The organism is Paenibacillus herberti, from assembly GCF_002233675.1.
GTDB lineage: Bacteria > Bacillota > Bacilli > Paenibacillales > Paenibacillaceae > Paenibacillus_O > Paenibacillus_O herberti.
In genome coordinates this window covers 937,938-1,053,280 of record NZ_NMUQ01000001.1, presented here as the reverse complement: position 1 = coordinate 1,053,280, position 115,343 = coordinate 937,938, and the positions used below count along the sequence as shown (strand labels likewise).

Genomic DNA, 115,343 nt, shown 5'->3' with positions numbered 1-115,343 from the left:
ACGGAATCCGGAATACTGTGGTTCGTCTTGAAGAAGCTCGCTGTGATGGCTCCGAGCTCGAGTACGGAGTCCGCATTGATGAGAATGCGCTTCGTCTCGCCGAGCAGTCCAGCTTCCTTCAGCTTGCCTTCGATCAGTCCGAGTGTAAGCTTAGTCGCGTACACAGGGACATTCAGATGACGAAGCACATATGGCAAGCCGCCGATATGATCTTCATGACCGTGGGTAATAATTATGCCGCGAACTTTGTCGCGATTCTCGGTCAGATAAGTAATGTCTGGAATGACGATGTCGATTCCGAGCATGTCTTCCTCCGGAAATTTTAAGCCGGAGTCTACGACGACAATGTCATTCCCGTATTGGATGACATACATGTTTTTGCCGATCTCGCCTACGCCGCCAAGGGCGAAGACAAGCAGCTTGTCCTGGATATTCTTTTTTGACAAGGGAAATCTTACCTCCTATATGTTGTGGAAATTTATTGATCGCTATTAGATAAACGCTTCCTTGCGAGAAACGACCAAGTACATGAAATGCACGCATTCACCCATCCGCCGCCGCGCGTATGGGTTCGTAGCCATATTAACTTTACCGCACCAGTCACTTAGGAATATTATACATGATGCAAAAGATGGAACACAAGCCAGCAAGCAATACGATTTCGCCCTTTTATTAGGGCGTACGTATGCGCAGGAAATCCGAGGTAGGATAACGTTTAGTTTCCTTCTAGGATGAAAAGCAATACGATTTCGCCCTTTTGTTAGGGCGTCAAAACAAAACAAACCGGCTCCCATACGAGGAACCGGCACATAACATAACTATATTCTACCTTAAAGCCCTTTTAACAGCTCAGCTAGGACAGCAGTCTCTTTTTCGTCGGCGGCTACCAGCGGCAGACGCACGCCTCCGACCGGCAATCCCTGCAGTTCGAGCGCTTTCTTCACTAATACCGGATTCGGAGCCGCGAACAAGCCATTGAACAGAGGCAGCAAGCGGCGATGCATAGCAGCAGCCTCCACATTGCGTCCTTCTAAGTAAGCTTCGATCATCGCTTTCATTTGGGCACCTGCTACATGGGAAGCGACACTGACGACGCCATAAGCACCTACAGCAATCGCTGGTAGACCGACGCTGTCGTCTCCGGTATAAACCCGGAAGCTGTCCGGTGCTCCGCTAATAATTTCAGCGATATGGTCTAGGGAATGGCATTCCTTGGTCGCAACAATATTCGGCACATCCTGAGCCAGACGAACCGTCGTGGCCGCATCCATGCTTGCCACCGTACGCGTCGGCACATTATACAGCATAATAGGCAAAGAAGTGGATTCGGCTATCGCCTTGAAATGCTGATACATTCCTTCTTGACTCGGCTTGTTGTAGTAAGGCACCACAAGCAGGATACCATCTACACCCGCCTTCTCGGCGGCCTGGGTCAAATGAATGGAATGAGCCGTATGATTGCTGCCGGTACCGGCAATGATACGAGCGCGTCCCGCACTGTGTTTAACAGCAAAACGGAACAGCTCAACCTTCTCTTCGTCGTTCAACGTCGGTGATTCGCCGGTCGTGCCACTCACCACAATTGAATCCGTGCGCTGATCTTCGATCAAATAATCGATTAAACGTCCTGTTGTGTCCCAGTCTACCGCGCCATCCGGAGCGAAAGGAGTAGCCATTGCTGTAATAAGTCTGCCAAAATCCATTTCGGGTTACCTCCTCGGCAGGTACGAGCTTCTGCTCTCGTATGCTGCCTGATATTAGTGATCGAAAGCTTACAGATGTAGCTCGAACTTGGCGTGCAGCGCTCTCAGTGCGTTGCCCATATGTTCCTCACGGACAAGCACCCAGATCGTCGTATTGGAATCCGCCGACTGCAAAATCGGAATCCCCGGCTCCGAAAGAGCTTCCACGATCCGAGCCATAACGCCCGGCACGCGGTGCATACCGCCCCCAATCACGGAAACCTTAGCACAACCGCTTACTGTTTCCGGCTCGAACCCAAGCTCCTGCAGCACTCTTATCGCCTTGGGAGCATCATTGTCCATAACCGTATACAGCGCGCCAGCGGGCGTAACGTTGATAAAGTCTACACTAATATGATGGCGAGCCATCGATTGGAACACCTTGAGCTGTGTATCGGCGATGCCTTCAACTGCCCGTACCGAAATTTGAGTCACACCCGGCACATGAGCGATACCGGTCACATGGCGATCCTTAAGCGGCGATGCCAGGCTAAGCGCTGTCGGCAAATCGGTGACAAGCGTGCCCTCCTCATCCGAAAACGTCGAGCGCACCCGCAGTGGAATGCGAGCCTGTTGAGCAATCTCGACCGCTCGGGGATGAATCACCTTGGCTCCTAGTCTAGCCATATTGCAAATTTCCGCATACCCGACAACCGTCAATGGCTTGGCATCCTTTACGATACGCGGATCGGCCGTCAGAATTCCATTCACATCGGTGTAGATGTCCACGATCTCCGCTTGCAGTGCCGCGCCGAGTGCCGTTGCAGATGTATCGCTGCCTCCTCTGCCCAGAGTTGTCAGATCGCCACGGCTATCCTGCCCCTGAAAACCAGTGACAACGACAACTTCGCCCTTATTGAGATGATGCTTCATCCGCTCCGTGCGGATTTCTTCAATACGGGCCTCACCGAACTGACTGCCAGTTATAATTCCCGCTCCGCCACCCGTCAGCGCAACAGCTGGAATGGAGTGAGCGGACAGTTCGCTGCACAGAACGACTGCTGAGATAATCTCGCCGCAGCCCATCAGCAGATCCCGCTCCCGAGCAGCAAGCTGTCCTCCCTCCTCATGTGTCATGGACAACAATGTGTCCGTTGCATAAGGATCACCAGAGCGCCCCATCGCCGACACGACTACGACAAGCTGATGGCCATCCTTCAGCTCGCGCTGGATGTGGTGAATCACCAGCTCCCTCGTTTGTTTGGTCGCCACGGAAGTGCCGCCAAACTTCAATACCCGTACCCCCATTGATGACATCCCTTCTACGCCTTTATGATTAAGCAGAATAATTGCAATACACGCAATTGTAGTAAAAAAGCCGTCAGCGTCTTGTTCGCTGCCGGCTGCTGTATATCCTCATGCCCGGCTGCAGTGCCAAACGGCTCTGTTGCTGCCATCAGCTTGAGTGCGTGCAGAGAAGCTTAAGCTCTCTGAATCAACAGAGGCTGCATCTGGCGGCCTTGCAGGGCAGATTCGCACGCTTCCATGACCAGATCCATCTTCGCCACAAGTGAATTGGGCTTGTTGACCGGATCATCCTGACCGAACGGAACGAAATAAATATTCTTGGCTACCATCAGCTTGGCGATATTGGCCATATTAAGGCCGAGACCGTCATTGGTGGAGATCGCCAGTACGACCGGCCGGCCGTTGCGCATCTGAGCCTTGGCGGCCATCAGTACAGCTCCATCCGTCAGGGCATTAGCTAACTTGCTCGTCGTGTTGCCCGTACATGGGGCAATCAGCATGACGTCCAGTAGCTTGGAAGGCCCGAGCGGCTCTGCTTGAACTACGGTTGAGATAATCTCATTGCCGGTAATCTCGCGCAGCTGACGCTTCCACTCCTCCGCCGTACCGAATCTCGTATCGGTAGTCATGAGACTCTGAGTTGCAATCGGCACGACATTGGCTCCCGCATCGACAAACTTCTGAATCTGAGGCATAACCTCAGCAAAGGTGCAGTGAGATCCCGAAAGGGCATACCCTATCGTAAGTCCGTTCCAGTTCATTGTCCATTCCCCCGCGTGCTGATGTCATCCAGAATCAGCTGAGTGACACAATCCGCTATGATGCGTCCAGCGGTCACGGGGGCCACGATACCGGGCAATCCGGGAGCCAGAATGGCCTTCAGTCCTCGCTTCTCCGCAAAGCGGAAATCGGTGCCTCCAGGTTTGGAGGCCAGGTCGATAATAACGGCCCGGGACGGCATTCTGGCTATCATTTGCGCTGTGACTATCATAGTTGGAATTGTGTTAAAAAGCAAGTCAATATTGGCAGCATAATCCTGCAAATCCCGCGTGTAGAAAGGCTTCGCGCCCATCTCGACAGCTCTTGAATACTGCTCAGGCAGATGAACTCCGGCCAGCACACGAGCGCCCAGTCCCTGCAGCGTCCTGACAAGCGTGAGCCCCGTCCTTCCAAGTCCAAGCACCATAGAGGTGGATCCATGCAGCGTAATATCCGTATGTTCGATCGCCATCTTGACCGCACCTTCAGCAGTCGGGATGGAATTAAGAATGGCCACGTCATCTCTTTCGAACAACTCGACAAGTCCTATTCCGTGCTTTTGGCAAATGTCCTTCAAAAATGGTCTGGCCATGCCGGAATAGATGGTACAGTGCTTTGGTAGCCGAGTAAGCATCGCTTCAGTCAAAAGCAGCTCGTTATCACTGAATGCAGCGGGAATCAGGCCGGAATCATCCGTGCCAACTGCTGGCAGAATGATAGCATCGACCTTGTCAAAAAGTTCTTCCCTCAGCTCGCTGTTCGAGATATCCCCTGGAAGGGTACGGAGCCCGTCAAAGCCGGACACCGTCAGCGAGGCATCCAACTCCGACAGCCTGCGGATGACCTCTAGCTGCCTTGCGTCGCCGCCAATCAGCAGCACCTGAACGCCGGTCAGCATGCTGGCGTCACATCCTCTCACCTTATTCACCCAAGGCGGCAGCCATCCGGGATACGCCTAGCCGGTCCGCCGCCTCACTCACTCCAGCTTGCAGCAAGGCGCTCAAAGCCCTTCCGCAATCGCCTTTCGTGCGTATAGTGCATTTTATGCCGCAAGCGTGAAGTGGGTTACAGCTTAGGTTCTGGGGCTGAGCATGAAAAAAGCCGCTTCGCTGCCTCCCTAAAGGGAAGCTAACGAAGCGGCTGCTTCTGCGTTGCCGATATGCGCTCAGCAGAACTTGCGAACAATAGGGTTACTTACCGGTATGTCCGAACCCACCCGCGCCGCGCAGCGTTTCGGGAAGCTCATCGGCTTCCTGAATGCTGATAGTCGGAACGGTCTGGAATACCATTTGGGCAATTCTCTCGCCCCTCGCGATAACAAAAGGTTCCTGCCCCAAATTAATGAGCAGAACCTTCACCTCGCCGCGATAATCAGCGTCAATCGTGCCAGGCGAGTTAAGGCAGGTAATGCCATGTTTGTACGCTAGACCGCTACGGGGACGGATTTGCGCCTCCAGCTCTGGTGGCATCGCCATCGCGAAGCCGGCTGGAATGAGTCCACGCTCTCCCGGTTGTAATACAACGTTCTCCCCAACTGCAGCATGCAGATCGAAGCCAGCAGCAGCCTCGGACATGCGGGTTGGAAGCGAAACGTCCTCGTTGCCCGGCAGGCGCTTAAACAGTACTTGATGCAAAACGGTCCCTCCTCAGCGTTGCGGCCGGACCTTCTTCCGTGCCAACCATGGCGACGGCGAAAGGCTTGGCCAGCATCCGCGCCGTGACGGAGCGGATATCATCCATAGATACTTCCTCAATGCGTTCGATAATTTCGTCCATCGTGTAATGTCTGCCCAGCATTAGCTCGTTTTTGCCGATGCGGTTCATACGGCTGCTCGTGCTCTCCAGACTCAAGATCAGACTGCCTTTAAGCTGCTCTTTACCGCGGCGAAGCTCTGCGTCCGTCAGACCTTGCGCGGATACATCCGCAAGCAGTTCCATCGTCAAATCCAGCACATCCGCTGTTTGTTTTGGAGCCGTACCCGCATAAATCGTGAACAACCCAGAATCCGCATAAGACGTATGATATGAATAAACGGAGTAGGCAAGTCCACGCTTCTCACGAATTTCCTGGAACAGTCGGGAGCTCATGCCGCCGCCGAGCGCATTGTTCAGAAGCACCATTGCGTACAGCTTCTCATCATCAATGGAGAAACCAGGGAAAGTCAGGCAAATATGGTTCTGCTCGGTTTGTTTTGGACGGAACAAATACTGACCGTTGAACGACGGTGCTTCCAAGCTGCGGCCTGGGCCGCGTGCGCTCATACGCCCGAATTGCTGCTCCAACATTTCCAGCAGCGGCTTCACCTCGATGTTGCCAGCCACGCTAATAACGGTGTTCTCAATCGTATACTGATCGTTCATATAAGCTCGAAGTGCATCCGGTCCCATCTCGGCAAGGCGTTCTTCTATGCCCAAGATGGAATAAGCCAGAGGATGCTCGCCAAGGGACGCTCGCGAAGCCTCGTCATGGACTTTATCATCAGGAGTATCCTCGTACATCGAGATTTCTTCCAAAATGACATTTTTCTCCTTAGCAAGCTCCTCCTCATCAAAGCGTGAGTTGAAGAACATATCCGCCAAAGCGTCTACGGCCAGAGGCAAGTGAAGATCCAGCACTTTAGCAAAATAACAAGTATATTCCTTAGCAGTAAAGGCGTTCACATTGCCGCCAATACCGTCAAACAGATCCGCGATGTCTTTGGCGCTGCGGGTCTCAGTGCCCTTGAAGAGCATATGCTCAATAAAGTGGGAGATGCCGTTGTTGGCCGGGGTTTCGCTGCGCGAGCCTGTCTTCACCCATATCCCGAAGGATACGGATCGGCAGGTCGGAATCGGTTCCGCGACAACACGGAGGCCATTGCTCAGTCTGTATAAGTTCACCGGTTCTCCTCCTTGAAGTTTGATTATCATCATAACAAAATCAGCGCCCGCTCTCAACCGCATCAACCAGCCGCTCCTCGGATAAGGTTTGACTAACCGTGCCAAGCTGCAACCCTTTGCGCTTCGCAGCGTTGATCATACCTTGCAGTGCGTCCCGTGAACTGGCCGTCGGATGCATTAACACGAGCGAGCCCGGCTGTAGCCCTCTGGCAATCTTTGTAATGACCGATCCGGGATCCGGCTTCATCCAATCCACCGTGTCAAGCGTCCAGAGCACCGTTGACATTCCCTCTTCCCTCGCGGTTTTGACGGTCAGAGCGTTAAAGCTACCCGATGGAGGAGCGAACCAAATGCTTTTGATGCCTAACGTCTCCTCGATCAGACGGTTTGTGCGAACGATCTGGCTGCGCTGCTGCTCCACTCCGAGCTTTTTCATGTCCGGGTGCGTGTAGGCATGGTTGCCGATCTCATGCCCGGCATCGCGTATTTTGCGCGCTTCCTCCGGATATTTCTTCAACCAGGACCCGTCCAGGAAAAAGGTCGCTTTCACCTCATTACGCTTCAAAGTAGCAAGCATAGCTTCCAAGTACTCATTGCCCCATGCCACATTGATCATCAAAGACGCAGCCCGCTTTGCCGGATTGCCCTTGTAGATCGGCTCAAGTGGGTAATCGAGAAGCGTTTTTTCCGGCTTCACTGGCTTGTATACGTAACGAACTTCTTCTCTTGGCAGGTTCAACGACCCTTTATAGGTCGCTTCCACATCTACCTGCCGGCCGTAATAACCAGGGATAGCCCGATACCAACGATCGACAGCTGCATCAACCGGCGGCTCATACCTGCGCTCCGCTTCTTTGCGGATCTCCTCCAGCAGCGAACGATCCGCATCCTGGGCTGCCATTGCAGCACGGAACTCACCACTGCCTAGCGAGCGAATATAGCTGCCAGCGGGACTCCAGGCTGCTGCCGCCAGCACAAGGACGGCTCCGCATAAAGTTGCGGCGCTCCAAGCACGGAGTTTCATCGAGCCTCACCCTCCACCTTTTCTCCCCCCAATGTATGAGAGATGGTGGACAAATATGCGGCTTGGCCTCCCCCACAGCGAAGCTAGAGAAGCAATTCCGATATAGCTTGATAAAGCTTGATAAAGCTTGATAAAAGAAAAAAGAATCAGAGAGACTCTGACTCTTCTTTAAATAGGACGCATTGGAGCCAGCATTTGGCATCCTGAATTCCAGAGCATGCCTCCGTTTAGGATTGAGCTTCCGTCGTAAGGAGCGCTTTGCGGGACAGGTTGATCCGTCCTTGTGCGTCGATCTCCGTTACTTTGACCATGATGACATCGCCGATGCTGACAGCATCTTCGGTCTTGGCCAGACGCTCTGTCGACAGCTGGGAAATGTGTACGAGACCGTCTTTGTTGGGAAGAATTTCGACGAATGCGCCGAATTTTTCGATCCGTTTGACTGTGCCCGAGTAAATTTCGCCAACAACAACTTCCTTCACGATGCCCTCGATAATCTGCTTAGCACGTTGGTTCATCGCCTCATTGGTAGAAGCAATATATACCATTCCGTCCTGCTCGATATCGATTTTGACGCCAGTTTCCTCAATGATCTTGTTGATGATCTTGCCACCGGCTCCAATAACATCGCGGATCTTGTCCGGGTTGATGCGAAGCGTCATGATCTTAGGCGCATATTCGGAAAGGCTCTCGCGCGGTTGGCTAATAATAGCGTTCATCTTGTCCAAAATGTGGAGACGGCCCAAACGAGCTTGCTCCAACGCTTGAGTCAAGATATTGCGGTCGATACCGTCGATTTTGATGTCCATTTGGATAGCTGTGACGCCTTCCGCAGTACCCGCAACCTTGAAGTCCATATCGCCGAGATGATCTTCCATACCTTGAATATCGGTCAGGATGGAGAAATGATCGCCGTCTTTGATCAGACCCATTGCCACGCCGGCAACTGGTGCTTTGATCGGTACGCCAGCATCCATCATCGCCAGCGAGCTCGCGCAAATACTCGCTTGGGAGGATGAACCGTTGGATTCCAGTACTTCAGAAACGAGACGGATCGTGTACGGGAACTCAGACTCCGGCGGAATAACTTTGGACAGTGCACGTTCACCGAGGGCGCCGTGGCCGATCTCGCGACGACCTGGAGGACGCAGCGGACGAGCTTCGCCAACGCTGAACGGAGGGAAGTTATAGTGATGCATAAAGCGCTTGGTCTCTTCAGGGCTGATGCCATCAAGAATTTGCACATCGCCCATAGGACCGAGCGTGCAGACGCTGAGCGCTTGAGTTTGTCCACGTGTAAACAGACCGGAGCCATGCGTGCGCGGCAATAGCGCAACATCACAATCGATTGGACGGATTTCATCCAGTCCACGGCCGTCAGGACGCACTTTGTCATGCGTAATGAGGCGGCGAACTTCTACTTTGACGATGTCATATAGCGATTCTTTAACGTCTTTCATCAGCTCAGGCGTTTCAGCATACACTTCCTCGAAGTGTGCAACCGTCTCGGCGTTAACCGCGTCGATTGCTTCCTGGCGAGCATGTTTCTCCTCGATGCGAATGGCTTCCACGAGGCGAGCCGATGCGTAAGCTTGTACGGCAGCGCTAACATCAGCGTCAACTGTTTGCAGCACAACTTCCATCTTCGGTTTGCCACACAGCTCTGCAAACTTATTGATAACTTCGCAGATCTTTTGGATCTCGGCATGACCGAACATAATCGCTTCCAGCAGAACTTTCTCGGAAACTTCGTTCGCTTCCGCCTCTACCATCATAATGGCGTCCTTCGTACCGGATACAACGACAAAGATGTCGGTCTTCTCCTGTTGTTCCACAGTCGGGTTGATAATGAACTCGCCATCAACGCGTCCAACGATAACACCACCGATAGGTCCATTAAATGGAACGTCGGATATGCTAAGGGATGCGCCGGTGCCGATCATTGCCGCGATTTCAGGTGGGCAATTTTGATCTACGCTCATCACAAGGTTGAGTACCTGTACATCGTTGCGGAATCCTTCCGGGAACAGCGGGCGAATCGGACGATCCGTCAGGCGGCTGGACAAAATAGCCTTCTCGCTCGGGCGTCCTTCGCGCTTGATGAAACCGCCAGGAATTTTGCCTACGGCATAAAGTCTTTCCTCGTAGTTGACGGTCAGTGGGAAAAAGTCCAGATCTTTCGGACCAGAAGATGCCGTGACCGTACACAAAATGACGGTGTCGCCGTAGCGCACCGTTACAGCTGCGTTAGCCTGTTTAGCAAGACGACCGCTCTCAAGGATGAGCTCGCGGCCGCCGAGTGTCATTTTAACCTGGTGCATAATATCCCTCCTATTCTTGAATCCATTCGACAAGTAATCTCCAATTCCTCTGCCTAACAGCTCAACCTGCAAAGTACGGAGTATGTAAAAAGGGTCTGTTCTCTTTCATTATAAAAAGCAACCCGGCTGCGGCCCTCCGGTAAGTCCGGACAGATGGCAACCAGGTTGCTTCATTTACAGCGACGTGTCCTAGCGGCGAAGGCCAAGTTTCTCGATCAGAGCGCTGTAACGTCTAACATCATTGTTCTTCAGGTATGCCAGCAGCTTGCGGCGCTGACCTACCATCTTAAGAAGACCGCGACGCGAGTGATGATCTTTCTTGTGCGTACGCAGGTGGTCTGTCAAGTTCACGATGTTCTGAGTAAGGATAGCTACCTGAACCTCGGGGGAACCCGTGTCAGTTGCGTGAGTCTTGTGCTCTTCGATGAGCTCATGTTTGCGTTCTTGCGTAAGTGCCATCCTAGTTCACCTCCATTAGCTTATTGTATTAAATCAGTCGCCATCAGCCTCGCCGCCGCCGGTGAGAGCGGCCGGCCAAGCCGGGGCCAGCGTGTCACAGGGAGAAGCTCCCCAGACAACATTACGTAGTATAGCATTAACGGAAGACAAAGTAAACCAGCGATCGAGCTCAGCCGCGAAGCAGCTCCGCAGCCTGATCACGGTCCTTGCCAAGCTGTTCGACGAGCTCAGCTACGCCAGAGAACTTACGTTCTGGCCGCAGGAAGTGCAGAAACTCAATGCGCACCCGGCGGCCGTATAAATCTCCTTCAAAATCGAGCAGATGCGCCTCAAGAACAGGTACGATCCCCTCTTTGTTGAAGGTAGGCTTCATACCATGGTTGAGCACAGCCGGCCTGACTTCGGCAGGACGGTCATCGGAGGCTGGAAGATGAACCCGCACGGCATAAACGCCTAGCCGCGGCACGACATAAACATCATCCTGCAGCACATTCGCCGTCGGAAAGCCAATCGTGCGGCCTCTCGCATCACCGTGAACAACAATACCGCTCACCGCATATGGACGACCAAGCAGCTCCGCTGCCAGTTCAACCTGCCCATTTTCGAGCGCTTCACGCACATAGGTACTGCTGACCTTCAGCCCGTCTCGGCTCTGCGCCGGGATGACGTCCACGCTGAAATTGCCAGCACCAAGCTCCACCAGGCTCTCCGCGCTTCCTTTGCCGAAGTGGCCGAAGCGGAAGTCGAAGCCGACTACAGCATGCTGTACGCCAAGCCGGAGCAGTACTTCCTGGACAAAAGTCTGCGGGCTGATCTCTGCAAACGCCGGATCAAACCGCATCACATAAACCGTGTCCACGCCCGCCTGGCGAAACAGCTCGAGCTTCTCTTCCAACGGAGTCAGGCTTGCTGCATAATTGCTGCCACGCCCGAGAACCTCTCGCGGATGAGGATTGAAGGTCATGACTGCCGCGCGCAGGCCGTTCTGGGCCGCCTTGGCTACCGCCCGGTCAATGACAGAGCGATGTCCCAAGTGAACACCGTCAAAATGTCCGATGGCAAGAGCGCAGGCAGAGGCATCGGATGTCTCGCCATTCTCTTCCAACGGGTAGCTCAAAACTTGAATTTCCACTTCCACCCACCTGCATTTCTCTTAAACTTCGCCTGCTACCATCACTCCGCCGTCACAAAATCAATAAGCTTAGCTCAGAGCTCTTCCGGTCTGGCAAATACTTTGACAGGCTTAACCATGCCGGAATCAGCCTCAACCTCGAATAAACCGGCGAACAGTCCTTCGTGGCTGTAAAGCCTCAGCAATCCGTCAGACGGAGGAGGAGTGTCTAACCAAGCAGACGGTATATGTCTACCTTGCAGCGCCTGCCGCATAGCAGGTATTGCCGCTGTGGTCATCGGCAGATGAGCCAGCGCTCGGTCAGCCGGCAGTAGCCTAAGCACGGCTTCGCCATGCTGCTGCAACTGTTCCAACTCCTCAAGTGTTACGCAATCCTCTTGCCGGAATCCACCGGAGGAAGTTCGTTTGAGCTCCGCCATCGCTGCCGGTACGCCTAGCTTCTCGCCGATGTCAACACATAAGGTCCGGATATAAGTGCCCTTTGAGCAAAGTACCCTGAATCTTACTTGCGGATGAGGACGATTGAGGTCCAGGTCAATAACTTCCAGTTCGTGGATGAACGCCTGTCTCGGCTTGCGCTCAACGGTCTTGCCCTCACGGGCCAGCTCGTACAGCCGCTTACCGTCTACCTTGACCGCAGAGTACATCGGTGGCAGTTGAACGATCGTTCCGAGGAAGGAAAGAAGCGCTTCTCGAATATTGCTTTCGGACAGATGGACTTCATCCACCTGCTCCAGCACCTCTCCGGTCAGATCCTGCGTATCGGTCGACACGCCGAACTGCAGCACCGCTTCGTATTCCTTCGGAAACTCCTGCAAGTATTCCACTACTCGAGTAGCCGGTCCGATGCATAGCGGCAGAACACCCGTCACCATCGGGTCTAGCGTACCCGCATGGCCGATTCTTTTGGTACGGAGAAGCCTGCGGCACTTGGCCACGACATCATGCGAGGTCCAGCCAGCAGGCTTCCATACCGGTAATATTCCATTCATTAAGTTTCAAGTGCCTCCCCTACGGCTGTCAGAAGAGACTTCATCGCTTCGGTACCGTCAAGTCGACAGCCCGCAGCACGAATGTGGCCGCCTCCACCAAAAGCAGAAGCGATTGCCGCCACATCGAGCAATCCGCCGGAGCGAAGGCTCGCCTTGACACTGCCGTCACGCATTCCCTTGAACAGCACCCCAGCTTCCACACCCTCCACGTTGCGGGCATAGTTGACCAGTCCCTCCAAATCGTCGGGAGCCGCGCCAATTTCATCCATGTCCTCCGGGGTAATCAGCATGGAACAGACACGATCGTCGTAATGGAACTGCATCCGGTTAAGACCAAGTCGCAGCAGCTTGAGCTGCGGCATTGTCATCGTCTCTAGCAGTCGATCCGCGATGAGATGTCCGTTAACGCCGACTTCAAGTAGCTTAGCCGATGTCTGCATGACACGAGTATCAGTATTGGAGTAGCGGAAACCGCCAGTATCCGTCAATAGACCCGTGAACAGCATCTCCGCAGCATCAAGTTCCAGCGGATGACCGCTGGCAACGATTAACTCGTACAGGATTTGAGCCGTAGCTGCCGCATCCGGTACGACCAGATTGCAAACCCCATACAAATTATTCGTTGGATGATGATCGATATTTAAAAGTTCGTATCCATCCGCGAACCGCTCGGCAACTTTGCCGATCCGTTTGAAATCCGCGCAGTCTACCGCAATGATACGGGAGAAGCTCCGCTTGGAGTCTAACGCGTTCAGGGGCTGGATAAGTTCGCTGCCGCTCAAAAAGCAGAGTCGATCTGGTACGGGATCTTCATTGACGAGAGTCACCCGCTTGCCAAGCTTCCTCAGCAACCAGGCTGCAGCCAGCGTTGAGCTGATCGCATCCCCGTCAGGCTGAACATGGGAGACAACTAAGTAGTCGTCTCCCATGTTCATGTATGCTAATACGGCTTCATAGTCGCGGAGCGTATCTACGCTCATTCGCCACTATTCTCCCGATTAATTTTCGTCAAAATCGACTCGATCTTGCTGCCATACTCGATGCTGCCGTCAAACTTGAACAGTATCTCTGGAGTATGGCGAAAGCGAATCCGCTTGCCAAGCTCGGAGCGGATGAAGCCAGTTCCCCGCGCCAGAGCTTTAAGCGTTTCTTCCTTCTGATCTTCGTTCCCGAGCACGCTCAGATAAACGCGCGCCTGGGACATATCGTTCGTGACGTCCACTCCGGTTACCGTTATAAAGCCAATGCGGGGATCTTTAAGCTCGGTCTGAATGATCTGACTGAGCTCTTTTTTGATCTGCTCCCCGACACGGCCGACACGGATTTTAGCCATGCTGGACCACCTCTTTTAACGTTCTACCTTCTCCTGGACGAAAGCTTCAATGATGTCGCCTTCTTGAAGATCATTGAATTTCTCCAGGGTAATGCCGCATTCATAACCTTGTGAAACTTCTTTCACATCATCCTTGAAGCGCTTCAGCGTATCGATCTTGCCCTGATGCAGGACAATGCCGGCGCGAATGACGCGAGCTTCGGACGAACGTGCGATCTTGCCATCGATAATCATACAGCCGGCAATTGTGCCCACTTTGCTCACTTTGAACAGGTTACGCACTTCGGCGTGGCCGGTAACAACTTCCTTGAAAATTGGATCCAGCATGCCTTTCATCGCTTGCTCGATTTCTTCAATGACGTTGTAGATGATGTTGTGCAGACGCACATCGACTTTTTCTTGTTCAGCCGCTACAGCCGCCTGAATTTCAGGACGTACGTTGAAGCCGATCACGATTGCATTGGAAGCCGAAGCAAGTGCAATATCGGATTCCGTAATCGCGCCTACGCCGCTGTGAATACTCTTAACGCGCACACCTTCAACCTCGATTTTCTCAAGGGAGCCTTTGAGAGCTTCCAGCGAGCCTTGAACGTCAGCCTTGATGATAACGTTGAGGTCCTTGATCTCGCCTTCTGTGATGTGCTTGTAAAGATCATCCAGCGTTACGCGGGAGTTCGCACCCATCTGCGACTGGCGCTGCTTAATGGAGCGACGTTCGGAAATGGCACGAGCTTTGCGCTCGTCTTCGAATACCATGAACGGGTCGCCAGCTTTTGGCACCTCGGTCAAGCCCGTGATCTCAACCGGTGTGGAAGGATCGGCTTCTTTGAGACGACGTCCCTTGTCGTTGATCATGGCACGAATACGTCCGAACGTATTGCCAGCTACAAAAGCATCGCCGATCTTGAGCGTACCATGCTGCACGAGTACACGGGCAATTGGGCCCTTGCCTTTGTCCAGCTCGGCCTCGAGGACGGTGCCGCGAGCGCGCTTGTTCGGGTTCGCTTTGTAATCGTTGACCTCAGCTACGAGCAGGATCATTTCCAGGAGCTCTTCAAGATTGGTACGCTGCTTCGCGGATACGTTGACGAAAATCGTGTCGCCGCCCCACTCTTCCGGTACAAGCTCATACTTGGTAAGCTCTTGTTTGATCGTATCCGGATTAGCGTCCGGCTTGTCGATTTTGTTGACCGCTACGATAATCGGCACCTTAGCTGCCTTCGCATGGCTGATCGCTTCTACCGTTTGCGGCATAACGCCGTCATCCGCAGCAACGACGATAATCGTAATGTCCGTTACCTCGGCTCCGCGAGCACGCATCATCGTGAACGCTTCGTGACCCGGGGTATCCAGGAACGTAATTTTTTTGTTGTTGATCTCAACTTGGTAAGCGCCGATATGCTGGGTGATACCGCCTGCCTCGCCACTTGTAACGTTCGTGGAACGGATGGCATCAAGAAGCGTCGTTTTACCGTGATCGACGTGACCCATAATCGTTACAACAGGAGCACGAGACTGAAGATCCTCTTCGTTGTCTTTCTCTTCCACTGTCTCGAAATCGTCCTCTTCGACAGGGATTTTGATCTCAACTTCCTCAACTTTGAACTCGGAAGCGACAAGTTGGATCGTTTCGATATCAAGTTCCTGGTTGATCGTCGCCATGACGCCCAGGGAAATAAGCTTTTTGATGACCTCGGAAGCGTCCTTATGGAGCAGCTTAGCGAGCTCAGCCACGATCATATTGCCGCGGACAATGATTTTCTTAGGCGTGTTGTCGATTTTCTCACGCTGAGGCTGCTGGCTTTTGCCGCGTCCGTTTTTGCCGCGATTTCTGAAGCTGCCACCGCGATCATCGAAACGACCGTTCTGACCGCCTGGTTTACCTCCACCGCGACGGTTAGCGCCTGCGCCGCCAGGACCGCCACTGCGTCCCGCGCCGCCGCCAGGCCCGCTGCTGCGATTGAAGTCAGTTCTAGCGCCGCCAGCCGGCTTGTTCTCGCCGAACGTACGTGGAGCTGGAGCTGTGCTGCGGCTCTCACCGCGTGGAGCTGCTCCTGCGGACGGAGCACTGCTCTGTCCTTGCGGACGAGCGCCGCCGTATCCGCCGCCTTGACCCGGAGGACGGCTTCCGCCGCCTTGGCCTACCGGACGACTACCGCCGTACCCGCCGCCTTGGCCTGCCGGACGGCTTCCGCCGCCGCCTTGACCTGCTGGGCGATTGCCGCCGTATCCGCCACCTTGTCCTGCCGGACGGCTTCCGCCGCCTTGTCCTGCTGGACGACTTTGGCCACCTTGTCCTGCTGGACGGCTTCCGCCGCCGCCTTGACCTGCTGGGCGGTTGCCGCCATATCCGCTGCCTTGTCCTTGCGGACGACTTTGGCCGCCTTGGCCGCCGCTTCTAGGTTGGCCGCCGCTTGGTGCGGGACCCCGTCCTTGCGCGCTGCCTTGGGAAGGACGCTGCTCTGTGCTGTTGCTGCCTTGGGACGGACGCTGCTCTGTGCTGTTGCTTCCTTGGGACGGGCGTTGCTCCGTGCTGTTGCTTCCTTGGGACGGACGCTGCTCTGTGCTGTTGCTGCCTTGGTTGTTCGTTGTCGTATTCATAGTCACCTGTCGATCCTGTTGGTTTGTAGGTTGAGATTGCTCTTGACGTGGAATAGTATGCACTCCTTGTTGCTCCGGCCGCTTCTCGGCTGGGCGGGTCGCTGCCGTGTTGGCCTGCGTATTCCCTTGTGCCCTCTTAGCTGCGGCGTTCGCTTTGATGTCGCGGAAGAAACCTTCCACCTTGCCCACCATGCCAGACTCCATCACACTCATGTGATTGTTGACAGGTGTATCTAGCCGTTTAAGAATCGTTATAATTTCCTTGCTACTCATGTTAAGGGACTTCGCATATTCGTACACGCGAAGCTTCTCTTTGCCTTCTTTACCGTCTTGTGGTTTAGTCAATATTCTCCACCTCCGTATTCTGGCTCAAATGACCCCGAATCATGTTCGCGAACCCCCGATCCGTAATCGCCACAACGACCCTTTCTTCCTTACCAAGGGCTTGCCCGAGTGAATCGCGAGAAAAAGCCTCGGCCATAAATACGCCATAGGACGCGCACTTATCACGGTATTTCTTTTTGGTGTTGGCTGATGCATCAGCCGCCACCAGGACAAGAGAAGCTTTGCCCTGACGAACTGTCTTCAACACCGTTTCATCGCCGGTAACGACCTTGCCAGCGCGCATTGCCATGCCAAGATTGGAGAGCGCCTTACTCATCATCCTGGTCCGCCTCCTGGTTCTTAGCGGCGAGGAACTGTTCCTCGACGGAAATGAACTCGCGCTGGAGCTGATCGTATATATCCGGCGGAACCGGTTGTTTAAGCGCCCGATCAAGAGCCCGCGTCTTCTTGGCCAGACGGAAGTTTTCTGCTGTCCCTTTTAGATAAGCTCCCCTTCCGGATTTTTTGCCGGTTAGGTCAATCGAAATGGTGCCATCCGGCGTGCGGACGACCCGAATCAGCTCTTTCTTGGGAAGCATCTCCTGACTGGCCACACATTTGCGCAGCGGGATTTTTCTAGGTTTCATGAGCAAATCCCCCCGTGCCTAGTCGATCGTGATTGAATCCTGATGCATCGATATCCCTTGCGTCCGCTCCCGGCCGAATTCCTGCTCCGCTTGCGTCTCGCTCTTGATGTCGATCTTCCAACCAGTCAGCTTGGCCGCCAGGCGAGCGTTCTGACCCTTAATGCCGATAGCCAGTGAGAGCTGATAGTCAGGCACGATGACACGCGCCATCTTCTCTTGCTCAAACACAATGACCTCAATCACCTTGGATGGGCTGAGTGCATTCGCTACATATTCCTCGGTGCTGTCCGACCAGCGGACAATATCGATTTTTTCGCCCTTCAGCTCCGAAACGATCGTTTGCACGCGCATGCCCTTTTGGCCGACGCAGGAACCGACCGGATCCACCTCGTCGTTGCGGGAATGAACCGCGATCTTGGAGCGGAAGCCCGCTTCACGCGCTACAGAACGAATCTCGACAACTCCGTCGTAAATTTCGGGAACCTCGAGCTCGAACAGACGCTTAAGCAGACCTGGATGAGTACGCGAAAGAATAATTTGCGGCCCCTTAGTCGTGTTCTCGACCTTCGTAATAAAAGACTTCACACGGTCGCCGTGTTTGAACTTGTCAGTCGGCATCAGCTCGGTCAGCGGTAATACCGCCTCTACCTTGCCGAGATCGATGAACAGGTTACGCGTATCCTGGCGCTGCACGATGCCATTTACGATATCTTCCTCTTTGTCGATATAAGCGTTATAAATCAGTCCGCGTTCTGCTTCCCGAATACGCTGGGTCACAACCTGCTTCGCTGTCTGCGCAGCGATGCGGCCAAAGTCGCGAGGCGTCACTTCGATGTCCGCCACATCATCCAACTGATAATGCGGATTGATCTCGCGGGACGCTTCCACGGTAATTTCCAGACGCGGATCTAGCACTTCTTCTACGACATTTTTACGAGCATAAACTTTGATCACGCCCGTATGCCGGTTAATATCCACCCGCACGTTCTGGGCGGTGTTGAAGTTGCGCTTGTAACTAGAGATCAGCGCCGCCTCGATCGCTTCCAGCAGGATGTCCTTGGCGATTCCTTTCTCTCGCTCTATCTCATTAAGAGCTTCAATAAAGTCCATACTCATTGGAACCGTCAATCCCCCTTTCGCTAATTAGAAAACTATAGCCAGCCTGGCGCTGGCCACCTTGGCATATGGAATCGAGTGAGTTTTGCGTCCAATCTGGACGGAAACAGTCTCTCCGTCGAAGGACAGCAGAGGACCCTCGAATTCTTTTAATCCATCAATCGGCTCGTAAGTAGTCACGTTGACCTGCTTGCCGACTGCCTTGCTCACGTCCTCGGGTTTCTTCAGCGGACGTTCCGCACCTGGAGATGAAACCTCCAAAAAATAAGCGTCTGAGACGGGATCATTCTCGTCCAGGCGCTCGCTCAGATATTCGCTGATCCGGCCGCACTCGTCGATGTCAATTCCGCCGTCTTTATCCACAAATACGCGAAGGAACCAGTTGTTGCCTTCCTTAACATATTCAATATCCACAAGCTCGAAGCCATTGTCGTTAAGGAACGGCGTAGCCATCTCCTCGATGACTGCCTTGATTCTGGATGTGCTCAAATCCGATAGACCCCCTGATTCCAACGAAAAAAGTAGTGGACAAAACGTGAAGAGTGGGTTTCCCCACTCTTCAGAAAGTTAGTTCTATCCTCATGATTACCAAAAAAATTATATCATAACCCGTATTGACTGACAAGAATTGTTTTCCTCTCAAGCCTTTTACCAGGAAACAGATTAAACGAGTATGTTCGCGCCATAACGCGATCGGTGGAGCTAGAACAGGGAAAGTTGATTCGATTCCGGCAGCCCCCTGAAACAACCCATATTGCCCAAAACTTCGATAGTTGTCTTGGTCGCCTTGGAGCGCTGTTGGAAGTCTTCCACCGATAGATATTCGCCCGCATCGCGTGCACCAGCGATATTGCGTGCCGCATTATCGCCAATACCAGCAATCGCTGCGAATGGAGGAGTGAGGCTGTCGCCATCGATCGTCCAACGGGTAGAATCGGAGACATACAGGTCAACCGGCTTGAAAGAGAAGCCGCGCGCCGTCATTTCCAGCGCCATCTCGAGAATGGATACCGCAGCTTTCTCTTTCGGCAAAGCCGCGAAACCTTTCTGCTCGATCTCGACCAACCTTTTCAGAATGCTGTCGTAACCCTGGCAAAGCAGCTCAAGATCGAAGTCTTCCGCCCGCACCGTGAAGTAGGTTGCATAATAGGCAATTGGATGATAGAGCTTGAAAAATGCGGTGCGCACAGCCGAAATGACGTAAGCGGCGGCATGCGCTTTCGGAAACATGTACTCAATGCGCAGGCAGGAATCGATGTACCACTGAGGAACCTTGCAGCGTTTCATTTCCTCGATCCATTCCGGCGTCAATCCCTTGCCTTTACGCACGCTCTCGGTAATTTTGAAAGCGAGTCCGGCGTCCATACCTGCCTTGTAGATCAGGAAGAGCATAATCTCGTCGCGGCAGCCAATAACGGTTTTGATCGTACAGGTGCCCTTCTTAATCAGCTCTTGCGCGTTGCCAATCCATACGCCCGTGCCATGTGACAGACCCGAGATTTGCAATAAGTCCGCGAACGAAGTGGGCTGCGTCTCCTCTAGCATTTGGCGAACGAACTTTGTGCCCATCTCCGGCACGCCGTAGGTAGCAACCTTGGAGCGAATCTTTTCCGGCGTTACGCCGAGTGCTGCCGTAGAGTTGAACATGCTCATGACTTTTGGATCATTCATCGGGATCGTTGTTGGGTCAATGCCCGTCAGATCCTGCAACATCCTCATCATCGTCGGGTCATCGTGCCCAAGAATATCAAGCTTAAGCAAGTTCGCGTCGAATGCATGGTAGTCAAAATGAGTCGTTTTCCACTCGGCGCCCGTGTCGTCAGCGGGATACTGGACCGGTGTAATATCCTCGACTTCCATATAATCCGGTACAACGACAATGCCGCCGGGATGCTGGCCGGTGCTCCGCTTCACTCCCGTACAACCGGAAGCAAGGCGGCTAAGCTCCGCTCCGCGCCATTTGCGCCCCTTCTCTTCCTCATATTTCTTGGCAAAGCCGTAAGCCGTTTTCTCTGCTACCGTACCGATCGTCCCGGCACGGAACACACATTTTTCCCCGAAAATCTCCTTGGTAAAGTTATGCGCAATCGGTTGATACTCGCCGGAGAAGTTGAGATCGATATCGGGAACCTTGTCGCCCTTGAAACCAAGGAAGGTCTCGAACGGAATGTCCTGTCCGTCGCCTCGCATCATGGATCCACACTTCGGACAAGCCTTATCTGCCAAGTTATAGCCGGATGACACGCTACCATCAAGAATCCATTCGCTGTGACAGCAACCATCTGTCTTACAAAGGAAATGCGGAGGCAGCGGGTTAACTTCGGAAATACCGAGGAAAGTTGCGACGACAGAGCTGCCGACGGACCCACGGGAACCGACTAGATAACCGTCTTCGTTGGACTTTTTGACGAGCCGCTCTGAGATTAAATAGTTGGCGGAGAAGCCGTATTTAATAATCGGTATGAGTTCCTTCTCCAACCGGTCGATGACGACCTGCGGCAGATCCTCTCCGTACAACTTGCGCGCCGTGGCGTAGCAAGTTTCGCGGATTTCGTCATCCGCTCCCTCGATAATTGGCGTATACAGCTTATCCGGGAACATTTCGTATGACTCGAACCGTTCCGCCAGCTCTACCGTATTCGTCACGACAACCTGATAGGCAAGCTCATCACCAAGGAAGCGGAACTCCTGCAACATCTCATCCGTCGTACGCAAATGCGCATCCGGAAGGCGCTGATTTTTGAGCGGACTGAAACCTGTAATACCCAGGATCGTAATCTCGCGGTACATCTTTTCACGCGGATTGAGGTAATGTACGTTGCCGGTCGCAATGACCGGCTTGCGGAGCTTGTCGCCGATTCGGCATATTTTGCGCATTGCTTCTTCGATCTCGGCACGGCTGCTGACAAGTCCCTTGTCGACTAGATGCATATAGAAATCGACCGGCTGAATTTCCAGCACGTCATAGAATTCCGCTACGTCCTCGGCTTCCTCGACCGTTTTGTTGAGCACAGTTTCAAAGAACTCGCTCTTTTCACAGCCGGATATAACAAGCAGTCCTTCGCGCAGATCCTTCAGCTTGCTTTTCGGGATGCAGGCGACACGTTTGAAATGTTGAGTATGCGACAGCGAGATCAGCTTGAATAGATTTTTTTTGCCCACTGCGTTCAGCGCGTAAATATTGCAGTGGAAAGGCCGGCTGTTGGAAATGTCCATACCGACATAATCATTCAGCTGATGCAATCCCGTCACATTACGCTCCGCTGCATCGTTGATCAGACCATGCAGAATACCGGCCAGCGCCACGGAATCGTCGATAGCGCGGTGATGGCTCTCGAGACCAGCTTTGTACTTAGTAGCCAGCGTGTTCAGTCGGTGATTTTTCATCGTTGGATGCAAAAATCTTGCCAGCTCCAGCGTATCGAGCACTGGGTTCTTCAGCTCAGGGATGCCGATGGCTTTGCAAGAAGCTTGAATGAAGCCAATATCGAATCGGGCGTTATGCGCAACTAATACGCAGTCTCCAACAAACTCGATGAACTCCCTCAGCTTGGGCTCCAGCTCTGGCGCACCCCGCACCATATCATCCGTAATATTGGTCAATTGCTGGATATGGTAAGGAATTTTCTCATGCGGGTCAATAAACGTCGCGAACCGATCAATCTCATGGCCATTCTTGTACTTGACACCAGCCAGCTCGATAATTTTACAATTCACGATGGACAGGCCCGTCGTCTCGATATCGAAAACGACATATTCCGCGTCTTTGAGCGACTCTTCCCTTGAGTTAAGTACCATCGGCACGGCATCGTTTACGACATTGGCTTCAACGCCGAACAACACCTTAACGCCGTTTTTCTTGCCATGTTTAAAAGCATCCGGATAACACTGCACATTGCCATGATCGGTTACGGCGATTGCAGAATGGCCCCACTTGGCAGCCGTCTTGATGTAAGTGTCTACAGATGTTACCGCGTCCATCGTACTCATCGTCGTGTGCAAATGGAACTCTACACGCTTGACCTCGGCCGTATCGGTACGCTCCTTGGGCGCATGCACCTCATGCAAATCACTCGGCATCATGACCAGTTCCGGCTCCTGCATAAAGCGATCATATTCCACGCGACCACGTGCTTTAATCCATTTGCCATTGAACAGTTTGGAGAGAACTTTTACATCTTCCTTTGTTTTGGCAAACATCTTCATCGCCATGGAATCCGTAAAGTCCGTCACATTAAATGTAAACAGCGTACTTCCGTTGCGCAGCTCCTTGACATCGAGGCCGAAAACAGTGCCTTGCACCGTAATCTTTTTCTCTTCTTCAACGATATTCATCATCGGGACGGCTTCTTCGCGGATATCGTAGCCGACAGCAAGTCTCACATCGCCCTCTTCCGCCTCCGGTACCGCTTCGGATGTTACACTCTCCATGATTTGCTGCACTTGCTCGCTGTTCTCCTGCACAACTCGTTTCTCGAATTCTTCGTACAGCTCACGCGCATTTTCACCAGCGGTCAGCTTGACACGCAGCGTCCGGCGGAACCGATCTTCATAAAAGCGCACAATCGCTTCATCGATTTTTTTGCGCTTTGCGAGCTCTAGTCCTGCGCGGTCCATCAGCATAATTTGCAGCGCTCCGCCACTAGCCGATGGAGCGGCCTTTGCGAGCCAGCCGTTGACTGAAGCCATCTCCTGCTGTGCCCATTCAACGAACAGCGGCCAATATTCCAGCGCCAGCTCGTCGGTGGATACTTCCTCATCGTACGTGAAGCAGAAGGACACCTCGGCCAGATGACTGAATTTCTGCTTGATCATACGGCAAAAAATCGTATAAAAATCCTTCTTCACTAGGGAGCTTTTTGTAATGTAAAACGTCCATTCGCGGTTGCTCGGGCTGACCAATACCTTCTCAATATGTCCATCGGTAAAATGGTTCCCGACCAGCTCCGGCGGCAGCTCCGCTTGCTTCATCAACAGCTCAAAACGCTGTCTCTTGCCCTCGCTCATGTCATTCCTCCTGATTAACGCTAAAACTTCATAGACTCTTATTATAGCGTTGAAGATAGGGGAAGAACATAGGAAGTTGTCGTCAGATGCGAAACGACTAGTGTTCGAATGGCTAATCTATATGCTGTGCTTAGAAATATTACGATGGAACTCGCTGCGCGAACCGGTCCTTCTTCCGATCGCTGTTGTAGTCGGATTCCCTGATTTCCCTACCCCCTCTATAAGGGGGGAATCCGCCTACAAAGGCGAACGCGTTGCTTCTCCAGAAGGCCGGTTCGCTCCGCTTCCTCGTTTATTTCATTAATTCATCTTATATAGAATGATAGCCTTATCGGCCCCATTCTATCTCCAACGACACCCGTCCATGTGGACGGGTGTCGTAGTGCTTGTCCAAGTTTCGCTCCGCTTCCTTGTTCGTTTTGTAGAAAGAAGATAACGGATTAGACTGGTCCCAAAGTTACTACTTAGGTACCTCTAAATTTAGCTAGGGCGCACTATTCGGATGACCAGATCCCGTTTGACAACAACCCAGCGAAGCGAGACTCGCGTTTGGTGAAGGTCAAACAGAAGGTTTCCGGGAGTTTTCGAACGACGGAAGGAGCCCGGCAATTCGTTCGAAGCGCATTGTGGTTTCGACGGGAGCTGGAGCTGCTCCCTTCGCTTGTCTCAGCCTTGTCGGGGCAACTGCGGCTTAGATAGGCTTAAGTCGTAACACCAAATCAGTCTCGTATTGATGTGGGCATGCACATTTTGTATGATTTTTCACTCAACATGCATTCGGGCCGTGCTGATATTTTAGATATTGTACGATAAATCATTCAAAATGGCTGGGCATAGGCGACGAAAGCTCGGCTTTGTATGTTTTATCATACAAAGTGTTGAAAAGAGGCGGCTATAAACCGAGTTTTATACGATAAATCGTACAAAAAAAGTTGCGTTGCCCACGAAAGACGAGTTCAAACCCTATTCAATTCCAGAGGAGAAGCACGCCCCCGATGATCCTGCACAGCGCAGGATTATTCGGACGTTTATCATTTACCTATATAGGTACCTAAGTAGTACCCTTTATTAAAAACAACAAGTGTAACATGCCCCGTGAAATCCACTTCTTCGATATACATTTGTCTGTATGTCTTCTGTAATATTCCTCTCCAATGAGATAGATCACCCTATTTTCTCTTCACCATTAATTCCCTCTTTCGTTGATCTCTTTTAAAATTGAAACATATTCGTATAAATTCATATTCCCCTTTTTCTTATCTAGGATCACCGCTTGTTCTCGAAGCGGTAACCCGCTTCGCCATGCGGATTCATATTACCCCGGAATGCAAAAAAGAAGCCCGAGGCGGGCTTCTTTTTTTGTAAACTGACACAATCAGATTTGAAGCTTAGTAAGCGCGAGCAAATACAACGGTATGCTCGGCCTTTTCGCCGCAGCACAGACAGTTAGCCTTGCGCTCGGCAGGGTCGAATGGAATGTTGCGGCTCGTAGCGCCGGTCTCTTCCTTGACCTGCTTCTCGCAAGCGGCAGAACCACACCAGCCAGCCGTAACGAAGCCACGCTTCTGCTCCAGCAGCGCCTTCATTTCGTCCAGCGTATCAACCGCATGGGTGTTGTCCGCGCGGAAAGATTTGGCCTTCTCGTACATTTCGTGATGAACTTCCTCCAGCATACGGGAAATTTCGGAAACGAGATCGGCTTGAGCGACAATGCGTTTCTCGCCGCTGACGCGGGAGACAAGCACGCAGACGCCGTTATCCATATCGCGAGGTCCGAGTTCCAGACGGATCGGTACACCGCGCATTTCATACTCATTGAATTTCCAGCCCGGGCTCATATCGGAACGGTCGTCGACACGAACGCGGACACCGGCTCCTTTAAGCTGGCAATAAAGCTCGTCGACACGAGCAATGACAGCATCACGGGTTTTAGGAGGTCCAATTGGGATCATGATCACTTGGGTTGGTGCAACCTTCGGCGGCAATACGAGGCCACGGTCATCGCCATGCACCATGATCAAGGAACCGATCAAACGAGTGCTGACACCCCAAGAAGTTGTATGAGCGAACTGCTGCTGATTGTCGCGGTCGAGGAACTTAATATCGAATGCCACGGCAAATTTGTTGCCAAGGTAATGCGACGTTCCCGCTTGTACTGCGCGCCCATCCTTCATCATCGCTTCGATGGAATAGGTGTCTACAGCACCGGCAAAACGCTCGGATGGCGTTTTTTCGCCGCTGATAACCGGAATCGCAAGATAGTCCTCGACGAAGCTGCGATAAGTTTCCAGCATGCGCATCGTTTCCTCGCGCGCCTCGGATTCTGTTTCATGTGCAGTATGGCCTTCCTGCCAGAGGAACTCGCTCGTGCGAAGGAACGGCAAGGTACGCTTTTCCCAGCGGACGACGTTCGCCCATTGGTTGATCAGCACAGGAAGGTCGCGGTACGAGTGAATCCACTTGCTGTACATATGACCGATCATCGTCTCCGACGTTGGGCGAATAGCCAGTCTTTCCTCAAGCAGCTCGCCGCCGGCTTCCGTTACCCAAGGAAGCTCGGGATTGAAGCCCTCGACATGCTCTTTTTCTTTTTGGAAAAAGCTCTCCGGAATGAACAGCGGGAAGTAGGCGTTGCGATGACCCGTCTCCTTGAAACGACGGTCCAGCTCTTCCTTAATATGTTCCCAAATTTCATAGCCGTCTGGCCGGAAAACGATACAGCCTCTGACCGGAGAATAGTCCATCAGCTCGGCTTTTTTGATTACATCAATATACCAACGGGAGAAATCCTCTCCCTGCGGAGTAATTTCGGTTACGAATTGCTTTTCTTTCGACATAGCTGAAACGACAGCTCCCCTCTACCCTTTAACAAGTCGCAATATATCATTATAAGTTACGGCTAACATGAGCAGCATCAGCATCATGAAGCCGACAACATGCACCATGCTTTCCCTTGCTGGATCAATCGGCCTGCCGCGTAGCGCCTCAATTCCGATGAATACGAGACGACTGCCGTCCAACGCCGGAATCGGCAACAGGTTGAAAATGCCAAGATACAAACTGAGCAGCGCTGTCCATCTTATTAGTTGTGCTTCGCCCTGACGCGCAATTTCGCCAGTCACTTCCGCCGTACGTACCGGTCCGCCAAGATCATCGAGCTTGAAGTTGCCCGTAATCAGTTGGCCGAAGCCTTGAAAAATGGCTATTGTCATACCCTTCATAAGCGTGTAGGTTCCGGTCACCGTCTCGGTGAATGTAGCGGAACGCATCGGATAGGTGGCTGTGACGCCAACCTTGCCCATTTTGCTCTCTTCATCCAGTTTAGGCGTCATCGTTAAGGTGAGCGGCTCTCCCGCCCGACTTACCTTAATCTCGATTTCCTTGCCGGCGGACTTGCCGATGACTTCGATCATGCGATCATAGTCTATCCCGACTTCAGTTCCAGCAACGGATTGGATGACGTCGCCTTTTTGAAGCCCGGCTGCTTTAGCAGGCATGCCATCTACAACGGTGTTGATCTCCAAATGTTTCGGATTGTCCACGACGACACCTGTCATCTGGATGTAGACGGCGAACAGGACAATCGCGAGAATGAAATTCATGAAAGGCCCGGCGGCAATCGCGAGCGCGCGCTGTCCTACCGTTTTGCTAGCGAATTGGCGATCCAGTGGAGCAATCTGTGTGTCGCGCCCCTTGGCGATAAGCAGTGCCTGCGGGTGCATCTCATATCTCTCGGACTCACCCTCGACGAGCAGCTGCACGAATAGCTTGCGCTCCAGGTCGATCGTCTCAACCTCACCGCGGATAACACCGCTACGCTCATCCAGCTTATCGAGATAAACCCTTGTAACCTTGCCATTTTTCACTCGGACGGCAACAGTCTGACCAGGCTGAACCTCAACAAGCTCCGGATCTTCACCCGCCATGCGGACGAAACCGCCAGCAGGGATCAAACGCAAGGTGAAACGTGTCTCGCCGCGCTTAATCGAGAACAGCTTCGGGCCAAACCCGATAGCGAATTCCCGCACGAGAATGCCTGCCCGTTTGGCAAAATAGTAGTGTCCCCATTCATGAATGGTGACAATGACAAAAAACACAAGAACGGTCATGAATATGACCTGTAATGTATCCATCGATGGTGGTGCCTCCTGTCGTAACGGCCTGTACCTAGATTATCATTATTCTCCAGCCTGGCACAAGAGAACCGCCCTACAGGGAAGTTGCCGTCCTTCGAGCCCATAAATCCGCTTCAATGATCGCTTCCAGTCCCGGATTAGCAATGGGCTCGTACTTTTCCATAACCTTCTCCAGGACGGTCTCAATAGCAAGAAACTCAATTTCTCCACGCAAAAAGCGATCCACTGCCACCTCATTCGCAGCGTTGAATACCGTCGTCGCGGTACCGCCTAAGCGGCCGCTCTCATAAGCCAGCGCAAGGCAGCGAAAACGGTCGAAGTCCATCTCGCGGAACGTAAGCTTGCCATACTCGGCAAGACTCAAGCGACCAGACGCATTGCCGAGCCGCTCTGGGTAGGACAATGCGTATTGAATCGGTACGCTCATATCCGGTAATCCGAGCTGAGCAACAATACTATTATCCTTGAATTCCACGTAAGAATGGATGATGCTTTCGGGATGGATAAGCACGCCAATCTGATCATAATCCAGTCCGAACAGCCATCTGGCCTCGATCACCTCAAGCCCCTTGTTGACCATCGTGGCGGAATCGATCGTTATTTTGGCGCCCATCGACCAGTTAGGATGGCTCAACGCTTCCTCCACCGTCACGCCCTGCAACTGCTCCCGCGTGCGATCGCGGAAGGAGCCTCCCGATGCCGTCAGTGTAATGCCCCGGACATCCTCGCGACGCTCGCCGTTCAGACATTGGAAAATAGCAGAATGCTCGCTGTCCACCGGCAAAATGGAAACTCCTTTACGCTTGGCCGCCTCCATAACAAGATGACCCGCCGTGACCAGCGTTTCCTTGTTAGCCAGTGCAATATTGCGTCCCGCTTCAATCGCAGCCAGCGTAGGGACTAAGCCTCGGCTGCCCATAATCGCCGTGACGACCGTGTCCGCATCGCCGCTTCCAGCGATCTCCACAAGCCCATCTTCACCTTGCAGCACCTCGATGCCGGTTGGCAAAGCCGCTCTCGCTTCGCGAGCAGCCTCCTCTGTAGCGAGACATACTCGCTTGGGACGGAAGCGGAGCGCCTGCTGAATCAGCAAGCTGACATTGCCCCCTGCTGCCAGTCCATCCAGCTCGAAGCGTTCTGGGTGCTGGGAAAGCACCTCCAGCGTCTGTGTTCCAACTGAACCAGTCGAGCCCAGAATGGTTATTTTTTTCACCGCGGCATCTCCCCTTATCAACTTGTTATGTAAGTGTGAACAGGTGGCTAAATAGGGAGCAAGCCCGTTAATACGAGCAGCGGAAACACGATGATCCAGCTGTCGCAGCGATCCAGCACTCCGCCATGTCCAGGCAGCAGCTTACCGCTGTCCTTGACGCCGCGAAAACGCTTGTAGGCCGATTGGATAAGATCGCCGAACTGTCCTGCGATGGCCGCCACCGTTCCGATTAGAATAGCATGTCCAAGACCGATGATTTCCGGTGCGCATAGCTGGAAAATAACCGCGACAATAATGGAAGCGGCAATTCCGCCTAGCGATCCTTCAATCGTTTTGTTCGGGCTAATTGCAGGCCACAGCTTTTTCCGTCCGATCGCCTTGCCGATAAAGTAAGCGCCGATATCCGAAGACCAAATGCAGGCAAAGCTGAGGAAAGACAGATAAAGCCCGTAGGGCTCCGATTCCCTGACTTCGTACATGGAGGCGAAACCGTAACCGACATAGATGGCTCCAAGCAACAACAGTGCAGCACCATCAAGTGCTGTTTTATTTTTGGATAGAACCGTGACAGCTAACAGCAGCAGCAATAACAGCCAAATGGCCGTCCCATCAGGCGGAACCCCAATCCCCATATCCTCCCAAGGCAGCATAAAAAAAAGAACCCCGGCATAGCCGATAAGCCCAGCCGGGTGAAAGGGATGGAAACCGTTCAATCTTAAATATTCGTAGAACCCGATCAGAGCAAGCAGCAGAAGCAGACAATAATAGATCTGGCCGCCAACGACCAGAAGCAGCAGAAAGAACACTCCTGCTCCTACTCCTGTCAAAATACGTTGTTTCATCGCTTTGTCCTCGCTTGAAAAGCAGACTAGGTCAAACCGCCGAACCGTCTGGCTCGCCGCTGGTATTCCGTTATAGCTTCCTGGAAAAGCTCCTCCGTAAAGGCTGGCCAGTACACATCGGTGAACCATAATTCGCTGTAAGCAAGCTGCCATAACATGAAATTGCTGAGACGGAGCTCACCGCTCGTACGAATCAGAAGATCAGGATCCGGTAGCTCACTGCTAAACAGCCGACCGGCAAACAGCCTCTCGTCGATGTCATCCGGGTTTAGCTGGCCTGCTACGGCATCCGTCGCAATCGCGCGCACCGCATCGACCATTTCTGCCCTACTCCCATAATTCAAGGCGAAATTGAGCACGAGCCCGGTATTGTCCTTCGTTTTCTCGATTGCTTCCTCAAGTGCTTCTAGCGTATAGGAGGGGAGATTTTCCTGATAACCCATCATGCGTACTTGCACATTATTCTCTATCAGTTCTTCCAGCTCAAGAGCCAGAAATTCCTGCGGCAAGCGCATCAAGAAATCGACTTCCGACTTAGGCCGTTTCCAGTTCTCTGTAGAAAAAGCATACAAGGTCAAATACTTAACTCCGGCCCGATCAGCGGCCATCGTTACCTTTTTGACCGCCTTCATTCCGCTATGGTGGCCGGCGAATCTCGGCAACCCGCGATTTTGAGCCCATCGGCCGTTGCCGTCCATTATAATGGCGACATGCTGCGGTACATTTTCCCCAGCCGGCAGATCAGCCTCCTGCGGAGATGTTTTGCCGCGTCTTGACCAAAATCTGTCAATCATTCCAACTTCCTCCCCGCAGGCATTGAATCTTTCACAGACCGGGATATGGGGCCTGATGCAGGCAAACCCCCACCTGTAAGGGAGGGGCCGCTCATGCACAGCGGATGCAAAATCACTCTAGAATGCATGCCCTCATCGGGATCATCCACATAGTTCCACCCCTACGGAATAGCTGACCAAGAAGGCATCACATCCGTATGGCTCGGTCCGCTTTATACTTCCATAATTTCTTTTTCTTTGGATGCCAATACTTTATCGACTTCAGCAACATATTTATCCGTCGATTTTTGAATGTCTTCCTGATGACGCTTGGACTCATCCTCAGAAATATCCGTTTTCTCCAGCTTTTTAATGGAGTCATTCGCATCTCTGCGGATATTACGGATTGCAACCTTAGCTTCCTCGCCGAATTTCTTAGTCATTTTGACCAGATCTGTACGGCGTTCCTCAGTCAGCATGGGTACTTGAATGCGGATAGAAGCTCCGTCATTCGAAGGAGTCAAACCGAGGTCGGATTTCATAATGGCGCGCTCGATGTCACTAAGCGACGATTTGTCCCAAGGCTGGATGAACAGTGTTCTGGAGTCTGGAGTGTTGATGTTAGCCAGCTGATTAAGCGGCGTCATAGCTCCATAATACTCCACTTGAATGCGATCGAGCAGAGCCGGTGCTGCACGACCCGCGCGCAGCGTGGCCAGATCGCGCTTCAAGGCGCCAATCGCTTTCTCCATCCGCTCGGTTGCGTCTAATTTAATGGATTGCGGCATATTAGTTGGCACTTCCTTTCACGATGGTTCCGATCTTATCGCCAAGCACGACACGCTTAATATTGCCAGGGATCGTAATGGCGAATACAATGAGCGGAATATTATTGTCCATGCAGAGCGAAGTGGAGGTCGAGTCCATCACGCCCAGATTGCGGTTGAGCACATCCATATAAGTCAGCTGCTCGAACTTTTCGGCCGTTTCATCCTTGAACGGATCTGCGGAATAAACGCCATCAACCTTGTTTTTGGCCATGAGGATAACCTCTGCCTCGATCTCAGCCGCACGCAGTGCTGCCGTCGTATCCGTGGAGAAGAAAGGATTGCCGGTACCGGCTGCAAAAATGACGACACGTCCTTTTTCCAGATGGCGGATCGCCCGGCGGCGAATATAAGGTTCCGCGATTTGCTGCATAGCAATGGAGGTTTGAACGCGGGTTGGGACGTCAATGGATTCCAGCGCATCCTGGAGGGCGAGCGAGTTCATGACGGTTGCGAGCATCCCCATGTAGTCAGCCGTAGCCCGGTCGATGCCTTTAGCTGTACCGGCAATACCGCGCCAGATGTTGCCTCCGCCGACGACAATAGCTACCTCTATGCCCAACTCCACGACTTCCTTGATTTGCTGCGCGATGGATGAAATCATATCGGCTTCAATGCCGTAACCGGCTTGACCCGAAAGTGATTCACCGCTCACCTTCAGTACGATGCGTTTATAGACGGGACTCTCCAACGTAAATACCTCCATGTTCAAGACAGATTTCAATGCAATAAAAGTTTCAAAAAAAGAGCGTGACAGCATTTAGAATAAAGCTGTCCAGCCTCGCTGACCTAGTAAACGGCATGTGTTGCCGGGCTGCAGCATGCGGCAGAAAATCAAACCAACAGCTGTATCTATGAAAAAACAGGCGGGGCGGACGCCCCGCCCCGCCTGCCCTCGCGTTCGGTATCGGATGAATCGCGGCCTGACTTCTAGGAAATCAGGCGCTCCTCAAGGTTGTTTTAATTACAGTTTAGCTTGGGCCATAACTTCTTCAACGAAGTTGTCGACTTTTTTCTCCAGGCCTTCGCCCAGTTCGAAGCGAGCAAAACGACGGATCGAGATGTTCTCGCCGATCGTGCTGATTTTTTCGTTCAGCAGCGTGGTGACCGTTTTGTCTGGATCTTTGATGAACGGTTGTTCCATCAGACAGAACTCTTCGTAGTATTTGCCAATGCGGCCATCAACCATTTTCTCAACGATGTGAGCTGGTTTGCCTTCATTCAGAGCTTGAGCTTTCAGGATCTCGCGCTCTTTTTCCAGCTCGGAAGCGTCAACTTCTTCGCGGCGTACGTATTTAGGACCAGCTGCGGCGATTTGCATTGCAATGTCTTTGCAGAAGTCACGGAATTGATCCGTTTTAGCTACAAAGTCAGTTTCACAGTTGATTTCAACCAGAACGCCGATACGGCCGCCGGCATGAATGTAGGACTCAACAACGCCTTCAGTAGCAATACGGCCCGCTTTGTTAGCTGCTGCAGCAAGGCCTTTCTCGCGAAGCAGCTCGGCTGCTTTCGTCAGATCGCCGCCAGCTTCCTCCAACGCTTTTTTACAATCAAGCATACCTGCTCCTGTTTTCTCACGCAATTCTTTTACTGCACTCGCATTAACTGCCATGTTCTATTCCTCCCGGATGCCTGCTCGCAGGCAAGTTGTCCGCTCAGAGCGGATTAGATCTATACTTCCTCAAAAAAAGGGCGGTGAGGAGGCTTTCACCTTCTAACCACCCTTATTGTTCTAAATCATAAATGCCGCTGTTCAGCCGAAGCTGATCTTAAGCCGTTGTTTGCTCGCCTTGGTTAGCTTCAACGATTGCATCAGCCATTTTACCCGTCAGCAGTTTGACAGCGCGGATAGCGTCGTCATTGCCTGGAATAACATAGTCGATCTCATCTGGATCACAGTTCGTGTCTACGATACCAACGATTGGGATGCCCAGTTTGCGAGCTTCAGCAACCGCGATACGCTCTTTACGAGGATCGATGATGAACAGGGCGCTAGGCAGCTTGCGCATGCCTTTGATGCCGCCGAGGAATTTCTCCAGACGGTCTTTTTCTTTGCGAAGAATGATTACTTCTTTTTTAGGCAGGACATCGAACGTGCCGTCCCCTTCCCATTTTTCCAGTTGGCGCAGACGATCAATACGCTTTTGGATTGTGGAGAAGTTGGTCAGCGTGCCGCCGAGCCAGCGTTGGTTAATGTAGTAGTTGCCGCAACGCTCTGCTTCTTCTTTCACAGAGTCTTGGGCTTGTTTTTTCGTGCCGACAAACAGGATCGAACCGCCGTCTTCAGCGATAGAGCGAACGAAGTTATAAGCCTCTTCCACTTTTTTAACTGTTTTTTGCAAGTCGATGATGTAAATGCCGTTACGTTCGGTGAAGATATAGCGATCCATTTTAGGGTTCCAGCGACGAGTTTGGTGACCGAAATGTACACCAGCCTCGAGAAGCTGTTTCATGGAAATCACTGCCATCTTCAACACCTCCTAATAGTGGTTTTATTTGTGTCCTCCGCCGATGTCATCTTCCGGCAAGACTTCCGTATGGAAGCACCCTTGACAGAATTAACCGGCGTGTGTTTTTAACACCGTCAATTACTATAGCATATTGGGCAACACGGCGCAACCATTCGCTTGTCTCAGAGATTCCAAGACATAGGAATGGTTGCGCCGCTCAAGAAATTATTTACTGAACCGCATGTAATGCCGAGCACGAAGTGGAGCGCCGTACACTGGCTGAGCGCCACACTCCACTTAATCAGAATGAGCGGCAAGCCATGCTTTTCCCGCTTTGGGATCCATAGGCTGTCCGGTGATTGTGGCTTTTATCGCGGCGAGATCGGGATTGCCGACGAATTTGAAATACCCAGCGCGAATGTCAGAAGCCGTTTTTTGCCCTTCCATATATCGAATAAAGCTCTGCTCGCTATCAACGAGACCATGCTTTTTAAGCAGAGCCGCCGTATCGGTCAGATTGCTGCCAGGCATAATACGGATAACCAGCTCAGTCTCGGGTTTAGGGGAGGTTTGCCCCTTGGAGTCGGATTTGGACGAAGCGACAGGCTGTGATTTGGTTGCAGTATTAGGCTTGGTTGATGGAGTCCCAGCATCCTTTACACCTTTTCCTGCTGCGGAAGTTGGCGTAGGAGACGGTTTAGAGCCTTCTCCGGATCCAGACCCGGGAGCAGGAGTCTGCTCCGTCCCATCCTTCTTGCCTCCAGCTGTCTTATCCCAATCAGCTAAGGCGCGAGCAACGGCCGTTTGAGCCAATGCCTCCGCCTCTTCAACCGTATAAACCGGCTGCTCATCTGAAGAGCCAGCCGGTTTATCAAGCTCTGGCGCCGTCTGGCCGATCAGCAGCAACTGCAACAACAGCGCTCCAATCATGATGCCCAGACCAAGTCCGGTCCAAAAGGAACGACTAAGACGCTTCATACCGGCTCTCCTCCTGCCTGGCAAGCTGCTGAATAAGCATAACTTCGCCCTTGTTCATGCCGAGTTTTTTGGCGATCTGCTCCACGGAGCATCCCTGTTCATGCAGCTGAAAAAGGGGCTCGAACCGCTCGCGGATTCCCGGCTTCACCGCTGGAGGCGCTTCTACGTCTTCTGTCGCTTCAATCGCCGTTGCAGCCATTGAATTGCCCTCGGCCGGAACACCGGATGTTAGCTCGCCTGCAACAACTGTCGCGCTAGCCGATGCAATTAAGGCGGCTTGCCCTTCAAGCTCCTGCTGAAGCAGCCTGCACTGCTTTTCCAGCTCAGCGATTCGGGCTTCTTTGCGCTCTGCCTCTTCCCGCTCCTGCTCTTTGGAGGCCACCACTATGCCCGTCAAGTGTCGCTGACTCTCTTCCATGTTTTCCATGAACTGCTCAAGAGCTAGCTCCATCCCCTGAAGCCCTGCCCCCGGCGCTTTCCCTTCGGCCTGCTCCCCGGCTTTGCGCTTGCGCGAAAGCAGATTCGACCACACGAGTACAAGCGCTCCAATGAGGACTATATAATGCCAGGGCTGAAAATCCATCGGTTGTCCTCCTTAATGGCCCTCTATGAACATCGAAGCCGGTTCGCCGGCTGTCATAAGCGAATGTCAAGACGATGCCCCTTAAAAGGATGCTCGATCTGTTGCGGCTTCGGGTCCGTCTCTGACCGCGAGGCTTGCTCTTGCTTGTCTGGAGACTCGCCGCTTCCGCTCTCTTTTTCACGATAACTGATTTTGGAATCACCACGGCTCTCAAGCTCAGTGCTGCGGCTTCGGTCCAACTCGGTTTGTTTCACTGCCTGCTCCCCTTGCATCCGGGCTTCAGCCGCGAGCCGACCTTGCAAATAGCTTTGCTGATTGCCTAGTTCTTGAGTTCTGGGCACAGATAGTTGAAGATCAATAGGTCGATAGGGCATGATCAATTCCCCCCGCCATAAGGCTAATCTTGCCTGATGCTGGCAACCAGCATAGTCTATTCCTTGTGCGTTCCTTCTATTGAATAGTGCTCTTCTTGATCCCGCCCTATTGAATGACGCTCATCATGATCTCGCCTTCAATATAACGGAACTGCACTCTAGATGCGGGTTCTTTAATAAAGCGGGTATAACGGCCAATGACCACCTTCGTTCCGCCGTAAACGGTCGAACGAATTTCCACCTTGGCTATGCTGGAGTCCTCAAGAGAGCGCTCGATATCAAAAACTCTCTCCCGCAACTCCTCCATCTCCTGAACGGACTTTTTCTTCGTCGCACCGAGTTTAACGCGAAGAGCCAGCTTGTCGGATGCAATCGTGCCCATGGCCGCCATCTGATCGAGAATAACAAGCGCCTTGTCGGTTTTCTCCAGCGCCTCGCTATATTCTTTGAGTGTTTTGCGAAGCTCCTTGAGCTCCTCTCGCAGCTCTGGTCGTACGCCGACCTCAATCGATGTAGCTGTAGACATGCTATTGCCCGCCGTACGGGCACTAACGCTCTCTCCGGCTTGGATAAGTCCGCCGACAATCAGTCCTTTAGCACCGCTGCAAACAACGCTGCGACCGGCACGCACCTGTGAATGCATGATGCTCTGGCTTACGAGCACATCCTCACCGGCGACCACGAATCCGTCCTGAATGAAAGAACAGCGTACGGAATGGCCGGCTTTCACTGCACCTTTTCCGCCAGCCATAATGCCTCCGGTTATTTCAATGGAACCATCGGTTTCCAGCTCAGCACCTTCAACGCCGCCGACAACCCGAATATCACCTGCCGCCCTTACCTTAAAGCCAGTCAGCACATTGCCGCGAATGACAACGGTTCCCACGAAGTCGATGTTTCCCGTGCGATAGTCAACGTCTCCATTGACCTCATAAACGGGAAATACATTAATAATATCATTGCCGGTAATCGTGAACAGACCGTCAATCGCTGCGTATACGAGCGTACGCTCGGCATTGCAAACGATGTTTTTGCCCGCTTTGATTCGAGCCTCGCGGCCTTTTTTACCCGGAACCTCCGTACCGATAACCGTCTTACCGCTCTCGCCATCCGTTGCCGGCAGCTTGCGAGCGATAAGTTGTCCCTTCTGCACGTTAAGCAGGCGCTTCGTTTCTTTGAAGTCGATCTGGCCGCTCTCGTTTTCCTCCGGCTTATGTTCCTGCTTCATTTCAAGCGAGTAGACAATCCGGCCATCCTTACCGTGTTTACCTGGCAGTCCCTCCGCAACAATGGTCTGCTGCAGGGAATAGGCAACCGGATCCTTGCTTATGGACTGAAGTACATCATGCTTGATTCCGTATGTAATTCCGAATGCATGCAGCAGAGCCTCCAGCTCGCTAGCGGTACAAGAGAAATTCTCTTCGCAGCGAATGAACTGTAACACTCCACTCATTTTATCGGGCGATACCGAAATCTTCATGTGCTGCTGTAAATCAAGCTGTTCCTTCATCGTACGAACCTCCTTCTAGGAGTTCTGCATCAATTGGTCCTTTTGCTTGGAAAGCGCTCCTCGCAGTCTCAAGATTGCTTTGGAGTGAAGCTGGGAAATGCGCGATGGAGATAGCGACATAACTTCCGCGATCTCGCTCAAGGAGAGCTCTTCATAATAGAAGAGAGAAACGACAATCCGCTCTTTCTCGGTCAGCTTCTCGATCCCTTTGACCAGAGACTCCTTGAGAAAAAACTCATGCACTTTGTGATCCGGATTTTTGGCTTTCTCGTCTACGAGCAGCGACATCCTCGTCTCGCTCTCTTCTTCTCGGATCGGATCTTCAAGCGAGCATACCGTCGTAACGGCTATTTCCTGCAGCATAACGGTGAACTCCTTCTCCGACACCTGCAAATAGGAGCTGATCTCGGAGTCGCTAACCGTTCTCAAATACTGCTGCTCCAGGTACTGGTAAGCCTCTTCAATCCGTTTGGCTTTTTCACGGACAGAACGCGGCACCCAGTCTCCCTGTCTCAAACTGTCTATAATCGCTCCACGTATTCTCCACGAGGCATAAGTCTCGAACTGGAGTCCCCGCTTATAGTCAAACTTGTCTATTGCGTCAATAAGACCCATCACTCCATTGCTGGAGAGATCATCCTTGGATACATTTTTGGGCAGCCCGATCGCCATCCGGTTCGTTACATAGTCCACAAGTGGCAAGTACTGCTCAATCAATGCTTTTTTCGCGTCCAGATCCTGTTCTTCTTTCCATTTTTCCCACATCTCCATGTTGGATAAATGAGGCGCCTTAGGCTCTGTCATCGTCCTCAAGCCTCCTTAAGCTTTCACCTGCCAGTTCCCAAATCCACCCCGCGCGAGCCACATGCCCGCCGCCTGCGCTCTGATTCAAGCGCCTTACTCCTGCCCGTCTTGACGGTTCAAATGACGTACGACCTGCACCAAATCCGCTTCTTGTATGTCTGGCCTCGCAGCACGCAGCTGCGGAGGTGAGAGCGGTTGAAAGCCAGAATTCTGAGATTCAGTTCCTTGAGTCCCCTGCTGATTTAAATCTGCATTAACTGCCGGCGGCTTCCATCCGCTTCGAAGTAGCTCCTCCAGGTTCTCATCGCTGTCTGCTTGCAGATTAACTCTCGATCCCGTTTGGGAAGTCTCCTCTTGCGGCGAAGCCTCTATTACTTTGTCAGGCAGTGTAAAAGAAAGCAGAAAACGAAGCAGATAGCCAAGCAACCAAAATGCGGCTGCCGCTGCCAGCGCTCGAGTGCAGGCAACCGACCACGGATTGCGGCTGATGTTAAGCAGAAGCGTCAGAAGCGCGCCTCCTGCTGCAATCCAAGCGTTGATTCGCCAAGTCCCTACCATTGGGCTTACAACTCCTTCGTCCCTTGCTGCACGGATCGGATGTACAAAATACCCGTCTCCGAATCCAGTTCAATCGTTCGCCCATAACTGCCGCCAGTATCCTCACCGACGATCGGTATGCCATAGCTGGCCAGCATCTGCACGCATTTCTCTACATTCCTTGGACCAATGCGGAGCGAGTCGCTCTTGACCAGCGCAGCGAACATCTGAGCTCCGCCAGCCATTTTGGCGCTTAAGCGGTTCACTCTCGCTCCCGCCTTCTCCAACTCCTCTATTAATAGAGGCAGCGCGGTATCGGCATATTTGGCCCGATTGAAAGAGTCCTCTCGGCTGATCGAGGAATCCGGCAGCATGACATGAGCCATACCGCCTATTTTTCTATCCGAATCATATAAAGTTAGTCCCACGCATGAACCCAATCCCGTTGTCCGAATACTTTCTCCCCGGTATGCCACATTGAGATCCGCCATGCCTACTTTCACCACATTCTGCTGAATCATGGCTGCCGCACTCCAAGCGCTTGGAATATAGTATTGAAAGATTCCGGATCGGGGATCAGAAAGAATTGACCATCAAGCTGCTCACCGTTATCCATGAACTTCGTTTCGATCAGTAGAGCGGCATCTCCCATTTCACCATATTGCATCAGTCCATAGGAGAGTATGGCTCCCGCCATGTCCAGTGCAATAGCGGGTACGCTAGGAGATAGGTTCAGCTTCGTAAAGTCCGCGAGGGAAGATAGATAGGAACCGGCCAAAATGTTGCCGATCTCGCCCAGTGCGGACAGCTCCATCTCGGAGTACTCTAAGTCCTCCTCCACCTCCATAGCCGCCAGTCTGCTGAGCAGACGCTTGGCAGATACCGGATGCATAATATAGAAGAGATTGCCTGGAGCTTCCCCCTCGACTCGCAAAAACACAGCCATTACCAGCTCCTCGGCTCCACCTACCCGTTCAGCGACTTCCTCGAAAGGAACCAGGCTGACCTTCGGCACCGCCATATCCACCGGCTTGTTTAGCAGCGTGGATAGTGCCGTTGCCGCGTTGCCGGAACCGATATTTCCGACCTCTTTGAGTACATCGAGTTCAAACTCCGCCAGTCTGTCCAGTGAGCTCACCGTGTCATGCCTCCATCTGTTCAAGCTGGACAAGCTCAGCTTTGTTTAGCACCTCGGAAAGATTCAGCATAACGAGCAGCCTGCCTCCATCGGTCTTGGCGACGCCTCGCAAATACTTCGCCTGGATACCACCTACGACCTCGGGCGGAAGCTCAATGTCATCGCTGTTGATATCGGTCACGTCGCTTGCCTGATCTACGATGAAGCCGACTTCCAGCTCACCGGAATTAACGATGATAATTCTCGTCGCCTCTGTCGCTTCTACCTCTGGGAGACCGAAGCGGCCTCGCAGATCGATGAGCGGGACAACAACGCCGCGCAGATTGACAACCCCTTTGACAAAAGGCATCGTCTTAGGAACGCGGGTGATCGGCATCATACGCTCGACCGTTTTCACCTTTTCGACCTCAATCCCGTACTCCTCTTCCCCAAGTGCAAATACGATAACCTTGATTTCTTCTCCCATTTCCAATTCCTCCCTAGGCCTTATTTGAAGAGCGCATTCGGATCGATGATGAGAGCAACCTGGCCGTCGCCGAGAATAGTAGCACCGGATACAGCAGGCGTTGAACCGAGATAAGCCCCCATAGACTTGAGTACGATCTCGCTTTGACCAATGAAGTCATCCACGATGACGGCTGCCCATTTGTCTCCCTTGCGGATGACGATATATTCGCTTTCTTCCTCGTCCTCCTCGCGGAAGTCGGACGTTTCGAGTACCTTGCTCAGCGAAACGATTGGGATGACCGCGTTGCGGTAGGACATCATCCGGTTCCCGTGAACACTCAGAATCGCTTCTCGCTTCAAAATACCAGTTTCCACAACCGAAGTGAGTGGTACTGCATATTTTTCTGAGCCGAGACGTACCAGCATCGCTGTAATGATCGATAGCGTCAGTGGCAGTTGGATGCTGAACTTGGAGCCGGAACCGAGCTTACTCTCTACCGATACGTTACCGCCGAGTGAGAAGATTTTGGTGCGAACGACGTCCAATCCGACGCCGCGCCCGGATAGATCAGAGATCTGGTCGGCGGTGCTGAATCCAGGAGCAAAAATCAGGTTATTGATTTCGTCAGGCGTCAGCTTTGAGGCTTCTTCTTGAGATAGAACCCCGTTCTCAACCGCCTTGGCTCTAACCTTCTCGGTATTGATGCCGCGGCCGTCTTCCTCCACCTCGATGAACACATGGTTGCCGCTGTGGTAAGCTCGGAGCCAGATTGTTCCGGTCTCCGGCTTGCCAGCCTCGAGCCTGCCCTGTGTCGTTTCCAGGCCATGATCAAGGGAGTTGCGCAGCAGATGAACAAGTGGATCGCCGATCTCGTCGATGACGGTGCGGTCAAGCTCCGTATCGGCGCCGGCAATAACCAGCTCGACCTTTTTATCGAGCGACTTGGCAATATCGCGGATCATGCGCGGGAACCGGTTGAATACAGAGTCAACAGGAACCATCCGTAGCTTCAACACGATGTTCTGCAAGTCGGCGCTGATGCGTGACAGATGCTCTACCGTCTCGGTCAGCTCAACTCGGCCGATCTCGCCGGAGAGCTGCTCCAGCCGTACCCGATCGATGAGCAGCTCGCTGAACAAATTCATCAACGCATCCAGCCGCTCAATATCAACCCGGATCGTACGAGAAGCTGCTGGTGGTGCAGCCTGCCGTCCGCCTTCAGATCGCGCAGTCGGGTTAGCTTTGGTGGATTCCGTAGCCGAAACAACTGCAGATTGAGCAGCAGTTGAGGCCGAGCGGGCTGGCTGAGCAGCTGGCTCAGGTCGAGCAAGCTGTTCCAGCGTAGCCGCGTCTAGCAACTCGGCTTGTGCAACTGCCACCTCCGAGATATTGCTAATCGCTTCCGCCAATTCCTCGCCATCCTGCTGAGTCACGAAAATAACCGTAAACGAGCGGTCAAACTTCTCCTGCTCTAGTTCCGTTACGGAAGGGATCGACTTGATCACCTCTCCCCGCTCCTCAAGCAGGTTGAACACCATGTAAGCACGCGCCGCTTTAAGGACGCAGCTCTCAACAAGCGAAACATCGATCCGCAGCGCCTTTAGTCCGCTGTCCATCGATTGCTTGAGCACCGACAACTGGAACTCATCGATGGCTGCATTTGCAGGTGGGACAGCAACTGCGGAGGCTGCTGCTGTTTCCGCACGGCTGAGGTAGCTGCCGTCAACAATGGATTTTAGCGATGCCACAATGTTGCTTACATCCGCCTTGCCTTGTCCACCGTTTGTGATGTCGCCCACCATGTTCTCCAGTGCATCCAGCCCTTTGAAAAGAACATCGAAGATGAAAGCATCCATGGAAAGCTTGCTGTTGCGAACCAGATCAAGCACATTTTCCATCTCGTGGGTCAAGGAAGCCATATCTTCGAAGCCCATCGTAGCCGACATGCCCTTCAGCGTATGCGCAGAGCGGAAGATTACCTGGACAAAGCTCAGATCGGTCGGATCTCCCTCAAGCTTGAGCAGATTCTCATTGAGCGCCTGCAGGTGATCCTGCGATTCATCAATAAACATGGAGAGATATGCGTTCATATCCATAACGTGATCCACCTCCTGTAAAATGAATTCAACGGGACAGTTCGTTCTAGCAGCGGCTGGCCAGCTCTTTGGCAATCATCGGCAATGGCAGCACGGTGCGGCAGCTTCCGTTCTCAACTGCACTGCGCGGCATGCCATATACGATAGAAGTTTCCTCCGCTTCGGCAATCGTGCTGGCTGCCCCGCTGTCCCTCAGCTCCAGCATGCCTTTAGATCCATCGCTTCCCATGCCGGTCAGGATCACCGCATGCCGTTTCAATTCTGTGAAAGGCACCAGAGAGCGGAACAGCACATCCACCGAAGGTCGATGGCCGCTTACGGGATCGCTTTGCGTCAGTCTAATGAAGTAACCCCGCTCATCACGGGAAAGCTCCATATGATTACCGCCAGGAGCCAAGTAAGCCTCGCCGCTCTGTACGCGCTGGCCGTCCTCCGCTTCAAATACGCGCAATGGACCCGAGGAATCAAGACGTTTGGCCAAGGAAGCGGTAAATCGCGGAGGCATATGTTGCACGATCAGCACTGGAGCTGGCAGATCCGCCGGCATCCCGGCGAGCAGCTCATGCAGCGCTCTCGGTCCACCCGTCGATGTGCCAACTGCAATCAGATGGGTAAATGCTGTGGATGGCTTGCTTAACGCTGGGACTGCCGGAGTTGCATCTGCCACTTGGTTAGGCCGTAGTGATCCGCTGCCGCTTCGCTGCTGCTTCGACGGAGCTTGATCCGCGCTCTTTGCCGCAATTTCCAGCTTCGCAGCGCCAATGCCGCTTTGCAGCGGATCAACCGGTTGCCGAATCCCTTTGGCGGGTGCGCCTTGCCTGCGCCCAGCTGTTTTTTCGCTGCTGCTCTGGCTGGCTTCAACGCTGTTTGCGGATGATTTTTCAGCAACCTGCTTGTCCCCCTCTTTACGCAGTGGTCGCCTTATTTTGGCTTCTCCATCTGCTTCACGAGGATTGAACAATGAGGCGCTTTGCAGCGGATTTTTGACTTGCTGATCTTCTGTTGCGGAGGGCTGTATCGCCCCAACAGAGTGTAGACGCTGCAACCTATCGCGGATCAACACAGCGGTATGCAGCTTCTCCCGCAGCAGCTTTCCGATCATCCCGATCTCGCCAGGCGGCGAGGAAGCGGACGGCTTGCGAATGAAGTCGAACGCTCCTTGCTGCAAGGCCGCAATCGTTTGCGCGGTATGCTCCTCGCTAATGCCAGAGAACATGATGACCGGCAGTGGCCGTGCAGCCATGATCAGCCCCAGTGCCTCAAGTCCGTTCATTTCCGGCATTTCTAGGTCAAGCGTCATGACATCGGGCTTCAGACGGGCCGCAGCTTCTACGGCCTCCCTGCCGGTGCGGGCCATGCCCGCGATTTCAAAAGCCGAGTCCTCCTCGATCAAATCCTTGATCACGGCTCGCATAAAAGCTGAATCGTCCACGATCAGCACTCGAAATTGGGGCATGCTCCAATCTCTCCTTGTCCTAAAGTCAAAGGTTACGTTTGCGGTTGAGCCATTGATGAAAGAATCCTTTGACTGTACGTGTGGAATCGCCAACATGAGGAATTTCCAGATAACTTCTGGCCGTAGCAAGTATGTCGCGTGACGCTTGGCAGTCGGGATAAGCGAGCGAAAACGGCGTTTGCCGCCTTACCGCTTTACCGACATGCGGATCATCCATAATAGCTCCTGCATAAGGCAGTTGAACGTTCAAGAAACGCTGCGCCGCCAGATCCATTTTTTCTGCGGTTTGGCGGCCTTCTCGCTGATCCAATACACGATTCACAATGAGCTTGAACTTTGCATCAGGATGGGAATGCGATACCATTTTGACCAGAGCGTAGGCATCGGTTATGGACGTCGGCTCCGGCGTTGTTACGATGATGCTCTCATGCGAGCCGCGGATGAAGCGCTCCGCCTCTCTGCTAAGCCCCGCTCCTGTATCGAACAGAATCAAATCGTACTCGCCCTGCACCTTGCTAATCTCGCGATCGGCATGCTGGAGTTGCTCCTCTGTCAGATGCAGCAATTCGCGAAAACCCGAGCCTCCGGCAATGAAATGCAACCCGCCCGGCCCTAGTTGGATAATGTCGTGAATAGAACGCTGGCCCTGAAAGAGATGATAGAGCGAATAAGGAGCAGGTACGCCCATCAGTACATCCAGGTTCGCCATGCCAATGTCGGCATCGAATATAAGCACCTTCTGGCCGAGCTTCTGCAGTGACAGCGCAAAGTTCAGGCTGAAATTGGACTTTCCGACTCCACCTTTACCACTCGCCACCGTCAGAATTCGGGTCCCTTTATTCGAGGACGGCTTGTTCTGTTGCAGGATCATATTACGCAGCGCCTGCGCTTGGTCAGACATCCTCGTAATCCCCAAGCAGCAAAGAGCTGTATTTAAGGCTGTTGAATGGTTCGAGATCATCCGGCACCGTCTGACCGAATGCTAGATATAGAGGCTGGAGCCCATGCTCTAACACCAAGTTAAGCAACGATCCGTAGATACGCGTTTCATCGAGCTTGGTGAAAATCACCTTGTTTACTCCATTGCGGATAAAAGGCAGCGCGACCGCCTCCATATCCGAAGTCCTGGCTGTAAGGCTGAGCACGAGGCAGGTTTCACTCCCCTCTCCCGCCCTCAGCAGGCTGCTGACCTCGCTGATCTGCAGCTCGCTCCGATAATTCCGGCCGGCTGTATCCATTAGGATCAGGTCCCTGCCAGCCAACTGCTGGAACGCCCGAACCGTCTCTGCGGGAGAAAATACAACCTCAAGCGGCACGCCGAGTATATCACCGTAAGTTCGCAGCTGGTCTACCGCAGCAATCCGGTACGTATCCGCAGTAATCAAGCCAACCGAGCGTTTGTTCTTCAAGGTTTCAAGCGCTGCCAGCTTGGCGATAGTTGTTGTTTTGCCAACTCCGGTCGGTCCGACAAAGTGGATCGCTTTGGGAGTAAAAGCATCCTCATTAGGCTCATAAGGCTGCAGCCAGTCCATGATCCGCTCTTTCGCCGCCTTCCAGAGTGCTTCGCCATCCTCGGACAAAGCATCAAATCCCGGATCGGCCTGCAGCTCCTGGAGCAGACGCTCTCGACAATCGACGGTTACCTCCTGCTGCTCCAGACGCTCCAGCAGCTTTTTAGCAGGTCCGCTTAAAGCTGCCTGAGCTTGCTGCGCTGACATTTGGCGCATCCAGGTTTTGAGGCCGCGCACCTCCTGCAGCAGCTCCTCCTGTAAACCAGTCAATGGTTGTGCAGTTGGAGCTGGTGCCGGCGAAGTCAAGACATGAGCTGGTGAACCCGCATAAGAGGAAGCTGCCAGCGAAGCAGCGATTCGCGGAGCCGGTGGCTGTTCCAAAGCTGCAGCTGACATCGCATCAGCAGCACTCATGGCCGCTTGAGCCGCTAGCGGCGGTGTCGCCCCGTTCGGTGCGAAAGCAGCAGGCGCAGCAGGCCTCACGATTGGTGCTGACGGCGCAACCGGCTTCCGGACTGGAGCTGCAGCCCCCCCGGTTTCTACAGCAGCGATGACTTCGATACGCCGCTTGCCGAAAAGGCCGAGGAATCCGCCCGTCTTGATCTCTTTCGTGCTGAGAATAACCGCATCGCTGCCTAGCTCACTTCTAATCATAGGGAGAGCCTCTGGAACTGATCCGACTAAATATCGTTTCACCTTCACAGGTTCACCGTCCCTACGCTTTGGACTTCAACAGAAGGCTCCAGCTCGCTGTAGGAAAGAACGGGCACATCCCCCATAACGCGCTCGATAATCTGCCTGAGATACATACGGATCGTCGGAGATGCCAACACGACCGGTTGCTGCCCGGACTGGATTTGCCGTGTCACCTGCTCGCTAACTCGACTGCAAATTTGCTGTGAAGCGACCGGATCTATGGCTAGATAACTGCCCTGATCTGTTTGCTGAACCGCTTCGGCAATTTTCTTCTCGAGCGCCGGACTGATTGTAATAACCTTCATAGAACTTTGGCTGCCACTATATTGCTGTGTAATCTGCCGCGACAACGCTTGACGTGAATATTCGGTCAAAATATCCGGGTCCTTCGTGTACAACCCGTGATCAGCCAACGTCTCAAATATGGTGACAAGATCCCGAATCGAGATCTTTTCCTTGAGCAGCTTGGCCAGCACCTTCTGCACATCGCCGATCGACATGACCGAAGGAATCAAGTCATCCACAATCGCCGGATACGCTTCCCTGACGTTATCCACAAGAGCTTTCGTTTCCTGCCTGCCGAGCAGCTCATGCGCGTGGCGCTTGATGATCTCAGTCAGATGGGTAGCGACTACAGATGGAGGATCAACGACGGTATAACCCGACATTTCGGCGCGTTCCTTGGTCGCTTCATCGATCCAGAGCGCCGGAAGGCCGAAAGCCGGCTCCGTCGTTTCGATACCGATGATCGATTCGTCCTCAAAGCCGGGACTCATCGCCAAGTAATGATTCAGCAGCAGATCACCTCTGGCCACCTGATTACCTTTAAGTTTGATGACATATTCGTTTGGCCGGAGTTGAATGTTGTCGCGGATACGGATGACCGGCACGACCAACCCGAGCTCAAGTGCGCATTGCCGACGAATCATGATGATCCGATCGAGCAAGTCGCCTCCCTGCTGCGTATCAGCCAAAGGAATAAGTCCATAACCAAACTCGAACTCGATCGGGTCGACCTGCAACAGGCTGACCACACTCTCGGGGCTGCGAACCTCCTCGATCTGCTGCTCCTCCACCAGTTGCTCCTGTTCTTGTTGCTGTTTGCTCTGTGCTCCTTGCATTTTCCACCCTAGATACGCCAGCAGTGCTGAGATCGGGAAGGTGCGGATGATACCGATCGGAGTGAACAGACCGAGCAGCGCAATCGTTCCCGCAACTACATAGAGCAGTTGTGGATAACGCGTCATTTGCGTGCTCAGATCATGGGCCAGATTGCCCTCCGAAGCAGCGCGTGTCACGATAAGACCTGCTGCCGTGGAAATCAGCAGGGCAGGAATCTGACTGACAAGACCATCACCGATCGTAAGAATGGAATAGGTTTCAAGCGCTTCGCCGAATCCCATCCCTTTCACTGTCATACCGATGATGAATCCGCCGATCAGGTTGATGATCAAAATAATGATGGCTGCAATGGCATCGCCCTTGACGAATTTGCTGGCGCCATCCATCGAGCCGTAAAAGTCCGCCTCGCGCTCAATCTTGGAGCGGCGTGCTCGCGCCTGCTGCTCGTTGATGAGACCGGCATTCAGATCGGCGTCAATGCTCATTTGTTTACCTGGCATCGCATCCAGCGTGAACCTCGCTCCAACCTCGGCTACGCGCTCCGAGCCCTTCGTGATGACGATGAATTGAACGATAACCAAGATAAGGAATACGATGAAGCCGATGGCGACCTGGCCTCCGGCTACCCAGTTTCCGAATGCCTTGACCACCTCTCCCGCATGAGCATGCACAAGAATATTACGTGTGGTCGATACGTTGAGGGCGAGCCTGAATAACGTCGTAATCAGCAGCAGCGCGGGAAAGATGGAAAAATCCAGCGCCTCTTTCGAGTTCATCGCTATTAAGAGAATGATGAGCGCGACCGATATGTTGATTACGAGCAGGATGTCCATCAGGAAAGTAGGAACAGGGATAACCATCATCATTACGATGCCGATAACCCCCACCAAGATTGCCAGGTCCCTCAGTTTCATGACGAAAGCCTCCGCTTAACTCGTTTAGGATGATTTGCTGCGGCCCTTCAGCTTGTACACATAGGCCAGTACTTCTGCGACCGCTTGAAACAGATCCCCCGGTATCGTATCGCCAATTTCTGTGCGATCGTACAGGGCTCTAGCCAGCGGCCTGTTCTCCATGGTCAATACACCATTCTCTTTGGCAATTTCCTTGATTCGCAGAGCAACATAATCCATGCCCTTGGCCAAAATGACCGGCGCTTGCATTTTGCTGCCGTCATACTTGATGGCAATTGCGTAGTGGGTCGGATTGGTTATGACCACATCCGCCTTCGGAATCTCCTGCATCATGCGCTGCAGAGCCATTTTGCGCTGACGCTCCTTGATCTTGCCTTTGATGAGAGGATTACCCTCAGTCTTCACATACTCGTCCTTGATGTCCTGAAAGGACATGCGCAGGCTCTTTTCGAATTCGTAGCGCTGATAGATGTAGTCCAGCACCGCGATAACGACAAGAAGCACAGCGAATTGCATGCCAATCTTCAACGTCAGGCTCGATGTAAAGGCGAAAATCCCTTCAATTGGTACAAGTCCCAGCTGAAGAATCCGGTCCCATTCCCCCCAAATTGCCATGAAAACGACCACACCGACTACAACAAGCTTTATAATGCTTTTGAAAAACTCGACAACCGAGCGCATAGAGAATATATTTTGCAGGCCTTTAATCGGATCAAGCTTTTTCAGATCCGGTGTTATCGGCTCCGTTGCCAACAGGAATCCGACCTGAGCGTAATTGAACAGGAGCGCGGCCAGGAAGGATAGTAGCAAAATTGGCGAGAGAAGAATCAACAGCTGAATCATGATATCGTAGAACAGCGACATTACGTTCCCATCAGTAAGGTCCATCGTGAGCCAGCTGTTGAACAGGCTGCCGAACAAACGATAGATTCTTTCCTTGTAGAAGCCACCCAGCATATAAAAGCTGGCGAATACAAAGAGGATAATAAAGGCTCCGGGAAGCTCAGGGGTTTTGGCAACCTGACCCTTGTCTCTAGCCTCCTGCTTTTTCTTAGGAGTTGCATCTTCCGTCTTTTCTCCATTAAATAACTGGAGGTCTACTCTAAAACGCAGCCTGGATATCGCTCTCATCCTCCTTCCGATCAGTCGGTCCCGCCCTGGATCGCTCCGAAAAACTCGCCCAGAAAATCGAACATTAAGGAAAATAAATGTCCGAACAAGACGCTCATCGACGGCATCAGCAGCACCAGCAGCAGAAAGCCTAGCAGGATTTTAAGCGGCATTCCGATGACGAACACATTGTATTGCGGAGCTGTTCGAGCCAGAAAGCCCAAACCTACATCCGTCAGGAACATGGCCACCATGATTGGAGCTGCAATCTGAACCGCCAGTAGAAAAGACTGCGAAAACCCTTTGACTAGAAATTCAGAAATCGTCCCGTCCGCTAAATAGGTATAGATGTTCAGTTCGAGCGGAATCCATTGATAACTGTTCATTAAGGCTTGCAGAAGGTAAAGATGACCATTCATCGTCAGGAACAGCAGCAACAGCACCATGTATTTGAAGTTGCCCGTGATCGGAGCGGAAATACCTGTCAGCGGGTCCACGACATTCGCCATGGCAAAACCAACTTGAAGGTCGATTAGTGCTCCGGCCGTTTGCACGACCGTAAAAAACAGATAAACGATAAAACCAAGCAGCAGTCCTACCATAATTTCTTGCACAATAGTCAGCAGGTAGGTCGCGTTAGGTGTGATTTGCTTCGTCGTTCCATAAGTTAGAAAGACGAGATAAGAGACAAAAAAACCGATTCCTACTTTGAACTTTGCCGGAACAGTCCGGGCTGAAAACACAGGAACTACGACAAAAAAGGAAGTAATTCGACAAAAAATCAACAGAAAAACAGGAAATCCTTGCGTAAATAACTCCATATCCTCGCCTACCCGATGTAATTGTGCAGGTTGTTCAGCAGGTTATAGGTGAAATCCACCAATGTGCTGAGAATCCACGGCCCGAACAGCAGCACTGCTGCAAAAACCGCGACAATTTTGGGCACGAAAGCTAGAGTCTGCTCCTGAATCTGGGTCGTAGCCTGAAAGATACTAATAATCAGACCGACGACGAGGCCAATAATCAGCATGGGAGCGCTGGCCTTAAGAGTGACGAGGATTGCCTGGGCAGCCAGGCCGATAACAAAGTCCGAATTCATGCCGTATTTCCTCCCGCTTGAATCACGACGAACTGAAGCTGAGCAGCAGCGATTTGACGATCAGATACCAGCCGTCTACAAGAACGAACAATAGGATCTTGAACGGAAGTGAAATCATGACCGGCGGGAGCATCATCATCCCCATGGCCATCAATGTACTTGCGACGACCATATCAATGATGAGAAACGGAATGAAGATCATGAATCCCATTTGGAACGCCGTCTTGAGCTCGCTGATCGCATAGGCTGGCACAAGCACAGTGAGGGAAATATCCTCATAGGTCTTAGGCCTTTCTGCCTTGGAGTAGTTCAGAAAGAGCAGCAGATCCTTCTCCCGCGTATGCTGGAACATGAACTTTTTCATCGGCTTGGCCGCCTGCTCAAGAGCTTCCGTTTGCGTCAGCTCTCCTTTGATATAAGGCTGCAATGCAACCTCGTTAACCTGCGACAAAGTCGGCGCCATAATGAACAAGGTTAAAAACAGGGCCAGCCCAATCATGACCTGGTTCGGAGGCATCTGCTGGGTTCCCAGCGAGGTCCGAACAAATCCAAGAACGATGACGATTCGTGTGAAGCTAGTCATCAGAATCAGGATCGAAGGTGCGATTGTCATTACGGTAATCAGCAGTACTAGCGAGATCGCGCTTGTCCCACCCGATTCTTCTCCGCCAATGCTAATGTCGATTCCGGGCAGCGGCTCTGCATAAGCCGATTGCTGCAAAGCAAGCGATAAAGCACCAGCGACCAGCATCGACAGCATCCATTTCCATTTCATTCTTCTCTCAACCGTTCCCTGTCTCTGGTTTCCTGCAGCAGATGCTCCAGTTCCTCTTGCTGCCTGGACTGCTGCTCCAGCTTTTGTTGGAGCATCATTTCGAACCGTTTTGCATCTCCGCCTTCGCCAGCTTGACGCGCGGTCTCCCTACGTCCTGCAACTTTGCCTTGCAGCAGCTTCATCCACTCGGCGGCGGGACTAGTGCTTGCAGCGTTAGTTTGCTTCGAAAGCTGCTGGCGGACTGCCTCCACCGCGTCTGGATCTGAAATGATATCCAGCGCGGCTACATTATCACCTATGCCAAGTACATAGATTTTTCCTGCGACCTCTACGAGTTGGATCGACTTACCTTGCGCAAGAGTCATTCCAGCTAGCGACTGAAGTGACCTAGGACCGCTCCATAACTGACTGCGCTTGGAGAGAAACTTGATGAGTAGCACGATAAGGCCGATAACGAGCGCTAGCGCTACGATCATCCAGATCATGCTTCCCATCATGCTGCCTGTTGTAAGTTGAGGCGCCCCCTCCAGAGCTGGACCCGGGGAAGGAAACAAGGAGATTTCTTCCTCCGGGGAGGGACTGGCAGCCGTCAGACCCGTTTTCGCCATCCCTGAGGATAGCGGATGGATATACAGTGCACTCACGAATCAGCCCAGTGTTTTCTTGATAGCTTCGATGACCCGGTCAGCTTGGAAAGGCTTAACGATAAAGTCTTTCGCTCCCGCCTGGATAGCATCGATAACCATTGCCTGCTGGCCCATTGCCGAACACATGATGACTTTTACATTGGCATCCATTTTTTTAATTTCCTTGAGAGCGGCAATTCCGTCCATTTCAGGCATCGTAATGTCCATTGTGATCAAATCCGGTTTCAACTCTTTATATTTTTCAATTGCTTGGGAACCGTCCTGGGCTTCGCCTACTACCTCGTAGCCGTTTTTAGTCAGAATATCGCGAATCATCATTCGCATGAAGGCAGCATCATCAACGATAAGAATACGGTTTGCCATTGTAATTTCCTCCCAGGATGTGAATTACTGTATTTTGGTAATGCGGTCCCATTGGCTGACAATATCAGTCACCCTGACCCCAAAATTCTCGTCTATGACGACAACCTCGCCTTTTGCAATGAGCTTGTTGTTCACCAGAATATCGACCGGTTCGCCGGCAAGTTTATCCAGCTCGATGATCGAACCCTGGGACAGCTCGAGAATGTCCTTAATCTGCTTTTGCGTCCGGCCAAGCTCCACCGTTACTTTGAGTGGAATATCAAGCAACAGGCCAAGATTTGTCTCGTCCGGCTGTGGATAACCCCCGCCCTGGAAACCTCCGAATTGTACAGGCTGAACGCTCACATTCCGTCCTACAGGAGCTCCGTACGTTTGAGGCCCTGCCGCTGCCGGTGCCATTGGATCCCGATAAGGCGCCTGGTAGGTCGGCTGCGGAGCTTGTACATGAGGCTGGCTGGACTGAACTGGTGGAGCCGCATAAGGAATTTCAGCTGGCGTTGCTGCCGCTCCAGCAACTAGCGCTGCCGGAGCTGAAGCTGCCGCAGATTCAGAGCTTGAGCCGCCCATAAGTGAATCCACCATCTGTTTCGCGAATGCTACAGGGAGAAGCTGCATAATGGTCGAGTCGATCAGATCGCCGATCATAAGACGGAAGCTGATTTTGATGAATACATCATCTGGAGGCAACTGTTGTAAGCCGCCGCCCTGCTCCACATCCAAAATATCGATGCCTGGAGGCGAGATGTTGACCATACGATTGAAAATGGTCGACATCGACGTCGCAGAAGATCCCATCATCTGATTCATTGCTTCCTGTACGGCGCTGATATGAATATCATTCAGCTCTTGCTGGCCGACAATCCCCTCGCCGCCAAGCATAAGATCAGCGATAATACCTGCATCTCTCGTCTTGATGACGAGGGAGTTAATGCCTTCAAAACCTTCCACATAACTGACTGAAACTGCTACATGCGGCTTTGGAAACTCGTCTCCGAGCTCCGCACGGCGAATGAGGGAAACCGTAGGAGTCGTAATGTCCACCTTACGGCCAAGCAAGGTCGACAATGCTGTTGCTGCGCTGCCAAAGGTGATATTGCCGATTTCTCCAAGAGCATCCTGCTCCATTCCGGTCAAGTAATGCTCGATCTTACTCTCGGATGGTGAAATGGCCGCTTCATCGGCTTCCCCGGAGCTCTGTCTTAACAGAGCATCGATCTCCTCCTGGGACAAATAATCTTTACTCGTCATAGTCTTCGTCCGCTCCTTCACTTACGATCTCTTCTACTTGAACCGCAAGCCGATCACGGACCGACCCCGGGCTGCCGATAAATTTCAGCTTTTCCCCTACCTTGATATGGAGCCCATCGCCCACTGGCTTTTTAAGGGAAATGACATCTCCGATAGCAAGATTCATGAACTCATGAACGGTTATAGAAGATTCACCTAGCTCAGCAATAATAGGTAGTCTCGCTTTATGTACCCGTTGCTCCAACATCTCTACTTCTTCAGGAACTCTGGATTTCTTTTGGGAAACAAACCAGTGGTGTACGGAAAGTCTCGGCATAATCGGCTCAATGACCACATGAGGGATACAAAGATTGATCATCCCTGTCGTATCACCGATCTTTGTGCTCAATGAGATGAGAGCGATCGTTTCATTTGGTGAGACAATCTGCATAAACTGCGGGTTTGTCTCCAGTGATTCGAGCCTTGGAGAGATATCGATGACCGATTTCCAAGCCTCTTGCAAACTTTCGAATGCACGGCTGAACATTTTCTCCATGATCATCGTTTCAATTTCCGTCAAATTTCCGATCTTGGTCGGGGCAGTACCTGAACCACCGAGTAGCCGATCCACCATGGAGTAGGCGACATTAGGATGAACCTCAAGCACCATTCGTCCTTTGAGCGGCTCTGCATCGAAAATGTTCAGAATCGTCATCTTCGGGATGGAACGGATAAATTCATCATAAGGCAGCTGCTCGACCTGTACGACGTTGATCTGAACGAATGTCCGCAGTTGAGCGGAGAAATAAGTCGTCAGGAAACGAGCGAAATTTTCATGAATTCGGGTGAGGCTGCGAATATGATCCTTCGAGAACCTTACAGCCCGTTTGAAGTCATACGAACGGACTTTTTTCTGGCTCTCTTCCTTTTTCAGCTCTTCCGCATCCATCTCGCCCGAAGAAAGAGCGGCAAGCAGCGCGTCTATTTCATTTTGCGATAGAACATCTACCAATCTCTCTCACCTCCTTGCCTGATGCTTAGCTGGCTTAAATATCAGTCAGAAGATAGTCCGTAATGGAAACCTTGACTAATTTCCCTTTTGGAAGGATCTTGTTGATCTCATTGAGCAGCTTAGCTTCTAGCGCATCCTGTCCTGCGGAACCTTCCAGCTGCTGAGCGGTTGTATCCGCCAGAATCCGATTAATAATCGGCTTCACAGCAATATCCTTGATTTGATCCAATTCTGTCTTAGTCGCTTTTTTGTCCATTTGGAAAGCAAAGCTGATAATGACCAACTTCTCGTTGTCCTTCAGATTACGCTTGATTTCTTTGAGCTCAAGTGTCACGGCAAGCCTATCTTTGGCAGACAGCGGTTTCACTGTCGCGGCGACTACCTTGCCTTCGGACCCTGCTTTATCCGGACTGCCTAGAAGGGAGTTGTATAGAAACACCGCCACTACGGCAATTAATGATATGGCTAGCAAGGTCGTTATCATCCAGGGAAGCATTTTTTTCATCGCGGTTATTCCTCCGTCGCTGCGCTCTTCACAGATGCGGCCGTAAGTCCAATGGCGCGCTGATAGTCGATAATTCGGTCTACCAGCACTGCGGCCGATTCCAGAATGACCATTTTTTTGCCGGTGGTCATTGAAATGAGCGTATCCGGTGTTTCTTCGATCAGCTCGATCAACAAAGCGTTGATCGTGAGCTTGCTGCCATTCAGCCTGGTTACCTGGATCATAGAGCTCCTTCCCGCTTGGCAACCCTCGCATATATGCCGCTAGTATTAAGCGGCACTCACGCAAGGGTCGCAGCTTCAGCCTGCGGCGATTAACGCTTCAGGTTGACAAGCTCCTGGAGGATCTCGTCGGAAGTAGTGATGATGCGGGAGTTCGATTGGAAGCCGCGTTGAGCGACGATCATTTCCGTGAACTCGCTCGTCAGATCGACGTTGGACATTTCTAGTTGTCCGGCCACTATTGTGCCGCTGCCCGTCTCTGGATCTCCAGGAATACCGAGTGCCAGTTCCTCCAGATTGGAGTTGACGGTGGAACGGTAGAGGTTGGCTCCCATTTTCTCCAAACCGTTCGGGTTCTGTACTTGCACAACACCGATGGTCGCAATTGCGTCGCCAGTCGTTCCGTCGGCGTTTACGCCGACGATGGAGCCGTCTTTGCCGATCGAGTAGGCATTCACTCCAGCAAGCGAAATGATCCCGCCATCCGAGCTGAGCACGAGTCCGCCATCGGCGGTTACTAGCTGACCAGCAGCGTCGACGGAGAAATTACCAGCCCGGGTAAGGTAGAATCCATCTTCCATACCAGCTGGGCGGACTGCGAAAAATCCGTCTCCGTCAATACGCAGGTCGGTTGGAACATTAGTCGTCATCGCGCTACCCGCCGTATGGAGCGAGTCTACCGAAGCAACCGTGACACCGAGACCAATCTGCTGTGCATTTTTACCGCCACGCGCATCTGCCTCCGCCATACTTGCTCCCGACACGGTCTGGCTAAGAATGTCTTGGAACATAACCCGGCCGGACTTGAAGCCAACTGTGTTCACATTGGCAATGTTGTTGCCGATTACGTCAAGCTTTGTTTGAAAACCGCGCATGCCGGATACTCCCGAATACATCGATCTAAGCACAGGTATTAGCCCCCTAATTGGTATGTTTGGTTAGAAAATATTCAAGCCAGAACTTCGTCAGGTGGTGTTGGAGCTTCTTCTTTCGGCTGTTCCTCTTTATTCTCGCTATCAACCTGCTTCAGCGCGTCAAGAGGAATATTTTTGCCGCCGGAGACGATGTACTGCAAGCCATCTTTCAGAATTATGGACTCTACGACGCCTTTTTCGGTCGTCAGCTTGCCCGCTGCATCATAAACATCCCATTGAACCGTTCTTCCAATCAGATCGGAAGTAAGTCCAAGATTCTGTCCCTGCACATTTAATTGACCCGATATGTTCGTCAACTGCTCAACCGAAGAGAATTGCGCGAGCTGAGCGATATAAGTCGTATTGTCGGCCGGCTTCAGAGGATCCTGATACTTCAGCTGCGCGACGAGCAGTTGCAGGAAAGAGTCTTTGCCCATCGTCGAGTTATCCATGCTGGTCGATGCTGCACTTGCATTTTTTTGACTGATGTAAGGATAAATGGAATTGTTGTTCACTGAGCCTGATGCCATCTGCTTATCCCCCGTTTCTGATTAAGCCGTCTCATTGACTGCCCGTCCGAAGCCAAGCTCGCGGATGACAGTTTGTGTCGCCAAGTCGGCTTCTCTCAGTGCAGCTTCTTCCGAGGCTCCTCGATCACCAGTGAAGCCTTGCCGCTGCTGCCCGCCTCCATGACTTTGTTGGCCAAAGGAAAAGCTGGATTGCAGTTGGTTGCTGCTGACCTCCATGCGCTCGACCTGAATGCCCTGCAACTGCAGCGACTGCCTCAATTGTGCTAACTGATTCTCGATCGCTTCCCTCGCCGCTGGCGAGTCAGCCATGAATACTGCGGTCAATTGTCCGCTTTGCAACTGCAGCTTAATGTCAACCTGACCCAGATGTTCTGGGTTCAGCATGATCCGAGCCTCGGTCGCTTGACCTAGGGACGTGATATCCAGCTTCTGGATAATCATGCCTCCGAGCTCCTCAGCGAATCGATGAATGGACACTACGGGAACTGGTGCTGCTGGCCCGGGAGAAGCTGGAGCTGGTTGAACTGGGCTCTGCGGCGTTCCAGTAATGAGACCCTGTGGATTCTCAGATGAAGTCATAATTGGTGCAGCTGTCGTAGTAACCGCCGCTTCAACAGCAACAACATTGTCAGTGTTCGCCGCAGACGATGTCCCCTGAGCTTCAAGCGCTGCCCGAACATGTACCGAGGAAGCATTCAGCCGAGCAAGCAACATCGCTGCAGCCGGGGCTGCAATGGCTCCCTTACCGGCATTCGTTTTATCGGAAGCTGGCAAGTTGTCGCTATCCTGCGCCTTGGTTTCGCCTTTCAGCAGCGATTCCAGCTTGCCAATTTGCTGCTGAATCATCGTGCTCGCATCCTGTGAGCCGATCTTCGGAGCCGCTCCTGCTTCAAGCGCCTGTCCAAGCATCAGCAGTGATTCCAGAACGAGCTGTTTGCTTCCGCTACCTGCAGCATTTACTCCTTGCAGCTCCATTCCATCCATAACTTCCTGACTCTGAGCCGCAATCATCCCTTGCACGGGAAGCCCGAGCAGGGCAAGTAAAGCACTGAGTTCGGATGCGGCTGCCTGCCAATCTTGCTCGGAAATCTCCACTGTTTCTTCACCGGCCGCGAACAGCTTGTCGAGAAGCGCCTCCAGTTGGCCAAGTAGACCCGTTCCCGAAAGATCGGTTTCCAACTGGCCAACAATCCCCTCCTGCCCAGGAAGGGCAGCAGCTCCGTCTATGCCGGCTTGCGGAGAACCAAGCGTCCCTTCCGCTTTCTGTAAGTCGACCGTCAATTGAGCCAAAGCTGCTTGTATTAATGCTGCAGCAGTCTCTCCTTGGGCAGCAGTGGCATCAGAAGCTGTTGCTCCCGTCTGCGAAGCTGCAGAGCTAGATCCGCTCGACGTTTGAGCGCTCCCCATAACTTGCTGGAACGTCTGTCCGCTTGTTGCACTACCACCTTGTCTGGCAGACTGTCCAGCACCTGATGCTGTTGAACCTGCTGTGGGAGCCATAGGCTGCGATACTGCCATTTCCATGCCCTGAACCCCCTTTTATTTACCAGCCATCAATTTGGAAACGAGCTGGGAAGTGATATCTTTATTCAGGCCAGACATTTCCGCTACGATGGAAGAGCGAGTCGTATCACTCACCCCTCCAAGAATCCGGAGCACCTTGCTTGGGCTGACATCGGCCATTTGCAGTAGCAGTGGAGCCGCTTGGGCCGCGTTCATACTCTCAAACGTTTTAGTCAACTGCTCCTGATTAAGGATCGTAGACGTTCCCGTAGTCGCTGTCGCTTCTAATTGAAGCCTCGACTGAAGCGCTGCAATCTGCTGGTCCTTAACCGGCTCGTCATCCTTCATCCGTGCGGCGGTTTGAGCTGCACGCTTCGGGTCCATCTTGGCCAATATTCCGCCTTGAGCCCGGGAATCCATTGAACTGAGCACAAGCACAGATTCCTCAAGCGTCATGCTCTGCAAAATCGGGGCTGCTTTGCTAGCGGACATAGAAGCAAACATTCCGGCCAGCTCATCAACTTTGCTCTTGTACTGCTCCGCACTCAGCTTCTCAGCGTCACCGCTTTTAATCAGGCCGTCGATCTGATCCTGAAGTGTTTTAATCTGAGTTTCCAGCCCTGTTTTTTCATCTTGTGCGACGGCCAGTTTTGCTTGCGCCGCTTGAAGATCCGCTTGCAGGCTAGCCAATTGTTTGCGATCTAGCTCGCTCCCCTGTGTGCTCGCCGCCTTTTGCCCATTGCCGGCTGGCTCCGGCAGCAAAGCTCCAACAACCGGTATCCCCTGCCCAGCTTCGACCAATCGTTCTCGTAAGGAAGGGTTGAAGACGACGAACAGCACCATGACGAGCACAACCGTGAACAATAGCGGAGTTACAAAAAAGAGGAATTTCTCCATTCCGCTATAACCTTGCTTTTCCATTTCTTCTTTTGCCACTTGTCATCCCTCCCGGGGGTACTGCACATCCCCGTCTATCCAGCTTCCGAGTCATTTCTGGTCAGCCTATAGTTGAGCCGTACGAGCATGCCGCTGAACTGCGATTTCATCCAACTCGGCTTGCTCCACCGCCAGCATGCTGGATTTGAATTTCTGCCAAGCCTTATCCTTGGATTTCAGCCAAATCTTTTCCTGTACCTTACGCTCCGACAGCTTGTGCCTTGAGTTAAGTACTTCATGCTCAGCCGCCCGCACCATTAGCTCCTTGCTACCGATGCATTTGTCCAGATGGCGGATAAAATACTGAATTTGCTGTAGTTCGGTAAGCGTGCTGCCTTGCTCACCGAGGCTGGTCAGCTTATCCTCCCATTGCCGCCGCTGGTTGCGAAGCTCCTCAAGCGACATTTCCTCTGCTCTCAACTGGCTGACAGCCGCGGTCAGCATCCACTCTGCTTGCGTCGTCTCACTGGCTTTGAGATTGACGATACTTTGATAGGAATATCGGAATGCCATCATTTGCGTTGTCAGCCCCCGTTGAATTGATTCATCAGCTCATCCATCGTCTGCTGGTAATCAGCTTTTTCATTCGTACTCTGGCGCGTAAAGTTATGAATGGCGCCAATTTGGGAAATAGCCTCATCAATTTCATGATTCGATCCGCTTTGGTACGCCCCTATATTGATGAGATCTTCCGAATCTCTATAAACAGCAAGCAATTTTTTGAGCTCAGCGGAAGCACTTCGATGCTCATCCGTCACTATTTCGTTCATGACACGGCTGACCGAGCTTAGAACATCGATCGCCGGGAAATGTCCTTTGTGTGCAAGATCGCGACTTAGCACAATATGCCCATCCAATATGCCGCGGACTGCGTCGGCTACCGGCTCATTCATATCGTCGCCGTCTACTAGCACTGTGTAGAAGGCTGTGATGGAACCGGTCGGCCCCGTTCCTGCCCGCTCAAGCAGCTTAGGCAATGTTGCAAACACGGAAGGTGTGTAGCCCCTAGTGGCAGGCGGTTCACCAACAGCTAGTCCGACCTCTCGCTGGGCCATCGCGTAGCGAGTCACTGAATCCATCATCAGCATGACGTTGAGCCCGCGATCTCGGAAATATTCCGCAATCGTAGTTGCGATGACCGCACCTTTGATGCGAATGAGTGCCGGCTGATCTGAGGTCGCCACGATCACCACGGAACGGGCTAGCCCTTCGGGGCCGAGATCCTTCTCGATAAACTCGAGCACCTCACGGCCCCGTTCACCGATCAGCGCGATAACATTGACATCTGCGGCAGTATTGCGAGCAATCATACCGAGCAGAGTGCTCTTTCCGACGCCAGATCCGGCAAAAATACCGACACGCTGACCTTGTCCCACAGTTAGCAAGCCGTCGATCGCCCTGACGCCAATGCCGAGCGGCTCCTTTACTCTAGGCCGGAATAGTGGGTTACTTGGAGGAGCTGTCGTCGGATAGCGCACCATGCGGCTCGGAATAAAACTGCCGTCCAGCGGCCTACCCAGACCGTCTAAAACTTTGCCGAGAAGTTCAGATCCAACCTGCACCGTGAGGGGTTTGCCTGTACCGACGACATCGCTTCCTGGCCCGATTGCATTCAGATCGCCAAGCGGCATCAGCACAAGTCGATTGTCTCGGAAGCCTACAACCTCAGCCATAAGGGGCTGGGATCCTTTTCCAGGATAAATGTAGCAGATGTCTCCAATCGCGGCATCAGGACCTTCGCTTTCCACGGTCAGGCCGATTACCTGGGTAACCTTGCCGTTGACCCGCACTGGATCAATTCCAGCAAGATGCTCTACATATTTTGAAGCGGATAACCTACTCATGGATGCGCCTCCTGCCCATCGCGCTGTTGCGCCAGTTGGACAAGCTCCTTCTTAATCTCGGCCAACTGAGTATCGATGCGAGCATCAATGCTGCCGAATGCAGAACGAATGACGCATCCATGATCTTTGACCGAAGCATCTGGCAGAATTTGGAGCTCAGCTTGGGAGTCGATCGACAGCTCGAGTTCGTCTCTCGCCGCCTGTACAGCAGCAAGCTGTGACGGGGCGACGCACAATACGATGACTCCATGCTCTCTGCGTCGTGACAATGCACTGCGAATGAGCTCAGTGGCGATGTTCGGATCCAGCGTCAGCTGCTTGCCTACAAGCTTTTCGGCAACGCTGCAGCTTAGCTCGATGAGAAACGGCTCAGCTTCCTGGATAATCTGCTCTCGCATCCCATAAGCCGATTCCAGCATTCCAGCGGATTCCTGGATTCGCTGCTCCCACTGCTGTTTCAGCTCAGCCTCCGCTTCCTGGCGCCCGAGTTGAAATCCTGCTTCATAACCGGAGCTGCGGATTTCTTGAATTAAATGCTCGTCATCGGCTCTGCGAGCATGCCACCATTGTTCCGCTTCCTGGTCGGCCTGCTCAAGCAGCTCTTCTGAACGCCTTACCGCATCGGCGATTGTATCGTCAGCTACGCCTTGGGCATCGGCCAGAATCTGCTTTTGCAGAGCTTCCGTCGCCTGGTCCACTCGGGGCTGATACAGCTCTGGATCCAGTCGCAACGCTAGGTCCGTCGATTTCGCCAGCTCTCCAGGTTGACCATCCCCCTGCCGGGTATAGTACCTTTCCAGGCGCTGATGCTCTTGTTTTGGGATGACATGAGAGGATTTGATCAGATTAGACAATAATGTCATCTCCTCCGCCGCGGGCGATTATGATGTCTCCGGATTCCTCCAACCTGCGAATCGTCGCTACGATGCGGGTCTGAGCTTCCTCGACATCACGCAGCCGGACAGGACCCATGAATTCCATTTCTTCTTTGAATGATTCGGCCATACGCTTGGACATATTGCGGAAAATCGCTTCGCGTACTTCTTCGCTGGCAACCTTGAGCGCAAGCTGTAGATCTGAGTTCTCGATATCGCGGATGATCCGCTGAATCGCACGATTGTCGATGTTGACGATGTCCTCGAAAACGAACATACGCTTTTTGATTTCTTCGGCGAGCTCAGGATCTTGAATTTCGAGTGAATCCAGAATCGTGCGCTCGGTGCCGCGGTCGACGCCGTTGAGGATCTGAACGATAGAGTCGATGCCGCCAGCATTCGTGTAGTCCTGCGTGACTGTAGCCGATAGCTTCTGCTCCAGAACACGTTCAACTTGCGAAATAACATCCGGCGATGTACTGTCCATCAGCGCTACGCGTCTAGCAACATCCGCCTGTTTATCCTGAGGTAGCGAAGACAGAATATGGGACGCCTGCTCTGGCTGCAAGTACGAGAGTACAAGCGCAATCGTCTGCACATTTTCGTTTTGAATAAAGTTGAGAATCTGTGTCGGCTCCGCTTTGCGGGCAAAATCGAACGGTCTTACCTGCAGAGTAGCGGTCAATCGGTTCAGAACTTCCTGAGCCTTTTGTACGCCAAGCGCCTTTTCGAGAATATCCTTGGCATAAGCGATACCGCCCTGCGAAATATATTCCTGAGCCAGACATATTTGATAAAACTCGCCCATGATCGTGTCCCGCTCGATGCTGTCCACCTTGCGAACATTCGCAATCTCAAGCGTCAGCTGCTCAATCTCTTCTTCCCTCAGATTTTTAAAAATCTGAGCGGACACTTCCGGCCCCAGCGTAATGAGGAGAATGGCAGCCTTTTGGCGGCCGGTTAAAGTCTGCATCGCTTTAGCCACAAAAAGTTCCTCCTATTCTTCTACTAGCCAGGTGCGGAGAAGACTGACGAATTCATCCGGCTTACGCTTGGCAAGAGTTTCAAGATTTTTGCGGACCTGACTTTCATTGTTGACACTGTCGAAATTGATTGATGGATACTCAACTCTCGGGGGAAGTTCTTCAATAAACTCTTCCTCTGCGTTGCGGCGGCGCTTGCGAACCGCGAAGATGATACCTGCGACAAGTGCAGCGGCGGCGACGCCAATTGCGATCATCCAGGCTGTAGACAATCCACCAGCTCCGGCAGCAGCAGAAGATCCCGCAAAATTTTGTCCAATAACCGCAACTTTTTTAGCGATTAAATCGTCATTACTTACGTCTTGTCCTGAATCAATTAGCTGAGAGCGGACAAAAGATTTTAAATAATTGGTGATTTGATCACGTGTTTCCTGGTTTAATAGATCATTAGGAAGTCCTATGCTTACGCTCAGATCCTTGACGGCATATGGGCCGCCCACAACCGTGTTTTTAATGCGGTTCACATCATAGTTCGTCGTTCGGGAGCTTTTCTCGGAAGTGTTGGAGCCGCTTGCTGCTGAAGAATAACCAGGGACATCCGTTTCACCCGTTCCTGCAACTCCACCAACATCGCCGGCAGATCCTTCTGAGCTCTCGTTTTCTTCTTGCTGGCTTATGATGATGCCATTATTGTTGTTGCTCTCAAGCGGACTCACGAGATCTTCCACTCGATTCGTTTGATCGAAGTTAAGACTGCTTGTAACACTGACAACCAGATTTTCGCTGCCCAGCATCGGACCGAGGAATTCCTCTATGTTCCGTTTTAGTTCAGCCTCGTACTTTTTCCTAATTTGGAAAAGGGATTCTGTGTCGCCAGTGCCTGAGAGAACACCGCCAGCCTTGGAAGAAGGGCTTAGCTCTCCTTGAGGACTCGTAATCGTAATGTCAGTAACCTTCAAATTGGGAATGGAGGTTTTCACAAGATTGAAATATCCATCAATCTCATCCTGACTCGGTCTGAAGCCTGGTTTAAACTTCATGACGACGGATACCGAAGCTCCTGAGCCTTCATCCGGCTGAGCAAACACGCTTTCCTTCGGAAGATTGACGACGACTTTACTTGTGGAAACACCTTGCATGGCGTTGAGAAGTTGTTGAACTTCACCATTCAAAGCATTTTTGTAACGAACATTAAATTCATTATCTGTCATACCGAATTGCGAGGAACTTGCACTGAAAGCTTCAAAACCGATGGAGCCGTTCTGAACCAGGCCTTGGGAGCCTGCGGCTACTCTGACTCGATCTGCTTCGCTGCTAGGAACAGCGATGGACGATCCACCATTTTCGAGTTTGTACGCAACATTGCTAGTGTCCAGGTAATTCATTATTGCTTGAGCATCCGTAGTATCTAATTCATTAAATACAGTCTCATACTGCGTCTTTGTGAGAATAGTCGTTAGCAGTATGACTGTCAGCAGCAGCACCCCTAGCGTAGCGCCGAGCCAAATCTTTTGTTTTTTCCCCATTGCGCTCCAGTAATTTTTAACGGAGGCGCTATACCGGGCTAATTTCTCGTTCACTTTTTCACCCCGCAGATTGCTGTTGCACGAAGCTCAGCTCTAGATTTGCATACGCATGATTTCCTGATAAGCTTCGACAGCCTTGTTCCGGACCTGCGTCACGAGCTGAAGGGTTAATTGAGCCTGCTGCGAGACCACCATCACTTGAGAAATATCCGCCTGTCCGACCAAGAACTGATTATTGACTTTATGTACGTTCTGCTCTTGAGCACTTGCACTGTCAAGCGCATTTTTAAGCATACTCGCAAAACTATCGGTAAGTTCGCTCGGGGTTGCTTGTGCCGTCTTAGCCGTTTGGATAATGGGATTCGGCTGTTGCACTTGAGCGAGAGATATCGGTTGAATCATCTAGGCTTTCTCCTCTCTATTTTCCGATTTCAAGCGCCTTGACGAACATTGCCTTCGTCGCATTAAGAGCGGTCACGTTCGCTTCATAGGATCGAGATGCTGAAATCATGTCTACCATCTCTTTGGTTACATCGACGTTCGGCATACGTACATAACCGCTAGCGTCCGCATCGGGATGAGTAGGGTTATAAACCAGCTTCTCCGGCGTTTGATCCTCGACGATGCGTCCAACCTTTACCCCTTTGCTTTTTCCATCCATCTCGTTTTGAAGCACAGAAGAAAAGCTATTCTGCCCCATCGGCTCTAGCACGACCATCTTTCGTTTATAGGGCTGGAATTCCCCATTCACAAATGAACCTCTAGTCGTCTCGGCGTTCGCGATATTGGATGAAATTACATCCATCCGCAATCTCTGCGCGGTAAGCGCGGAGGCGCTGATGTCAAAACCATTGGTCAATTTCATCGCTTATCATCTCCCGTCTAACGCCATTCGTTTCATTGAAATCTCATGGTTGATTTGTTGAATATAGGAGTTATATCGGAGCTGATTTTTTGCTAGCAGCGCCATTTCCCGATCTATATCCACATTACTACCATTATTATTTATGACTGAAGTCTCATCTGTTACAAGCTTAGAATCCGGGATCTGATTCGAAGGCCCTATTTCAAAGTGTCTTTTATCGGTCCTTATTCCTCCTAAAGACCTATGACCAGACTCATTCATTTGCTCCGCAAGTAACTCTTCGAATACTAGTTCGGAACGTTTGAACTGCGGTGTATCCGCATTGGATATATTATCCGATATGATTTGCTGCCTTGACTCTGCAGCTCTCATTGCCCCAACAAGCCTGCCAAAATCCGCGCCTCCCAAGACATTCAACCCCAATTCACCACTTTCCTGACGAATTCTAATATCACTTATTCAACAAATCTCGCAGCATTCCTGCTTCTTCGACAATTAAAAATTAAAAAAATGAGAAACTAATGTCGAGATATGCCGACATGCTTATCTTCCTAAATTTCCATATTTATTACAATGAGAAAAAAGCCCTATCTTTATATAAAGATAGGGCCCGTTTGGGACTATTGTCCCGTATTTACTTTTTCAATTTACTTAGTTCTTCCAAAAGTTGTTGATTAAGGATGCGAATGTAAGTTCCTTTCATCCCAAGTGATCGCGTTTCGATAACTCCGGCACTCTCAAGTTTGCGTAGCGCGTTTACGATCACAGACCTAGTAATTCCGACCCGGTCGGCAATTTTCGAAGCGACCAACAAACCTTCCTTGCCTTCAAGTTCATCGAAAATATGCTCAACAGCTTCCATCTCGCTGAAGGAGAGCGATCCCATCGCCACGGAGACGACCGCGCGGCTTCTAGCCTCCAGCGCAATCTCCTCGGCTCGTTCTCGCAATATTTCCATACCGACAATTGTAGATCCATACTCCGCCAAAATCAGATCATCATCGTCAAAAGCTCCATTGCCACGTGAAAGCACAACTGTGCCCAGACGATCTCCGCCTCCCGTCACAGGAACGACACACATAATCTCCTGAGTACCCATGAACGGAAACACAGCTGCGATACCCGGATCAGGTTCAACATTGGTGGCAGGCTCATTCATAAATAGAAAGCGATCATTGCTTTCATTCGGAAAACGAAGCTCTTCCGAGGCCATATTCCGAAATTGATCATGATCAAAGCGATTCACTGCAGCACAGCCTAGAATTTTCCCTCTGCGGCTTATGACAAAAATATTCGCCTGAATGACTGTACTTAAAACCTCAGCCATCTCCCTGAAACTCAGCGCTTTGCCAGCTGCCTTTTGCAATAGTCTGTTAAGCGTTCTTGTTTTAGTCAATAAAGTCATAAGTAATAGTTGCCCCCCGAAACCCTCTGCATTGCTATAAAATATACTGGCTCAAATCCCGATTTTGGGCGATTGAAGCCAGTTTCTCCCTGACGTACTCCGGAGTAATCTGGAGACTTTCCAGCGTTAGATCCGGCGCCTCAAACGACAAATCCTCCAGCAGCTTCTCCAATATGGTATGAAGCCTGCGGGCTCCGATATTTTCGGTATTGCGATTCACCTCGGCAGCGATGGAAGCTAGCTCCGCAATCGCTTCATCCGAGAACGAAATATTAATGCCCTCTGTTCCAAGAAGGGCAGCATATTGCTTAGTCAATGCATGTTGAGGCTCCTTAAGGATCTGTATAAAGTCCTCAAGGCTCAGTGATGTAAGCTCCACACGGATTGGAAAACGCCCTTGCAGCTCGGGAATAAGGTCCGCAGGCTTTGATACATGGAACGCTCCAGCCGCAATGAACAGCATATAATCCGTTTTGACTGCGCCATACTTGGTCATAATTGTCGAACCTTCGACAATTGGCAAGATGTCCCTCTGAACTCCCTCTCGGGAAATATCAGGGCCGGAGCCCTTTGAAGGACTAGCAATCTTATCAATTTCGTCGAGGAATACAATGCCTGACTGTTCGGCACGATTCACCGACTCCGCAATAACGTCGTCCATATCGATCAGCTTGCCAGCTTCCTCATGAGTCAGTACTTTGCGAGCTTCCTTGACGCTGAGCTTGCGAAGCTTCGTACGCTTAGGCATGAACTGGCCCATCAGCTCCTGCATGTTCATCCCCATCATCTCGTTGCCTTGCCCACCAAGCATATCCATCATATTAGGCGATGTGTCCTCCACATCCAGCTCAAGCATATCCTTTTCGAGCTCGCCGGCAAGCAGCTTGACTCGGACAGCTTGGCGTTTAGCTTCCCGCTCGGGCTCGGATGTTTTATCTTCTGGCTCATCATCACGTCCATTGCCGCCAAACAGCATCTCAAGCGGATTTTTACCGCTCTTCGGCTTGGCTGGCGATGGCACCAGCAGCTCAACCAGCCGCTCATTGGCCAGTTCTTCAGCCTTGCCTTTGACCTTTTCCATACGTTCGAACTTCACCATACGGATCGAGACTTCCACAAGATCACGGATAATAGCCTCGACATCACGGCCTACATAGCCAACTTCAGTGAATTTCGTCGCTTCTACTTTGACAAAAGGCGCGCCAACAAGCTTCGCCAGCCTACGAGCGATTTCTGTCTTGCCTACGCCGGTAGGGCCGATCATTAAAATGTTTTTCGGCACAATCTCGTCCCGCAGGCTTTCCTCCAGGCGGCTACGGCGGTATCGGTTGCGAAGCGCAACAGCCACCGAACGTTTGGCCTGTTTCTGTCCCACAATATATTTGTCCAATTCAGCTACGATTTGACGCGGTGTCATGGCTTCCTTCACCAGGCTCACTCCTTATCCATACTGAATTCAACCTACGGTGGTGCCGCTAAACCTCTTCAACAATGATGTTGTGATTCGTGAACACGCAAATTTCGGCCGCTGTCTCAAGTGCAGCCTGAGCCATTTCTCTCGCACTAAGATCAGGAGCATGCTTTTTAAGCGCCCTTGCTGCGGCAAGAGCGAAGCTACCACCGGAGCCGATGGCAAGGATGCCGTCATCCGGCTCGATGACCTCTCCATTGCCGGATATGAGCAGCAGTCCAGAATCATCCATGACGAGCAGCATCGCTTCGAGCCGCCTCAAAATACGATCAGATCGCCAATCCTTTGCCAGCTCAACTGCAGCACGCTGCAAATTGCCATGATGCTCCTCAAGCTTGCTCTCGAACTTCTCGAACAGCGTAATCGCATCAGCAACAGAACCTGCGAAGCCCGCGGCGACCTGGCCACGGTAGAGACGCCTCACCTTCTTGGCGGAACCTTTCATGATCATGCTGTTGCCGAACGTAACCTGACCATCCCCTGCAATCGCGCCCTTCCCATTGTGGCGGACGGCACAGATCGTCGTTGCGTGAAACTGCATCTCCACGGAAATCTCCTCCTCCTCGGCGCCGGTTGCCGATTACTCGGTGACCAGCTGCTCCCGTTTGAACTGCTCGAGCGCCGAAAGCGCACGATTTGCGATTGATTCATTTTTCTCTTTTTTGTTGCGAATGCGCTTCTCTAGCGGCGGGAACAAGCCGAAGTTGGCATTCATCGGTTGAAAATGCTTGAAGTCAGCCGTCGTAATATAATGCGCCATGCTGCCTAGAGCTGTCTCTTGCGGAAGTACAATTGGCTCCTGGCCTTTTGCCAAACGTCCTGCGTTTATGCCTGCCAGCAGACCAGATGCCGCTGACTCGACATACCCTTCAACACCTGTCATCTGGCCTGCAAAGAAAAGATTGTCGCGGCCTTTGAACTGGTAGGTTGCCTCAAGCAGCTTAGGAGAATTGATGAACGTATTGCGGTGCATAACGCCGTAACGAACAAATTCCGCATTCTCCAGGCCCGGAATAAGCGAGAACACCCGCTTCTGCTCTCCCCACTTGAGATGAGTCTGGAATCCGACCAGATTATACAGCGTTCCGGCTGCGTTGTCCTGACGCAGTTGAATAACTGCATGAGGTATCTTGCCTGTACGAGGGTTAATCAATCCTACTGGTTTCATCGGCCCAAACAACACCGTCTGCTTGCCGCGCTGCGCCAGCACTTCAATCGGCATACAGCCTTCGAAGTACACTTCTTTCTCGAACTCTTTCAGCGCCGCCGTTTCTGCTGTAATGAGGGCTTCATGGAATCGCTCGAATTCCTCCTCGGTCATCGGGCAGTTCAAGTAGGCTGCTTCTCCCTTGTCATAACGGGAAGCGAGATAGACCTTCTCCATATCTATGGAGTCCTTGTCAACAATAGGAGCAGCTGCATCATAAAAATAAAAATATTCCTCGCCCATCAGATCCTTAATTGCAGTAGCTAGCGACGGAGCTGTAAGCGGACCTGTGGCAATTACGGTAATGCCGTCCGCTGGAATATCGGTAATCTCTTCATTGCACACTGTAATTAACGGATGATTACGCAGTGTTCCCGTCACATCGCCTGAGAAACCGTCGCGGTCTACTGCGAGTGCGCCGCCTGCCGGAACTGCATTACGATCTGCCGCATCTAAAATCAATGAGCCAAGCTGTCTCATCTCTTCCTTCAGTACGCCTACTGCATTGGCGAGGCCGTTGGCACGCAAGCTGTTGCTGCATACCAGCTCGGCGAATTTATCTGTATGATGCGCCGGGGTTTGCTTGACCGGACGCATTTCGTACAACTTGACTGGAACTCCTTGTGAAGCGATCTGCCAAGCAGCTTCACTGCCAGCCAAGCCGGCTCCGATTACGGTAACATGGGAGAATGAAGACAATGAAAATTCCTCTCTTTCTGTAGATCCAACAATCTAACAACCGCAGGGAAGCGGAAAGCTGTGAAATACCTGCTTTCCGCTTCCCGATGGATGTGTTATCCGAAATCCTGGTCCTCTGGCAACTCCTCTTTGAAGTCACAGGAGGTACATTGGTACCGAGCTCCGTTTTTGTTGCGCTTAATGACCAGCATCGTGCCGCAGTCTGGACAGGGTTTGCCTGCCGGGCGATCCCAGGATACATAATCACAGCCTGGATACTGATCGCAGCCGTAAAAGATACGGCCTTTTTTGCTGCGCCGCTCGATAATTTGGCCTTCTGCACATTTCGGGCAAGGAACACCGATATTTTTGACAATCGGCTTTGTGTTGCGGCAATCCGGGAAGCCCGAGCAAGCCAGGAATTTTCCGAAACGGCCCATTTTGTAGACCATATGGCTGCCGCATTTTTCACAGACCTCATCGGAAATCTCGTCCTGCAGCTCAACTTCCTTCATCTCTTCCTCGGCTACTTCCAGCCGCTTTTCGAAGGAAGAGTAGAACTGGGCAAGTACTTTCACCCAATCCTCCTTGCCTTCCTCAACATGGTCGAGATCGCCTTCCATATGAGCCGTAAATTCCGCATCGAGAATCTCAGGGAAAAACTCTTCCATCAGCTGGATAACCAGCCCCCCAAGTTCCGTAGGAATAAACTTCTTCTCTTCCATGGCAACATAACCGCGCTTCTGGATTGTCTCCAGTGTCGGGGCGTATGTGCTTGGTCGCCCTATTCCGAGCTCCTCCATCGTTTTTACAAGTCTGGCCTCAGTATACCGTGGAGGCGGCTGTGTAAAATGCTGTTTCGGATCGATGGACTCCGCCTTGATACTCTCACCAGGCTCTAGTGCAGGCAGGAATTTGTCTTCCTCTGTCGTGCCGTCATCATTACCCTCGACGTAAACCTTCATAAAACCAGGGAACTTGACTTTGGAACCGGAAGCACGGAAGGTAGCTTCTCCGGCCGTCATATCTACCGTCATCGTATCCAGAACAGCCGAACTCATCTGGCTGGCCACAAAGCGCTCCCAAACGAGCTTGTACAGACGGAACTGATCGCGGCTCAAGAATTCCTTGACCGAATCCGGCTCCCAAGCGATTGAAGTCGGGCGAATGGCTTCATGCGCATCTTGTGCGTTGGCATTCTTTTTCAAGTACACCCGCGGTTGATCTGGATAAAACTCTGGACCGTATTTGCCCGCGATGAACTCCTTCGCTTCCTCCTGTGCTATAGGGGAAATACGCGTGGAATCCGTTCTCATATACGTGATCAAACCGGCGGTGCCTTCCTTGCCCAAATCGACGCCCTCATAAAGCTGTTGAGCGACTGACATCGTCTTGGAAGCTCTGTAGCCCAGCTTGCGCGCCGCCTCTTGCTGCAACGAACTAGTAATAAAAGGTGGAGCCGGATTGCGCAGGCGTTCCTTTTCCTTTACCTCGGCAATAGTGAAGCTCTGCCCCTTGATGTTGTCAAGAATGACCTGAACTTCTGCCTGACTGCGAAGTTCTGATTTGTCTCCCTGATAGGAATGGAACTTAGCCTCGAAGGATGATTTTCCCTTCTGCAGACCGGCCGTTATGGACCAGTATTCCTCAGGCACAAAAGCATCAATCTCGTTTTCGCGATCGCTGATCAGCTTCACCGCAACCGACTGGACACGTCCAGCGGAGAGACCTTTCTTGACCTTCTTCCATAATAGCGGACTGATCTTATAGCCTACCAGACGATCAAGAATCCGGCGGGCCTGTTGAGCGTTAACCAGATCCATATCAATTTTGCGTGGAGTCTTAAAGGCATCCTTGACGGCCTGCTTCGTAATCTCATTGAATACGACGCGACAGCTGTCGGTTTCGTCCAAATCCAAGTAATGCGCCAAATGCCAGGCAATTGCTTCCCCTTCGCGATCCGGGTCAGCCGCCAGATAAACTCTTTTAACCTTTTTGCTAGCTTCTTTAAGTTCTTTCAGTACGGAGCCTTTGCCCCGGATCGTAATATATTTGGGATTGAAATCGTTCTCGACTTCGACGCCGATTTGGCTTTTCGGCAAATCTCGGATGTGGCCCATGGAGGCTTTAACGATAAATTTGCTTCCCAAATATTTGCCAATCGTCTTCGCTTTTGCCGGTGATTCGACAATGACAAGTGAATCGGCCATTTTGGCGTCCTCCTTTCACAAGCTGCCTACAATGCCATATATATGGAACCATTGTGCAGTTCAATCTTACGTTTTAAACATAAATTTATCAGAACTGTCTGTAAAAGTCCAAAAGCCATGCCAGAAGCCTCGTACAACTTATCCGCTGAACGTGGCTCATCTTGTAACAGGGCATAGATTTGGAGCTCTTCCGCCGTAAGCGGACTCTCATGCTGAGATGACTGTAGAGGCGTCCGTCTCGTCATCGAGAGATGCTGAAAATCGCTGTCGACCTGCTCTCCTCGAGTAACTAGACGGGCTCTCCCGTCACGAATCAACATATTGCAAGCTTCACTCTTGGGTGAGTTGATCGGACCAGGCATCGCGTAAATTTCACGGTTCATCTCAAGCGCCTGATCTGCTGTAATGAGTGAACCGCTGCCAGAAGCAGCTTCAATAATAACTGTTCCAAGCGACAATCCCGCGATAATCCGATTCCTTTGAGGAAACATGCCCGGCTTGACCGGAGTTCCAAGCGGAAATTCCGAGAGCAGCAGCCCTTCGCGAGCTATCCTGCGATATAGAGCACGATTCTCTGGCGGATATGCCGTATCAACAGGCGTTCCCAAAACGGCGATTGTACCTCCGCCAGCATCAAGTGCAGCGGCATGGGACAATCCATCTATCCCTTTGGCCATACCGCTCACAATCGTATATCCAGCTCTGGCCAAATCTGCCGAAAAGCTTAACGCCCCCTGCCTGCCGTACGCCGTAGGGTTACGGGTTCCGACAATAGACAAACATGGCTCTTCTAAAAGTTCCATTCGTCCTACCGTGTAAAGTACCCAGGGAGGCTGTGGAATCTGTTTCAAAAGCTCCGGGTAGCCAGGGTCGAGGAAAGTTATTCTTTTCCCGCCAAGAGCGGCAAACGCAGCTTCCCAGTGGGGTATAAACCTTTCCGACCAACGGCGCGCCGCTTCCGCAGCCGGTCCCTGCCGAATGCCGATTCGTTCCAACTGCTCCATGCTCAGCAGATCTGAGCCCCAGCAGCCAGCATTCATAGCACGGCTTAAAGACTGCCACCCGATTCCAGGCGTTTCATGCATGCTAATGAGAAACGCGCGTGCTCGCTCACGTTCTCCGTTATTCAATTCTCGTTCATATAAGTCAAACATAATGGCTACCGTCCTTTGTCTACTATTAATAAGAACGGTACTTGCGCCATTCCCTATTGTGGGGCACAGGGAAACAGATTGCAAGCGCCGCTGCAAAGCGCATAAGCTTCGAATAATGAAAAAAAGCAGCCTTCTTCCCCTAGTTAGGAGAAGAAGGCTGCTTGCCTTCCAGTCTTCTATAAATGGATCAGTGCGTTTTGCACTTTTCCAGCAATCCTTGCTCTTCAAGTACGCTTACGAGCGTGGAGCCCATGTCGGACGGTGTAGGAGCAACTTTGATGCCGCAAGCTTCCAGCGTTGAGATTTTCTCAGCTGCTGTACCTTTGCCGCCGGAGATGATTGCTCCAGCATGGCCCATCCGTTTGCCCGGAGGAGCTGTAGCTCCGCCGATGAAGCCGACAACTGGCTTCGTCATGTTTGCTTTGATCCACTCGGCCGCTTCTTCCTCAGCCGTTCCGCCGATCTCGCCGATCATGATAACAGCATAGGTGTCTGGATCTTCGTTGAACAGGCTCAGAATATCAATGAACTCGGAGCCTTTCACCGGGTCGCCACCGATGCCGACAGCAGTCGATTGGCCAATGCCGCGCGTGCTCAGCTGATGAACAGCCTCGTAGGTGAGCGTTCCCGAGCGGGAAACGACGCCAACATGGCCTTTTTTGTGGATGTATCCCGGCATGATGCCGATCTTAATCTCATCCGGAGTAATAACGCCCGGACAGTTCGGTCCGATCAGGCGAGTGTTCTTACCTTCCATGTAACGCTTGACGCGTACCATGTCCAGTACCGGAATACCCTCCGTGATGCAGATAACGAGGTCCAGCTCAGCTTCAACTGCTTCCAGAATGGAATCAGCCGCGAACGCTGGTGGAACGTAGATGACGGAAACGGTAGCGCCCGTTGCGTCTACTGCTTCGCGTACGGAGTTGAATACAGGAAGGGACTTCGTATCGCCGTTTTCCAGCGTGATGTCCACATTCGTGCCGCCCTTGCCGGGGGTTACGCCGCCGACCATCTGGGTGCCATAGTCAAGAGCGCCCTTCGTATGGAACAATCCGGTTTGGCCGGTAATGCCCTGGGTGATCACTTTGGTGTCTTTATTGATCAAAATGCTCATCGCAAATTCACATCCCCTAACAGAATTCGTATCTGCAGCCCCAAGGGCATTATTTTACGAGCGCAACGATTTTTTGAGCGCCATCGGACATGCTGTCCGCAGCGACCAGGTTGAGGCCGGATTCGTTCAGAATCTTCTTGCCGAGCTCGACATTCGTACCTTCGAGACGCACAACAAGCGGACGCTCCAGGCCAAGCTCGCGAGCAGCCGCAACTACGCCTTCAGCAATAACGTCACAGCGCATGATTCCGCCGAAAATGTTGACGAAAATGCCTTTGACATTCGCGTCGGACAGAAGGATTTTGAACGCTTCGGTAACTTTCTCCTTCGTTGCACCGCCCCCTACATCGAGGAAGTTTGCAGGTTCGCCGCCAAAGTGCTTGATGATATCCATCGTTGCCATGGCAAGGCCTGCGCCGTTAACCATGCAACCGATGTTGCCATCAAGTGCGATGTAGCTGAGATCGTATTTGGAAGCTTCGATTTCTTTTTCGTCCTCTTCTTCGAGGTCGCGCAGCGCCAAGATGTCCTTGTGACGGAACAGCGCGTTGGAGTCGAAGTTGAGTTTGGCGTCAAGCGCCATAACGTTGCCGTCGCCAGTTACGACAAGCGGGTTGATCTCGGCGATGGAGCAATCCTTGTCCACAAAAGCTGTGTAAAGAGCCGTCATGAACTGAACTGTCTTACGAACGAGTTCCTTCGGAATATTGATAGCGTATGCAAGACGCTGTGCTTGGAATGGCAGCAGGCCTACAGCCGGATCGATAACTTCCTTGAGGATTTTCTCTGGGGAATGCTCAGCTACTTCCTCGATATCCATGCCGCCCTCTTCCGAGGCCATCATGACAACGCAACCAGTAGCACGGTCGACAACAACGCCGACGTAGTATTCCTTCTTGATGTCGCAGCCTTGCTCAATTAGCAAGCGCTTAACTTCCTTGCCTTCTGGACCCGTCTGGTGGGTGACAAGCACCTTGCCCAGAATCTCGGACGCGTAAGCGCGAACCTCATCCAGGTTTTTCGCTACCTTGACGCCGCCCGCTTTACCGCGGCCGCCAGCGTGGATCTGTGCCTTGACCACAACAACGGAGGTTCCCAGTTGCTTAGCTGCCTCAACAGCCTCATCAACCGTGAAGGCCACTTTACCTTCAGGGACTAAAACCCCGTATTGTTTCAAGACTTCTTTGCCTTGATACTCATGAATATTCATTCACGACATCCTCCAATCCTCTGACTCAGGTGGAACAGCTAGGAAACATCAAACAAACATCTGTCATTATAGCACATCCTGAGACATGCTTCGCGTAAAAAAGCACTCCATGTTGAAAAAAATTTTTTGCTGTCGTTAAAATGGTTATAAATGGAGATTTTGTTGACATATTTCCCCTACTAGCCTATTCTGTACCTTAATATTGAATTTCCGGGAAGTGAGGAAGCACCTTCGCCCATTTATTTGGGGAGGGTGCTTTTTGTCATGTCCTATAGCAAATCCATGTCCTACAGCAAATTCACAAGCGCAAGCGTGCAAGGAGTCGATGGCTGCGCAATCGCCGTTGAGGTCGATCTGGCAAGTGGTTTACCACAAATTCACATCGTTGGCCTTCCCGATCCATCCGTACGGGAATCGGTAGAGCGGGTACGCGCGGCTCTGCGCAATTGCGGCTTCCAGTTTCCGATGCAGCGCATTACGGTGAACCTTGCACCAGCAGATATTCGCAAGGAAGGAACAGCTTATGATCTAGCCATCGCTGCAGCAATTCTCACCGCCAGCGGGCAATTAGAGGAACGGCATTTTAAGGATATGCTCGTTATCGGGGAGCTGGCGCTGAGCGGAGAGCTGCGCAAAGTGCCTGGCGTATTGCCTATGGTGGAAGAAGCAAGGCGTCTCGGCATGACAGAGGTGCTGTTGCCCGCAGGCAATGCAGCCGAAGCGTCGTTGATTGGCGGCATGAAAGTTTACGCGGCACAGAGCTTGACGCAGCTGGCGGCCTGCTGCCGTGGAGAGATAGGATGGAGGGATATGCTCTGGCATAGCGGCCTTGAAGGAGCTAAGAGCTCGGATTCCGTCCTCGATGCCGCTGGCCCTAACCCTCCTCTATTCAATGAGGTCCAGCTTGACTATGTAGAGGTGCTTGGGCAGCATGGCGCAAAGCGAGCATTAGCAATTGCAGCAGCAGGTCGCCACAATTTGCTGATGTCGGGTCCACCGGGCACGGGCAAAACAATGCTGATCCGCAGACTGCCAGGCATCTTGCCGCCTATGACCGTGCAGGAGTCGCTTGAGGTGACCAAAATTTTCAGCGTCGCCGGTAAACTTCCCCGGTTGGACACGCTGATTACGCAAAGACCCTTCCGCGCCCCGCATCATACGATTTCGGCGGGAGGTTTGGTTGGCGGTGGCTCTATTCCCCGACCAGGCGAGGTAACGCTGGCTCATCGCGGCGTTCTCTTCCTCGATGAGCTGCCTGAATTCCCACGTTCGGTGCTGGAAGTGCTGCGTCAGCCCTTAGAAGACCGAGAAGTAACCTTGGCGCGGGCCCGCGCCGTATTCCGCTTTCCGGCCTCTTTTCAGCTTGCAGCTTCAATGAATCCATGTCCTTGTGGATATTTTGGGGCGGCTCATACAACGCAGGGTCAGCCTGAATGCTCCTGTTCGCAGTCGGCAATTGACCGTTATCGCTCTCGCATATCTGGGCCGATGCTCGACCGCATCGATCTGCTGATTGAAGTGCAGCGTCCAGTGTCCCTCGACAGCGCAAAGGCTGGGATGAGCACAGCCGATATGCAGCAACTTGTCCAGCGTGCTGTTGGAGCACAACAAGAACGCCGGCCAGTGACCGGCGTTCTGTGGAACAGCGAGCTATCGGGGGGCTCGTTGCGCCGGGCTGCGCGCCTCAAGCCAGAATCGGCCCTCCTGCTGCAGCAGGCTTTTGATGGACTCGGTATCAGCCTGCGGGCTCATGACCGAATCTTGAAGCTTTCGCGCACAATTGCTGATATGGAAGGCTGTTCTGCTATAGAGACTTCCCATGTAGCGGAAGCGATTCAATACCGCAGGCTTCCGGGCTGGAACTGACAGATTTGTTGAACCAGCCCCGTTTTAAAAGGCGTCTTTAATATAAAGAATATCCTCAACCTTGCTGCCGCTTGCATCAAGCGTAATCGCTGCTGCGTCAAAACGTATATTTCTGCTGCTCCAGCCCATCTGTTGCATGTAAACGGCCGCGACGAGCCTCACCTTTTGCTGCTTGCGGGTATTGACCGCCTCTGCCGCCGTGCCAAAACGGCTTCCGGCGCGAGCGGATCTCACCTCGACGACAACGAGCATTCCATTGTCCTCTGCGATAAGATCCAGCTCACCTTGCCGGCAGCGCCAGTTACGCTGCAATAGATAGTATCCCTGCTCCTCCAACCAGACCGCGGCAGCTGACTCAGCTATCCGGCCGGATAGCATCCTTTGATCTCCTCGAGCTCCCGTTCGCATCTGCTGGCCTCTGTGCATGGCATTGCTTCCAGCGGGCTCACTATTCTGTTCAGCTGTACCGAGCTTGTCTCGGCCAAGAGAATCAATTCGCTTAGCCTCTCTATTTAATTCACCTGCACCGGTCTTATCCCGGCCTGGTTGTTCGCCGCCCTGATTCCGAACGCTCATCGGCGATCCCCGCTTTCACTTAAGTCGGATAGCGGGGCAGCCTGCTTGTCCGTACGATAAATGAAGCTCAGTACTTCCGCCACCAACTCGTACAGCTCTCCCGGGATTTGTTGGTCGAGGTCCAGCTTTGACAATACCTCAACGAGGGATCGATCCTCCTGGACCGCTACCCCGTTCTCTCTTGCACGCTGAATAATTTCTTCCGCGAGTTGTCCTTTGCCTTTGGCTACAACAACCGGTGCTCCGTCGGTAGGATTGTATTTGAGCGCGACTGCCTTACGCGGAGTGTCCACCGATGCGGAGGAGCCGTTCGGAGTCTGGCTGCTCTTAGGGGGTGCGCTACCCTGGGGGGTCCCGTTGCTCAGCGGCTCCGTTCTGTGATCAAACTTGCTCATACTTTTATATCCACCCCACGATAGGCTTCCTTTCCCCAATGGGGTTGTCCAACCGCTTCGTCAACTTTATTGCCGGCGTTCTGCTGTTGTATGTTCTCAGCTACGCGAAGACCGAGGAGTCGATACCCGGATTCCTGAATCCGCTCAGTCAATTCGGTACGACCAGCCTCTACCAGCAACGGGATGTCAGGATGCGAGCCATAAACAGTCAGCGATACGACTTTATCCACGATATTCACATCCACCACAGTGGCACCGAGTGAGCTAAGCTCGAGATTGAACAACAGTCGGCAGTTGGAAGCATCCACTCCGCCTTTGGCGCCACGACGAGTCTGGACGTGAATGGAGGCCGTCGCCTCACCGTCCTGAGTTCGGATTGGAAGCTGCAGCGTCAGTTGCGAGAAAAACGTTCCGCTCCGCTCCGGCGAGAGCAGCAGTTGCTGACCTGTCACCTGCTGCAACAGCTGCGAAGCGCTATCCTTTAGCGCGGCCGGCAAGTCCGGCACTTCCAGCAGTTGCAACAGCGTAGACTTGAGAGTTGCTTCAGCTTGCGCATCAGCCGCTGTTAAGTTCGCGACTGCTGCGGCGAGCACAGCGCGTGAACCTGGCGGCTCCAGCCGTTCGCCTGCACCGGCAGCAACGCGGGCAGCAGCGCTTGCTGCTTCGTCCTCAATCGCCTTGGAGCCGACAGATCCGGCGTCAGCCGTTGGCGTCGCTTGGACGCTAGTGCGCGTTGGCTCTGCCATAGAACGCTCCGCTGCGTCTAATGCTGCAGCGCCAGATGTGGGGCCGGCCGAAACCCTGCCGCCCTGCTCTCCCGCGGCCGCAGCAGTGCTTCGGCCAGCGGCAAGAATTCCGGCGTCTGCCTCCGCTGCAAGCCGCCCACCCGCCGTCGCAACTCCTGCTCCAGCCTGCTCGCTGGAAACTTTTGCTTGCGGGGGCAGTTCAAGCAGTTGCTTCTCATGCGAAACGCCCATGAATTGCAGCAACATTTTGAGAGCAGCCGCTCCTGTCTCCCCCAAGCCTCCTCCTGCCATTCGTGCAGCTGAAGCAGCTTGCCCGTTGCTCGCGCGGTCATCGCCACTTTTCATAATGACAGAAGAATGATCATCTGCCGTCCCACCACCAGATTGAATCCCCGCAGGTCCGCTGGGAGCCGAACTTCCCGTTACTGTATCGGGTCGAACAGATGACGCTGTCCCCAAGCCATTGCCTGGAATCAACGATGAACTCCCTAGCCCTTGGGCTACATTCCCTTGAGGAGTTCCTTGAGCAGTGCTTCCTTGGGCCGCAGTCCCTTGTGTTACAGAGGGTTGAACCGAGCGCCCATCCCTTACTACCCCCTCCGGCTCGATCCAAGCTTTACCCCCCTGCAACATGCTCAAAAGCTTTGCCGCAAGCTCCTCCCCTTTGGCCGGCATCACGCCTGCCTGTACGCCGCCTTTCGCCGCATCAGCGGCTCCCCCGCTAGTAGACGCACCAGCCATAACGGCCTGGGACGGGCTTGGACCGCCAGCCGCTCCCGGACTCGGATCTGCTGCCGGTCCAAGAGCATTGCCAGCTCCTCCTACTCCGCTAGTTAAGCGTGACCCTGACAGCTGTTCCAACTGCTGCTGCAACCGAGCGAGCAGCTCATGCACTGGCGGACCGGACAATGCTTGCCGCAATGCCAGTAGCGTATCCTTAGTCATCGGCAATCCGCGCTCAATAGCGGAAGCTGCCGCTCTCAGCCATTCTCCGGGATCAGTCCCTTCCGGCTTCAACGCTGCCGCTGTAGAGAGCGCTGCAGCCGTTTCACGTGTAAGCGGCAAACCTGCCGTGCGAAGCTCCTTCAACAGCGTTCCGACTCCATTGTCTCGCCCAGGCAAACCAAGGCGCGAAGCCAGTTCCTTCCACTGCTCAAGCTCCGGCTCAGCCGCAGCTTGAGTTCCTTTGTCCGCCATTTTTAGGACGATTATTCCCTCTGGCGTTTCACCTTGCACCTGCAACACGGCCGTCTGACCCACCTTAAGCGGCGTTTCTAGCTTGGCCATTAACTGGCTATCTCCGATCTGCAGCAACGCCTCATTGCTTCCTTGCTGCTGCTCGATGACCGTCGCGCGCACGGTCTGGCCAGGCCGCAGCTCAATCGGCCGATTGGCGGCAGGCTGAATCTCGCCGACGAGCTTCATGAACGATCCGATGTTCATCCCGCTGCCTCCTTCACTGTCCACTGCCCGATTAGCTATACAAATTCCCCAAAGGCAGGGCATTATCTATACGTCGTTATATCGACCATACTTAGTCGGATTGTGAGTCTGCTTCCCCGTTCAGTAGACGACGAAAAAACCTTGTTCAAGAAACGCCTACCGCGTCTCAAAAACAAGGTTAAAACAGCGACAATTGCTCTTCCGGCAAAATTTTGCGCAGAAATGAGCGGCGATGCAGCGGAGAAGGCCCATGCTGCGCCAGCGCTTCTCGATGCTGAACGGTTGCGTAGCCTTTATGTACCGCAATTCCATAAGCGGGATAGTGCAAATCCCAGATCTCCTTACAGAGCCGATCGCGCGTCACCTTGGCGATAATGGAAGCCGCGCCGATCGATTGACTAAGCGCGTCACCGTGGATGATGCGTGACTGTGGTAATTCAAGGTCTACCGTTTCGGCATCGATGAGAAGATGATCTGGCTGGAGGCCAAGCGCCAGCACCGCCTGTTTCATCGCAAGGCGGGAAGCCTGGCGAATATTGATCCGGTCAATTTCAGCCGCATCAACCCGTGCCACAGCCCAAGCGATAGCCGCATCTAAAATCTCCTCATAAAGCTGCTCCCGTTTTTTCTCGGATAGCTTTTTGGAGTCATGGACTCCTTCCATCACAAGACCAGCCGGAAGTACGACTGCTGCCGCAACAACATCGCCGAACAGGCATCCCCGCCCGACCTCGTCGACGCCACAAATAAGACCCATTCCCTCGGCCCAGAGCCGTTTCTCAAAAGCAAGCCGATCCACCGGCTCCTCTCGATTCTGCGTCTCCGGCGAGAGCCCAGCGGCGCCATCTAACAGCGAGCCGGAAGCCTCCGCCTCCTGCTGCTGTACAGCGCTCCGCTTGGGGCGGCTCATGAGCGGGATGCTGGTGGCGCCGCCTCCAGCGTCAAACGGCCAAGCTTACCTGCGCGAAGCTCGCGCAAAATAATGCCAGAAACTTTTTCCAAATCGATACGTCCACCGCTAATCAAGCAACCGCGGTTGCGTCCGATCTCTTCCATCAGGCCAACGATCTGCATATTATCATCCAGATCAGTTGGTTGTTCTTCCAGACCGAACCGTTCCTTCATATCCGGCCAATAGCGATCAGCAAGCACCCGCATCGCAAAATACGCTACATCCTCGATGTTGATGACCTGCTCCTTGATGGCGCCGGTCATTGCCAGCTTGTAACCGACCAGCTCATCTTCGAATTTAGGCCATAGAATACCTGGCGTATCTAGCAATTCCATCTCGCTGCCAACCTTAATCCACTGCTGGCCCTTCGTTACACCGGGACGGTCGCCGGTTGCGGCGATATGGCGTCCTGCCAGTCGGTTGGTCAGAGTAGACTTGCCGACGTTTGGAATTCCTACGATAAGCGCACGCATGGCGCGCGGATTCATGCCGCGATCCAGCATACGCTGAATTTTTTCGTGCAGAATTTCACGCACTTTGACGGGAATTTCGTTTACCCTGGATCCTGTGGACGAATCCACAGCGATGCTAGCGCAGCCCTGAGAGGTGAAATAAGCCATCCACCGCTCCGTCTCCCGAGGATCGGCAAGATCCGCCTTGTTCAGCAGAATGAGTCGTGGTTTTCCCCTCAGGATGTCGTCTACCATCGGGTTTCGGCTGGACATAGGAACACGAGCATCCAGCAATTCGATGGCAATGTCAATCAGCTTGAGCTTGTCCTCGATTTGTCTGCGGGCGCGGGTCATATGTCCGGGGAACCACTGAATCGTCATGCGAACACCTCTTTTTAAAAATTGAGGGCAGGCTCAGCGCCTACCCGTGCTTAATAATTTGAATGTCGTTCATCGGCCAGAAAATAACATCGGCCCGTCCGATCACCTGATCGTAAGGAATATAGCCGATTCGCCGACTGTCTTCACTGTTACTGCGGTTGTCACCCATCGCCAGGAAAGAATCGGCTGGCACCTTCATATCCGAAACGAATTCATTCGGAAAATTCGGCCCGTTCTGATTCCAAAGTTCGCCTTTCGCTTGAGCTTCAGCAATGGCTCCCTTAAGATAGGGCTCCTCTTGCTTCTGGTCGTTCACATATACATCGTCGCCTTCTACACGTACGGTGTCGCCCGGCAAAGCAATGACGCGCTTGATAAAATCGCGACCTTGCTGAGGGACATGGAATACAACGACCTCGCCCCGCTTCGGTTCGCGGAAATCGTAGAGGATTTTGTTAACGATCAAGCGCTCTCCTGTGTGGAAGTTAGGCTGCATGGATGGCCCATCTACCGCGAACGGCGCGAAAAGGAACCAGCGGATAACCCAAACCAGAATGGCAGCTATCGCCAACGCCTTGACCCATTCAAAAATCTCTTTACGGGCCTTGCCACCGCCTGACGTCGGTTGTTGCTGCTCTTGGAGCTGCTCGTCCACCATCTGTGCTCAGCCTTCTTTCCATATTCCCGCAAGGGTGTTCTCTATGAATAGCTACCCTTCGATGATGAAAGGTAAAAGCTTTCATTCATAACGAAAAGGGGCTTGTTTGCGGCAAGCCCCTCTTAGCATAACATCTTTGCTGTACTTCAATACTAGCGGCGGATTTCTTTAATCCGTGCTGCTTTACCGCGCAGTTCGCGCAGGTAGTACAGTTTCGCGCGGCGCACTTTACCGCGGCGAGTAACTTCAATGCGATCGATCTTAGGCGAGTTGAACGGGAACGTACGCTCCACGCCAACACCGTAAGAGATTTTGCGGACTGTGAAAGTCTCGCTGATTCCGCCGCCGCGACGTTTAATAACAACGCCTTCGAACAGCTGAACCCGCTCACGGGAACCCTCGATAACCTTAACATACACTTTCAGTGTGTCGCCTGGACGGAAGCTAGGAAGATCCGTACGAAGCGATTCTTGAGCAATAGTCTGTAAAAGATTCATGAGTTAGTGCCTCCTTCCACCATAGACGTTCATATAAGCTAACCGACTCGCCTTATGAGTCGGATCATGGCCGATAGAGGACCGTCCGAGTTATAAACAACACTTCAAATCATACCATAGCCCAGAGAAAAATACAATGCAATCAAGATGCGCGAATGCTAAATTCCTCGTCCAGGAATAGCTTTTCTGGAAAGCTGCTCAGCTTCCTTACGCTTTAGCTCCATCAGCTGATCGCGGACCCATTTGCGCTCCTTGTCCGTTAGCGGAGCATCATCCAGCAGATCCGGCCTGCGCTGCAACGTCCGCAGCATCGACTGCTCCCGCCGCCACTGGTCGATGCGGCTGTGATGCCCAGACAGCAACACTTCCGGCACTTCCATACCTCGGAAGCTGGCCGGCCGGGTGTAATGCGGATACTCCAACAGCCCGGTGCTATAGGAGTCCGTTACAGCCGATGACTCGTTGCCAAGTACGCCAGGAAGCAGCCTGACGACGCTATCGATCATAACCATCGCCGGCAGCTCACCGCCGGTAAGTACATAATCTCCAATCGACAGCTCGTCCGTCACAAGATGCTCTCGGATTCGCTCGTCGTAGCCCTCGTAATGGCCGCAAATAAAGATCAGCCGATCCTCCGCCGCCAGCTCCTCCGCCTTGCGCTGCGTAAACGGCTGCCCTTGCGGGCACATCAGAATAATGCGCGGGGCTTTTGCCGCTGCGGTGCGATCCGGCTGCTCATCAAGCTGCCCATCCGCTCGCAGCAAATCCTCCACGGCCGAAAAGACCGGCTCGGCCTTGAGCACCATGCCCCCGCCCCCGCCGTATGGGTAGTCGTCAACGGTGTTATGCTTATTGTTCGCATACTCGCGGAAGTTGACCGCATTGAGCGAGACGATGCCCTTGTCCCGCGCCTTGCCGAGAATGCTGGCCCCAAAAACACCGTCAAACATTTCCGGGAACAACGTCAGCACATCAATCCGCATGACCTACATCAACCCTTCGAGCAGTCGAACCGTAATCTGTTTGGTGCGCACATTGACCTTCAGTACCACATCGTCGATATACGGCAGCAGCAGCTCTTTCCCATTTTCCAGCTCCACGACCCAAACATCGTTGGCTCCAGGGCGCAGAATCTCTGTGACGACACCAAGTCGCTGACCGTCTTCCGTGACGGCTTCGCTGCCGACGATGTCGGTATAGTAGAACTCGCCTTCAGCCAAAGGATCGCGCTGTTCCGCGGTTACTTTAACGAGGCTGCCCTTGAATTTCTCGACGTCGTTGATATTTTCGTAGCCTTTCAGCTTAACGATATACACATTTTTATGAAGCCGGGAGTTCTGTACCTCAACCTGCACGTCTCCAGGCTGATTTTCTTTTTGAATCGACAGTCTGCTGCCGGGAGCGAAACGCTGATCTCCAAAGTCCGTATGCGGAACGACCTTCAGCTCACCGCGAATTCCCTGCGTATTAACAATCTCGCCGACTGTATACCATTGATCAGCCATCAGATTCACCTCGCGTTGTATGCAAAAGGGGTTAGGATATACATCCTAACCCTCATGCCAAGCTCTTATTGCGGAGCGTCCCAAGGGACGATTCCTTACTTCTGTTGTTGCTTCAGCTCGTGGAACTTCGTGAGCACGCCTGCTTTGGAAAGCAGGTTGCGGACGGTGTCAGAAGCTTGCGCTCCCGTTTGCAGCCATTTGAGGGCCTTCTCTTCGTTGATGTTCACTTGAGCCGGTTGTGCAACCGGGTTATAAGTGCCGATTTCTTCGATGAAACGACCATCACGCGGGGAACGGGAATCCGATACCACGACGCGGTAGAAAGGGGACTTGTGAGCACCAATGCGTTTCAGACGGATACGTACTGCCATTATACTTCACCTCCTTGAAAGAATCAGAAGCTGGTGAGAACCTGCTTCTGTCCAACTGCCAGTTACTTCGGGCAGCTGCTAGCCGAACGGGAACTTCTTGTTCTTGCCCATCAAACCTTTGAGACTATTCATATTCAAGCCGCCCTTAGCACCCTTGGCGCCCTTCGGCCCTTTTGAGCCGGGACCCATCATGGAGCTGAACTGCTTCATCATTTTGCGCATATCGTCAAACTGCTTGATGAGTCGGTTGACCTCGGCAACCGAGGTGCCGCTACCGGCGGCGATCCGCTTGCGCCGGCTATGGTTAAGGACCTCCGGCTTGCGCTTCTCCTCGGTCGTCATCGACTTCACAATCGCCTCGACTCGGCCGACCTGCTTGTCGTCCACCTTCATGTCTTTCATGCCCTTCATCTTGTTCATTCCGGGCAGCATATCCATGATCTGATCCAGCGGGCCCATCTTGCGAACCTGCTCCATCTGATCCAGGAAATCCTCGAAGGTGAATTCGGCGGTTCTCATCTTGCGTTCCATCTCGGCTGCCTTATCGGCGTCGATGCCTGCCTGCGCCTTCTCGATCAGGGAGAGCATGTCGCCCATACCGAGAATTCGGGAAGCCATCCGCTCAGGATGGAAAGGCTCTAGCGGCTCGATCTTCTCGCCAGTGGCGGCAAACTTGATCGGGCAGCCAGTGACGGCCTTAATGGACAGAGCCGCGCCGCCACGAGTATCGCCGTCGAGCTTCGTCAACACTACGCCGGTCAGCGCCAGCTGATCATGGAAGCTCTGCGCCACATTGACCGCTTCCTGCCCGGTCATCGCATCAACGACGAATAGTACTTCATCTGGCTTCGTGACCTCATGGATCTGCTTGAGCTCGTCCATAAGCGCCTCATCGATATGCAGTCGTCCCGCGGTATCAATGATGACATAATCAAGTCCATTGTCCTTGGCATGTTGTACGCCCTGACGGGCAATCTCTACTGGAGAAGTCTGATCACCAAGTGTAAACACAGGCACACCAACGCCGCTTCCGACAACCTCTAGCTGCTTGATCGCGGCAGGACGATAAATGTCGCCAGCCACGAGCAGCGGCTTATGGTTCGACTTCTTCAGCATGAGAGCCAGCTTGCCGGATGTCGTCGTCTTACCGGCGCCCTGCAGACCCGCCATCATGATGACGGTCGGCGACTTGGCTGCCTTGGCAAGCTTGCTTTGCGTGCCGCCCATCAGCTCGGTCAGTTCTTTGTTTACGATGTCGATGATGATCATGCCCGGCGTGAAGCTCTTCTGCAGCTCCTGCCCAAGGGCCTTCTCCTTCACCTTCGCGATGAACTCCTTGACCACCTTGAAGTTAACGTCAGCTTCCAACAGGGCAAGTCTGACCTCGCGCATGGCGTCATTAAGGTCTTCTTCCGTTACCTTGCCCTTGCCGCGCAGCTTGCCGAACACGTTCTGCAGCCGGCTCGACAGTCCTTCAAAAGCCATCGTCGCCACCTCCTGTCCGCTTCATCGTTATTCGTCTTCATAAGTCGTATCTATTCCATGCCACCGGCACCATCGCCAGAGGCAGTCTAATTAAGTTCCATCGTTCTGCGCCCCGGGAAGCAACGCTTCCCGAAGCTCCCGAGCCAGCCCTTGAATCCTTCGGGCCTCAGACGCTGCCATACCATGTGCCTCACTTAGCGCATGATCCAGGTTGTCGAGCAGCAACGCCGCCGAGAGCGAGCGGCCAAGCAGGCCGATCTTCGCCTCGTAATCCTCCAGCAGCAAGCCTCCACGCTTCACATGCTCATATACGGCCTGTCTGCTGACACCAAGCTCTGCAGCAATTTCGCCGAGAGAGAAGTCCTCCCGGAAGTAGTAGGTCATAATGTCCATCTGCTTCTCGGTGAGCAGCGGCCCGTATATATCGAACAGCATATTGATCCGGGTCGTCTTCTCTAGTGCATCGCGGCTGTCCGCTCCCATCACAGCAGCTCCTTCCGCCGGATGTTCCTTCGCGAGACCTATCATAACGCAGACCACAGGAGGTGTCAAGCTCTGAACCTTGTCACCCTGAAAAGTATCCCAGTAATCGGCGAAGGAGCTACTCTTTCTCCGGCTCCTGATCGCGAATTAGCCCGGCAAACAACGCATGCACAAACTGCTCGCTGTCGAACTGCTGGAGATCCTCCATCTTCTCGCCGAGTCCAACAAACTTAACCGGCAGACTGAGCTCATGCCGAATCGCGATGACGATGCCGCCCTTGGCAGTGCTGTCCAGCTTGGTCAGTACAAGGCCGGTCACACCGCTTTTCTCGCCGAAAAGCTTCGCTTGGCTGAGCGCGTTCTGGCCTGTGTTGGCATCCAGCACAAGCAGCACCTCATGCGGCGCACTTGGGATTTCCCGCTGAATAACACGGAAAATCTTGTTGAGCTCATCCATGAGGTTATTCTTGTTCTGCAGCCGTCCAGCCGTGTCGCATAACAATACGTCGACCTTACGCTGCTTGGCTGCCTGTACGGCATCAAACATGACCGCTGCCGGGTCGGAGCCCGACTGCTGGCGAATGACATCAACGCCGACGCGCTGGCCCCAAACTTCCAACTGTTCGATCGCCCCGGCGCGGAATGTATCACCAGCGGCCAACAGTACCGATTTGCCTTCGCTTTTGAAGCGATGAGCGAGTTTGCCGATCGTCGTCGTTTTGCCGACGCCGTTCACGCCGACGAACAGGATGACCGTAATGCCGCTCTCAGCCATGCGCAAGCTATTGTTGTCGTCCGCGCCGAGCAAGCCGATCAGCTTCTCGGAGAGCACAGGCTGCAGCTGAGCTGCCTCCTCGATCTTCCGCTTTTTAACCTCGGCGCGTAGGTCTTCGATGAGATCCATAACCGTATTGACGCCGACATCGGCGCTGATCAGAATCTCCTCAAGCTCCTCATAAAACTCTTCGTCGATCTTCTTGCGCCGTGTGATTAACTCTTCAACTCTCTCGACGAGAGCCGTGCGCGTCTTGGCCAGACCTTCTTTAAATACATTTGTGACGGATTCCGTCTTGCTCGCGATGCTTTCCTTCAGCTTCTTAAAAAAGCCCATTCCAATCCCTCCGATGCTTGCATGGGGTAAAATTAGCGTTTTGATAGCGGCGAATGGAGAAAAACGATCGCTCAGCTATTGTGTTTATTGTAAAAGTGTAAAAGTCAGCTCGTCACGCAGATGCAGATTCGCCGTCATCCCCGAACTCGTCCTCCAGACGGACTGACACGAGCTTGGACACGCCGCCCTCCTCCATCGTGACACCATACAGCACATCGGCCTCTTCCATCGTGCCTTTGCGGTGGGTAACAACGATGAATTGAGTCAGCTCGGAAAACTCCCGCAAATACTGGGCAAAGCGCGATACATTGGCCTCATCGAGCGCGGCTTCGACTTCGTCGAGCACGCAGAACGGCACCGGCTTCACCTGCAGAATGGCAAACAGCAGCGCAATCGCCGTCAAAGCCCGCTCCCCGCCTGACAGCAGTTGCAGATTCTGCAGCTTTTTGCCTGGCGGCTGAGCCAGAATATCGATGCCCGAATCCAAAATCCGCTCAGGATCGGCCAGCGTCAGATCGGCGCGACCACCGCCGAACAACTTGGCGAACACAACGACAAAATGTTTGCGGATCTCCTCAAACGTAATGCGGAAGCGACGGGACATCTCGTCCTCCATCTCGCGAATGACCTCGTAGAGCGTCGCTTTTGCTTCCATAAGATCCTGCCGCTGGCTGTCGAGAAACTCGAACCGTTCGCGTACGCGCTGGTACTCTTCGATCGCCCCAAGATTGACCTCCCCGAGCGCTCCGATGCGCCGTTTGAGATCTCTTACGGCAGACTGGGTTTCCGTAGTATCGCCTTCCAGCGTATAACGTGCTTTCGCCAGCTCGTAGCTGAGGCCGTACTCCTCACTCAGCTTGCGCAGCAGATTATCCAATTCGACATCGAGCCGATTGACGGCGATCTCAGTCTGGCGTAGTTGCTCTTCCACGCGCTTCAATCCATTTCTCTGTTCGCGCGTCTCATTTTCCATAAGCTCGAGCTCACGGCTCTTGTCAGCGCGCGCAGAGCGCTTCAGATCGGTCTGCTCGCTGCATTCCTGCTTACGCAGACGCAGCCGGTTCAGTTCCTCGATCTGCAACACGGAGTCCGCCTCCAGCTTCTCAAGCTCGGCAGATCGCTGGCGCAGCTGCACTTCAACAGCAGCAGCCTCGCTTCCCGTCCGGCTCGATTCGCCGCGCAGCCGATTCAGCGTATCCTGCACGGCGAGCCGCTCCTGATCCGCCTTAGCCACATGGATCTTGAGATCGGTCAGCTGAACCTGAAGCTCTTCCTTCTCCGATTCGTTCGCCTTGCGGCGCTCCTCGGCGATACGAATCGCTTCCTGCAGCCCGGTCTCGCGAATCCCAAGCTCATCCAGCCGCACAGCCGCATCGGCCGCGCTCTGGACGAGCCCCTGCTCCTCCGCCTCGTATCCGGAGCGGTCGGCGCTAAATACAGCTCCTTGCTCCGCCAGCGCAGCAAGCTCGCTCTCGGCATGCTGCAGCTCGGCGCGCTGCTGCTGCTCCTGCAGCTTGAGCCGCTCCGCGCTCTCACGAAGCTCATCGCGGTTCTGCGCCGCGATCGAACCTTCCTTACGCAGGTCGGATAACTCCGCCCGCACGCGGTCCAACTGCTGTTGCAACTCGCGCGACTCCTCGTCGAGCTGCTCAATCTGCCTTTGGCGGCCTAGCAAGCTGGCCCCCTTCTTCTGCAGGCTTCCTCCAGTCATGGAACCGCCTGCGTTAACAACATCGCCTTCCAGCGTCACGACGCGGAAGCGATAGCTACAGCGCGCGGCGATGCGATTCGCCGCTTCCAGATTGTCGGCAAGCAGCACGTTGCCGAGCAGATTGCCGACGATCGCTTCATACTTCGGCTCACTCGTGACGAGCTCCGCAGCGATGCCGATGAAGCCCTCTATCGAAGCGATCTGCCTGCGATCCTGCTCCGGCACAGTCCGCGCTTTGATTACATCAAGCGGCAGGAACGTCGCTCGGCCAAGCTGGCGTTGCTTCAGAAAAGCAATCGCCGCCCGCGACGTACGTTCGTCCTGCATGACGACATGCTGCAGCGAACCGCCAAGCGCGGTTTCTACCGCCGTCTCGATGCGCTGCGGCACGCGAATCAGCTCAGCCACCGCTCCATGCACGCCATCCAGACCGCCAGAAGAGCGGCGAGACGCCTTCAGCACTTCACGTACGCCGTGCATGAACCCGTCAAGCGCGTCCTGCATTTCCTTCATCGTATCACGGCGGGACACTAACGCCTCTTTGCGCTGCTCCCAGCCCCGCAGGTTTCCGGACGCTTCTTCCTGCTGCTTTTGGAGCTGCTGGACGCGCTGCGATTCCTGTATGTATTTGCTTCCGATGCTCTCAAGCTCAAGCGACGTAGCCTCGAGCGCCTTGCCCAGCTCCGCTTGCCTCGCCCCAAGGCGGTTAGATTGCTCCTGCCATTTGCCCTCTTCGCCACCGAGCCTTTCCTTCCGCCGCAGAAGTGCTTCCTGCTGCTGTTCGGCATAGCGGATTTCGTTGCGCAGCTGCGCCATCGTGCTGAGCACTTCCAGCAGCTCGCCCTTCAACGACTCGCCGGCCTCAATCGAGGTGCCGCCCGCAACGCCCTGCAGCCGATTCTCCTCGCTACCCATGCGGCTGCGCAGATCGATCAACTCAGCCTCGAGGATGCCGGCCTTGGCGCGCACCGTTTCTTCCTCGGCGGTAAGCTCGGCCCTCCGCTGCGTCAGTACTTCAAGCGACTGCTGCAGCTGCTCCCGGCTGTCGCCGAGATAATGGCGGCGCTCCTTGAGCACCTCGCCATAGCCCTCGCATTTTTCAAATTCCTCGCTGTACTCCAGCATCCCGGCATGAAGCTCCTCAATCTGCTCCTCCAGGCGGCGCAGCTGCTGACGGTCCTTCTCCAAGGAAGCATCATGACGGCTGACAACCGAGGCAAGCTCCAACTCCTCCTGCTTCAAAGCTTCAAGGCGGCCGCTGTTCTCGTTCCAGCTCTTATGCACGCCATCAATCTGGTGGACGTACAGGGAGATTTCGCTATTTTTGAGCTCTTCCTTGAGCGCCTTGTACAGTACCGCGCGTTCGGACTGCTCCCGCAGCGGCTCCACCTGATCCTCCAGCTCCGAGACAAGATCGTGGATGCGCAGTAGATTGTTCTCGGTATCGTCCAGCTTGCGCTGGGCTTCCTTTTTGCGGGACTTGTACTTCACAATGCCTGAAGCTTCCTCAAAAATACCACGCCGGTCCTCCGAACGGGTACTGAGAATCTCCTCGATCCGGCCTTGGCCGATGATGGAGTAGGCTTCCTTACCGATACCGGTGTCCATGAACAGCTCGGTAATATCTTTCAGCCGGCAAGGCTGGCGGTTAATTAAGTACTCGCTATCGCCGCTGCGATGCACACGCCGTGTGACCGTCACCTCGTGGTGCTCTAATGAAAGAGTGCCATCGGTATTATCCAGCGTCAGCGATACTTCGCCAAAATTGACCGCTTTACGCGCATCACTGCCAGCGAAGATGATATCCTCCATCTTGCCGCCGCGCAGACTTTTGGCGCTTTGCTCCCCCAGCACCCAACGGATGCCGTCGGAAATATTGCTTTTGCCACTCCCATTTGGGCCGACAACAGCGGTAATACCCCGGACAAACTCCATCTCGGTCTTGTCGGCGAAGGACTTAAAACCGGATAGTTCAATACGTTTCAACAACATAGGTCGGTGTCACCTCTTGCGACTATTGTATCATAGAGGTTGTTCAAAAAGGCCCCCATTGATCACGAAGTAAAGCAGGAAGCCAACTCGACATCGAATCTTGTGTTCACCTTCGAAGTCCGGTGCTCATGTAGGTTTACCTACACTCCGCTCCTCCTTCTTCTTCTGGTTCTCACAACCTTCTCGGTGCTGAATGGCGACCTTTTTGAACACGCACTCATAGGAGAGAATGAGCGAAATAGCCTCGCAACCTCTCGATACAGCATAGGATACATATTCCATTCGACCAAAAAAGCCCCGGGCACCTGTAAACGATCAGGTAACCGGGACTGCCTTGGCGCCCGCCTGTGACCATACGGCCCAGACGGTCATTCTTTCTCGCGTGTCCGCTCCCAAGCTTCCTCAGCCGCGCGTTGCTCGGCTTCTTTTTTGGTGCGGCCGGAGCCGATGCCAAGCACTTGCTCGCCGACCAGTACCTCGACGACGAACTCACGGTCATGAGCAGGGCCTCGCTCCTCGGCTACGCGATATTCCACTGCGCCGAGTGACAAGTTTTGCGCCAGCTCCTGCAGCTTGGACTTGTAGTCCTTGCCGGATAGCCCAGGCGTGTCCTCCAGCCGCGGGAACATCTCCTTGCGGAGAAACTCCCGAACGGTGTCCACACCGGCATCCAAGTAGAGCGCACCGACAAAAGCTTCAAACAGATCCGCCAGCAGCGCCGGACGTTGTCGTCCGCCGAGCTGCTCCTCGCCCTTGCCCAGCCGGACAAAGGAACCAAAGTGGAGCAGCTCTGCAAAGCGCGCCAGCGATGGCTCGCAGACGATAGCCGCCCGCATCCGGGTCAGCTCGCCCTCGGGCCGCTGGGGATGAGTCTGGAATAGATGCTCCGAGACGAGCAACTGCAGCACGGCATCACCGAGAAACTCCAGCCGCTCGTTGTCTTCAGAAACACTGCTCCGATGCTCGTTGACATAAGACGTATGCGTAAAGGCCAGTCTCAGCAGCTGCGGTTTGCGAAACGGAAGGCCCAATTGCCGCTGAAGATCTTGAAATCGATCACGCTTCATGCTTTTTAAAGATGATCGTCGCGTTATGGCCGCCGAAGCCGAAAGAGTTCGAGAGGGCCACTCGCACATCCGCTTTACGTGGTACGTTCGGTACGTAGTCAAGATCGCATTCTGGATCTTGGTTCACAAGGTTGATCGTCGGTGCGATAATACCTTGCTCCAGCGTCATTGCCAGGATAACCGCCTCTACTCCGCCCGCGGCGCCGAGCAGATGGCCCGTCATCGACTTGGTGGAGCTGACAGCCAACTTGTATGCATGGTCGCCGAATGTCGTTTTGATTGCAATCGTCTCGGACTTGTCGCCAACCGGCGTCGAAGTACCGTGAGCATTAATGTAATCGATATCTTCCGGTTTGAGGCCGGCATCGCGGATCGCTATCTTCATGCAACGTGCCGCTCCAGCAGGATCAGGCTCCGTCATATGATGCGCATCGCCACTCATACCGTAGCCGATAACCTCAGCGTAAATATGTGCGCCACGCGCCTGTGCATGCTCCAGCGACTCAAGGATCAGTACGCCCGCTCCTTCGCCCATGACGAAACCGTCACGGTCGACATCGAAGGGACGGCTGGCTAGTTGTGGCTCATCGTTGCGCACGGACATCGCCCGCATGCTGCAGAAGCCAGCCATCGCCATCGGACGAATCGTCGATTCGGCGCCGCCGCAGATCATAACGTCGGCATCGCCGCGTTGGATCATTTTGAATGAATCACCGATCGAATGCGTTCCAGTCGCACAGGCGGTCACGACCGTCGAGTTAGGGCCTTTAGCGCCTGTCGCCATGGACACTTGGCCAGATGCCATATTAGCAATCATCATCGGGATGAAAAACGGGCTGACGCGCTTAGGACCCTTTTCGAGAAGGATGCTATGCTGATCTTCCCAAGTTCCCAAACCGCCGATACCGGAGCCGACCATAACGCCCGTGCGCTCGGCATCGCTGTTCTCGCCAATGCGCAGCTTTGCGTCTTCAATCGCCTTTAGGCTCGCTACAACTGCCATCTGGACGAAACGGTCCATGCGACGTGCTTCCTTTTTGTCCAGTCCGTACTTCTCTGGGCTGAAATCTTTAACTTCCGCCGCGATTTGTGTTGTATAGTCAGAGACGTCGAATGATTCGATGCTGGATATGCCCGACTTGCCTTCCATCAGGTTTCCCCAGAACTCTTCCTTGTTGTCACCTAAGCTTGTCAAAACACCTAGGCCGGTAACTACGACTCTATTTTTCATGGACATTATTCACCTCGGAGAACGGCAAGATGGACGGCGATTGTTCAACCGTCGTATAGCTTGTCTAACTTATATAGGAATCCCGGCGCCAGCGGCGCGGGCTGCTTGCAATTAAATCAGATGAAGCGGGATGATTCCAGCGCCTGTCACATCAGTGGCGCAGGCAGCGGATTAATTGAAGGCAGCATTACCACAGCACGGCTAGCTGCATAGGAAGAACCTTGCGGAGATTGCCCCTGTGTAAGAGAGAAGTCCCGTCGTAAAACGGGACTCTTGTTGGCAATTACGTATGAGATTGTATGTAATTGACTACTTCTCCCACAGTTGTAATCTTCTCTGCATCTTCATCAGAGATCTCCAGGTCGAATTCATCTTCAAGTTCCATGACCAGCTCGACAACGTCTAACGAGTCAGCGCCGAGGTCATCCTTGAAGGAAGCTTCGAGGGTTACTTCCGCTTCGTCAACGCCAAGGCGATCGACTACGATGCGTTTGACGCGATCCACTACTTCGGACATCCGGTTCACCTCCTCCATGGTATTATACGAGAATCTGTTTCAAAATGCCACACGTAAACGGCTCCATGCTGTACAACCGTTTACGCACTGCGTTATAGCATAGCCGGATGCTCCAAGTTACATGTACATGCCGCCGTCTACATGGACGGTTTGGCCGGTCATGTAACCCGCTGCATCGGATGCCAAGAAGCGCACGGCCGCAGCAATATCCTCCGGCTTGCCCAGACGGGCCAGCGGAATGCCGCCCAAGAGCGCCTGACGCGCCTCTTCTGGCAGCTTGCCCGTCATATCCGTCTCGATGAAGCCCGGTGCAACACAGTTGACCGTAATACCGCGCGAGCTCAGCTCGCGGGCAGAGGACTTCGTCAAGCCAATAACGCCGGCTTTAGCCGCCACATAGTTGGCCTGCCCAGGGTTGCCTAGCGCGCCAACGACCGAAGAAATATTGATGATACGGCCGAAGCGTTGCTTCATCATCGGGCGACTAACGGCTTTAATGCCGTTGAATACACCCTTCAGATTCGTTTCGATAACTTGGTCGAACTCCTCTTCCTTCATGCGCATGATCAAGTTGTCACGCGTAATGCCGGCATTGTTGACCAAAATATCGACTTTGCCCCAAGCTTCCAGGACGCTCTTGACCAAACCATCGAAATCAGCGGATTTGCCGACGTCGCCTTTGAGGATGAGTGCCTTGCGGCCGAGTGCTTCTACGGCAGCGGCAGTCTCAGCCGCTGCCGCTTCGCTTCCAGAATAGTTGACGGCGACATCCGCGCCAGCCTCGGCAAGCGCTACGGCAATTGCCCGGCCGATGCCGCGCGAAGCTCCGGTGACGAGAGCCGTTTTGCCAGTTAAATCTGCAAACATTCCTCGTACCTCCTTAGGATTGAGACTGAAGCTCGGCAACTGCCGCTTGCAGCGATTCAACGCTGTTCACGGACAGGACACGCACGCTCCGGTCGGTTTTTTTGATAAGCCCCGCCAGCACTGCTCCCGAACCGAGCTCGACAAAAGTGTCCACGCCCTCGCGGATCAACCCCTGCACCGTATCCTCCCACAGCACCGGAGAGTATACCTGCTCAACAAGCAGCCTGCGGATGTCGGCGGCGGATGTAACAGCTTCTGCCGTGACATTGGCAATGACCGGTACAGAGGCATCACTAATTGCGACATGCTCCAGCACTTCGGATAGGCGCTCCGCCGCCGGCTTCATCAGCGAGGAATGGAAAGGACCGCTCACTTCCAGCGCAATAGCACGCTTGGCTCCCGCTTCCTTGATCCGCTCACCAGCTAGGGCGACGCCTTCGGCGCTGCCGGAAATGACAATCTGTCCTGGACAGTTGACGTTAGCCAGCTCAACAGCATGTCCTTCCGCAGATATAGACGCGCAGAGTGCTGCCAAAGCTTTACGCTCCGCACCGAGCACAGCGCTCATCGCACCCTTGCCGCCCGGTACAGCTTGCTCCATGAACTCGCCGCGAGCACGTACAGTGCGCACCGCATCGGCAAAACCGAGTGATCCAGCAGCCGTCAGCGCACTATACTCACCGAGACTATGTCCTGCTGCAAAGTCAGGCGTAATACCGGACTCCCGGAACGCCTCTAGAAAGGCAATGCTGACCGTCAGAAGAGCAGGCTGCGTGTTCGCGGTCTGCTTCAGAGCTTCATCTGGTCCGCTGAATATAATATCCGACAAAGGGAAACCTAGCGCGGAATCCGCTTCCTCGAACACCGCGCGGGCACGCGGGCTCGATTCGTACAGATCCTTGCCCATTCCGACAACTTGGGCTCCCTGTCCCGGAAATACAAATGCAATTTTGCTCAAGCGAATGCCCTCCCGGTTCTACATATGATAACGGTTGAAAATAAGCTTACCAAACGAGCGTACAAGCTCCCCAGGTCAGTCCGCCACCGAAGCCAACGAGCAGCAGCTTGTCGCCCTCTTGGACGCGTCCCTGCTCTACCGCCTCGGCAAGCGCCAGCGGAATCGAGGCCGCCGACACATTGCCGTAGCGATCCAGATTAACCATAGCCTTGTCCTCCGAAAGCTCCAAACGATTCAAGGCCGACTGGATGATACGAATGTTCGCCTGATGCGGAATAAGCAGATCAATATCGGTTTTGGTCATGCCCGCTTTAGCAAGGGCGTTCTCAGCGGAAGAACCCATGACGCGGACGGCGAATTTGAACACGTCGTTGCCAGCCATTTTGAGATAATGCTGTTTGGATTCAACACTGTCCGCCGAAGATGGCAGGCGTGAGCCGCCTCCCGGAATCTTGAGCAGCTGGCCGCCTGAGCCGTCCGAGCCGAGCTCAAATGATTGGAAGCCGCGCCCTGCCGGAACCTCGCCGAGCACAACCGCTCCAGCTCCGTCGCCGAACAGAATGCAAGTGTTGCGGTCGCTATAGTCCGTAATACGCGAAAGGCATTCGGCTCCCACCAGCAGAACATTTTTGTACATGCCTGTTGCGATCATATTGGACGCGGTAGCTAGGCCGTAGATAAAGCCAGAGCAAGCTGCCGACAGGTCAAAAGCTGCTGCGCGGGAAGCGCCGAGCCGATGCTGCAGCAAGCTTGCCGTAGACGGGAAGAACATATCCGGCGTAATCGTCGCTACGATGATCAGATCCAGATCCTCAGCCGTCAGCCCGGCGCTCTCCAGCGCCTTGAGGCCAGCCTCGTAGGCGAGATCGGAGGTCGCTTGATGCTCGGCCGCGATTCTCCGTTCGCGGATTCCAGTGCGGGTGACGATCCACTCGTCATTGGTCTCCACCATTTGCTCCAGATCCTGATTCGTCAGGACACGCTCTGGAACATATTTGCCCGTACCGATAATACCCACCGGGATTAATGTCATAAGGAGACCTCTTTTCCTTTGATTTCAGCGGCAAGCGTCGGGATGAGCCGAGCCTGCAGGGCGAGCCGCGCTTGGCGGACCGCATTTTTGACCGACTCTGCGTCCGAGGAGCCATGGCACTTCACGACGAGGCCATTCACGCCGAGCAGCGGAGCGCCGCCGTACTGTGCGTAGTCCATCTTGTTTTTGAGCCCCTTAAGCCCTGGCATCATGATGGCTGCGGCAAGCTTGGTGAGCAAGCTGCTTTTGAAGGCGTCCTTTAGTTCTTTCATCACGGCCCCCGCTGTTCCCTCCATCGCCTTCAGCAAAATATTGCCGGAAAATCCGTCGCACACCAGAACATCGCAGCTGCGCTGCATGACGTCGCGGGATTCTACGTTACCGATAAAGTGAATCGGCGCCCTCTCCATCAGCTCAAAAGCTGCTTTCGTGAGCTCGCTGCCTTTGCCAGGCTCTGTGCCGACATTGAGCAGGCCGACTCGCGGACGCTGAATGCCATGCACCTTTTCACGGTAAATGCTGCCCATGATCGCGTATTGCGCCAGATGCTCCGGCTTCGCGTCCATGTTGGCTCCAAGATCCAGGGCCAGCACGCCGATGTTGTCTAGCGTCGGAAGCACCGGAGCTAGCGCTGGCCGCTCAATGCCCTCCATGCGACCTACGACGAGCAGTCCTGTCGTCATTAGCGCGCCGGTGTTGCCAGCCGACAGCATCGCGTCAGCTTGACCTTCGCGGAGGAGCCGTCCCGCTACGACCATGGAGGCGTCCTTCTTACGGCGGACGGCACGTACAGGCTCGTCATCGGCTTCAATTACATCTAACGCCGGATGAATGATGAGGTTTGGAGGCAGCGCTCCTTCAATATGCGCCTTGATGGCCTCCGGGTTGCCGACGAGCACAAGCTCCGTATCAGGCCATTCTCGCGCCGCAATCAGAGCCCCTTTGACGATCTGTCCCGGGGCATGGTCTCCGCCCATCGCGTCAATCGCGATTCTCAATGCTCGTCTCCTCCTTCTATGCTGGCCGCCTCGTTGCCGGAGTGATGGATCACGAACTGACCTTCGAATACAAGCTCGTCCCCAACGTAGGAAAACACCTCGACCTTGGCTTTGCTGCGCTGTCCGGCGCGGCGAACGTAAGCCTTGGCGATGCATTTTTCCCCGAGATGGACCGGCCTCAGAAAACGAATATCCGCCGTCGCCGTCAACGCGACCTCATCGTTGATGACGGCGACAGCCAAGGAGTTCGCCTGAGCGAACAGATGATGCCCGCGGGCAATGCCCGTACGGGCGAAAGCATGCTCTTCGCTGATCTCGAAGATAGAGATGCCGCTCTTGTCGAGCTGCAAATCCACGATCTCACCGATCACTTCATCGGCCTGCAGTGAACGGACCGGATCGTAGGAGCGCTCCGCCATGAGCTTGAGCCGCTCCCTCAGCTCGGGAATGCCGAGCTCCATTCGGTCCAGACGGATTGTTTGGATGCTGACTTTTAGCAGGCGGGTCAGCTCGCGGTCCGTCATGAAGGGATTATCCTCCATATGCTTCAGTAGCTGCTGGTGCCGCTGCTTTTTCGGAAGGCGTTCGATGACCTGCACCACCTTTGAAAGATAAGTATGCACAATTCCGAAGTTTAACACCTGGTACCAATTCAGTATATAGAAATTATTCCGCGCCCGCAAACCAAAAGAGCTATATGTAATCATTATGAATAATAAAAAAGCGCTCGCCACGAGGGCGAACGCTTCGGGAGTCCCGAACCCGGGACAAACGAGATTATTGGGAAATAACCTCTTTGGTTTTGTAGTATCCGCAAACTTTGCAAACATGGTGAGCCAGTTTCAGCTCTCCGCATTGCTCACATTTCACCATGCCTGGCACAGTCAACTTGAAATGCGTGCGGCGTTTGTCGCGGCGGGTTTTGGACGTTCTGCGTTGTGGTACTGCCATTGTTTAACACCTCCTTCAAAGATCGGCGTTGCATTCAATCATGCCTAGTGGTTCTACTCCAGCAGCTTTTTAAGCGCCTCGAACCGGGGATCAATACGGTCCCTGGAACAGCCGCATGATTGCTCGTTCAGGTTGGTTCCGCAATCCGGGCACAGCCCCTTGCAGTCTTCACTGCAGAGTGGCGCGAGCGGCAGATAGATGAGCAAAGTTCCCTCCACATAAGGCTGAAGGTTGACCTTGTCCTCTTTGACGATGATGAGATCCTCATCCTCGTCCGGATTCTTCACCGTGGTGGCAAGTGCAAAGCGCTCTTCGATTGAAATCGAAAATTGCTTCTCCACCGGCTCCAGGCAACGTGAACAGACCATCGTCAGATCCGCATTAAGCTCACCCTTGACCCCAGCAGACTTTCCATAAGGCCCAACATCCAACTCTACGGACAGCGGCTTAGCCGAGACGATATCCTTGCGTTCCTGAAGCAGTTCACTGACATCCAGCTTCTCGCGGAAGCTCGAAGTCAGCCCTTTGGACACGACTTCCATGACACGAAATTCCATAAGATCACTCCAAACAAACAAAATTTATTATATCGAGACGGGGAACCTTTTGTCAACCGAATCCCGGAGCAATTCGCTGCTCTGCCGTCACCATGGTATAGTAGGAGCAACAATTTCTTCTCCAAGCAGAGGTGCTAAATGCAATGCGAAGCGTCGGCCTTATCGTCGAGTATAACCCTTTTCATAACGGACATGCTTATCATTTGCAAAAATCCAAAGAAGCCGCCGGTGCAGAAACCGCCGTCGCCGTCATGAGCGGCCATTTCCTACAACGCGGCGAGCCGGCGCTAATGGACAAGTGGGCTCGCACGCGCACCGCCCTGGAGGGCGGCTGCGACCTCGTGCTGGAGCTGCCGCTTGCCTATTCCGTACAGCCTGCGGAATGGTTCGCCTACGGCGCGGTCTCCGTCTTAGAGTCGACGGGTGTCGTCGACGCCTTCTGCTTCGGCAGCGAGAGCGGCGAGCTGGCTCCGCTGCGCCGGGCAGCGAGCATGCTCGCTGCCGAGACGGATGGGTTTCGCGCCCTGCTGGCGGCGAAGCTCGCCGAGGGAGTTGCTTACCCGTCCGCTTACTCGGCCGCGGCAGCGGAGTATTTGTGCGCCGATGCGGCCCGGGACGGGGGCTTGGCGGCTGGCGGCGATTTCGCGCTAACGCAGGAGCAGTTGGCCCAGCCGAATATGACGCTGGGGCTGCACTATTTGATCGCGCTGGAGCGGATCGGCGGCCGCATGGAGCCGCTCACGATCGAGCGAGAGGGAGCCGGCTACCACGACGTGGCCGGTAGCGGCTCCATCGCCAGCGCGACGGCTTTGCGGCGCATGCTTGAGGAAGCGGGCAATGCCGCCCCGCTCGCGCCGTACATGCCCTCCAGCACGCTGAGAGTGCTGGAGGAGCAGCTCGCCACTGGCGCTGCTCCGCGCCAGTGGGAGGACTATTTTCCGGCGCTGCTGCATCGCCTGCTGACAGAGTCTCATGAATCGCTGGCTGGTACACTCGGTTTTGCGGAAGGATTGCAGCATCGAATTTCAGCCAAGCTCCCGACCCTCCCCACGCTCGGATTCGATGAGCTGCTTGGCGCGCTCAAAACGAAGCGTTACACCCGCACCCGCCTGCAGCGGGCGCTGCTCGGCGTGCTGCTCAATCTGCGCAAGTCCGAGTTGACGCGCGAGCGGCTCGCTGCCGGACCCGGTTACATCCGGGTGTTGGGCTTCACTGAGCGCGGGCGAGAGCTACTCGCGCGCATGCGCTCAAGCGCCTCCGTTCCGGTGCTCATGAGCGCCGCGCGAGCACCTGAGCTGCCGCTGCTGGAACTGGACGTGCGAGGCACGGCTGTTTATGCCGCCGCCGGCGGCCAGACCGATCCGCGCCGCCTGCTACGCGACTATTACGAACCGCCGGTTCGGCTGTAGATGAGTTGAATCTTAAAGGTTACTATCGTCCAACTGCAGCTTCTCGATTGCCTCCGCCAAACTGGTGACGGCGATGATTTTCATCTCCTGCCCGGTGCGGTCGTTCTTCCCAACCGACCGCGCCGCCTTCTCAGCTAGCTTCGCCTCTGAAGCTGGCACAAGGAACCATTCCGCTCCCGCCGCAGCGGCGGCGCTCACCTTTTCCGCGACTCCTCCTACAGCCCCTACAAAGCCTTCCACATCCAATGTGCCTGTACCTGCGATGGCACGACGGGCAAGCAGATCACCTTGATCCAGCGAGTCGTACCAGGCCAGCGCCGCCATCAAACCTGCTGAAGGACCTCCTGCTCCAGCTTCGCCCCATTTCAACGGCTCCGATTGTCCTGGCAGATACAGCTGCCGCAGCTCATTGAATGATGGCAGTCCACTATCCTCGGAACCTATAGAACGACTTAACAGCGCCAAGTTTTGCAGTTCAACTCGGCCCTCAAGCTGGAGTCGATTTCCATCACGCTGCACCTCCAAACGCATCGGGGCTTCGGCGGAGAAGGCTGCATCCAGCTCGGTCAGTAGCCCTACCATTTCGTGAATGGGCTTTCCATTCGCCTTCAGCACCATATCTCCCACCTCCAGCTTAAAGGCGTCGCCAAACGCCCCGCCTGACTCGACAACTACGCTTTGCGGTACGCTTTTCAGCGGTATGCCCGCTTCTTTCATAGCCGCCTCGGCTGCATCCTGCAACGCAAGAAGCATGATCCTATTCATTCGTTTCATGTAGCTTGCTTCGTTCAATCCGCCCAGAACAGATCGGGCCGTATAAACCTCTCCCGGACCGATCCAGGCTGATAAAGCTTGGAGCATGTTAGCCCGATCTAGACGTATAGTCGTGTAATACCAGCCGGGAGCCGGCGCTAGTTTTTCGTTTATTTTTTTATCCCTATTAGCATCAGGAGTCGGATCAGGGGACTTGGCTGTACCCGGAGTGCGGGTTATGGCTTCTTCATCCTCGCCGCTGGCGTGCGGCAGCTGGATCAATCCACCGGCGTCTCTGGAAAACCCAGGTTCGGAAATATAATAAAGCTTCGGAATCGTCATGCCAAAGATCGCTGCCGCAAACAAGATCAGTGCGATAATCACCCTCATCACGGGGCGCTGCTGCGCGGCTTTTTTCCTATTCAAAGGATGGTTTAGTTTCATCGCCTGCTCCTTCTCCTTCTAAGCTCGTCCGTCGCCGCGTATAAATAGGTGTCCTGTCCATAGATCAGCTGCGGCGCCCAGAACGGCACGTCAGTGGATCTCGGCAGGCGGCAACGACTTGAAGGAGGACCCCCGATGTTTCGTTCCCTCATTACCGCTTGTGCCGCCATCCTGCTTGTAGTCGCTATTGTCAGCGGCACGTCCCAGGCGTTCCAGGCTTCGCTGGCCGGCCTTTCTTTGTGGTGGAACTTTGTATTTCCTGCCTTGCTGCCTTTTCTTGTGCTCGCCGAGTTGACGCTGGCCTTCGGGCTTGCAGACGGCCTTGGCGTCCTGCTTTCCCCTCTTATGCGGCTGCTCCGCCTGCCTGGATCGGCTGGTTGGGCGCTCGTTCAAGGCTGGACAAGCGGCTTTCCAGCTGGCGCTGCAGCCACAGGGAAGCTCGTTACGAGCGGCCGGCTGACCCGTCGCGAGGGGCAGCGTCTGCTTGCTTTGGCCCATTCGCCGAATCCACTTTTCCTCATTGTCGTGCTTGGCGCGGGTTTCCTACACCAACCACTGTACGGCCTGCTACTGCTGCCGATTATCTGGCTCGGTTCGCTTCTTGCCGGCCTACTAAGCGCTTGGGCCCTCCCCCGCTCTGGTGAAACCCTCTCCAACCACAGGGCAAGTGACGCTCCTTCTGCTTCGTTGGAAAAAAAGGACCTCCATGAATCCACTGGCAGCGGCTCGCTGTTTTCACGTGCATTACAGGCGATGGAAGATGGCAGAAACAGGGATGGCCGCAGCTTCGGAAAAGCACTCGGAGACGGCGTCGCCGGAGCCGTCCAACAACTAATGGCAACCGGCGGCCTGATCATTCTCGCCTCCGTCCTGCTGCGTTTATTGCAGCCGCTGCTGCCTGCCGCCTTGCGCGGCCCAGCGCTGAACGCAGCTGTAGAGGTGCATCTTGGCGCCGCCTCGCTCGCCAGCTGGCATGCTCCAGAGCCAGCCGCTATGCTGCAGGCGGCTGTTCTAGCCGTAGCCCTCGGCTGGGGCGGCCTTTGCGGGCTGCTGCAAGCAGGCGGCGCAACCTTCGGCACCGGCCTGCGGCTGTTGCCGCTAGCCGGCGCGCGCCTGCTCGCTGGCATGCTGGCCGGCGGCTTGGCGCTGCTGTTATGGCGCCCGCTGGAGGCGCTGATGACAGCAGCAGCGCCAGCCTTTGCCGCAGGCGGCACGCATGTGCCCGCATGGCAGGCTTTTGCAGCTCAGCTGCTGCAAGAGCCTGGCGCCTGGGCAAACGTACTGCGCAGCTCGCTGCTGTTGCAGCTTCCGCTGATGGCCGGGCTCATCGCGGCTCTGCTGGTGCTGTCCGCCGCAACTGGCGCTTTGGCCAGCTTGCACCGCCTAGGTGCAGGCTCAGAGCGCCGCTGAAGCGGCTTTGCCGCAATCAGCCTACCTATCCCTGCTCATGCTTGCTCTGCTATACACTTCTCTACCCTACCCACGCCCTGTCATATCATGCTCACGCGATGCCAAAGTCCCGCCCATGCCCATGCAAAAAACCGGCCTTTATCAAGGCCGGTCGGAATATTTGAGAAGCAGCTCCCTTTCGACGGGAGGGGGAACGAGATCCTTCACGCTTCCTTGGAAACGGGCAATCTCTTTTACGATACTGGAGCTGAGGTAGGAATACTTCGGATTCGTCATCATGAAGATCGTCTCGATTTCCCCGTCCAACTGATGATTCGTAGACGCCATCTGCAGCTCGTACTCGAAGTCCGTTACGGAACGGATGCCGCGCACAATTGTGCGAGCCCCTTTGGAACGCATAAAACGAACGAGCAGATCGCGGAAGCTGTCGATTTGCACATTGGGAATATCCCGCGTAACCTCGGTCAGCAGCTCCCTTCTTTCCTCCACGGAGAAAAGAGGGCTCTTGCTCGTGTTGTTGAGCACTGCGACGATAACCGTATCGAACTGGCGCGAAGCGCGCTGGATAATATCCAGATGCCCACAGGTGACGGGATCGAAGCTGCCCGGGTAAACTGCGATTCTGCCTTTTCCACATCCCACATCAACTAAGCTCGTCTCATTGCCGCCGGACAGCGCCCCACCGAGTAATTGTTCGTTATTCCTGTTGTCCATTTCCAGCCTCCGTATCCCCGTCTTGACGATCGTCTTGGCGACAGCGATATAATGTCACTGCTATCTCTCCGTATGCCGATCTCTTCCGCTGCTCCCATCTTCCGATTACCTCGGGATACTCATGCGAACCGTCATGCTCCACGACAATCACCGCATCATCCGACAACAGCTTCCTCTCATCCAACTGCAGGATCAGCTCGTCCATATGGGTTAACCGGTAAGGTGGATCAAGAAAAACCGCTGAAAAGCGCATTCCCCGCTTCTCCAGCGCCTTCACGGCCCTGCCGGCATCATTCGTATAGATTTCGGATCGCGCCGTCATCCCAGTTGTTGCGACATTGGCACGGATTATTGATATACTGTTGCGGTCCTGATCAACAAACACCGCTTTTTCCATCCCCCGGCTCAGAGCCTCGATACCGAGACCACCCGTGCCTGCGAATAGATCCAGCGCCCAGCCTCCGTCGAAATAGGGGCCGATCATGCTAAAAATCGCTTCCTTGACCTTGTCGGTCGTCGGTCTTGTGTTAGTTCCTGGCACGGCTTTGAGCGCACGCCCTCTAGCTTCGCCCGCTATCACTCTCATGGATGAACGGTCCTCCTGTTGCTGCGGCAGTTGCCGCCAAAATGGCCCTCCTATCGTACCACATCCGAAGTATTCGATGAAAGCGCTGGCGGAGCTCGGTATCCGTTCCACTCCCAAAGCACGCTACTATTTACATTCCCGATAGATGCACCTGCTGCGCTCAAGCTCCGCATTACTACATTCATTTCGCTGCTTATGCTTATTTATTCGTAACAATTAATAATGGATTCACTTCCGGATATTCCGTAGTCGTAGTTCTTGTATTGATTGGAGCTGTCGTTCTAATATTACTGAATGTAGGAAAGATGAATCGGATTTTTCATCGTGAAATTCAGTAACCCCAGAATTTCCCCCATTTCGCTGAATACGGTATATTCGGCATGAACCTGAGTTGTTTCAAATACTCTACTTGGCAGCTCAAAACTATTAAGGGCCCCCGGATACATAAATATCGGGCTTGGCAAACCTACAGGCTCCCCTCTTATATCTGTGATTACTAGCGTAAAAGTAACGGTGTCATTTCGAAGAAGGAACCCCGCAGTCGATAATATACCCGATCCGTTGCCAGGAGGAGGGACAGAGCCCTTCAGTTACTCATGAGATGTTACTCCGACGGCTACAACTAGCAAAATAAATAAAATGAGAATGACGCTTGGGTTGGAACGGAATTTTGGGTTCTCGTTATCAGTCTCCCTTTTAGTAAAGCTTTGGTCTCTAACAGCATATCTAGCGATCAGCAGCAAAAAAGTTCTCTATCTGCTTGCAATATACGTAAAACAAATCGATGCTGGGGCGGCTGTTGCCTCTCTCAATCAAAAAACTTTTGAAAAAAATAAAAAGCGGACCATCTCGGACCATTTTCACAACATTGATATTTTACGTGCTCCAGACATTCAAAATCGGAAGCTCTCCCGATGGCATTGATCTTTCGCAGGAAGCGATAACTTGGGGACACTTCGGATTAGTGTGTTTTGCATCGGGATCAACAGGGTCAGATATGATCGATTGGGAGGTTTATCGTACACGAAGCCTGATGGGTGGATTAGGTTACACGGAGAAAAAAATCAAAACCATTTTCAAAAACTTTGAAGTCATAGAGTTTAGAAGAATGCAAAAAATTGAACAACCTAATTCATTATTTGGCGAATCGTTCTTGTGGACTGTGTTGTTCCGCAAGCCGTAACTTAAGAGCTTCTAATAACCAATACCGGAGTCTCTCCCGAAAAAGTCACGGTGGTATTGATTGATCCTGTTTTCGTAACACCAGTAAAGTAAGCATCCCCATTGTCACTTATAAACATCGTGCATTGGAATCCGCCAACCTTAGCGTTGTTTTGGTTTAACGCATCGTAAGTGGCAGTCGCGCTGGTCATCCTGAACAACTCCTTTTTCACTGGCAAACGGGAGGCTCGGGTGGGTGCAATTGTTGCGCTGGGGACTGGCGTTCCTGTGTCTCCCACAAATGAGGTGCGTCTGAGCGTGTAAGAATAAGTTTGGTTGGAGATTTCAAACACTAAAGATGCGGCGATGAAAGTATCATTTAGTTCATCACTGGCATTAGCGCGGTTCGAAACGTTGAAAAAGATGCCGTTAACGATGACCAGCAGAATAAATAGAACGAGAACTAATCCGGCGCTTTTATATGAGTTTATCGTCGATATCTCGGGTAAATCATCCATTGTAAAGTCCTCCTAAATCAAAGTTTGTATAGGTTTCGTTGATGTAGTGTTTAATTACAGAGACCCTCGATTCTATGCGGATCACATGCTGGCAATCATACATCTATAATCGTCAACTGTGGGATGAAGTCTGGAGACGGACCGTAATTTGTCCTTGTTGTGATCGGCCCAGTTGTAGTGATATTAATATATCCAGGGATATAAACACTTGAATTATACAGTGTGGCATTCAGCTCTCCTACTGAAACACCTTCCTCATTTAAGATGTCATACTTGACGGTAGCTGTGGTGAGATTGAATGGAATGTTTAGCAGCTCAAAACTAGTTCTTCCGCCGGGAGGAATAAAAATAAGAGTAGGCTGGCCCGCATCCCCCTCAAGTCCAATAAGGACGGCTGTATAACCGATAGTATTGTTTATGATGTCGAATCTTCGAAACTCTTCCGTTGCAGAGGACGAACCGTTCCTGGTTCTGTTTTCGTTTCTGTTTCTTGTAGGATTAAAGACGCGGGTAACAATAACGAGCAAAATAAACAAAACGAGAATAACTCCTATGCTTTTACCATTTCTATTGCTAATTCCCGATTTGTTAAGTCTATCTTTCATCCATATCCCCTCCTGTTAATACGAATAACCCTTGTTCATTTCCGATTTTTGTGTTTAGTACTTTTCCGTAACAATCAATAATGGAGTAACGTCCGGGTAAGCTGTGCTGGTTTTTTGCGTATTGATTGGCGCTGTCGTCTTGATGTTGCTGAATGTAGGAAAAACGATTGGATTTACAAGAGTAAATGTGAGATCGCCAAGCGATTCCCCATCTTCGTCGAACACAGTGTACTTAATATTGGCCCTGGTCGTTTCGAATGCTCTGCTAGGTACCTCGAAGCGAACACTGCCGCCAGGGGGCATAAAAATAATCTCGGGCAGTTGCGTTTCTCCCTCTAAACCAGTTAAGACGAGCGTGTAATAGAACGTATCGTTTCTAACGATGAATCCTGCCGTTGATAATACTTCAGAGGATGATCCATTATGTTTTCGCGTTTTAGGAACGGAACCGACAACGACAACTAACAGAATAAACAGAATGAGAATAATACCCGGGTTGCTAAAACTGCTTTTTGCTGATGAAGCGGGCCTATTATTCATAGCGAACCTCCTCTTCTAGTGCCAGTAATGGATTTCCTGTCAACAATTGATGGCGAAAAAGGCACACTGACATCGGCATCGGACTGATCGAAAATAATCAATCGCGTTACCTTTGCGGTATAACCAGACTCTTGTATTCCTATCTAACTATTAATAGTGTATGTAACGGGAAGGTGTCGGAACCCGGCATGTGTCCATATAGATTCATAGTTAACAGAAATTACAAAGAACCGTTAAGCCTTTTTAAAAAGCTTTAACGGTTCTTTGAATCTCCACGTATTGACGATGCGTCAGATGCACATTAATTGTTGAGATGATCTCGTATTGTCGTACACGATCGAGATCGTCCCGAGCGACAGCTGTATCGGGTTACATCCCTAAGCCTTCCAGCATCATGTCGCTTATCGGAAATCATTTCACCAAATTTCCGTCTCCCATGTATATATTTGCCCATCTTAGAGCAACCTGTAATTATCGGCGTCGAGAGATGCCGTAGACACCGCGGAGAAGGCTTACGTTTCCCCATAAGCTCTTCGTCCGGTTTCTCCTCTCCCATGAAAGAGGCCCCCGCAAGGGGGCCTCGATTTTTTGTTTGGAAACCCTTATTTATCAAGGCTTTTTCTGTTATATCGCATCTGTTCACTTTCACAATTTGAAAGATTGGGCACCAGATGGGCACCATTTTATCTCGATGATCCATGCCACTCCAAGAACCCATCCTTTGGAATCAGAATCTTCTTCCCGATCTTAACGACATGAAATTCCCCGGACTTAACCAAGCTATAGGCCGCGTTCTTGCTTATCCCTAATACTTTCCGTACGTCTTCAACATTCATTACTTCCGGCAATTTATCATTAGTGTTCTTTGGTTTCTGCGGGGCTGGATTGATCTTAGGAGCTGGGCTATCATTCATTAAGGTTACTTCAATAAGCAAGCCGTATTCCTCAAGGACATGCTTCTCAATACGACTAGCCAACCAGTCGCCTAATGTCCTCTCATCTTTCAGTTCCAGTTGCAGCCTCATGAACCTGTAGCCTCTCTTTGAGCAGAAATCCCCCTTTGTTTAACCATACTTTTTCAGCCTCCAATATCCCAGGAATATAAAGACAGCCCCCTGCCATTGCTTCGGCAGAAAGGCTATGAAGATATAGGATATAGAAACTTCGGTATTCGGAATATCCGTCTCTTTTATGTCGTTTGGAAACCCAGAAAGGCTTGATACTGTTGAGGTGAAGCCGTCTTTCTATCGTCGTTCCATCATACGGACGATTTCCTCCGGCTTACCCTGCACAACCCGAAAGCTCCGCCCCTGCTGGATACCCGCATAAGCGCCGACACCGCTAATCCAGACCGCAGGGAATATCTTCTTGCCTGACGGTTGCAACGGCTCGCGCTCCCACTCTCCACTGTGGTAATACGCCTCGTATCGTACCCTTACCATATTTGGGCTCGACCATATAATCCCTCGGACGTTCAATCCGGCAGAGCCGGCGGTAGAAGTCCGCGATTGGCCCTGGTGATGACGCAGCGGTCAGCGCCTGTTACGCTTATCTTCGTAAGAAAGCTCGAAGAGAATCAGAAAAGATAACTTCGAATCCGCACAAAAACTATCCCCTGAGAGCTAATCGCTCGTAAAAAAATACCATAGATGAACATGGATCGCATACAATAAATACCATTCATACCAAAGGGGTGTTTGTGTGCGGTTCATATCAATTTCATCAGGCATATTACTTGCTGTGGCCCTACTTCAACTCCGTTCGCCTCACCTTCACCAGAACCCACTTCTTCTAAAGATTCTGCAGTAAACACTGAAGTATTCGACGTTGCCACTAAAGTGGATGTACTTGATGAACGTGAAGTAAAGGGGGAGCTAACAGTAACAACCCACATGGGTTTCCCGCCTGATGGTCCAAATCCAGGTTTAGCTACTGAACACATGGTAATTGCAATGTACAAATTTCTCCAACAAGAAGATGTAAAAGGGACGAAATCCATCATTTTAAAGGTTAGCCAGGATAACGAGATTGTTTCACAAATTACTGTAAATACTCAGAAATTCGTAGCAGGGGAATATCTGATTAAATCGGTTTTAGACGCTTCAGATGATATTGTTATGATGACGCTGTTAAGGAATATGGGAAAGTGATGGAGCGTTGGTAATGCAAAATATATCTAATCGCCGTTGAAACCAGTTCCTGCCCCCCTTGCGTTTTTGGGCATGAAAAAAGGCCCTCGAATGAGTGCCTCTTCGCTAGCCCGTTTTATTGAGTTGATCGATCCCGTTCAGGTGAAGATCAGTGGCATGTATTATGTTCGTAGCGTTTGTGAATTTCGAATACGATAGTGTACTACAGCTTGATTAAAATAATCGCTAAATGTTATTACATAATTTTGTTGTATTATTCCCTTGAGGGAGAGTGACGACAATGAATGAAGCAGCAAATGAATATCTTGCATCCTGAAGCTTCAAGCGCTCCTGTAGAGCCAGCCTCCTCACGCATCATACAATCCATTGTGTATAAGACGTAATGAAAACCCCTACTCATAGCTGTCGATCTGTTCACGGGTCTCGTTGATCCTCGCTGGCATGTACTATCTGCGCGACGTCTGCGAATTCCGGATACGATAAGAGCCCGTGGATCGCCTCCCCGGGCTCTCTTTGTCATTCGCTGTTAGCTTAGCTCATCGAACATTTTGTACCAGTAAAGTGCTGTATCAATGACCGATCCCGTATGCTTGAGCAAGTCCGCTCCGCCGAGAACGAAGCCGTGCTTCGCATAGAATCGGCACGCCACGAGATTGTCATCCTGGGCTTCCAAGGATAGACCCACCAGTTTCTTGTCCTTAGCCCAAGCTTCCGCTCGTTCCAACAGCAGCTTGCTGACTCCGGTTCGCCGGTATTCTCGGGTTGTCGCGATGTTTTCGATATAACCGAAACGGGTCCAATCACGAACGACCCGGATTTGTCCGATACATGTTGATCCGATATAAGCCAAGAACAAAGCCTTGTTCTCCTGGTCGATATAGTCTTCCCAGTTCAACTGATCGTCGGGAAAGCGAATATCCTTCGGTTCGTCGAACAGTTGTTCTTCATAGGACCATTTGCCGTTCTGCAGTTGAGGCACGATCCGCCCTATGAGTGTAAACGGCTCGTTTGTTACACGGATATCTTCAATCAACTCGGAACTTAGCGGTTTCAATACGATCGTCGGTTTAAGGTTCAAGGCTTCGCCCTCTTTAGCTGTTTAGTCTGCGGTGATTGTGACGCTTGAAATTATTCACGCTGAAGAATCGATTTGCAATTAATGATACGAACTTTACGTGCTTAACGTCAACATTTAAAAATGTTAACTTATGTGAAAATACTTCGAACACCGGCGAAGCGGTTTCCATTAAAGGAGTTTCACGCGGTTGCCCAACTGCTGTGAGTTCCCGATCGTTCTCCTGCATCTCCTTATTGAGTTGTTCCAGTTTATCTTTCAAAGCCGCGCGATGTTTGCACAATTGCTTTTGTTTCTTGAGCCGGTCTTCGCGCTCAGATTTGGCCGCTTGACGGATCTTCTCCAGCTCGCCGCTTTGATCGGCTGTCATGCCGGAACGGGAAGAGTAGCTTTCAATGAGGTCGCTTGTCTCCTCCAGTTCTATGCGGAGATCCTTCAGTTTTTTCCGCACTTTCTCTGTTGTTGCAGCTGTATCGGCATCCTCATTCAAGCTGAGCTCCACCAGTTCCTCGTTTTGAGCGAATATCTGGGAGCGAAGCTTGTCTGCCTTAGACTTGAGATCCGAAATTTTTCCGCTGATATCCATCAGCCCTCCACGAGTCACCATAAATCTTGATTTTACGTAGAGTCCACGCCATTCTATGCTTTATTCATATAATGTTGATATATTTCCATACAGAAGGAAGAGGACGATGACTATGAAGTTGGGTGTAATCTTGGTTTTATTTATTTTATTGGTCATTGTAAGTCGCTTAAGCAGTGCCGTGGAGGATGGAAGTTTAGAAGACAATAATTTAACCGCGCAAGGAAAAACCAAAGGATTCAATGTTTACAACATAACGGTGGAAGACACCAGGTTTGCCCTCATTCTAGTATCAACAGTAATTAGCAGCGGTTTTGCGAGTCCTCCTCCAAGAGCGCACACGATCGGGCCTGATGAAGATTACCACTTCGAGGTAGCGCTTAATAGCACTGGAGCAAGTGGAGCGGCAGGTGTAATTTATGAGGTAGTAAACCCTGTGTATCAACGAGCAATTGGAAGATTGTCTGTTTCTATGGGAGTAAAGCTCGGGACGCCTTCCACAACTTATAATTATACAAGATACGAGTTTTTCCCGATTAATTTCAATACCGGCGGTACTTATATTACAGTTAGAAATGACTAGTTAAGTAGTTTGAGACCGCTAACGATGAAAAAGTCCCTTGATATTCAAGGGATTTTCGCTTTTTATGCCTATCAATCATCATCTCTGAGAGTAACCCAGGTAGAACCGGTTTCAGCGTCAAACGGTCCTTCTGTCTCTGCCTCAGTTACTATATTTCTCGGAATGGCCCTGTATCCCATCTGTATTTTGACCGATCCGTGTACTCTTCCATCTCGGGATTCAAAATCATAGTTGGCATTGCCAATACGCCAATGAAGTAAAGTAGAAGAGTCGCCTATACTTACTTGAAAATTATGCTCCCCTCCAGGCAAAATAATATGATACGTTGGATAGGGCTCTTCAAAATCAGGTCCGAATAGATACTGTGAAACCATGATATAACTTGTTTTGTTATAAACGTTAAACCCTATAGAGCCTAATGAATTGACATCCAGTGAATTATTCGCATTGTTCGTCCTGTTTGTCTTGTTTGTCTTGTTAAAGCATTGTATCGCTATTACCAGCAAAATAAACAGAACCAGGATCATTCCAATCTGCATAGCTGAACCCTCCTCAATTGTTACTATTATCTTATGAGGGATCGACTAGAGAAGTTCGGGCTTTGAGAGGGAGTTGACAAGTCAACTATGCTGTTTCGTAATTCAATTTCGCAGGATATTATTTAGGAGGAAAAACGGTTATTAATTGATAAGTTCAGGCCGCCACCGAAAACGCTCGTGACGATTGGCCCCGTTTTTGTAATGTCCTTTATTGAACTTGAAACGCCGGTTGATGTTCTACTCACAGTCGGTTTGAACTCAAGAGTTCCCACGATAACATTGCCATCCAAAACATTGTATCTGATGATAGCCGTATCAGTACCGTTCGTTACAGGAGGAAATAACGTGTATTGGCTGAATCCGTCACTAGGTATAGGGTTGACGAAATTCCCAGTAACAGGAATTGCATTTGTAGTAAGATAAGTCACGGAGAGCTGATAAGAGCTCGTATCGTTGTAGATGCCGAATGTTTGCGGGCTTAAAATGCCGCTCGAATCACCGTTGTACATTTGGCCACAGAAAAAGACAGAAGTAACAATAACAAGCAGAATAAACAGAACTAGAATAACCCCCAAACTGTAACCATTGTAGCCGCTAATCCGGGCATTTTCATCTTTCATTATTAAGTTCTCCTCTCAAAGAGCTGATGCTCTTCCTACTGTCATAGTATGAAGGGAGAAGAGATTCGGACTCTGAAGAAGTACCTAAATTAAAGAGTTCCTATTCAAAATATTACATGGTACAGATGCTAGTATCCATATATTTCACTCCTTCATACTATATGTTAACCGAAAGCACTTTAAGGAGAAGCTAGAGGTTACTACTTAGGTCTAGCTAAGCCTCAGTTTCCCCGACAGCGCTGAAACGAGCGAAGGGAGCAGCTCCAGCTTCTGCTTTATGATCGTCGAAATGACACTGCGCATCCGAGCGAATTGCTTGGCGCCTTCCGTCGTTCGAAAACTCCCGGAAACCTTCTGTTTGACCTTCACCATGCGTAAGTCTCTCTCCGCCTGATTGTTGTCAAATGGAACCTTGGCATCTCGAAGAAACCGGAGAATGGCCGGTTTATGCTTAGCTAGTCGTTCACCCAAGTTGGCGGCTTTGCTCTTCGCTTTGCGGCCTCGAGTGCCCCACTTCTCGACCGGAGCTTTCGCCCATTCCGCTTGGCCGTCTTCGAGAATCGCATCGTAATGCGCTTCGATGGCTTCGATGACCTCTGCCGGAATGGCCTCTTCACGCTGGCGGCACTCCTTCGTCACCTGCCACGCTTCCTGCAGAAGGTCCATCATGCCTGCCGCCCAAGCGTGCCGATCCTGCTCGACAATGCCTTTGCACTCGCGCAGCAGATGGGCATTGCACAGCACATGCATGAACGCATAGTCGTCCTTGAAATAGCTCGACAGGCAGTCATGAACGACGATTCCCAGATAAAAAGGCAACTGGCCCAGCTCATTCATGGCTTGACTTCCGCGCTGGTCATGAGGGGCCAGCCAGGTCCATTCCGAATCGGACACGACGTGCAGCCAGCGCAGTTTTCCCATGACGCGAACCCCCGTCTCGTCCGCGTAAACCAGCGGCTTGTTGAACAACGCCGTTCGAATGTCCTGTTCCGGCTTCGCCAACTGCCGGTTCATCTGCCCCAGCATGGACAGCAGAGTCGCCTCGCTTGGACGCAGGCCAGTCAGGTCCTCAAACAGAGCCCCGATTCGCTCCAGTGGGAGCATTTGATACGCATGCAGATAGGTGGTCAAAGCGACGAAGCCATGACCGTATTGGACAGGAGCAGTCACCTCGGCGGGAAATACAGCGCGCTGCTCCAATCCGCACGTCGCGCAACAAGCCTTCTCGGCGCGATGCTCGATGACATGGACGCGCGGTGCCGGAAGATCGAACACTTGCCGCACTTCATACCCGCTTCCCGAAAGAGGAGACGAGCAGCGGGAGCAGGCTTCAAGCGAGTGTACGACGATTTCATTCGGGTTCGCGCTGAAGCGGAGGGTATGACCGCGGTGCCCTTTCGGTGCTCCTTTTTTCCCACCGGCTTGGCGTAAGTTCGTCGGTTTGCGCAGACCGTCGCTGGAGGGAGG

At 52.8% G+C, this 115,343-nt stretch carries 115 protein-coding genes and 2 pseudogenes (1 of these 117 only partly in view); 7 read left to right on the top strand and 110 right to left on the bottom strand.

All coding sequences use genetic code 11. The annotated features are described in order from the left end of the window. The 20 genes from CGZ75_RS04855 to CGZ75_RS04760 all read right to left on the bottom strand — a co-directional run. Positions 1-446: the start of a ribonuclease J gene (locus tag CGZ75_RS04855; protein WP_089523123.1), read on the bottom strand. The gene continues 1,234 nt to the left of window position 1, outside the view; only the first 446 of its 1,680 coding nucleotides appear in the window; the start codon lies at positions 444-446; its stop codon lies off the left edge, out of view. Positions 447-830: 384 nt separating this feature from the next. Further along, the gene (dapA, locus tag CGZ75_RS04850; RefSeq protein ID WP_089523122.1) at positions 831-1,703 is read right to left on the bottom strand and encodes a 4-hydroxy-tetrahydrodipicolinate synthase; all 873 of its coding nucleotides are present in this window, start codon (positions 1,701-1,703) and stop codon (positions 831-833) included. Between the two features lie 69 nt (positions 1,704-1,772). Beyond that, positions 1,773-2,990, bottom strand: a complete 1,218-nt coding sequence (gene dapG / locus CGZ75_RS04845) for an aspartate kinase (RefSeq protein WP_089523121.1) — start codon at positions 2,988-2,990, stop codon at positions 1,773-1,775. Between the two features lie 173 nt (positions 2,991-3,163). Then, positions 3,164-3,751 (bottom strand): dipicolinate synthase subunit B, encoded by a 588-nt coding sequence (locus CGZ75_RS04840; RefSeq protein ID WP_089523120.1) that lies wholly within the window; start codon positions 3,749-3,751, stop codon positions 3,164-3,166. Further along, a complete protein-coding gene (dpsA, locus tag CGZ75_RS04835; RefSeq protein WP_089523119.1) occupies positions 3,748-4,647 on the bottom strand; it encodes a dipicolinate synthase subunit DpsA in 900 nt (299 codons plus the stop codon). Before dpsA ends, CGZ75_RS04840 begins: the two co-directional genes overlap by 4 nt. Before the next feature lie 292 nt (positions 4,648-4,939). Next, positions 4,940-5,383, bottom strand: coding sequence for a dUTP diphosphatase (gene dut / locus CGZ75_RS04830; RefSeq protein ID WP_089523118.1), 444 nt, complete (start codon positions 5,381-5,383; stop codon positions 4,940-4,942). Then, the gene (locus CGZ75_RS04825; RefSeq protein WP_089524561.1) at positions 5,364-6,629 is read right to left on the bottom strand and encodes a M16 family metallopeptidase; all 1,266 of its coding nucleotides are present in this window, start codon (positions 6,627-6,629) and stop codon (positions 5,364-5,366) included. Before CGZ75_RS04825 ends, dut begins: the two co-directional genes overlap by 20 nt. 40 nt (positions 6,630-6,669) lie before the next feature. After that, entirely contained in the window at positions 6,670-7,653 is a 984-nt protein-coding gene (locus CGZ75_RS04820; RefSeq protein WP_089523117.1) for a polysaccharide deacetylase family protein, read from the bottom strand. Between the two features lie 227 nt (positions 7,654-7,880). Next, complete coding sequence (gene pnp, locus CGZ75_RS04815; protein WP_425436439.1) at positions 7,881-9,974, bottom strand: polyribonucleotide nucleotidyltransferase; 2,094 nt, start codon at positions 9,972-9,974, stop codon at positions 7,881-7,883. A gap of 189 nt (positions 9,975-10,163) precedes the next feature. Beyond that, complete coding sequence (gene rpsO, locus CGZ75_RS04810; RefSeq protein WP_089523116.1) at positions 10,164-10,433, bottom strand: 30S ribosomal protein S15; 270 nt, start codon at positions 10,431-10,433, stop codon at positions 10,164-10,166. A 169-nt stretch (positions 10,434-10,602) separates the two neighbouring features. Further along, positions 10,603-11,565: a bifunctional riboflavin kinase/FAD synthetase gene (locus CGZ75_RS04805; RefSeq protein ID WP_089524559.1), complete on the bottom strand. Its 963-nt coding sequence runs from the start codon at positions 11,563-11,565 to the stop codon at positions 10,603-10,605. Positions 11,566-11,639: 74 nt separating this feature from the next. Next, a complete protein-coding gene (gene truB / locus CGZ75_RS04800; RefSeq protein ID WP_089523115.1) occupies positions 11,640-12,557 on the bottom strand; it encodes a tRNA pseudouridine(55) synthase TruB in 918 nt (305 codons plus the stop codon). Beyond that, the gene (locus CGZ75_RS04795; RefSeq protein WP_089523114.1) at positions 12,557-13,537 is read right to left on the bottom strand and encodes a DHH family phosphoesterase; all 981 of its coding nucleotides are present in this window, start codon (positions 13,535-13,537) and stop codon (positions 12,557-12,559) included. The genes truB and CGZ75_RS04795 overlap by 1 nt, the downstream gene beginning before the upstream one ends. Next, positions 13,534-13,890, bottom strand: a complete 357-nt coding sequence (gene rbfA / locus CGZ75_RS04790) for a 30S ribosome-binding factor RbfA (protein WP_089523113.1) — start codon at positions 13,888-13,890, stop codon at positions 13,534-13,536. The genes CGZ75_RS04795 and rbfA overlap by 4 nt, the downstream gene beginning before the upstream one ends. 15 nt (positions 13,891-13,905) lie before the next feature. Beyond that, positions 13,906-16,836: a translation initiation factor IF-2 gene (gene infB, locus CGZ75_RS04785; protein ID WP_089523112.1), complete on the bottom strand. Its 2,931-nt coding sequence runs from the start codon at positions 16,834-16,836 to the stop codon at positions 13,906-13,908. Further along, on the bottom strand, positions 16,829-17,152 hold the full coding sequence (locus CGZ75_RS04780; RefSeq protein WP_089524558.1) for a L7Ae/L30e/S12e/Gadd45 family ribosomal protein: 324 nt from the start codon (positions 17,150-17,152) through the stop codon (positions 16,829-16,831). Before CGZ75_RS04780 ends, infB begins: the two co-directional genes overlap by 8 nt. After that, complete coding sequence (rnpM, locus tag CGZ75_RS04775; RefSeq protein ID WP_089523111.1) at positions 17,145-17,462, bottom strand: RNase P modulator RnpM; 318 nt, start codon at positions 17,460-17,462, stop codon at positions 17,145-17,147. Before rnpM ends, CGZ75_RS04780 begins: the two co-directional genes overlap by 8 nt. 18 nt (positions 17,463-17,480) lie before the next feature. Beyond that, positions 17,481-18,578, bottom strand: a complete 1,098-nt coding sequence (nusA, locus tag CGZ75_RS04770; protein WP_089523110.1) for a transcription termination factor NusA — start codon at positions 18,576-18,578, stop codon at positions 17,481-17,483. 27 nt (positions 18,579-18,605) lie between these two features. Then, a complete protein-coding gene (gene rimP, locus CGZ75_RS04765; protein WP_089523109.1) occupies positions 18,606-19,067 on the bottom strand; it encodes a ribosome maturation factor RimP in 462 nt (153 codons plus the stop codon). A gap of 213 nt (positions 19,068-19,280) precedes the next feature. Continuing rightward, on the bottom strand, positions 19,281-23,585 hold the full coding sequence (locus CGZ75_RS04760; protein ID WP_089523108.1) for a PolC-type DNA polymerase III: 4,305 nt from the start codon (positions 23,583-23,585) through the stop codon (positions 19,281-19,283). A 504-nt stretch (positions 23,586-24,089) separates the two neighbouring features. Here CGZ75_RS04760 and CGZ75_RS25715 point away from each other — a divergent pair. Then, positions 24,090-24,197, top strand: a pseudogene (locus CGZ75_RS25715) (IS66 family transposase); the annotation flags it as partial. 776 nt (positions 24,198-24,973) lie between these two features. On the opposite strand, the gene proS reads toward CGZ75_RS25715, so the two are convergent. The 53 genes from proS to sucC form a co-directional block, all read right to left on the bottom strand. Next, positions 24,974-26,422: a proline--tRNA ligase gene (gene proS, locus CGZ75_RS04755; RefSeq protein WP_089523107.1), complete on the bottom strand. Its 1,449-nt coding sequence runs from the start codon at positions 26,420-26,422 to the stop codon at positions 24,974-24,976. 21 nt (positions 26,423-26,443) lie between these two features. Next, positions 26,444-27,718, bottom strand: a complete 1,275-nt coding sequence (rseP, locus tag CGZ75_RS04750; protein WP_089523106.1) for an RIP metalloprotease RseP — start codon at positions 27,716-27,718, stop codon at positions 26,444-26,446. A 76-nt stretch (positions 27,719-27,794) separates the two neighbouring features. After that, complete coding sequence (locus CGZ75_RS04745) at positions 27,795-28,934, bottom strand: 1-deoxy-D-xylulose-5-phosphate reductoisomerase (protein WP_089523105.1); 1,140 nt, start codon at positions 28,932-28,934, stop codon at positions 27,795-27,797. A 47-nt stretch (positions 28,935-28,981) separates the two neighbouring features. Then, positions 28,982-29,776 (bottom strand): phosphatidate cytidylyltransferase, encoded by a 795-nt coding sequence (locus tag CGZ75_RS04740; RefSeq protein ID WP_089523104.1) that lies wholly within the window; start codon positions 29,774-29,776, stop codon positions 28,982-28,984. Between the two features lie 26 nt (positions 29,777-29,802). Beyond that, complete coding sequence (locus CGZ75_RS04735) at positions 29,803-30,570, bottom strand: undecaprenyl pyrophosphate synthase (protein ID WP_089523103.1); 768 nt, start codon at positions 30,568-30,570, stop codon at positions 29,803-29,805. 212 nt (positions 30,571-30,782) lie between these two features. Next, complete coding sequence (frr, locus tag CGZ75_RS04730) at positions 30,783-31,337, bottom strand: ribosome recycling factor (protein WP_089523102.1); 555 nt, start codon at positions 31,335-31,337, stop codon at positions 30,783-30,785. Between the two features lies 1 nt (position 31,338). Continuing rightward, the gene (gene pyrH / locus CGZ75_RS04725) at positions 31,339-32,067 is read right to left on the bottom strand and encodes a UMP kinase (protein WP_089523101.1); all 729 of its coding nucleotides are present in this window, start codon (positions 32,065-32,067) and stop codon (positions 31,339-31,341) included. A 273-nt stretch (positions 32,068-32,340) separates the two neighbouring features. After that, complete coding sequence (gene tsf, locus CGZ75_RS04720) at positions 32,341-32,991, bottom strand: translation elongation factor Ts (protein ID WP_089523100.1); 651 nt, start codon at positions 32,989-32,991, stop codon at positions 32,341-32,343. Positions 32,992-33,148: 157 nt separating this feature from the next. Continuing rightward, positions 33,149-33,847 (bottom strand): 30S ribosomal protein S2, encoded by a 699-nt coding sequence (gene rpsB / locus CGZ75_RS04715; RefSeq protein WP_089523099.1) that lies wholly within the window; start codon positions 33,845-33,847, stop codon positions 33,149-33,151. A gap of 279 nt (positions 33,848-34,126) precedes the next feature. Next, a complete protein-coding gene (locus tag CGZ75_RS04710) occupies positions 34,127-34,807 on the bottom strand; it encodes a hypothetical protein (RefSeq protein ID WP_089523098.1) in 681 nt (226 codons plus the stop codon). After that, positions 34,794-35,390, bottom strand: a complete 597-nt coding sequence (locus tag CGZ75_RS04705) for a hypothetical protein (RefSeq protein WP_089523097.1) — start codon at positions 35,388-35,390, stop codon at positions 34,794-34,796. Before CGZ75_RS04705 ends, CGZ75_RS04710 begins: the two co-directional genes overlap by 14 nt. A 53-nt stretch (positions 35,391-35,443) precedes the next feature. Beyond that, positions 35,444-35,764, bottom strand: coding sequence for a hypothetical protein (locus CGZ75_RS04700; protein WP_089523096.1), 321 nt, complete (start codon positions 35,762-35,764; stop codon positions 35,444-35,446). 106 nt (positions 35,765-35,870) lie between these two features. Next, positions 35,871-37,274, bottom strand: a complete 1,404-nt coding sequence (locus CGZ75_RS04695) for a flagellar assembly protein A (RefSeq protein WP_089523095.1) — start codon at positions 37,272-37,274, stop codon at positions 35,871-35,873. A gap of 15 nt (positions 37,275-37,289) precedes the next feature. Next, complete coding sequence (locus tag CGZ75_RS04690) at positions 37,290-38,078, bottom strand: FliA/WhiG family RNA polymerase sigma factor (RefSeq protein WP_089523094.1); 789 nt, start codon at positions 38,076-38,078, stop codon at positions 37,290-37,292. Between the two features lie 93 nt (positions 38,079-38,171). Next, entirely contained in the window at positions 38,172-38,636 is a 465-nt protein-coding gene (locus tag CGZ75_RS04685) for a hypothetical protein (RefSeq protein WP_089523093.1), read from the bottom strand. A 5-nt stretch (positions 38,637-38,641) separates the two neighbouring features. Further along, positions 38,642-39,136, bottom strand: a complete 495-nt coding sequence (locus CGZ75_RS04680) for a chemotaxis protein CheD (RefSeq protein ID WP_089523092.1) — start codon at positions 39,134-39,136, stop codon at positions 38,642-38,644. Further along, the gene (locus tag CGZ75_RS04675; RefSeq protein WP_089523091.1) at positions 39,133-39,753 is read right to left on the bottom strand and encodes a chemotaxis protein CheC; all 621 of its coding nucleotides are present in this window, start codon (positions 39,751-39,753) and stop codon (positions 39,133-39,135) included. Before CGZ75_RS04675 ends, CGZ75_RS04680 begins: the two co-directional genes overlap by 4 nt. Positions 39,754-39,757: 4 nt before the next feature. Continuing rightward, positions 39,758-40,219 (bottom strand): chemotaxis protein CheW, encoded by a 462-nt coding sequence (locus CGZ75_RS04670; protein ID WP_089523090.1) that lies wholly within the window; start codon positions 40,217-40,219, stop codon positions 39,758-39,760. A gap of 20 nt (positions 40,220-40,239) precedes the next feature. After that, a complete protein-coding gene (locus tag CGZ75_RS04665) occupies positions 40,240-42,297 on the bottom strand; it encodes a chemotaxis protein CheA (RefSeq protein ID WP_089523089.1) in 2,058 nt (685 codons plus the stop codon). A gap of 46 nt (positions 42,298-42,343) precedes the next feature. Then, a complete protein-coding gene (locus CGZ75_RS04660) occupies positions 42,344-43,753 on the bottom strand; it encodes a protein-glutamate methylesterase/protein-glutamine glutaminase (RefSeq protein ID WP_089523088.1) in 1,410 nt (469 codons plus the stop codon). A gap of 25 nt (positions 43,754-43,778) precedes the next feature. Beyond that, positions 43,779-44,654, bottom strand: coding sequence for a MinD/ParA family protein (locus CGZ75_RS04655; RefSeq protein ID WP_089523087.1), 876 nt, complete (start codon positions 44,652-44,654; stop codon positions 43,779-43,781). Then, positions 44,647-45,960, bottom strand: coding sequence for a flagellar biosynthesis GTPase FlhF (flhF, locus tag CGZ75_RS04650; RefSeq protein ID WP_281255106.1), 1,314 nt, complete (start codon positions 45,958-45,960; stop codon positions 44,647-44,649). The genes CGZ75_RS04655 and flhF overlap by 8 nt, the downstream gene beginning before the upstream one ends. A gap of 2 nt (positions 45,961-45,962) precedes the next feature. Further along, complete coding sequence (flhA, locus tag CGZ75_RS04645) at positions 45,963-47,996, bottom strand: flagellar biosynthesis protein FlhA (protein WP_089523085.1); 2,034 nt, start codon at positions 47,994-47,996, stop codon at positions 45,963-45,965. A gap of 24 nt (positions 47,997-48,020) precedes the next feature. Further along, positions 48,021-49,127 (bottom strand): flagellar biosynthesis protein FlhB, encoded by a 1,107-nt coding sequence (flhB, locus tag CGZ75_RS04640; protein ID WP_089523084.1) that lies wholly within the window; start codon positions 49,125-49,127, stop codon positions 48,021-48,023. An 11-nt stretch (positions 49,128-49,138) separates the two neighbouring features. After that, on the bottom strand, positions 49,139-49,927 hold the full coding sequence (fliR, locus tag CGZ75_RS04635; protein ID WP_089523083.1) for a flagellar biosynthetic protein FliR: 789 nt from the start codon (positions 49,925-49,927) through the stop codon (positions 49,139-49,141). Positions 49,928-49,935: 8 nt separating this feature from the next. Next, positions 49,936-50,205, bottom strand: coding sequence for a flagellar biosynthesis protein FliQ (gene fliQ / locus CGZ75_RS04630; protein WP_089523082.1), 270 nt, complete (start codon positions 50,203-50,205; stop codon positions 49,936-49,938). Between the two features lie 22 nt (positions 50,206-50,227). Beyond that, positions 50,228-50,956 (bottom strand): flagellar type III secretion system pore protein FliP, encoded by a 729-nt coding sequence (gene fliP / locus CGZ75_RS04625; RefSeq protein ID WP_425436474.1) that lies wholly within the window; start codon positions 50,954-50,956, stop codon positions 50,228-50,230. 20 nt (positions 50,957-50,976) lie between these two features. Next, a complete protein-coding gene (locus tag CGZ75_RS04620; RefSeq protein ID WP_176444676.1) occupies positions 50,977-51,534 on the bottom strand; it encodes a flagellar biosynthetic protein FliO in 558 nt (185 codons plus the stop codon). Between the two features lie 93 nt (positions 51,535-51,627). Then, positions 51,628-51,990, bottom strand: a complete 363-nt coding sequence (locus tag CGZ75_RS04615) for a response regulator (RefSeq protein WP_028597425.1) — start codon at positions 51,988-51,990, stop codon at positions 51,628-51,630. A 24-nt stretch (positions 51,991-52,014) separates the two neighbouring features. Further along, complete coding sequence (gene fliY, locus CGZ75_RS04610) at positions 52,015-53,238, bottom strand: flagellar motor switch phosphatase FliY (protein WP_089523079.1); 1,224 nt, start codon at positions 53,236-53,238, stop codon at positions 52,015-52,017. Next, positions 53,228-54,229 carry a flagellar motor switch protein FliM gene (gene fliM, locus CGZ75_RS04605; RefSeq protein WP_089523078.1) on the bottom strand — a complete coding sequence of 334 codons (1,002 nt, stop codon included), beginning with the start codon at positions 54,227-54,229 and terminating at the stop codon, positions 53,228-53,230. The genes fliY and fliM overlap by 11 nt, the downstream gene beginning before the upstream one ends. A 34-nt stretch (positions 54,230-54,263) precedes the next feature. Next, complete coding sequence (locus CGZ75_RS04600) at positions 54,264-54,734, bottom strand: flagellar basal body-associated FliL family protein (RefSeq protein ID WP_089523077.1); 471 nt, start codon at positions 54,732-54,734, stop codon at positions 54,264-54,266. Between the two features lie 5 nt (positions 54,735-54,739). Continuing rightward, positions 54,740-54,958, bottom strand: a complete 219-nt coding sequence (locus tag CGZ75_RS04595; protein WP_089523076.1) for a flagellar FlbD family protein — start codon at positions 54,956-54,958, stop codon at positions 54,740-54,742. An 89-nt stretch (positions 54,959-55,047) separates the two neighbouring features. Continuing rightward, a complete protein-coding gene (locus CGZ75_RS04590; RefSeq protein ID WP_089523075.1) occupies positions 55,048-55,863 on the bottom strand; it encodes a flagellar hook-basal body complex protein in 816 nt (271 codons plus the stop codon). A gap of 41 nt (positions 55,864-55,904) precedes the next feature. Continuing rightward, positions 55,905-56,399, bottom strand: a complete 495-nt coding sequence (locus CGZ75_RS04585; RefSeq protein ID WP_089523074.1) for a flagellar hook capping FlgD N-terminal domain-containing protein — start codon at positions 56,397-56,399, stop codon at positions 55,905-55,907. Positions 56,400-56,420: 21 nt separating this feature from the next. Then, positions 56,421-57,923, bottom strand: coding sequence for a flagellar hook-length control protein FliK (locus CGZ75_RS04580; RefSeq protein ID WP_089523073.1), 1,503 nt, complete (start codon positions 57,921-57,923; stop codon positions 56,421-56,423). A gap of 15 nt (positions 57,924-57,938) precedes the next feature. Further along, complete coding sequence (locus CGZ75_RS04575; RefSeq protein ID WP_089523072.1) at positions 57,939-58,838, bottom strand: MotE family protein; 900 nt, start codon at positions 58,836-58,838, stop codon at positions 57,939-57,941. 66 nt (positions 58,839-58,904) lie between these two features. Next, on the bottom strand, positions 58,905-59,354 hold the full coding sequence (gene fliJ / locus CGZ75_RS04570) for a flagellar export protein FliJ (protein WP_089523071.1): 450 nt from the start codon (positions 59,352-59,354) through the stop codon (positions 58,905-58,907). 8 nt (positions 59,355-59,362) lie between these two features. Beyond that, a complete protein-coding gene (fliI, locus tag CGZ75_RS04565) occupies positions 59,363-60,682 on the bottom strand; it encodes a flagellar protein export ATPase FliI (protein ID WP_089523070.1) in 1,320 nt (439 codons plus the stop codon). Further along, positions 60,679-61,536 carry a FliH/SctL family protein gene (locus tag CGZ75_RS04560; RefSeq protein WP_089523069.1) on the bottom strand — a complete coding sequence of 286 codons (858 nt, stop codon included), beginning with the start codon at positions 61,534-61,536 and terminating at the stop codon, positions 60,679-60,681. The genes fliI and CGZ75_RS04560 overlap by 4 nt, the downstream gene beginning before the upstream one ends. Beyond that, positions 61,529-62,530, bottom strand: a complete 1,002-nt coding sequence (gene fliG / locus CGZ75_RS04555; protein ID WP_089524557.1) for a flagellar motor switch protein FliG — start codon at positions 62,528-62,530, stop codon at positions 61,529-61,531. Before fliG ends, CGZ75_RS04560 begins: the two co-directional genes overlap by 8 nt. 24 nt (positions 62,531-62,554) lie before the next feature. Further along, positions 62,555-64,120 (bottom strand): flagellar basal-body MS-ring/collar protein FliF, encoded by a 1,566-nt coding sequence (fliF, locus tag CGZ75_RS04550; RefSeq protein ID WP_089523068.1) that lies wholly within the window; start codon positions 64,118-64,120, stop codon positions 62,555-62,557. A 39-nt stretch (positions 64,121-64,159) separates the two neighbouring features. Next, positions 64,160-64,468 (bottom strand): flagellar hook-basal body complex protein FliE, encoded by a 309-nt coding sequence (fliE, locus tag CGZ75_RS04545; RefSeq protein ID WP_089523067.1) that lies wholly within the window; start codon positions 64,466-64,468, stop codon positions 64,160-64,162. A gap of 16 nt (positions 64,469-64,484) precedes the next feature. Next, positions 64,485-64,931 (bottom strand): flagellar basal body rod protein FlgC, encoded by a 447-nt coding sequence (gene flgC / locus CGZ75_RS04540; protein ID WP_089523066.1) that lies wholly within the window; start codon positions 64,929-64,931, stop codon positions 64,485-64,487. 6 nt (positions 64,932-64,937) lie between these two features. After that, positions 64,938-65,348: a flagellar basal body rod protein FlgB gene (flgB, locus tag CGZ75_RS04535; protein WP_089524556.1), complete on the bottom strand. Its 411-nt coding sequence runs from the start codon at positions 65,346-65,348 to the stop codon at positions 64,938-64,940. Between the two features lie 217 nt (positions 65,349-65,565). Then, a complete protein-coding gene (gene codY, locus CGZ75_RS04530; protein WP_089523065.1) occupies positions 65,566-66,336 on the bottom strand; it encodes a GTP-sensing pleiotropic transcriptional regulator CodY in 771 nt (256 codons plus the stop codon). 34 nt (positions 66,337-66,370) lie between these two features. Then, the gene (gene hslU, locus CGZ75_RS04525) at positions 66,371-67,768 is read right to left on the bottom strand and encodes an ATP-dependent protease ATPase subunit HslU (protein WP_089524555.1); all 1,398 of its coding nucleotides are present in this window, start codon (positions 67,766-67,768) and stop codon (positions 66,371-66,373) included. A gap of 43 nt (positions 67,769-67,811) precedes the next feature. Beyond that, the gene (gene hslV, locus CGZ75_RS04520) at positions 67,812-68,354 is read right to left on the bottom strand and encodes an ATP-dependent protease subunit HslV (protein ID WP_089523064.1); all 543 of its coding nucleotides are present in this window, start codon (positions 68,352-68,354) and stop codon (positions 67,812-67,814) included. A gap of 33 nt (positions 68,355-68,387) precedes the next feature. After that, positions 68,388-69,713, bottom strand: coding sequence for an FADH(2)-oxidizing methylenetetrahydrofolate--tRNA-(uracil(54)-C(5))-methyltransferase TrmFO (gene trmFO / locus CGZ75_RS04515; protein WP_089523063.1), 1,326 nt, complete (start codon positions 69,711-69,713; stop codon positions 68,388-68,390). Between the two features lie 95 nt (positions 69,714-69,808). After that, the gene (topA, locus tag CGZ75_RS04510; RefSeq protein WP_089523062.1) at positions 69,809-71,902 is read right to left on the bottom strand and encodes a type I DNA topoisomerase; all 2,094 of its coding nucleotides are present in this window, start codon (positions 71,900-71,902) and stop codon (positions 69,809-69,811) included. 26 nt (positions 71,903-71,928) lie between these two features. After that, complete coding sequence (dprA, locus tag CGZ75_RS04505; RefSeq protein ID WP_089523061.1) at positions 71,929-73,056, bottom strand: DNA-processing protein DprA; 1,128 nt, start codon at positions 73,054-73,056, stop codon at positions 71,929-71,931. A gap of 187 nt (positions 73,057-73,243) precedes the next feature. After that, positions 73,244-74,173, bottom strand: a complete 930-nt coding sequence (sucD, locus tag CGZ75_RS04500) for a succinate--CoA ligase subunit alpha (RefSeq protein ID WP_089523060.1) — start codon at positions 74,171-74,173, stop codon at positions 73,244-73,246. Between the two features lie 49 nt (positions 74,174-74,222). After that, positions 74,223-75,383, bottom strand: coding sequence for an ADP-forming succinate--CoA ligase subunit beta (gene sucC / locus CGZ75_RS04495; protein ID WP_089523059.1), 1,161 nt, complete (start codon positions 75,381-75,383; stop codon positions 74,223-74,225). Between the two features lie 264 nt (positions 75,384-75,647). Here sucC and CGZ75_RS04490 point away from each other — a divergent pair, with 264 nt between their 5' ends. After that, a complete protein-coding gene (locus CGZ75_RS04490; RefSeq protein WP_245850702.1) occupies positions 75,648-77,249 on the top strand; it encodes a YifB family Mg chelatase-like AAA ATPase in 1,602 nt (533 codons plus the stop codon). A gap of 24 nt (positions 77,250-77,273) precedes the next feature. Here CGZ75_RS04490 and CGZ75_RS04485 read toward each other — a convergent pair whose 3' ends face one another. From CGZ75_RS04485 to CGZ75_RS04370, 24 genes are all read right to left on the bottom strand, one after another. Beyond that, on the bottom strand, positions 77,274-77,825 hold the full coding sequence (locus tag CGZ75_RS04485) for a YraN family protein (protein WP_245850701.1): 552 nt from the start codon (positions 77,823-77,825) through the stop codon (positions 77,274-77,276). Beyond that, positions 77,822-78,220, bottom strand: a complete 399-nt coding sequence (locus tag CGZ75_RS04480) for an EscU/YscU/HrcU family type III secretion system export apparatus switch protein (protein WP_089523058.1) — start codon at positions 78,218-78,220, stop codon at positions 77,822-77,824. Before CGZ75_RS04480 ends, CGZ75_RS04485 begins: the two co-directional genes overlap by 4 nt. Continuing rightward, positions 78,217-80,409 (bottom strand): hypothetical protein, encoded by a 2,193-nt coding sequence (locus CGZ75_RS04475; protein ID WP_089523057.1) that lies wholly within the window; start codon positions 80,407-80,409, stop codon positions 78,217-78,219. Before CGZ75_RS04475 ends, CGZ75_RS04480 begins: the two co-directional genes overlap by 4 nt. 178 nt (positions 80,410-80,587) lie before the next feature. Continuing rightward, entirely contained in the window at positions 80,588-81,319 is a 732-nt protein-coding gene (locus CGZ75_RS04470) for a ribonuclease HII (protein ID WP_089523056.1), read from the bottom strand. Continuing rightward, positions 81,316-82,194: a ribosome biogenesis GTPase YlqF gene (gene ylqF, locus CGZ75_RS04465; protein WP_089523055.1), complete on the bottom strand. Its 879-nt coding sequence runs from the start codon at positions 82,192-82,194 to the stop codon at positions 81,316-81,318. Before ylqF ends, CGZ75_RS04470 begins: the two co-directional genes overlap by 4 nt. Before the next feature lie 40 nt (positions 82,195-82,234). Beyond that, complete coding sequence (gene lepB / locus CGZ75_RS04460; RefSeq protein WP_089523054.1) at positions 82,235-82,852, bottom strand: signal peptidase I; 618 nt, start codon at positions 82,850-82,852, stop codon at positions 82,235-82,237. A gap of 152 nt (positions 82,853-83,004) precedes the next feature. Continuing rightward, positions 83,005-83,349, bottom strand: a complete 345-nt coding sequence (gene rplS, locus CGZ75_RS04455) for a 50S ribosomal protein L19 (protein WP_089523053.1) — start codon at positions 83,347-83,349, stop codon at positions 83,005-83,007. Between the two features lie 158 nt (positions 83,350-83,507). Continuing rightward, positions 83,508-84,332 (bottom strand): tRNA (guanosine(37)-N1)-methyltransferase TrmD, encoded by an 825-nt coding sequence (trmD, locus tag CGZ75_RS04450; RefSeq protein ID WP_089523052.1) that lies wholly within the window; start codon positions 84,330-84,332, stop codon positions 83,508-83,510. 3 nt (positions 84,333-84,335) lie between these two features. Further along, the gene (gene rimM, locus CGZ75_RS04445; RefSeq protein WP_089523051.1) at positions 84,336-84,854 is read right to left on the bottom strand and encodes a ribosome maturation factor RimM; all 519 of its coding nucleotides are present in this window, start codon (positions 84,852-84,854) and stop codon (positions 84,336-84,338) included. 95 nt (positions 84,855-84,949) lie between these two features. Beyond that, positions 84,950-85,225 carry a 30S ribosomal protein S16 gene (gene rpsP, locus CGZ75_RS04440; protein WP_089523050.1) on the bottom strand — a complete coding sequence of 92 codons (276 nt, stop codon included), beginning with the start codon at positions 85,223-85,225 and terminating at the stop codon, positions 84,950-84,952. 78 nt (positions 85,226-85,303) lie between these two features. Next, positions 85,304-86,710, bottom strand: a complete 1,407-nt coding sequence (gene ffh / locus CGZ75_RS04435; RefSeq protein ID WP_089523049.1) for a signal recognition particle protein — start codon at positions 86,708-86,710, stop codon at positions 85,304-85,306. Positions 86,711-86,800: 90 nt separating this feature from the next. Further along, a complete protein-coding gene (ylxM, locus tag CGZ75_RS04430; protein WP_089523048.1) occupies positions 86,801-87,193 on the bottom strand; it encodes a YlxM family DNA-binding protein in 393 nt (130 codons plus the stop codon). Between the two features lie 118 nt (positions 87,194-87,311). Next, positions 87,312-88,304 carry a signal recognition particle-docking protein FtsY gene (gene ftsY, locus CGZ75_RS04425; protein ID WP_089523047.1) on the bottom strand — a complete coding sequence of 331 codons (993 nt, stop codon included), beginning with the start codon at positions 88,302-88,304 and terminating at the stop codon, positions 87,312-87,314. Between the two features lie 112 nt (positions 88,305-88,416). Next, complete coding sequence (gene smc / locus CGZ75_RS04420) at positions 88,417-92,007, bottom strand: chromosome segregation protein SMC (protein WP_089523046.1); 3,591 nt, start codon at positions 92,005-92,007, stop codon at positions 88,417-88,419. A 368-nt stretch (positions 92,008-92,375) separates the two neighbouring features. Then, positions 92,376-93,074, bottom strand: a complete 699-nt coding sequence (rnc, locus tag CGZ75_RS04415; protein WP_089523045.1) for a ribonuclease III — start codon at positions 93,072-93,074, stop codon at positions 92,376-92,378. Beyond that, positions 93,064-94,305, bottom strand: a complete 1,242-nt coding sequence (gene fabF / locus CGZ75_RS04410; protein WP_089523044.1) for a beta-ketoacyl-ACP synthase II — start codon at positions 94,303-94,305, stop codon at positions 93,064-93,066. The genes rnc and fabF overlap by 11 nt, the downstream gene beginning before the upstream one ends. A 283-nt stretch (positions 94,306-94,588) precedes the next feature. Next, positions 94,589-94,822 carry an acyl carrier protein gene (acpP, locus tag CGZ75_RS04405; protein ID WP_021880976.1) on the bottom strand — a complete coding sequence of 78 codons (234 nt, stop codon included), beginning with the start codon at positions 94,820-94,822 and terminating at the stop codon, positions 94,589-94,591. Between the two features lie 117 nt (positions 94,823-94,939). Then, positions 94,940-95,689, bottom strand: a complete 750-nt coding sequence (fabG, locus tag CGZ75_RS04400; protein WP_089523043.1) for a 3-oxoacyl-[acyl-carrier-protein] reductase — start codon at positions 95,687-95,689, stop codon at positions 94,940-94,942. A gap of 13 nt (positions 95,690-95,702) precedes the next feature. Next, a complete protein-coding gene (fabD, locus tag CGZ75_RS04395) occupies positions 95,703-96,647 on the bottom strand; it encodes an ACP S-malonyltransferase (RefSeq protein ID WP_089523042.1) in 945 nt (314 codons plus the stop codon). Between the two features lie 46 nt (positions 96,648-96,693). Next, on the bottom strand, positions 96,694-97,680 hold the full coding sequence (locus CGZ75_RS04390) for a beta-ketoacyl-ACP synthase III (protein WP_089523041.1): 987 nt from the start codon (positions 97,678-97,680) through the stop codon (positions 96,694-96,696). After that, positions 97,677-98,678: a phosphate acyltransferase PlsX gene (gene plsX / locus CGZ75_RS04385; protein ID WP_089523040.1), complete on the bottom strand. Its 1,002-nt coding sequence runs from the start codon at positions 98,676-98,678 to the stop codon at positions 97,677-97,679. The genes CGZ75_RS04390 and plsX overlap by 4 nt, the downstream gene beginning before the upstream one ends. Beyond that, complete coding sequence (gene fapR / locus CGZ75_RS04380) at positions 98,675-99,220, bottom strand: transcription factor FapR (protein ID WP_245850700.1); 546 nt, start codon at positions 99,218-99,220, stop codon at positions 98,675-98,677. The genes plsX and fapR overlap by 4 nt, the downstream gene beginning before the upstream one ends. A gap of 235 nt (positions 99,221-99,455) precedes the next feature. Beyond that, positions 99,456-99,629 carry a 50S ribosomal protein L32 gene (rpmF, locus tag CGZ75_RS04375; RefSeq protein WP_028597468.1) on the bottom strand — a complete coding sequence of 58 codons (174 nt, stop codon included), beginning with the start codon at positions 99,627-99,629 and terminating at the stop codon, positions 99,456-99,458. 53 nt (positions 99,630-99,682) lie between these two features. Then, positions 99,683-100,186 carry a YceD family protein gene (locus CGZ75_RS04370; RefSeq protein ID WP_089523039.1) on the bottom strand — a complete coding sequence of 168 codons (504 nt, stop codon included), beginning with the start codon at positions 100,184-100,186 and terminating at the stop codon, positions 99,683-99,685. 131 nt (positions 100,187-100,317) lie between these two features. On the opposite strand from CGZ75_RS04370, the gene CGZ75_RS04365 reads away from it, so the two are divergent. Then, complete coding sequence (locus CGZ75_RS04365) at positions 100,318-101,595, top strand: nucleotidyltransferase (protein ID WP_342745647.1); 1,278 nt, start codon at positions 100,318-100,320, stop codon at positions 101,593-101,595. Between the two features lie 12 nt (positions 101,596-101,607). Here the strand turns inward: CGZ75_RS04365 and CGZ75_RS04360 are convergent, their stop codons facing one another. After that, on the bottom strand, positions 101,608-102,792 hold the full coding sequence (locus CGZ75_RS04360; RefSeq protein WP_089523037.1) for a S16 family serine protease: 1,185 nt from the start codon (positions 102,790-102,792) through the stop codon (positions 101,608-101,610). A gap of 135 nt (positions 102,793-102,927) precedes the next feature. Here CGZ75_RS04360 and CGZ75_RS04355 point away from each other — a divergent pair, with 135 nt between their 5' ends. After that, positions 102,928-104,202 carry a hypothetical protein gene (locus CGZ75_RS04355; protein WP_089523036.1) on the top strand — a complete coding sequence of 425 codons (1,275 nt, stop codon included), beginning with the start codon at positions 102,928-102,930 and terminating at the stop codon, positions 104,200-104,202. Positions 104,203-104,343: 141 nt separating this feature from the next. Here the strand turns inward: CGZ75_RS04355 and coaD are convergent, their stop codons facing one another. Both coaD and rsmD read right to left on the bottom strand, forming a co-directional pair. Continuing rightward, positions 104,344-104,916, bottom strand: coding sequence for a pantetheine-phosphate adenylyltransferase (gene coaD, locus CGZ75_RS04350; protein WP_089523035.1), 573 nt, complete (start codon positions 104,914-104,916; stop codon positions 104,344-104,346). Beyond that, the gene (gene rsmD, locus CGZ75_RS04345) at positions 104,900-105,502 is read right to left on the bottom strand and encodes a 16S rRNA (guanine(966)-N(2))-methyltransferase RsmD (RefSeq protein WP_089523034.1); all 603 of its coding nucleotides are present in this window, start codon (positions 105,500-105,502) and stop codon (positions 104,900-104,902) included. The genes coaD and rsmD overlap by 17 nt, the downstream gene beginning before the upstream one ends. A gap of 919 nt (positions 105,503-106,421) precedes the next feature. Here rsmD and CGZ75_RS26430 point away from each other — a divergent pair. Continuing rightward, positions 106,422-106,685 (top strand): annotated as a pseudogene (locus CGZ75_RS26430) (SAM-dependent methyltransferase); the annotation flags it as partial. 1 nt (position 106,686) lies between these two features. Here the strand turns inward: CGZ75_RS26430 and CGZ75_RS04330 are convergent. From CGZ75_RS04330 to CGZ75_RS24405, 5 genes are all read right to left on the bottom strand, one after another. After that, a complete protein-coding gene (locus tag CGZ75_RS04330; protein WP_089523032.1) occupies positions 106,687-107,181 on the bottom strand; it encodes a hypothetical protein in 495 nt (164 codons plus the stop codon). A 95-nt stretch (positions 107,182-107,276) separates the two neighbouring features. Further along, positions 107,277-107,786 (bottom strand): hypothetical protein, encoded by a 510-nt coding sequence (locus CGZ75_RS04325; protein ID WP_089523031.1) that lies wholly within the window; start codon positions 107,784-107,786, stop codon positions 107,277-107,279. A gap of 54 nt (positions 107,787-107,840) precedes the next feature. Beyond that, positions 107,841-108,326: a hypothetical protein gene (locus CGZ75_RS04320; RefSeq protein WP_089523030.1), complete on the bottom strand. Its 486-nt coding sequence runs from the start codon at positions 108,324-108,326 to the stop codon at positions 107,841-107,843. Between the two features lie 683 nt (positions 108,327-109,009). Further along, positions 109,010-109,351: a helix-turn-helix domain-containing protein gene (locus CGZ75_RS04315; RefSeq protein ID WP_245850699.1), complete on the bottom strand. Its 342-nt coding sequence runs from the start codon at positions 109,349-109,351 to the stop codon at positions 109,010-109,012. Between the two features lie 219 nt (positions 109,352-109,570). Then, entirely contained in the window at positions 109,571-109,768 is a 198-nt protein-coding gene (locus CGZ75_RS24405) for a hypothetical protein (protein WP_141136664.1), read from the bottom strand. Between the two features lie 396 nt (positions 109,769-110,164). On the opposite strand from CGZ75_RS24405, the gene CGZ75_RS04310 reads away from it, so the two are divergent. Next, a complete protein-coding gene (locus CGZ75_RS04310; protein WP_141136663.1) occupies positions 110,165-110,476 on the top strand; it encodes a hypothetical protein in 312 nt (103 codons plus the stop codon). 526 nt (positions 110,477-111,002) lie between these two features. On the opposite strand, the gene CGZ75_RS04305 is transcribed toward CGZ75_RS04310, so the two are convergent. Together CGZ75_RS04305 and CGZ75_RS04300 are read right to left on the bottom strand one after the other, a co-directional pair. Continuing rightward, on the bottom strand, positions 111,003-111,554 hold the full coding sequence (locus CGZ75_RS04305; protein ID WP_089523028.1) for a GNAT family N-acetyltransferase: 552 nt from the start codon (positions 111,552-111,554) through the stop codon (positions 111,003-111,005). A gap of 13 nt (positions 111,555-111,567) precedes the next feature. After that, positions 111,568-112,137 carry a hypothetical protein gene (locus tag CGZ75_RS04300; RefSeq protein WP_089523027.1) on the bottom strand — a complete coding sequence of 190 codons (570 nt, stop codon included), beginning with the start codon at positions 112,135-112,137 and terminating at the stop codon, positions 111,568-111,570. A gap of 106 nt (positions 112,138-112,243) precedes the next feature. Here CGZ75_RS04300 and CGZ75_RS04295 point away from each other — a divergent pair, with 106 nt between their 5' ends. After that, a complete protein-coding gene (locus CGZ75_RS04295) occupies positions 112,244-112,717 on the top strand; it encodes a hypothetical protein (RefSeq protein ID WP_141136662.1) in 474 nt (157 codons plus the stop codon). A 71-nt stretch (positions 112,718-112,788) separates the two neighbouring features. Here CGZ75_RS04295 and CGZ75_RS04290 read toward each other — a convergent pair whose 3' ends face one another. The 3 genes from CGZ75_RS04290 to tnpC form a co-directional block, all read right to left on the bottom strand. After that, positions 112,789-113,256 (bottom strand): hypothetical protein, encoded by a 468-nt coding sequence (locus tag CGZ75_RS04290; RefSeq protein WP_089523025.1) that lies wholly within the window; start codon positions 113,254-113,256, stop codon positions 112,789-112,791. 122 nt (positions 113,257-113,378) lie between these two features. Then, positions 113,379-113,876 carry a hypothetical protein gene (locus CGZ75_RS04285; RefSeq protein WP_089523024.1) on the bottom strand — a complete coding sequence of 166 codons (498 nt, stop codon included), beginning with the start codon at positions 113,874-113,876 and terminating at the stop codon, positions 113,379-113,381. Positions 113,877-114,086: 210 nt separating this feature from the next. Further along, positions 114,087-115,343, bottom strand: a 1,257-nt coding sequence (tnpC, locus tag CGZ75_RS04280; protein ID WP_217900044.1) for an IS66 family transposase, incomplete at its 5' end; no start/stop codon positions are given.

Excerpts from the sequence above, each read along its gene's own strand:
- CGZ75_RS04595 (WP_089523076.1), bottom strand. The coding sequence starts at position 54,958 with ATGATCCAGGTAACCAGGCTGAATGGCAGCAAGCTCACGATCAACGCT.
- fabG (WP_089523043.1), bottom strand. The coding sequence starts at position 95,689 with ATGTTTGCAGATTTAACTGGCAAAACGGCTCTCGTCACCGGAGCTTCG.
- rpsP (WP_089523050.1), bottom strand. The coding sequence starts at position 85,225 with ATGGCAGTACGTATCCGTCTGAAACGCATTGGTGCTCACAAGTCCCCT.
- CGZ75_RS04475 (WP_089523057.1), bottom strand. The coding sequence starts at position 80,409 with ATGAACATCGGATCGTTCATGAAGCTCGTCGGCGAGATTCAGCCTGCC.
- smc (WP_089523046.1), bottom strand. The coding sequence starts at position 92,007 with ATGTTGTTGAAACGTATTGAACTATCCGGTTTTAAGTCCTTCGCCGAC.
- flhB (WP_089523084.1), bottom strand. The coding sequence starts at position 49,127 with ATGAGAGCGATATCCAGGCTGCGTTTTAGAGTAGACCTCCAGTTATTT.
- flhA (WP_089523085.1), bottom strand. The coding sequence starts at position 47,996 with ATGAAACTGAGGGACCTGGCAATCTTGGTGGGGGTTATCGGCATCGTA.
- rsmD (WP_089523034.1), bottom strand. The coding sequence starts at position 105,502 with ATGAGAGTGATAGCGGGCGAAGCTAGAGGGCGTGCGCTCAAAGCCGTG.
- CGZ75_RS04315 (WP_245850699.1), bottom strand. The coding sequence starts at position 109,351 with ATGAGGCTGCAACTGGAACTGAAAGATGAGAGGACATTAGGCGACTGG.
- CGZ75_RS04655 (WP_089523087.1), bottom strand. The coding sequence starts at position 44,654 with ATGTCTGACCAAGCGCAGGCGCTGCGTAATATGATCCTGCAACAGAAC.
- ylxM (WP_089523048.1), bottom strand. The coding sequence starts at position 87,193 with ATGGGAGCGGACAGCCGCGATGCACTAGAGAAGACGACCCGGATCAAT.
- CGZ75_RS04295 (WP_141136662.1), top strand. The coding sequence starts at position 112,244 with ATGACTATGAAGTTGGGTGTAATCTTGGTTTTATTTATTTTATTGGTC.
- sucC (WP_089523059.1), bottom strand. The coding sequence starts at position 75,383 with ATGAATATTCATGAGTATCAAGGCAAAGAAGTCTTGAAACAATACGGG.
- CGZ75_RS04695 (WP_089523095.1), bottom strand. The coding sequence starts at position 37,274 with ATGAAGGAACAGCTTGATTTACAGCAGCACATGAAGATTTCGGTATCG.
- CGZ75_RS04820 (WP_089523117.1), bottom strand. The coding sequence starts at position 7,653 with ATGAAACTCCGTGCTTGGAGCGCCGCAACTTTATGCGGAGCCGTCCTT.
- nusA (WP_089523110.1), bottom strand. The coding sequence starts at position 18,578 with ATGAGTATGGACTTTATTGAAGCTCTTAATGAGATAGAGCGAGAGAAA.
- fliJ (WP_089523071.1), bottom strand. The coding sequence starts at position 59,354 with ATGATGGCATTCCGATATTCCTATCAAAGTATCGTCAATCTCAAAGCC.
- CGZ75_RS04685 (WP_089523093.1), bottom strand. The coding sequence starts at position 38,636 with ATGGTAGGGACTTGGCGAATCAACGCTTGGATTGCAGCAGGAGGCGCG.
- CGZ75_RS04680 (WP_089523092.1), bottom strand. The coding sequence starts at position 39,136 with ATGATTCAGCAGAATGTGGTGAAAGTAGGCATGGCGGATCTCAATGTG.
- CGZ75_RS04700 (WP_089523096.1), bottom strand. The coding sequence starts at position 35,764 with ATGCCCTATCGACCTATTGATCTTCAACTATCTGTGCCCAGAACTCAA.
- dapA (WP_089523122.1), bottom strand. The coding sequence starts at position 1,703 with ATGGATTTTGGCAGACTTATTACAGCAATGGCTACTCCTTTCGCTCCG.
- CGZ75_RS04690 (WP_089523094.1), bottom strand. The coding sequence starts at position 38,078 with ATGACAGAGCCTAAGGCGCCTCATTTATCCAACATGGAGATGTGGGAA.
- CGZ75_RS04480 (WP_089523058.1), bottom strand. The coding sequence starts at position 78,220 with ATGAGCAAGTTTGATCACAGAACGGAGCCGCTGAGCAACGGGACCCCC.
- topA (WP_089523062.1), bottom strand. The coding sequence starts at position 71,902 with ATGGCCGATTCACTTGTCATTGTCGAATCACCGGCAAAAGCGAAGACG.
- pnp (WP_425436439.1), bottom strand. The coding sequence starts at position 9,974 with ATGCACCAGGTTAAAATGACACTCGGCGGCCGCGAGCTCATCCTTGAG.
- CGZ75_RS04330 (WP_089523032.1), bottom strand. The coding sequence starts at position 107,181 with ATGGATGATTTACCCGAGATATCGACGATAAACTCATATAAAAGCGCC.
- fapR (WP_245850700.1), bottom strand. The coding sequence starts at position 99,220 with ATGGAGGATAATCCCTTCATGACGGACCGCGAGCTGACCCGCCTGCTA.
- CGZ75_RS04470 (WP_089523056.1), bottom strand. The coding sequence starts at position 81,319 with ATGAGCCGCCCCAAGCGGAGCGCTGTACAGCAGCAGGAGGCGGAGGCT.
- lepB (WP_089523054.1), bottom strand. The coding sequence starts at position 82,852 with ATGGTGGACGAGCAGCTCCAAGAGCAGCAACAACCGACGTCAGGCGGT.
- CGZ75_RS04325 (WP_089523031.1), bottom strand. The coding sequence starts at position 107,786 with ATGAAAGATAGACTTAACAAATCGGGAATTAGCAATAGAAATGGTAAA.
- CGZ75_RS04760 (WP_089523108.1), bottom strand. The coding sequence starts at position 23,585 with ATGAGCGAGGGCAAGAGACAGCGTTTTGAGCTGTTGATGAAGCAAGCG.
- flgC (WP_089523066.1), bottom strand. The coding sequence starts at position 64,931 with ATGAAATTGACCAATGGTTTTGACATCAGCGCCTCCGCGCTTACCGCG.
- rseP (WP_089523106.1), bottom strand. The coding sequence starts at position 27,718 with ATGGATACATTACAGGTCATATTCATGACCGTTCTTGTGTTTTTTGTC.
- rnc (WP_089523045.1), bottom strand. The coding sequence starts at position 93,074 with ATGAAGCGTGATCGATTTCAAGATCTTCAGCGGCAATTGGGCCTTCCG.
- dprA (WP_089523061.1), bottom strand. The coding sequence starts at position 73,056 with ATGTTTGACTTATATGAACGAGAATTGAATAACGGAGAACGTGAGCGA.
- rnpM (WP_089523111.1), bottom strand. The coding sequence starts at position 17,462 with ATGAAACCTAGAAAAATCCCGCTGCGCAAATGTGTGGCCAGTCAGGAG.
- fabF (WP_089523044.1), bottom strand. The coding sequence starts at position 94,305 with ATGAAAAATAGAGTCGTAGTTACCGGCCTAGGTGTTTTGACAAGCTTA.
- CGZ75_RS04840 (WP_089523120.1), bottom strand. The coding sequence starts at position 3,751 with ATGAACTGGAACGGACTTACGATAGGGTATGCCCTTTCGGGATCTCAC.
- CGZ75_RS04665 (WP_089523089.1), bottom strand. The coding sequence starts at position 42,297 with ATGGATATGAACGCATATCTCTCCATGTTTATTGATGAATCGCAGGAT.
- CGZ75_RS04670 (WP_089523090.1), bottom strand. The coding sequence starts at position 40,219 with ATGGGAGAAGAAATCAAGGTTATCGTATTTGCACTTGGGGAAGAGGAG.
- rpmF (WP_028597468.1), bottom strand. The coding sequence starts at position 99,629 with ATGGCAGTACCACAACGCAGAACGTCCAAAACCCGCCGCGACAAACGC.
- coaD (WP_089523035.1), bottom strand. The coding sequence starts at position 104,916 with ATGGACAACAGGAATAACGAACAATTACTCGGTGGGGCGCTGTCCGGC.
- CGZ75_RS04740 (WP_089523104.1), bottom strand. The coding sequence starts at position 29,776 with ATGAAACAACGTATTTTGACAGGAGTAGGAGCAGGAGTGTTCTTTCTG.
- codY (WP_089523065.1), bottom strand. The coding sequence starts at position 66,336 with ATGACTTTATTGACTAAAACAAGAACGCTTAACAGACTATTGCAAAAG.
- CGZ75_RS04485 (WP_245850701.1), bottom strand. The coding sequence starts at position 77,825 with ATGAGCGTTCGGAATCAGGGCGGCGAACAACCAGGCCGGGATAAGACC.
- CGZ75_RS04710 (WP_089523098.1), bottom strand. The coding sequence starts at position 34,807 with ATGAAGCGTCTTAGTCGTTCCTTTTGGACCGGACTTGGTCTGGGCATC.
- fliY (WP_089523079.1), bottom strand. The coding sequence starts at position 53,238 with ATGACGAGTAAAGATTATTTGTCCCAGGAGGAGATCGATGCTCTGTTA.
- CGZ75_RS04795 (WP_089523114.1), bottom strand. The coding sequence starts at position 13,537 with ATGAGCGTAGATACGCTCCGCGACTATGAAGCCGTATTAGCATACATG.
- CGZ75_RS04320 (WP_089523030.1), bottom strand. The coding sequence starts at position 108,326 with ATGAATAATAGGCCCGCTTCATCAGCAAAAAGCAGTTTTAGCAACCCG.
- rbfA (WP_089523113.1), bottom strand. The coding sequence starts at position 13,890 with ATGGCTAAAATCCGTGTCGGCCGTGTCGGGGAGCAGATCAAAAAAGAG.
- CGZ75_RS04600 (WP_089523077.1), bottom strand. The coding sequence starts at position 54,734 with ATGAAAAAAATGCTTCCCTGGATGATAACGACCTTGCTAGCCATATCA.
- CGZ75_RS04780 (WP_089524558.1), bottom strand. The coding sequence starts at position 17,152 with ATGAGTAAGGCGCTCTCCAATCTTGGCATGGCAATGCGCGCTGGCAAG.
- CGZ75_RS04705 (WP_089523097.1), bottom strand. The coding sequence starts at position 35,390 with ATGGATTTTCAGCCCTGGCATTATATAGTCCTCATTGGAGCGCTTGTA.
- ffh (WP_089523049.1), bottom strand. The coding sequence starts at position 86,710 with ATGGCTTTTGAAGGACTGTCGAGCCGGCTGCAGAACGTGTTCGGCAAG.
- fliI (WP_089523070.1), bottom strand. The coding sequence starts at position 60,682 with ATGAGTAGGTTATCCGCTTCAAAATATGTAGAGCATCTTGCTGGAATT.
- CGZ75_RS04285 (WP_089523024.1), bottom strand. The coding sequence starts at position 113,876 with ATGAAAGATGAAAATGCCCGGATTAGCGGCTACAATGGTTACAGTTTG.
- CGZ75_RS04390 (WP_089523041.1), bottom strand. The coding sequence starts at position 97,680 with ATGACATTAATCCCGGTGGGTATTATCGGTACGGGCAAATATGTTCCA.
- CGZ75_RS04580 (WP_089523073.1), bottom strand. The coding sequence starts at position 57,923 with ATGGAAATGGCAGTATCGCAGCCTATGGCTCCCACAGCAGGTTCAACA.
- proS (WP_089523107.1), bottom strand. The coding sequence starts at position 26,422 with ATGTCGAAAGAAAAGCAATTCGTAACCGAAATTACTCCGCAGGGAGAG.
- CGZ75_RS04585 (WP_089523074.1), bottom strand. The coding sequence starts at position 56,399 with ATGGCATCAGGCTCAGTGAACAACAATTCCATTTATCCTTACATCAGT.
- tsf (WP_089523100.1), bottom strand. The coding sequence starts at position 32,991 with ATGGCAGTTAATGCGAGTGCAGTAAAAGAATTGCGTGAGAAAACAGGA.
- fliG (WP_089524557.1), bottom strand. The coding sequence starts at position 62,530 with ATGCAGACTTTAACCGGCCGCCAAAAGGCTGCCATTCTCCTCATTACG.
- fliQ (WP_089523082.1), bottom strand. The coding sequence starts at position 50,205 with ATGAATTCGGACTTTGTTATCGGCCTGGCTGCCCAGGCAATCCTCGTC.
- fliR (WP_089523083.1), bottom strand. The coding sequence starts at position 49,927 with ATGGAGTTATTTACGCAAGGATTTCCTGTTTTTCTGTTGATTTTTTGT.
- ylqF (WP_089523055.1), bottom strand. The coding sequence starts at position 82,194 with ATGACGATTCAGTGGTTCCCCGGACATATGACCCGCGCCCGCAGACAA.
- sucD (WP_089523060.1), bottom strand. The coding sequence starts at position 74,173 with ATGAGCATTTTGATCAATAAAGACACCAAAGTGATCACCCAGGGCATT.
- acpP (WP_021880976.1), bottom strand. The coding sequence starts at position 94,822 with ATGTCCGAAGTAGTGGATCGCGTCAAACGCATCGTAGTCGATCGCCTT.
- rpsO (WP_089523116.1), bottom strand. The coding sequence starts at position 10,433 with ATGGCACTTACGCAAGAACGCAAACATGAGCTCATCGAAGAGCACAAG.
- rimM (WP_089523051.1), bottom strand. The coding sequence starts at position 84,854 with ATGGCTGATCAATGGTATACAGTCGGCGAGATTGTTAATACGCAGGGA.
- ftsY (WP_089523047.1), bottom strand. The coding sequence starts at position 88,304 with ATGGGCTTTTTTAAGAAGCTGAAGGAAAGCATCGCGAGCAAGACGGAA.
- fliE (WP_089523067.1), bottom strand. The coding sequence starts at position 64,468 with ATGATTCAACCGATATCTCTCGCTCAAGTGCAACAGCCGAATCCCATT.
- CGZ75_RS04355 (WP_089523036.1), top strand. The coding sequence starts at position 102,928 with ATGTTTCGTTCCCTCATTACCGCTTGTGCCGCCATCCTGCTTGTAGTC.
- trmD (WP_089523052.1), bottom strand. The coding sequence starts at position 84,332 with ATGCGGATTGATGTGCTGACGTTGTTCCCGGAAATGTTTGACGGTGTT.
- rpsB (WP_089523099.1), bottom strand. The coding sequence starts at position 33,847 with ATGGCAGTGATTTCCATGAAACAGCTTCTCGAGGCTGGTGTACATTTC.
- rplS (WP_089523053.1), bottom strand. The coding sequence starts at position 83,349 with ATGAATCTTTTACAGACTATTGCTCAAGAATCGCTTCGTACGGATCTT.
- dapG (WP_089523121.1), bottom strand. The coding sequence starts at position 2,990 with ATGGGGGTACGGGTATTGAAGTTTGGCGGCACTTCCGTGGCGACCAAA.
- frr (WP_089523102.1), bottom strand. The coding sequence starts at position 31,337 with ATGCCGCAATCCATTAAATTAGACGCAACCGAGCGGATGGAGAAAGCG.
- CGZ75_RS04490 (WP_245850702.1), top strand. The coding sequence starts at position 75,648 with ATGTCCTATAGCAAATCCATGTCCTACAGCAAATTCACAAGCGCAAGC.
- fliP (WP_425436474.1), bottom strand. The coding sequence starts at position 50,956 with ATGCTGGTCGCTGGTGCTTTATCGCTTGCTTTGCAGCAATCGGCTTAT.
- CGZ75_RS04290 (WP_089523025.1), bottom strand. The coding sequence starts at position 113,256 with ATGCAGATTGGAATGATCCTGGTTCTGTTTATTTTGCTGGTAATAGCG.
- CGZ75_RS04300 (WP_089523027.1), bottom strand. The coding sequence starts at position 112,137 with ATGGATATCAGCGGAAAAATTTCGGATCTCAAGTCTAAGGCAGACAAG.
- CGZ75_RS04660 (WP_089523088.1), bottom strand. The coding sequence starts at position 43,753 with ATGCCCCAATTTCGAGTGCTGATCGTGGACGATTCAGCTTTTATGCGA.
- dpsA (WP_089523119.1), bottom strand. The coding sequence starts at position 4,647 with ATGCTGACCGGCGTTCAGGTGCTGCTGATTGGCGGCGACGCAAGGCAG.
- CGZ75_RS04360 (WP_089523037.1), bottom strand. The coding sequence starts at position 102,792 with ATGAAACTAAACCATCCTTTGAATAGGAAAAAAGCCGCGCAGCAGCGC.
- CGZ75_RS24405 (WP_141136664.1), bottom strand. The coding sequence starts at position 109,768 with ATGGTAAGGGTACGATACGAGGCGTATTACCACAGTGGAGAGTGGGAG.
- CGZ75_RS04615 (WP_028597425.1), bottom strand. The coding sequence starts at position 51,990 with ATGGCAAACCGTATTCTTATCGTTGATGATGCTGCCTTCATGCGAATG.
- truB (WP_089523115.1), bottom strand. The coding sequence starts at position 12,557 with ATGAATGGAATATTACCGGTATGGAAGCCTGCTGGCTGGACCTCGCAT.
- CGZ75_RS04370 (WP_089523039.1), bottom strand. The coding sequence starts at position 100,186 with ATGGAATTTCGTGTCATGGAAGTCGTGTCCAAAGGGCTGACTTCGAGC.
- CGZ75_RS04735 (WP_089523103.1), bottom strand. The coding sequence starts at position 30,570 with ATGATTGACAGATTTTGGTCAAGACGCGGCAAAACATCTCCGCAGGAG.